Annotated in this window: 102 protein-coding genes and 1 tRNA gene (1 of these 103 only partly in view); 31 read left to right on the top strand and 72 right to left on the bottom strand. The window is 62.5% G+C overall.

Translation table 11 applies throughout. The features are described 5' to 3' along the window. Together argJ and secA are read right to left on the bottom strand one after the other, a co-directional pair. Window positions 1-675: the 5' portion of a bifunctional glutamate N-acetyltransferase/amino-acid acetyltransferase ArgJ gene (gene argJ / locus LPW39_RS01050; RefSeq protein ID WP_230770586.1), read on the bottom strand. The gene continues 558 nt to the left of window position 1, outside the view; the window shows 675 of its 1,233 coding nt (coding positions 1-675); the start codon lies at window positions 673-675; its stop codon lies beyond the left edge, outside the window. A 78-nt stretch (window positions 676-753) separates the two neighbouring features. Further along, window positions 754-3,492, bottom strand: a complete 2,739-nt coding sequence (gene secA / locus LPW39_RS01045) for a preprotein translocase subunit SecA (protein WP_230770585.1) — start codon at window positions 3,490-3,492, stop codon at window positions 754-756. Between the two features lie 242 nt (window positions 3,493-3,734). On the opposite strand from secA, the gene LPW39_RS01040 reads away from it, so the two are divergent. Continuing rightward, a complete protein-coding gene (locus tag LPW39_RS01040) occupies window positions 3,735-4,043 on the top strand; it encodes a hypothetical protein (RefSeq protein WP_021027801.1) in 309 nt (102 codons plus the stop codon). 79 nt (window positions 4,044-4,122) lie between these two features. Here LPW39_RS01040 and LPW39_RS01035 read toward each other — a convergent pair. From LPW39_RS01035 to petA, 6 genes are all read right to left on the bottom strand, one after another. Then, window positions 4,123-4,198 (bottom strand) — tRNA-Thr (locus LPW39_RS01035). Between the two features lie 49 nt (window positions 4,199-4,247). After that, window positions 4,248-4,769 carry a ClpXP protease specificity-enhancing factor gene (locus tag LPW39_RS01030; protein ID WP_230770584.1) on the bottom strand — a complete coding sequence of 174 codons (522 nt, stop codon included), beginning with the start codon at window positions 4,767-4,769 and terminating at the stop codon, window positions 4,248-4,250. Window positions 4,770-4,847: 78 nt separating this feature from the next. Next, the gene (locus LPW39_RS01025; protein ID WP_116927111.1) at window positions 4,848-5,459 is read right to left on the bottom strand and encodes a glutathione S-transferase N-terminal domain-containing protein; all 612 of its coding nucleotides are present in this window, start codon (window positions 5,457-5,459) and stop codon (window positions 4,848-4,850) included. A 123-nt stretch (window positions 5,460-5,582) separates the two neighbouring features. Then, window positions 5,583-6,347, bottom strand: a complete 765-nt coding sequence (locus tag LPW39_RS01020) for a cytochrome c1 (protein WP_230770582.1) — start codon at window positions 6,345-6,347, stop codon at window positions 5,583-5,585. Between the two features lie 18 nt (window positions 6,348-6,365). Next, complete coding sequence (locus LPW39_RS01015) at window positions 6,366-7,814, bottom strand: cytochrome b (RefSeq protein WP_133856852.1); 1,449 nt, start codon at window positions 7,812-7,814, stop codon at window positions 6,366-6,368. Between the two features lie 9 nt (window positions 7,815-7,823). Further along, entirely contained in the window at window positions 7,824-8,420 is a 597-nt protein-coding gene (gene petA, locus LPW39_RS01010; RefSeq protein ID WP_230770580.1) for a ubiquinol-cytochrome c reductase iron-sulfur subunit, read from the bottom strand. Window positions 8,421-8,551: 131 nt separating this feature from the next. Between petA and mscL the strand changes: the two genes are divergently transcribed. Further along, entirely contained in the window at window positions 8,552-8,980 is a 429-nt protein-coding gene (gene mscL / locus LPW39_RS01005) for a large conductance mechanosensitive channel protein MscL (protein WP_133856854.1), read from the top strand. Between the two features lie 73 nt (window positions 8,981-9,053). Here the strand turns inward: mscL and pdxA are convergent, their stop codons facing one another. The 3 genes from pdxA to LPW39_RS00990 all read right to left on the bottom strand — a co-directional run bounded on the left by pdxA (window position 9,054) and on the right by LPW39_RS00990 (window position 12,307). Beyond that, the gene (gene pdxA / locus LPW39_RS01000; protein WP_407928764.1) at window positions 9,054-10,112 is read right to left on the bottom strand and encodes a 4-hydroxythreonine-4-phosphate dehydrogenase PdxA; all 1,059 of its coding nucleotides are present in this window, start codon (window positions 10,110-10,112) and stop codon (window positions 9,054-9,056) included. A 17-nt stretch (window positions 10,113-10,129) separates the two neighbouring features. Continuing rightward, the gene (locus LPW39_RS00995; protein WP_230770576.1) at window positions 10,130-10,882 is read right to left on the bottom strand and encodes a Nif3-like dinuclear metal center hexameric protein; all 753 of its coding nucleotides are present in this window, start codon (window positions 10,880-10,882) and stop codon (window positions 10,130-10,132) included. A gap of 102 nt (window positions 10,883-10,984) precedes the next feature. After that, a complete protein-coding gene (locus LPW39_RS00990) occupies window positions 10,985-12,307 on the bottom strand; it encodes an MFS transporter (protein WP_230770574.1) in 1,323 nt (440 codons plus the stop codon). 573 nt (window positions 12,308-12,880) lie between these two features. Between LPW39_RS00990 and LPW39_RS00985 the strand changes: the two genes are divergently transcribed. Continuing rightward, window positions 12,881-14,044: a trypsin-like peptidase domain-containing protein gene (locus tag LPW39_RS00985; RefSeq protein WP_230770572.1), complete on the top strand. Its 1,164-nt coding sequence runs from the start codon at window positions 12,881-12,883 to the stop codon at window positions 14,042-14,044. A gap of 177 nt (window positions 14,045-14,221) precedes the next feature. Here LPW39_RS00985 and tatC read toward each other — a convergent pair whose 3' ends face one another. The 17 genes from tatC to LPW39_RS00900 form a co-directional block, all read right to left on the bottom strand. Next, the gene (gene tatC / locus LPW39_RS00980; RefSeq protein WP_230770571.1) at window positions 14,222-15,016 is read right to left on the bottom strand and encodes a twin-arginine translocase subunit TatC; all 795 of its coding nucleotides are present in this window, start codon (window positions 15,014-15,016) and stop codon (window positions 14,222-14,224) included. 138 nt (window positions 15,017-15,154) lie between these two features. Continuing rightward, window positions 15,155-15,676, bottom strand: coding sequence for a Sec-independent protein translocase protein TatB (gene tatB / locus LPW39_RS00975; protein WP_230770570.1), 522 nt, complete (start codon window positions 15,674-15,676; stop codon window positions 15,155-15,157). A 65-nt stretch (window positions 15,677-15,741) separates the two neighbouring features. Further along, window positions 15,742-15,993: a Sec-independent protein translocase subunit TatA gene (gene tatA / locus LPW39_RS00970; RefSeq protein ID WP_230770569.1), complete on the bottom strand. Its 252-nt coding sequence runs from the start codon at window positions 15,991-15,993 to the stop codon at window positions 15,742-15,744. A 102-nt stretch (window positions 15,994-16,095) separates the two neighbouring features. Continuing rightward, window positions 16,096-16,452, bottom strand: coding sequence for a histidine triad nucleotide-binding protein (locus tag LPW39_RS00965; protein ID WP_133856863.1), 357 nt, complete (start codon window positions 16,450-16,452; stop codon window positions 16,096-16,098). A gap of 90 nt (window positions 16,453-16,542) precedes the next feature. After that, the gene (locus LPW39_RS00960; RefSeq protein ID WP_230770568.1) at window positions 16,543-17,553 is read right to left on the bottom strand and encodes a patatin-like phospholipase family protein; all 1,011 of its coding nucleotides are present in this window, start codon (window positions 17,551-17,553) and stop codon (window positions 16,543-16,545) included. 82 nt (window positions 17,554-17,635) lie between these two features. Beyond that, on the bottom strand, window positions 17,636-18,025 hold the full coding sequence (locus tag LPW39_RS00955; protein ID WP_230770566.1) for a DUF4870 family protein: 390 nt from the start codon (window positions 18,023-18,025) through the stop codon (window positions 17,636-17,638). After that, complete coding sequence (locus LPW39_RS00950) at window positions 18,022-18,426, bottom strand: phosphoribosyl-ATP diphosphatase (RefSeq protein WP_230770564.1); 405 nt, start codon at window positions 18,424-18,426, stop codon at window positions 18,022-18,024. Before LPW39_RS00950 ends, LPW39_RS00955 begins: the two co-directional genes overlap by 4 nt. A 61-nt stretch (window positions 18,427-18,487) precedes the next feature. After that, on the bottom strand, window positions 18,488-18,886 hold the full coding sequence (gene hisI / locus LPW39_RS00945; protein WP_192816996.1) for a phosphoribosyl-AMP cyclohydrolase: 399 nt from the start codon (window positions 18,884-18,886) through the stop codon (window positions 18,488-18,490). 110 nt (window positions 18,887-18,996) lie between these two features. Further along, entirely contained in the window at window positions 18,997-29,886 is a 10,890-nt protein-coding gene (locus LPW39_RS00940; RefSeq protein WP_330166581.1) for a beta strand repeat-containing protein, read from the bottom strand. A 785-nt stretch (window positions 29,887-30,671) separates the two neighbouring features. After that, on the bottom strand, window positions 30,672-31,451 hold the full coding sequence (hisF, locus tag LPW39_RS00935; RefSeq protein ID WP_230770563.1) for an imidazole glycerol phosphate synthase subunit HisF: 780 nt from the start codon (window positions 31,449-31,451) through the stop codon (window positions 30,672-30,674). A gap of 134 nt (window positions 31,452-31,585) precedes the next feature. Further along, the gene (gene galE, locus LPW39_RS00930) at window positions 31,586-32,596 is read right to left on the bottom strand and encodes a UDP-glucose 4-epimerase GalE (protein WP_230770561.1); all 1,011 of its coding nucleotides are present in this window, start codon (window positions 32,594-32,596) and stop codon (window positions 31,586-31,588) included. Between the two features lie 337 nt (window positions 32,597-32,933). Then, on the bottom strand, window positions 32,934-33,680 hold the full coding sequence (gene hisA / locus LPW39_RS00925) for a 1-(5-phosphoribosyl)-5-[(5-phosphoribosylamino)methylideneamino]imidazole-4-carboxamide isomerase (RefSeq protein ID WP_230770559.1): 747 nt from the start codon (window positions 33,678-33,680) through the stop codon (window positions 32,934-32,936). Window positions 33,681-33,703: 23 nt separating this feature from the next. Further along, a complete protein-coding gene (gene hisH, locus LPW39_RS00920) occupies window positions 33,704-34,372 on the bottom strand; it encodes an imidazole glycerol phosphate synthase subunit HisH (protein WP_230770558.1) in 669 nt (222 codons plus the stop codon). 38 nt (window positions 34,373-34,410) lie between these two features. Continuing rightward, window positions 34,411-35,040 (bottom strand): imidazoleglycerol-phosphate dehydratase HisB, encoded by a 630-nt coding sequence (gene hisB / locus LPW39_RS00915; protein WP_230770556.1) that lies wholly within the window; start codon window positions 35,038-35,040, stop codon window positions 34,411-34,413. Next, window positions 35,037-36,155 (bottom strand): histidinol-phosphate transaminase, encoded by a 1,119-nt coding sequence (gene hisC / locus LPW39_RS00910; RefSeq protein ID WP_230770554.1) that lies wholly within the window; start codon window positions 36,153-36,155, stop codon window positions 35,037-35,039. Before hisC ends, hisB begins: the two co-directional genes overlap by 4 nt. A gap of 27 nt (window positions 36,156-36,182) precedes the next feature. Beyond that, window positions 36,183-36,623 carry a PIN domain-containing protein gene (locus LPW39_RS00905; RefSeq protein WP_230770552.1) on the bottom strand — a complete coding sequence of 147 codons (441 nt, stop codon included), beginning with the start codon at window positions 36,621-36,623 and terminating at the stop codon, window positions 36,183-36,185. Further along, entirely contained in the window at window positions 36,620-36,880 is a 261-nt protein-coding gene (locus tag LPW39_RS00900) for a DUF6364 family protein (RefSeq protein ID WP_230770549.1), read from the bottom strand. Before LPW39_RS00900 ends, LPW39_RS00905 begins: the two co-directional genes overlap by 4 nt. A 100-nt stretch (window positions 36,881-36,980) precedes the next feature. Here LPW39_RS00900 and LPW39_RS00895 point away from each other — a divergent pair, with 100 nt between their 5' ends. Next, window positions 36,981-37,856 (top strand): NAD-dependent protein deacetylase, encoded by an 876-nt coding sequence (locus LPW39_RS00895; protein WP_230770548.1) that lies wholly within the window; start codon window positions 36,981-36,983, stop codon window positions 37,854-37,856. Window positions 37,857-38,026: 170 nt separating this feature from the next. Beyond that, a complete protein-coding gene (locus LPW39_RS00890; RefSeq protein ID WP_230770546.1) occupies window positions 38,027-39,520 on the top strand; it encodes a glycosyltransferase family 39 protein in 1,494 nt (497 codons plus the stop codon). A gap of 49 nt (window positions 39,521-39,569) precedes the next feature. Here LPW39_RS00890 and hisD read toward each other — a convergent pair whose 3' ends face one another. The 14 genes from hisD to LPW39_RS00820 all read right to left on the bottom strand — a co-directional run bounded on the left by hisD (window position 39,570) and on the right by LPW39_RS00820 (window position 50,564). Continuing rightward, entirely contained in the window at window positions 39,570-40,889 is a 1,320-nt protein-coding gene (gene hisD, locus LPW39_RS00885) for a histidinol dehydrogenase (RefSeq protein ID WP_230770545.1), read from the bottom strand. 72 nt (window positions 40,890-40,961) lie between these two features. Next, complete coding sequence (gene hisG, locus LPW39_RS00880) at window positions 40,962-41,606, bottom strand: ATP phosphoribosyltransferase (protein WP_230770780.1); 645 nt, start codon at window positions 41,604-41,606, stop codon at window positions 40,962-40,964. Window positions 41,607-41,697: 91 nt separating this feature from the next. Beyond that, the gene (locus tag LPW39_RS00875; protein ID WP_230770544.1) at window positions 41,698-41,940 is read right to left on the bottom strand and encodes a BolA family protein; all 243 of its coding nucleotides are present in this window, start codon (window positions 41,938-41,940) and stop codon (window positions 41,698-41,700) included. 101 nt (window positions 41,941-42,041) lie between these two features. Then, window positions 42,042-42,797, bottom strand: a complete 756-nt coding sequence (locus LPW39_RS00870; protein ID WP_133856877.1) for an ABC transporter permease — start codon at window positions 42,795-42,797, stop codon at window positions 42,042-42,044. After that, window positions 42,794-43,744, bottom strand: a complete 951-nt coding sequence (locus tag LPW39_RS00865; protein WP_021026080.1) for an ABC transporter ATP-binding protein — start codon at window positions 43,742-43,744, stop codon at window positions 42,794-42,796. The genes LPW39_RS00870 and LPW39_RS00865 overlap by 4 nt, the downstream gene beginning before the upstream one ends. Window positions 43,745-43,792: 48 nt before the next feature. Beyond that, entirely contained in the window at window positions 43,793-44,074 is a 282-nt protein-coding gene (locus LPW39_RS00860) for an STAS domain-containing protein (RefSeq protein WP_230770543.1), read from the bottom strand. 9 nt (window positions 44,075-44,083) lie between these two features. Next, window positions 44,084-44,734, bottom strand: a complete 651-nt coding sequence (locus tag LPW39_RS00855) for an MlaC/ttg2D family ABC transporter substrate-binding protein (protein ID WP_230770542.1) — start codon at window positions 44,732-44,734, stop codon at window positions 44,084-44,086. A 113-nt stretch (window positions 44,735-44,847) separates the two neighbouring features. After that, the gene (locus LPW39_RS00850) at window positions 44,848-45,621 is read right to left on the bottom strand and encodes an MlaA family lipoprotein (RefSeq protein ID WP_407928769.1); all 774 of its coding nucleotides are present in this window, start codon (window positions 45,619-45,621) and stop codon (window positions 44,848-44,850) included. A 24-nt stretch (window positions 45,622-45,645) separates the two neighbouring features. Continuing rightward, window positions 45,646-46,125, bottom strand: a complete 480-nt coding sequence (gene mlaD / locus LPW39_RS00845; protein ID WP_021026084.1) for an outer membrane lipid asymmetry maintenance protein MlaD — start codon at window positions 46,123-46,125, stop codon at window positions 45,646-45,648. A gap of 38 nt (window positions 46,126-46,163) precedes the next feature. Continuing rightward, window positions 46,164-46,946 (bottom strand): lipid asymmetry maintenance ABC transporter permease subunit MlaE, encoded by a 783-nt coding sequence (gene mlaE / locus LPW39_RS00840; RefSeq protein WP_133856882.1) that lies wholly within the window; start codon window positions 46,944-46,946, stop codon window positions 46,164-46,166. Continuing rightward, window positions 46,946-47,773 (bottom strand): ABC transporter ATP-binding protein, encoded by an 828-nt coding sequence (locus LPW39_RS00835; protein ID WP_230770537.1) that lies wholly within the window; start codon window positions 47,771-47,773, stop codon window positions 46,946-46,948. Before LPW39_RS00835 ends, mlaE begins: the two co-directional genes overlap by 1 nt. 272 nt (window positions 47,774-48,045) lie before the next feature. Then, window positions 48,046-48,834: an amino acid ABC transporter ATP-binding protein gene (locus LPW39_RS00830; protein ID WP_456236971.1), complete on the bottom strand. Its 789-nt coding sequence runs from the start codon at window positions 48,832-48,834 to the stop codon at window positions 48,046-48,048. Window positions 48,835-48,888: 54 nt separating this feature from the next. Next, entirely contained in the window at window positions 48,889-49,542 is a 654-nt protein-coding gene (locus LPW39_RS00825) for an amino acid ABC transporter permease (RefSeq protein ID WP_021026088.1), read from the bottom strand. A 209-nt stretch (window positions 49,543-49,751) separates the two neighbouring features. Further along, window positions 49,752-50,564 carry an amino acid ABC transporter substrate-binding protein gene (locus tag LPW39_RS00820; RefSeq protein ID WP_230770536.1) on the bottom strand — a complete coding sequence of 271 codons (813 nt, stop codon included), beginning with the start codon at window positions 50,562-50,564 and terminating at the stop codon, window positions 49,752-49,754. Between the two features lie 259 nt (window positions 50,565-50,823). Here LPW39_RS00820 and LPW39_RS00815 point away from each other — a divergent pair, with 259 nt between their 5' ends. From LPW39_RS00815 to LPW39_RS00805, 3 genes are all read left to right on the top strand, one after another. Further along, window positions 50,824-51,261 carry a DUF3293 domain-containing protein gene (locus tag LPW39_RS00815; RefSeq protein ID WP_230770535.1) on the top strand — a complete coding sequence of 146 codons (438 nt, stop codon included), beginning with the start codon at window positions 50,824-50,826 and terminating at the stop codon, window positions 51,259-51,261. A gap of 29 nt (window positions 51,262-51,290) precedes the next feature. Next, window positions 51,291-51,590 (top strand): putative quinol monooxygenase, encoded by a 300-nt coding sequence (locus LPW39_RS00810; protein WP_230770534.1) that lies wholly within the window; start codon window positions 51,291-51,293, stop codon window positions 51,588-51,590. 61 nt (window positions 51,591-51,651) lie between these two features. After that, window positions 51,652-52,284, top strand: coding sequence for a LysE family translocator (locus LPW39_RS00805; RefSeq protein ID WP_230770533.1), 633 nt, complete (start codon window positions 51,652-51,654; stop codon window positions 52,282-52,284). A gap of 69 nt (window positions 52,285-52,353) precedes the next feature. Here LPW39_RS00805 and fghA read toward each other — a convergent pair whose 3' ends face one another. The 7 genes from fghA to LPW39_RS00770 all read right to left on the bottom strand — a co-directional run bounded on the left by fghA (window position 52,354) and on the right by LPW39_RS00770 (window position 63,667). Continuing rightward, a complete protein-coding gene (gene fghA / locus LPW39_RS00800; protein ID WP_230770532.1) occupies window positions 52,354-53,214 on the bottom strand; it encodes an S-formylglutathione hydrolase in 861 nt (286 codons plus the stop codon). Continuing rightward, window positions 53,207-54,508, bottom strand: a complete 1,302-nt coding sequence (locus tag LPW39_RS00795; protein WP_230770531.1) for a DEAD/DEAH box helicase — start codon at window positions 54,506-54,508, stop codon at window positions 53,207-53,209. The genes fghA and LPW39_RS00795 overlap by 8 nt, the downstream gene beginning before the upstream one ends. Before the next feature lie 134 nt (window positions 54,509-54,642). Further along, window positions 54,643-55,758 carry an S-(hydroxymethyl)glutathione dehydrogenase/class III alcohol dehydrogenase gene (locus tag LPW39_RS00790; protein WP_230770528.1) on the bottom strand — a complete coding sequence of 372 codons (1,116 nt, stop codon included), beginning with the start codon at window positions 55,756-55,758 and terminating at the stop codon, window positions 54,643-54,645. Between the two features lie 184 nt (window positions 55,759-55,942). After that, window positions 55,943-56,209, bottom strand: a complete 267-nt coding sequence (locus LPW39_RS00785; RefSeq protein WP_021026096.1) for a metal/formaldehyde-sensitive transcriptional repressor — start codon at window positions 56,207-56,209, stop codon at window positions 55,943-55,945. 217 nt (window positions 56,210-56,426) lie between these two features. Further along, a complete protein-coding gene (locus LPW39_RS00780; protein ID WP_230770527.1) occupies window positions 56,427-57,902 on the bottom strand; it encodes a glutamate synthase subunit beta in 1,476 nt (491 codons plus the stop codon). Between the two features lie 103 nt (window positions 57,903-58,005). Beyond that, complete coding sequence (locus LPW39_RS00775; protein WP_230770525.1) at window positions 58,006-62,787, bottom strand: glutamate synthase-related protein; 4,782 nt, start codon at window positions 62,785-62,787, stop codon at window positions 58,006-58,008. A gap of 178 nt (window positions 62,788-62,965) precedes the next feature. After that, complete coding sequence (locus LPW39_RS00770) at window positions 62,966-63,667, bottom strand: transposase (protein WP_230770524.1); 702 nt, start codon at window positions 63,665-63,667, stop codon at window positions 62,966-62,968. Window positions 63,668-63,800: 133 nt separating this feature from the next. On the opposite strand from LPW39_RS00770, the gene LPW39_RS00765 reads away from it, so the two are divergent. After that, the gene (locus tag LPW39_RS00765; protein WP_230770522.1) at window positions 63,801-65,357 is read left to right on the top strand and encodes a hypothetical protein; all 1,557 of its coding nucleotides are present in this window, start codon (window positions 63,801-63,803) and stop codon (window positions 65,355-65,357) included. Between the two features lie 79 nt (window positions 65,358-65,436). On the opposite strand, the gene LPW39_RS00760 is transcribed toward LPW39_RS00765, so the two are convergent. Beyond that, window positions 65,437-67,539: a TonB-dependent receptor gene (locus LPW39_RS00760; RefSeq protein ID WP_230770521.1), complete on the bottom strand. Its 2,103-nt coding sequence runs from the start codon at window positions 67,537-67,539 to the stop codon at window positions 65,437-65,439. A gap of 388 nt (window positions 67,540-67,927) precedes the next feature. After that, window positions 67,928-68,749, bottom strand: a complete 822-nt coding sequence (locus LPW39_RS00755; protein ID WP_230770520.1) for an IclR family transcriptional regulator domain-containing protein — start codon at window positions 68,747-68,749, stop codon at window positions 67,928-67,930. Window positions 68,750-69,209: 460 nt separating this feature from the next. Here LPW39_RS00755 and LPW39_RS00750 point away from each other — a divergent pair, with 460 nt between their 5' ends. The 9 genes from LPW39_RS00750 (at window position 69,210) to LPW39_RS00710 (ending at window position 77,548) form a co-directional block, all read left to right on the top strand. Next, window positions 69,210-69,911, top strand: a complete 702-nt coding sequence (locus LPW39_RS00750) for a 3-oxoacid CoA-transferase subunit A (RefSeq protein ID WP_021026103.1) — start codon at window positions 69,210-69,212, stop codon at window positions 69,909-69,911. A gap of 16 nt (window positions 69,912-69,927) precedes the next feature. Then, complete coding sequence (locus tag LPW39_RS00745) at window positions 69,928-70,569, top strand: 3-oxoacid CoA-transferase subunit B (protein ID WP_230770519.1); 642 nt, start codon at window positions 69,928-69,930, stop codon at window positions 70,567-70,569. A 37-nt stretch (window positions 70,570-70,606) separates the two neighbouring features. After that, the gene (pcaF, locus tag LPW39_RS00740; RefSeq protein ID WP_230770518.1) at window positions 70,607-71,809 is read left to right on the top strand and encodes a 3-oxoadipyl-CoA thiolase; all 1,203 of its coding nucleotides are present in this window, start codon (window positions 70,607-70,609) and stop codon (window positions 71,807-71,809) included. A 160-nt stretch (window positions 71,810-71,969) separates the two neighbouring features. Then, a complete protein-coding gene (gene pcaD, locus LPW39_RS00735; protein WP_230770516.1) occupies window positions 71,970-72,767 on the top strand; it encodes a 3-oxoadipate enol-lactonase in 798 nt (265 codons plus the stop codon). Window positions 72,768-72,848: 81 nt separating this feature from the next. Next, the gene (locus LPW39_RS00730; RefSeq protein ID WP_230770515.1) at window positions 72,849-73,907 is read left to right on the top strand and encodes a cyclase family protein; all 1,059 of its coding nucleotides are present in this window, start codon (window positions 72,849-72,851) and stop codon (window positions 73,905-73,907) included. Between the two features lie 75 nt (window positions 73,908-73,982). Beyond that, a complete protein-coding gene (locus tag LPW39_RS00725; protein ID WP_230770513.1) occupies window positions 73,983-74,279 on the top strand; it encodes a YciI family protein in 297 nt (98 codons plus the stop codon). 20 nt (window positions 74,280-74,299) lie between these two features. Next, window positions 74,300-75,049: an SDR family oxidoreductase gene (locus LPW39_RS00720; protein ID WP_230770512.1), complete on the top strand. Its 750-nt coding sequence runs from the start codon at window positions 74,300-74,302 to the stop codon at window positions 75,047-75,049. A gap of 67 nt (window positions 75,050-75,116) precedes the next feature. Then, window positions 75,117-76,451, top strand: coding sequence for a short-chain fatty acid transporter (locus LPW39_RS00715; RefSeq protein WP_230770511.1), 1,335 nt, complete (start codon window positions 75,117-75,119; stop codon window positions 76,449-76,451). 98 nt (window positions 76,452-76,549) lie between these two features. Continuing rightward, window positions 76,550-77,548, top strand: coding sequence for a Bug family tripartite tricarboxylate transporter substrate binding protein (locus tag LPW39_RS00710; RefSeq protein ID WP_230770509.1), 999 nt, complete (start codon window positions 76,550-76,552; stop codon window positions 77,546-77,548). Window positions 77,549-77,632: 84 nt separating this feature from the next. Here the strand turns inward: LPW39_RS00710 and LPW39_RS00705 are convergent, their stop codons facing one another. From LPW39_RS00705 to LPW39_RS00650, 12 genes are all read right to left on the bottom strand, one after another. Next, on the bottom strand, window positions 77,633-79,666 hold the full coding sequence (locus LPW39_RS00705; protein WP_230770507.1) for a PhoX family protein: 2,034 nt from the start codon (window positions 79,664-79,666) through the stop codon (window positions 77,633-77,635). Between the two features lie 146 nt (window positions 79,667-79,812). Then, window positions 79,813-80,706, bottom strand: coding sequence for a class I SAM-dependent methyltransferase (locus LPW39_RS00700; RefSeq protein WP_230770506.1), 894 nt, complete (start codon window positions 80,704-80,706; stop codon window positions 79,813-79,815). 5 nt (window positions 80,707-80,711) lie between these two features. Beyond that, complete coding sequence (locus tag LPW39_RS00695) at window positions 80,712-81,341, bottom strand: DUF1415 domain-containing protein (protein ID WP_230770505.1); 630 nt, start codon at window positions 81,339-81,341, stop codon at window positions 80,712-80,714. A 199-nt stretch (window positions 81,342-81,540) separates the two neighbouring features. After that, a complete protein-coding gene (locus LPW39_RS00690; protein WP_230770778.1) occupies window positions 81,541-82,740 on the bottom strand; it encodes a deoxyguanosinetriphosphate triphosphohydrolase in 1,200 nt (399 codons plus the stop codon). A 25-nt stretch (window positions 82,741-82,765) separates the two neighbouring features. After that, window positions 82,766-83,875, bottom strand: a complete 1,110-nt coding sequence (gene aroB, locus LPW39_RS00685; RefSeq protein WP_230770504.1) for a 3-dehydroquinate synthase — start codon at window positions 83,873-83,875, stop codon at window positions 82,766-82,768. Window positions 83,876-83,915: 40 nt separating this feature from the next. Beyond that, complete coding sequence (locus LPW39_RS00680) at window positions 83,916-84,473, bottom strand: shikimate kinase (protein WP_230770503.1); 558 nt, start codon at window positions 84,471-84,473, stop codon at window positions 83,916-83,918. Window positions 84,474-84,588: 115 nt separating this feature from the next. Beyond that, window positions 84,589-85,962 (bottom strand): Ig domain-containing protein, encoded by a 1,374-nt coding sequence (locus LPW39_RS00675; RefSeq protein WP_230770502.1) that lies wholly within the window; start codon window positions 85,960-85,962, stop codon window positions 84,589-84,591. A 213-nt stretch (window positions 85,963-86,175) separates the two neighbouring features. Next, window positions 86,176-88,293 (bottom strand): type IV pilus secretin PilQ, encoded by a 2,118-nt coding sequence (gene pilQ / locus LPW39_RS00670; protein ID WP_230770501.1) that lies wholly within the window; start codon window positions 88,291-88,293, stop codon window positions 86,176-86,178. After that, window positions 88,290-88,835: a pilus assembly protein PilP gene (locus LPW39_RS00665; protein ID WP_230770500.1), complete on the bottom strand. Its 546-nt coding sequence runs from the start codon at window positions 88,833-88,835 to the stop codon at window positions 88,290-88,292. Before LPW39_RS00665 ends, pilQ begins: the two co-directional genes overlap by 4 nt. A gap of 7 nt (window positions 88,836-88,842) precedes the next feature. Further along, entirely contained in the window at window positions 88,843-89,517 is a 675-nt protein-coding gene (locus LPW39_RS00660; RefSeq protein ID WP_230770499.1) for a type IV pilus inner membrane component PilO, read from the bottom strand. An 8-nt stretch (window positions 89,518-89,525) separates the two neighbouring features. After that, on the bottom strand, window positions 89,526-90,128 hold the full coding sequence (locus tag LPW39_RS00655; protein WP_230770498.1) for a PilN domain-containing protein: 603 nt from the start codon (window positions 90,126-90,128) through the stop codon (window positions 89,526-89,528). After that, window positions 90,125-91,204 carry a pilus assembly protein PilM gene (locus tag LPW39_RS00650; protein WP_230770497.1) on the bottom strand — a complete coding sequence of 360 codons (1,080 nt, stop codon included), beginning with the start codon at window positions 91,202-91,204 and terminating at the stop codon, window positions 90,125-90,127. Before LPW39_RS00650 ends, LPW39_RS00655 begins: the two co-directional genes overlap by 4 nt. 261 nt (window positions 91,205-91,465) lie before the next feature. On the opposite strand from LPW39_RS00650, the gene LPW39_RS00645 reads away from it, so the two are divergent. Then, window positions 91,466-93,862, top strand: coding sequence for a penicillin-binding protein 1A (locus LPW39_RS00645; protein WP_230770496.1), 2,397 nt, complete (start codon window positions 91,466-91,468; stop codon window positions 93,860-93,862). Window positions 93,863-93,934: 72 nt separating this feature from the next. Here the strand turns inward: LPW39_RS00645 and cyaY are convergent, their stop codons facing one another. Then, window positions 93,935-94,264, bottom strand: a complete 330-nt coding sequence (gene cyaY / locus LPW39_RS00640; RefSeq protein WP_230770495.1) for an iron donor protein CyaY — start codon at window positions 94,262-94,264, stop codon at window positions 93,935-93,937. Window positions 94,265-94,276: 12 nt separating this feature from the next. Between cyaY and lptM the strand changes: the two genes are divergently transcribed. Both lptM and LPW39_RS00630 read left to right on the top strand, forming a co-directional pair. Continuing rightward, entirely contained in the window at window positions 94,277-94,495 is a 219-nt protein-coding gene (gene lptM, locus LPW39_RS00635; protein WP_230770494.1) for an LPS translocon maturation chaperone LptM, read from the top strand. Window positions 94,496-94,616: 121 nt separating this feature from the next. Next, window positions 94,617-95,423, top strand: coding sequence for an oxygen-binding di-iron domain-containing protein (locus LPW39_RS00630; RefSeq protein ID WP_230770492.1), 807 nt, complete (start codon window positions 94,617-94,619; stop codon window positions 95,421-95,423). Between the two features lie 15 nt (window positions 95,424-95,438). Here LPW39_RS00630 and ccsB read toward each other — a convergent pair whose 3' ends face one another. The 3 genes from ccsB to LPW39_RS00615 form a co-directional block, all read right to left on the bottom strand. Continuing rightward, window positions 95,439-96,812, bottom strand: coding sequence for a c-type cytochrome biogenesis protein CcsB (gene ccsB, locus LPW39_RS00625; RefSeq protein ID WP_230770491.1), 1,374 nt, complete (start codon window positions 96,810-96,812; stop codon window positions 95,439-95,441). After that, window positions 96,809-98,944 (bottom strand): cytochrome c biogenesis protein ResB, encoded by a 2,136-nt coding sequence (locus tag LPW39_RS00620; RefSeq protein WP_407928763.1) that lies wholly within the window; start codon window positions 98,942-98,944, stop codon window positions 96,809-96,811. Before LPW39_RS00620 ends, ccsB begins: the two co-directional genes overlap by 4 nt. 221 nt (window positions 98,945-99,165) lie before the next feature. Continuing rightward, window positions 99,166-99,798, bottom strand: a complete 633-nt coding sequence (locus tag LPW39_RS00615; protein ID WP_133856922.1) for a c-type cytochrome — start codon at window positions 99,796-99,798, stop codon at window positions 99,166-99,168. 83 nt (window positions 99,799-99,881) lie between these two features. Here LPW39_RS00615 and yihA point away from each other — a divergent pair, with 83 nt between their 5' ends. After that, window positions 99,882-100,616 (top strand): ribosome biogenesis GTP-binding protein YihA/YsxC, encoded by a 735-nt coding sequence (gene yihA / locus LPW39_RS00610; protein WP_230770490.1) that lies wholly within the window; start codon window positions 99,882-99,884, stop codon window positions 100,614-100,616. Window positions 100,617-100,684: 68 nt separating this feature from the next. Here the strand turns inward: yihA and LPW39_RS00605 are convergent, their stop codons facing one another. Together LPW39_RS00605 and LPW39_RS00600 are read right to left on the bottom strand one after the other, a co-directional pair. After that, entirely contained in the window at window positions 100,685-101,554 is an 870-nt protein-coding gene (locus LPW39_RS00605; RefSeq protein ID WP_230770489.1) for a lysophospholipid acyltransferase family protein, read from the bottom strand. Beyond that, window positions 101,547-102,407: a lysophospholipid acyltransferase family protein gene (locus tag LPW39_RS00600; RefSeq protein ID WP_230770488.1), complete on the bottom strand. Its 861-nt coding sequence runs from the start codon at window positions 102,405-102,407 to the stop codon at window positions 101,547-101,549. Before LPW39_RS00600 ends, LPW39_RS00605 begins: the two co-directional genes overlap by 8 nt. Window positions 102,408-102,539: 132 nt before the next feature. Between LPW39_RS00600 and metK the strand changes: the two genes are divergently transcribed. After that, a complete protein-coding gene (metK, locus tag LPW39_RS00595) occupies window positions 102,540-103,727 on the top strand; it encodes a methionine adenosyltransferase (RefSeq protein WP_230770487.1) in 1,188 nt (395 codons plus the stop codon). An 88-nt stretch (window positions 103,728-103,815) separates the two neighbouring features. Here the strand turns inward: metK and LPW39_RS00590 are convergent, their stop codons facing one another. Next, the gene (locus LPW39_RS00590; protein ID WP_230770486.1) at window positions 103,816-104,496 is read right to left on the bottom strand and encodes an NUDIX hydrolase; all 681 of its coding nucleotides are present in this window, start codon (window positions 104,494-104,496) and stop codon (window positions 103,816-103,818) included. A 167-nt stretch (window positions 104,497-104,663) separates the two neighbouring features. On the opposite strand from LPW39_RS00590, the gene LPW39_RS00585 reads away from it, so the two are divergent. From LPW39_RS00585 to LPW39_RS00550, 8 genes are all read left to right on the top strand, one after another. After that, window positions 104,664-105,521 (top strand): cysteine hydrolase family protein, encoded by an 858-nt coding sequence (locus LPW39_RS00585; protein WP_230770484.1) that lies wholly within the window; start codon window positions 104,664-104,666, stop codon window positions 105,519-105,521. Window positions 105,522-105,589: 68 nt separating this feature from the next. Beyond that, window positions 105,590-106,777, top strand: coding sequence for a nicotinate phosphoribosyltransferase (gene pncB, locus LPW39_RS00580; RefSeq protein ID WP_230770483.1), 1,188 nt, complete (start codon window positions 105,590-105,592; stop codon window positions 106,775-106,777). Between the two features lie 9 nt (window positions 106,778-106,786). Continuing rightward, window positions 106,787-108,487 carry an NAD+ synthase gene (locus tag LPW39_RS00575; protein WP_230770481.1) on the top strand — a complete coding sequence of 567 codons (1,701 nt, stop codon included), beginning with the start codon at window positions 106,787-106,789 and terminating at the stop codon, window positions 108,485-108,487. A 68-nt stretch (window positions 108,488-108,555) separates the two neighbouring features. Beyond that, window positions 108,556-109,608, top strand: coding sequence for a bifunctional nicotinamide-nucleotide adenylyltransferase/Nudix hydroxylase (locus LPW39_RS00570; protein ID WP_230770480.1), 1,053 nt, complete (start codon window positions 108,556-108,558; stop codon window positions 109,606-109,608). Window positions 109,609-109,613: 5 nt separating this feature from the next. Next, the gene (gene wsfD / locus LPW39_RS00565) at window positions 109,614-111,041 is read left to right on the top strand and encodes a glycan biosynthesis hexose transferase WsfD (protein ID WP_230770479.1); all 1,428 of its coding nucleotides are present in this window, start codon (window positions 109,614-109,616) and stop codon (window positions 111,039-111,041) included. A gap of 4 nt (window positions 111,042-111,045) precedes the next feature. Then, window positions 111,046-111,924, top strand: coding sequence for a decaprenyl-phosphate phosphoribosyltransferase (locus tag LPW39_RS00560; RefSeq protein ID WP_230770478.1), 879 nt, complete (start codon window positions 111,046-111,048; stop codon window positions 111,922-111,924). 2 nt (window positions 111,925-111,926) lie between these two features. After that, window positions 111,927-112,358 (top strand): divergent PAP2 family protein, encoded by a 432-nt coding sequence (locus LPW39_RS00555; RefSeq protein WP_230770477.1) that lies wholly within the window; start codon window positions 111,927-111,929, stop codon window positions 112,356-112,358. A gap of 35 nt (window positions 112,359-112,393) precedes the next feature. Further along, entirely contained in the window at window positions 112,394-112,873 is a 480-nt protein-coding gene (locus LPW39_RS00550; protein WP_230770476.1) for a GNAT family N-acetyltransferase, read from the top strand. Between the two features lie 36 nt (window positions 112,874-112,909). Here the strand turns inward: LPW39_RS00550 and LPW39_RS00545 are convergent, their stop codons facing one another. Further along, a complete protein-coding gene (locus tag LPW39_RS00545) occupies window positions 112,910-113,812 on the bottom strand; it encodes a carbohydrate kinase family protein (protein ID WP_230770475.1) in 903 nt (300 codons plus the stop codon). 27 nt (window positions 113,813-113,839) lie between these two features. Next, window positions 113,840-115,324: a zinc-ribbon and DUF3426 domain-containing protein gene (locus tag LPW39_RS00540; protein ID WP_230770473.1), complete on the bottom strand. Its 1,485-nt coding sequence runs from the start codon at window positions 115,322-115,324 to the stop codon at window positions 113,840-113,842. Window positions 115,325-115,343 lie beyond the last annotated feature (19 nt).

Below are 115,343 nucleotides of genomic sequence, written 5' to 3'. Positions count from 1 at the left end.
AATGCGGTTGAAAGACTGGTCAGCCAGGGTTTTGGCCAGGGCAGGCATCAGCTCAGGGCTGATGGCCGCGTCGGTGCCCAGAAAGCTCAGCATGGTCGCCATATTGGGGCGGATCATGCCCGCGCCCTTGCTGATGCCGGTGACTTGCACCGTCTTGCCAGCCACGGTGGCCGAGGCGGAGAACGCCTTGGGCAAGGTGTCGGTGGTCATGATGCCTTCGGCCGCCTTGGCCCAGTGGCCCGGTTGCGCATCGGCAATCGCTGCAGGCAGGCCTGCGGTGATGCGGTCCACCGGCAGCGGCTCCATGATCACGCCGGTCGAGAACGGCAGCACTTGCTGGGCATTGATCTTCAGCAGACCGGCCAGCGCATCGCAGGTGGCGTGGGCACGGGCCAAGCCATCGGCACCGGTGCCGGCATTGGCATTGCCGGTGTTGATGACAATGGCGCGGATGGACTGGCTGTGGCTGGCCAGGTGCTCACGGCAGATCTGCACGGGCGCGGCGCAAAAGCGGTTCTTGGTGAACACGCCAGCGACATGGCTGCCTTCGTCCAGCAAGAACACCGTCACATCCTTTCGGTTGGCCTTGCGCACGCCGGCCTCCGTCACACCAATGCGAATACCGGCGACAGGAGCCAGGTCCTGCGCTACTGGGGCTTTCAAATTGACGGGCATATCAGTCTTTTCCTTGGAACCATGAAAAAAACGGGCGATGAACCAGTCAAAGCCCGTTGTGGTGAAGCAATCCGGTAATTACGCGAGTTTACCGTGGCAGAGCTTGTATTTCTTGCCGCTGCCGCAGGGGCATGGATCATTGCGGGACACGCGCACGCCTTCGGGCATGGGCAGCGGCTCGCTGGCCTCGGCGTCACCCGACTCGTCGGGGCCGCTGTAAGTCACATGGGCGGTGCGGTCGTTGCTCTGCTCCAGCTGCTCGGTGGCTTCATCGAGCTGCTCGGGCGAGCGGATCTGCACCGACATCATGACGCGGGTGACCTGGGTCTTGACCTGGTCGATCAGTTGGCTGAACAGCTCGAACGCCTCGCGCTTGTATTCCTGCTTGGGCTGCTTTTGGGCATAGCCACGCAGGTGGATGCCCTGGCGCAAGTAGTCCAGCGCGGCCAGGTGGTCGCGCCAGCTGGAATCCAAGGTTTGCAGCAGCACCGCACGCATGAACTGCATGAAGTTTTCCTTGCCCGCCTGCTCCAGCTTCTCGTTGAAAAGGCGCGCGCCTTCTGCCACCACCTTCTCTTCGATTTCCTCGTCGGTGATCGACTCGGCGCCTTCCAGCAGTTGCACCAGCGGCAGGTCGATCTGCCACTCGTCGCGCAGCACCTTCTCCAGGCCGGGCAGGTCCCACTGCTCTTCCATCGATTGCTCAGGCACATACTGGCGCACGATATCGGCCAAGGCGCTGTCGCGCATGCCGTCGATCATCGGAGACAGATCGGCCGCATCCAGAATCTCGTTGCGCTGCTGGTAGATCACCTTGCGCTGGTCGTTGGCGACGTCGTCGTACTCGAGCAGCTGCTTGCGCATGTCAAAGTTGCGCGCTTCCACCTTGCGCTGGGCGCTTTCGATGGAGCGGGTCACGATGCCCGCCTCAATGGCTTCGCCATCGGGCATCTTCAGGCGTTCCATGATGGCCTTGACGCGGTCGCCCGCGAAGATGCGCATCAGCTGGTCGTCCAGCGAGAGGTAGAAACGCGAGGAGCCGCGGTCGCCCTGGCGGCCGGCGCGGCCACGCAGCTGGTTGTCGATACGGCGCGATTCATGGCGCTCGGTGGCGATGATGCGCAGACCACCCAACTCGGTCACCTTGTCATGCTCGACCTTCCACTCAGCGCGCAGCGCATCGATCTTGCTGCGGCGCTCGGTTTCGGACAGCGACTCGTCGGCCTCGATGGCGGAAATCTGCTTTTCGATGTTGCCACCCAGCACGATGTCGGTGCCACGGCCGGCCATATTGGTCGCAATGGTGATCACGCCAGGACGGCCAGCCTGGGCAATGATGTCTGCCTCGCGCTCATGCTGCTTGGCATTGAGCACCTGGTGAGGCAGGTTCTCTTTCTTCAGCATCTCGTCGATGATCTCGGAATTCTCGATCGAGGTCGTCCCCACCAGCACCGGCTGGCCACGCTCGTAGCACTCACGGATATCCTGAATGGCTGCCGCATACTTCTCGGGCGTGGTCTTGTAGACGCGGTCCAGCTGGTCGTCGCGCTTGCTGGGGCGGTTGGGCGGAATCACCACGGTCTCCAGACCGTAGATTTCCTGGAATTCATAGGCCTCGGTATCAGCCGTACCGGTCATGCCGCCCAGCTTGTTGTACAGGCGGAAGTAGTTCTGGAAGGTGATCGATGCCAGAGTCTGGTTCTCGGCCTGGATTTCCACGCCTTCCTTGGCTTCCACCGCCTGGTGCAGGCCTTCGCTCCAGCGGCGGCCCGACATCAGGCGGCCGGTGAACTCATCGACAATCACGACCTCGCCGCCCTGCACCACATAGTGCTGGTCGCGATGGTAGAGGTGCTGGGCGCGCAGTGCGGCGTACAGCTGGTGCACCAGGGTGATATTGGCCGGGTCGTACAGCGATGCGCCTTCGGCCAGCATGCCTTTTTCAGCCAGGATGCGCTCTGCCGCTTCGTAGCCTTGCTCGGTCAGGTGGATCTGGTGGCCCTTTTCGTCGACGGTGAAGTCGCCCGGCTTGGTCACGCCCTCACCGGTGCGGGGGTCGGCTTCGCCTTCCTGGCGGGTCAACAGTGGCACCACTTCGCGCATCGCCAGGTAGGCGGCGGTGTGGTCTTCGGCCTGGCCGGAGATGATCAGCGGCGTACGCGCCTCGTCGATCAGGATGGAATCCACCTCGTCGACGATGGCGAAGTTCAGCCGGCGCTGCACGCGCTCGCTGGCATCCTGCACCATGTTGTCGCGCAGGTAGTCAAAGCCGTATTCGTTGTTCGTACCGTAGGTGATGTCGGAGTTGTAGGCTGCCTGCTTCTCGTGCTTGGGCAGCTGCGACAGGTTGATACCTACCGACAGACCCAGGAAGTTGTACAGGCGCCCCATCCAGGTCGCATCACGCGTGGCCAGGTAGTCATTGACTGTCACCACGTGCACACCATTGCCGCTCAGCGCGTTCAGGTACACGGGCAAGGTACCCGTCAAGGTCTTGCCTTCGCCGGTGCGCATTTCGGCAATCTTGCCGTAATGCAGGGCCATGCCGCCCAGCATCTGCACATCGAAGTGGCGCATCTTCATCACACGCTTGGAACCCTCACGCACCACGGCAAATGCCTCGGGCAGGATGTTGTCCAGCGACTCTCCGCCAGCGATGCGGTTCTTGAATTCCTGAGTCTTCTCGCGCAATTGTTCGTCGCTGAGCTTTTCGTACTCTGGCTCCATCGCATTGATGCGAGCGACGACCTTGCGGTATTGCTTGAGCAGGCGATCATTGCGACTGCCAAAAATTTTGGTGAAGAAATTGGTTGCCATGCGAACAGAACCACACAACCAGGGAGTGCACTCTCGTCCACCCCTGCCATGCGACCGGAATTCCTAGTGATTAGTGTTGTGTCAGATGGAGGCAATGACCCCGGCTTCAATACCGGGAACGAGGCCTGCCGAATAAAACATTCTACAACCCTGAATAGAATGCGTTGTGGCAGGTGCATTGCAATGTATGGCTATCGCCCCTGGCCTGCCCCTGACGCCCTCTTTCCAGCCCTGATCCAGCCATGATCCAGCCCCAACGCCGGCATTTTGCCGTCACCGTAGAACAAGCCGCGAGCGAGGCGCCCACGTTGGCGAGCCTGGTGGCTTTGACGCGGGAGTCTGCCACCCGCTTCAAGCTGGTGGAGCCGCTGATCCCGCCGATGCTGCGCGCCTCGATCAAGCCCGGACCCATCGACGGCGACCAGTGGTGCCTGCTGGTGGCCAACAATGCCTGCGCCGCCAAGATGAAGCAGCTGCTGCCGGCGATGGCAGCCCATCTGCGCGTCAAAGGCTACCCTACAGCTGACATTCGCCTCAAAGTATTGCGCTGAGCGACTCGGCCAGCGCCGCCAAGCACTTTCAGACGCAAAAAAGCCGTTCACAGCATTTACTGAGAACGGCTTTGGAATCTGGTGCCGGTTATCGGAATCGAACTGATGACCTACCGCTTACAAGGCGGTTGCTCTACCAACTGAGCTAAACCGGCAACACTCGGCATTCTATACGGGATTGCCCGCAACAAAGCCGAATGAGGCCTATTTGACCAGTTTGAGTGACGGCTTGCCGGCCTTGCCTGAGCGGCTTGGCGGGTTGCCATCGGGAGCCGGTGGCTCGTCGCTGGATGTCACCACCTGCATGACCGGCGGCGCAGCGTTGGCCTCGCCAGCGGTTTCAGCCGCTTCGGCAGCACCTTCCAGTGCCGCCATCGCGATATCGGCATCGTCATCGAGCAGGTCTTCGGGTGGTGGGAAACCCATACCCTGGCCGGTTTCACGCGCAAAAATGGCGACCACGCGGCTGACGGGCACCATGATGTCGCGCGGCACACCGCCAAAACGGGCGGTGAACTCGATGTAGTCATTGCCCAGCTTGAGCGCACTGGTCGCGTCATAGCTGATGTTGAGCACGATTTCGCCGTCTTTGACAAACTCGCGCGGCACCAGCACCGTCTTGTCGACGCGAACGCTCAGGTACGGGGTCAGGCCATTGTCATTGCACCACTCCACCCAGGCGCGGATCAGGTACGGCTGGGTGGATGTTGTCTGGATTTCACTCATAGGACACTTTCTGCGCTCTCCAGCGCCGCAGGGCACGACCCCGCAGCGCTGCTCGCCCAGTGGCGGGCCAGGCGGCTTTTACTTGCGCATGACCTTTTCGGACGGCGTCAGCGCCTCGATGTAGGCAGGACGCGAGAAGATCCGCTCGGCATACTTGAGCAGCGGGGCTGCGTTCTTGGAAAGCTCGATGCCGTAGTAATCCAGGCGCCAGAGCAGCGGCGCAATGGCCACGTCCAGCATCGAGAAGTTCTCGCCCAGGATGAACTTGTTCTTCAGGAACACCGGTGCCATCTGGGTCAGGCGGTCACGGATCTGTGCGCGGGCCTTTTCCAGTGCCTTCTCATTGCCCTTGACGGCGCGCTCTTCCAGGGTGTGCACGTGGGTGAACAGCTCTTTTTCGAAGTTCAGCAGGAACAGGCGCACACGGGCACGTTCGACCGGGTCACCGGGCATCAGCTGTGGATGGGGGAAGCGCTCGTCGATGTACTCGTTGATGATGTTCGACTCGTACAGGATCAGGTCGCGCTCGACCAGGATAGGCACCTGGCCGTAGGGATTCATCACACTGATGTCTTCGGGCTTGTTGAACAGGTCCACATCGCGGATCTCGAAATCCATGCCTTTTTCAAACAGCACAAAGCGGCAGCGGTGGGAGAAAGGGCAGGTCGTTCCCGAATAAAGCACCATCATGGTGAGAGGCTCCTCAAAATCAAAAAAGAGTGGACTGCAGTCAATGCCGCCCACTCTACACAAATCGGCTACCCAAATTCAAGCCCTGCTCACAGGGCCTGAACCGGCTGCACGCAAATACGTTTACTTCACGTCTTTCCAGAACGCCGCATTCAGGCGCCAGGTGATGAAGATGAGTCCCAGCAAAAATATCAACACCCCGACGCCGACGCGCTTGCGGGTGTTCTGGCTGGGATCACCCATCCATTGTAGATAGTTCACCAAATCACCCACACTCTTATCGAAATCAGTGGAGTTCATCTTGCCCGGCGTGACCTGCTGCCAGCCGGTGAACACCTGGGTCTTGTGCCCATGCTCCTCGACCTCTTTGTAGACCGGCACGCGCACACCTTGCAGCTCCCAGAGCACATGGGGCATGCCCACCGAGGGGAAGGCCATGTTGTTCCAGCCGGTGGCCTTGGTGTCGTCCTTGTAGAAACCGCGCAGGAAGGTATAGAGGTAGTCCGCCCCCGTGCCCTGGTGGCCGGCGCGCGAGCGTGCCACCAAGGTCAGGTCCGGCGGATTCGCGCCAAACCACTCCTTGGCCTGCTTGGGATCAATGGCCGCCTTCATCGTCTCGCCCACCTTGTCGGTGGTGAACAGCAGGTTGTCCTTGATCTGCTGCTCGGTCAGACCAATATCCTGCAGACGGTTGTAGCGCATGAAAGCGGCCGAATGGCAGCTGAGGCAGTAGTTCACAAACAGCTTGGCGCCATTTTGCAAGGAGGTGGTGTTGGTGGTGTCGACGTTGAACTTGTCCCAGGCCACGCCGCCTTCGGCCGCCTGCGTGCCGCCGGCCCCTAAAAGTACGCCCAGACCCAGGCATGCGGAGAGAATGATTTTTTTCATCGTGGGGTGCTTTCTGGTTCAGTGCGCATGGAAGGTGACACGCTCAGGCACCGGCTTGGGTGTGCCCTTGCGGCTCCACCACGGCATCAGCAGAAAAAAGCCAAAGTAGAACAAGGTACCCACTTGCGAGACCTTTTCGCCAATCGGCGATGGCGGCTGCACCCCCAGATAGGCGAGCACCACGAAGTTCACGACAAACACCGCATACACATACTTGTGCCAGTGCGGGCGGTAGCGGATGGAGCGCACCGGGCTGTGGTCCAGCCAGGGCAGGAAGAACAGGATGATCACCGCCAGGCCCATCACCACCACACCCCAGAACTTGGCGTCGATACCGCCCAGCGCCGCAATGCCGGTGAACGCAAAGGCGCCAAACATGGCCAGCACCACCAGGCCTACCAGCACCAGCAGCCCTTTGAGGATGGTTGCCATGCGGGTCTTGATGCAGACATAGGCCACAGCGGCGACCAGAATCACCGACAAGGCCACCATCATCTCACCGGTGATGGCACGCAGCATCGAGTAGAACGGCGTGAAGTACCAGACCGGCGCGATGTGGTTGGGCGTCTTGAGCGGGTCGGCCGGGATGAAGTTGTTGTACTCGAGGAAGTAGCCACCCATCTCCGGCGCAAAGAACACGATGGCCGAGAAGATGAACAGGAACACCGCCACGCCAAACAGGTCATGCACCGTGTAGTACGGGTGGAAGGGCACGCCATCGAGCGGCCGGCCCTGCGCATCCTTGGGCGCATTGGGGCCCTTGATCTCGATGCCATCAGGGTTGTTGGAGCCCACGTCATGCAAGGCCAGCAAGTGCGCCGCGACCAGGCCCAGCAGCACCAGCGGCACGGCAATCACGTGGAAGCTGAAGAAGCGGTTCAGGGTCGCATCGCCCACCACATAGTCGCCACGGATCAGCAGGGCCAGATCCGGGCCGATGAAGGGAATGGCTGAGAACAGGTTGACGATCACCTGGGCACCCCAGTACGACATTTGGCCCCAGGGCAGCAGGTAGCCCATGAAGGCCTCGGCCATCAGGCACAGGAAGATCGCGCAGCCAAAGACCCAGACCAGCTCACGCGGCTTGCGGTAGCTGCCGTACAACAGACCCCGGAACATGTGCAGATAGACCACGACAAAGAAGGCCGAGGCGCCGGTGGAATGCATGGTCCGGATCAGCCAGCCCCAGGGCACATCGCGCATGATGTATTCCACTGAGGCGAATGCTTTTTCGGCATCGGGCTTGTAGTGCATCACCAAGAAGATGCCGGTGACGATCTGGATCACCAGCACCAGGAGCGCCAGCGAGCCGAAGATGTACCAGAAGTTGAAGTTCTTCGGTGCGTAGTACTCCGACATGTGGACCCGGTAGGCCTCAAATGCCGTGGGAAAGCGGTTCTCCAGCCAGTTGCCGGCCTTGGCGCCCAAGGTGGCGTTCGGCGATATCTCCTTGAATTCGTGTGCCATGGCGCCTCCTTATGCTTTTTTATCTTCGCCAATCAGCAGCTTGGTATCGCTCAGATACTGGTGCGCTGGCACTTCGAGGTTGTCGGGCGCGGGCTTGTTCTTGAACACGCGCCCGGCCAGGTCAAAGGTCGAGCCGTGGCAGGGGCAGAGAAAGCCGCCTTTCCAGTCATCGGGCAGCGAAGGCTGGGGGCCGGGCTGGAGCTTGTCGGTGGGGGAGCAGCCCAGGTGGGTGCAGATGCCGATCACCACCAGCACCTCGGGCTTGATGGAACGGGTTTCGTTCTTGGCGTAGTCTGGTGTCGGGTAGGCCGTGCGCTCGGACTTGGGGTCGGCGAGCTGGGAATCCAGTTGGGGCAGCTCCGCAATCTGTTCAGGGGTGCGGCGCAAAATCCAGATCGGCTTGCCGCGCCATTCGGCGGTGATTTTCTCGCCAGGCTTGAGATCCGAGATATCCACTTCAACGGCAGCGCCGGCGGCTTTGGCCTTTTCTGAAGGATTGAAGGAGCTGACAAAGGGAACCGCAGTGGCGACTCCTCCGACAGCACCTGCGCATCCCGACGCTATCAGCCACGTCCTTTTACTGGAGTCGATGGAAGAATCACTCATGGGGCTCCTTGGTCAACGCTTATATCTCGGTTTTTGCGGATTGTATGAAGTGTCTTGCCCATCATGCAATGCGCCGAAACCCTTGAAGCTGAGCGATACTAGGCGTCATGTTTAATTGACAGGAGCAGCGCATGAGCTTCATGAAGGAATTCCGCGAGTTCGCGGTCAAGGGCAATGTGATGGATCTGGCCGTTGGTGTGATCATCGGCGCCGCTTTTGGCAAGATCGTCGACTCGGTCGTGAACGACCTTATCATGCCCCTCGTCGGTTTGGTCTTTGGCAAGCTGGACTTCTCCAATCTCTTCGTCGTGCTGGGCACCATTCCCGATGGCGTGCCCCGTACGCTCGATGCACTGAAAAAAGCGGGCATTCCGGTGTTTGCCTATGGCAACTTCATCACTGTCGCGGTGAACTTCGCAATCCTGGCCTTCATCATTTTCCTGATGGTCAAGCAGATCAACCGCCTCAAGCGCGACACGCCTCCTCCCGCACCAGCGGCCACCCCAGAAGACGTGGTGCTGCTGCGTGAAATCCGCGACAGTCTGCAGCAAAAGCGTTGATTTTTTGCAACAAAGAAGCAGAAAAACTGCTTCTTTTGCACAGATACCACAGCAGCCTTTCGAGGCTGCTTTTTTATGCCTGCTGTTGCCCTGCGGCCAAGCGGCGTGCCATCTGCACTGCCGCGATCAGGCTGGCCGCATCGGCCAGGCCCTGGCCGGCAATGTCAAAGGCTGTGCCATGGTCCGGGCTGGTGCGCACCAGCGGCAGGCCCAGGGTCACGTTGACGCCCTCGTCCAGCCCCAGGTACTTCACGGGGATCAGGCCCTGGTCGTGGTACATGGCCACCACCACATCAAAGGCGCCGGGATGCTCGGCGCTGTGGCGGGCGCGCATGAAGACGGTATCGGGCGGCTCGGGGCCTATCACCTGCATGCCCAGCGCCTGCGCAGCGGCTACGGCGGGCGCAATGTGCTCCAGCTCCTCGCGGCCCATCAGGCCGGCCTCGCCGGCATGGGGGTTGAGCCCCGCCACCGCAATCCGGGGCGGACGCCCCAGCGCACGCAGCAAGGCCTCGTGCGTGATACGGATGGTCTCCAGCACCTGCTCCCGGGTCACCGCGTCAATGGCATCACGCAGCGATACATGGATGCTCACCAGCACCGTGCGCAAGGCATCATTGGCCAGCATCATGCGCACCGGCATCTGGGCCAAAGGCACTCCAGCATGCTCGGCCGCTTCGGCCTGCAGCAGCTCGGTATGGCCTGGGAAGGCCAGCCCTGCCAGATGCAGCGCCTCCTTGTTCAAAGGTGCCGTCACCAAGCCGGCAATCCGGCCTTGCAAGGCCTGGCGCGCCGCCCAGCGCACGCACTCGGCAGCAGCGCGCCCGGCCTCCGCCTGCACCTGGCCAAAGGGCAAAGGCCCAGGCAAACCTGGCAGCGACAGCACCGGCATGCAACGCGGCGGCACTTGCCAGGCCTCTTGCGGTTCAGCGATCTCGGCCACCGGCAGCGCGCAGCGGCCCGGACCCTGCAGGAGCTGCGCGGCGCGGCGCAGGGTCTGCAGCTCACCCACCACAAAGCAGCCCTGCATCAACGCAGGTGCGTCGCGAAAGGCCTTGGCCACGATTTCCGGGCCAATGCCGGCAGGGTCGCCCTGGGTGATGGCGAGCAAGGGAGCGGAGTGCAAGGGCATGTCCTTTGGAGAAAACCTCAGGCGGGGTTGTCGATATCGATAAAGTGATGCGCCACGCCCAATTGCTGGGCCACGGCGGCCGCAGCAGCGGGCGCGCCATAGCGCTCGGTGGCATGGTGGCCGGCCGCAAAAAAGCTCACGCCGGTCTCGCGCGCCAGATGGGCCTGGGGCTCGGATATCTCGCCGGTCAGAAAACCATCAGCACCGGCAGCCATCGCGGCCTCGAAGAAGCCCTGGGCACCCCCGGTGCACCAGGCCATGCGGCGGATGGGGCGCGGCGTCTCGCCCGTCACCAGGGTGACGGAGCGGCCCAGGGTCTGTTGTATGTGTGCAGCGACTTGTGCGGGTGGCAGCGCATCCAGGCTGCCGATATAGCCCAGCTCCTGGTCGCCAAAGCGGGCATCGGCCTGCCAGCCGAGCTGCACACCCAATTGGGCGTTGTTGCCCAGCTCCGGGTGCGCATCCAGCGGCAAGTGATAGGCGAAGAGATTGACGTCGTGCTTGATCAGCAGCTCGATGCGCTGCTTCATCCAGCCGGTGATGCGGCCGTCGTAGCCACGCCAGAACAGCCCATGGTGCACAAAGATGGCGTCAGCCTGGGCGGCAATGGCCGCCTCGATCAGCGCCCGCGATGCCGTGACACCGCTGACCAGCTTGCGAATCTCCGCCTTGCCCTCTACCTGCAAACCATTGGGGCCATAGTCTTTGAAGCGGGCGGGCTGCAGCAGCGCATCAAAGGCCTGCAGCATGTCTTGGCGGGTCGTAGTCATGCCCGATTGTCTCAGACCTGTGCAGCGTGCCACCCCAGAATCACAAAACCCGCTGATGCCAGGCATGCAGCGGGTTCGAGGGGCCACCAGCCAGAAGCGGCTTTACTTCTTGGCGACCCAGCCCTTGACGGCCAACGGCCAGAAGCCCATGGCCACGCCCAGCACGCCCATGGCGGCCACATAGTGGGCAGGCGCCATCACATCGGCCTGTTGCCAGACGGACACCAGCATGGGGGTCAAACCACCGAACACGGCATAGGCCATGTTGTAGGAGAAGGACAGACCCGTGAAACGCACCTCGGGCGGGAAGGCGCGCACACCGACGACGGGCAGCAGCGAGATCGCACCCACAAAGAAGCCCACCAGCGCATAGGTCCAGACCAGCGAGATCTCGGTGCCTGGCAGGTTCAGGTAGAACAGATAGGCGGTCACGGCCATGCCGCCCCAGCCCAGCACCATCGCGGCACGCGTGCCCCATTGGTCCGACAGCCAGCCCCAGAACACGCAGCCGATGGTCAAGGTCACGGTCGCTACGGCATTGGCCTTCAGGGCCACCGCTGGGGCAATATGGAACACCTTTTGCAGGTAGGACGGCGTGAACAGAATCACCACCACCACGGCAGTGGACAGTATCCAGGTCATCAGCGCCACGACCACGCTGGCTTCGCGGTGGTCGCGCAGAATGGTCTTCAGCGGCAGTTCGCGGTCCACCTGCTTGCGGGCCTGCATCTCCTGGAAGATGGGGGTCTCATGCAGGAACTTGCGCAGGTACACCGACACCAGGCCAAACACGCCGCCCAGAATGAACGGAATGCGCCAGGCCCAGTCATGGATCTCGGCCGTGCTATAGACGCTGTTGAGCCAGACGCCAATGATCGAGCCCAGGAAAATACCGCCGGTGATGCCGGAGGTCAGCGAGCCAATGGCAAAGCCGTAACGCTTGGCCGGTGCGTGTTCCGCGACAAACACCCAGGCGCCCGGCATCTCACCACCAATCGCAGCGCCTTGCAGCACGCGCATGGCCAGCAGCAGGATGGGAGCGGCCAGACCGATGCTTTCATAGGTGGGCAGCAGGCCGATCACCAAGGTGGGCACCGCCATCAGGAACACCGACAAGGTGAACATCTGCTTGCGGCCCAGGATGTCGCCAAAGTGGGCAATCAGGATGCCGCCAATGGGGCGGGCCAAGTAGCCGGCCGCAAAAATGCCCAGCGTCTGCAGCTGGCGCATCCAGTCAGGCATCGACGCCGGGAAGAACAGCGATCCCAGTACGTTGGCAAAAAATACAAACACCACAAAGTCATAAAACTCCAGGGTGCCGCCCAGGGCCGACAGGCCAAGGGTCTTGTAGTCGTTCCGGTTCAAGGGCCGGTTGGCAGGCGAGGCGGCTTGGGCCCCACCTTGGTCAGCAGTCAGCGAAGTCATGTGTCCTCTACATTCCAGAGCAGGACAGCGCAAAGCGCAGCGCGTTGTGGGCGCATATCAAGGGGTTCGGTGAAACCCGGGATGGCGGGCGTCAGCGCAAGCGAGAGGAGAGATGGACCCATTCGCAGGGAACCACGATGAGCAAAAAAGCGCAGTCAAAAGGTTGGGGAACCATTCTAGGTACTTACCCTTTAAGCTCTGACGGTGTGACGAAAGGTATCCCCCGCTGCTGGGGCATGGCGACGCGGCGTTAGCGAAAGTCAGTGCAGACATTGTTCCGCAAGCAACTGATTTTGGTGGCTTTCACAAAAAATCCAGCGGATTGGTCTTGTTTGGAGAACAATGTCGCGTCCATGACATCGTGAACGGCGATGGATTACATCGCCGATGACAGCGAGATGCACCAGAACGTTGGCAGCGTGCTGACCTTCATGGCCGATTTCTGCCTCCTCGCCCTGCTACCGCATCCGGCGCCCCCTGACGCCAAGCCCGGTGCCATAATCGATAGCAATGCTCTGCGCCGCTTCTGGCTGTCAGCCAGGCGCGGCCACCTCACACCCAACCCCAGGTTTTATGAAACGCCTCTGGCTCCTTTTCGCGCAATCGGTCACCGTCTTGCTGGCCCTGTACTTTATCGTTGCCACCTTGCAACCGGGCTGGCTGCAGCGCAACAACGCAGTACGCAGTAATGCGGGGATTGCCTTGATCGAGGCGCCGCAAAGTGAGGCCAACCGCGCCAGTGTGGCCACCAGCAGCTTTAGCCCTGCCGCCAAAAAGGCCTCGCCTGCCGTGGTCAGCATCAATACCAGCACGGCAGTGCGCCACCCGCGCGCCAATGATCCCTGGTTCCAGTTCTTCTTTGGCGACCAGGGCGTGCAGAACCAGGCGGGCCTGGGCAGCGGCGTGATCGTCAGCCCCGATGGCTATGTGCTCACCAACAACCATGTGGTGGAAGCCGCCGATGACATCGAGGTGACCCTGACCGATGGCCGCAAAGCCAAGGGTACGGTCATAGGCACCGATCCCGAGACGGACCTGGCCATCCTCAAAATCAGCCTGGACAAGCTGCCCGTCATCGTGCTGGGCAATTCGGATTCGGCCGAGGTCGGCGACCAGGTGCTGGCCATTGGCAACCCCTTTGGTGTAGGCCAGACCGTCACCAGCGGCATCATCAGCGCGTTGGGCCGCAGCGAGTTGGGCATCAACACCTTTGAGAACTTCATCCAGACCGATGCAGCCATCAACCCCGGCAACTCGGGCGGCGCGCTGGTCGATGTCAACGGCAATCTGGTCGGCATCAACACCGCCATCTATTCGCGCTCGGGCGGCAGCATGGGCATTGGCTTTGCGATCCCCATCGCGCTGGCCAAGAACGTGCTCGACAGTATCGTGCGCGACGGCAAGGTCACCCGCGGCTGGATTGGCGTGGAGCCCAACGACCTGACACCCGAGCTGGCCGAAACCTTTGGTGTCAAGGCCGACACCGGCGTGATCATCACCGGCGTGCTGCAAAGCGGCCCCGCCGCCAATGCCGGCATCCGCCCGGGTGATGTGATCACCCAGATCGGCGACATGCAGGTTCACCATGTGCAAAGCTTGCTGACCGCCGTGGCTGCCCTTGTACCCGGTACCACGTCTGAAGTACAGCTGCGCCGTGGCGACCAGAGCCTGACCCTGCCGATCACCCCCGGCACGCGCCCGGTCAACAACCGCGCGATGCCTCAAGGCCGGCGTTAGAGCTTTGGCAGGGCGCGTTGGCGGCGCCCTCGCCTTTGGTCCTTCTTGAGCTAGACAAGGAGCTTGGCTATCGAGCCCCACCTCCGCAACTACGCTGCTCCAGCCCTACCAACAACAAAGCCCCGTCTGACCTCAGGTCAGCACGGGGCTTTGGCTTATTTGATGGGCTGGCGGCGATCAGGCGGCTGCGTCAGCGTCGGTCTCTTCTTCCTTCTTGGGCTGGTTGCGCGAGAACCAGGTGGCGCCCAGGATACCGACCTCATACAGAATGCACATGGGCACGGCCAGCGAAATCTGCGACAGCACGTCCGGCGGGGTGACCACGGCCGCGATGACAAAGGACAGCACGATGAAATAGCCCCGGAACGACTTGAGCTTGGCGATCTCCACGATACCCAGGCGCACCAGCAAGATCACCACAATGGGCACCTGGAAGGCCAGGCCAAAGGCCAGGTAGAGCGACAAGATCGCTTCAACATAAGAAGCAATATCGGGTGTGGCCGCCACGCTCGACGGCGTGAAGTGCTGGATAAAGCCAAACATGCGATCAAGCACAAACAGCTGCACAAAGGCAATGCCGGCATAGGCCAGCAGGCTGCCAAAGAAGATCAGCGGCAGCGCAAACTTGCGCTCATGCATGTACAGGCCCGGGGCCACAAAGGCCCAGAGCTGGTACATGATCCAGGGCAAGGCCAGCAAAATCGCTGCCATGCCCAGCACCTTCAGCGGCACGATAAAGGGCGAGAACACGCCCACGGCAATCAGCTTGGCATCAGGCGGCATATGCATCTTGATGGGATGCGCAATAAAGTTCATCAGCCCGTCGGGACCGGGCCAGATGGCCAGCAACACCAGTGCCACCAGCACACCACCAATGCTGTAAAGCAGCCTATCGCGCAGCTCCATCAGGTGCTGCACAAAGGGCTGCTCGGTGCCGGCCAGCTCGTCTTCTTTAGAAGGGGTTTCGGACATGGGGATATCTGTTGCGAATCATGGCCTCGCCTGAGCACAGCGCGTTAGCGCAGGCTGCACGATGGCGGGCCGATGGAAATACCAGTGAGAAAACATGCCAACGCGCGGCTCCCGGAGCGGGCTGCGTTGCGGGCGCCATCACAGGCCAGACGATGGCTTTTTGGGCCGGAAACGTGCCACGCGTGCCGCGCCCGATTGCACATGGGTGCGCACACCCGCTTGGTGCTTGTACCACTGGGGCGTGGCCCCGCGCTTTACGCGCCAGTTCTTGCGCGGGTGGTGGTAGACCGGCGCCACCGTCGATGCCGAGCCACTGTCATAGCTCTCGGCATAGGGATCTGCGGTGTAGAAGCTGTCGTCGCTGCCCGATGAAGCCAAGCCATTGGCCTGGTCGTTGAGGTTTTTCTCGAAATCTGCCGAATTGGTGCGGATGGTGTTTTCCACATCCCGCGCGGCCGACTCGACGTTCTCCTTCATCTTGCGCAGCTCGTCGAGTTCCATCGAGCGGTTGACCTCGGACTTGACGTCGTTGACATAGCGCTGCGCCTTGCCGAGCAAGGTGCCTACCGTGCGCGCAACGCGCGGCAGTTTTTCAGGGCCAATGACGATCAGTGCCACCGCACCGATCAAGGCCATCTTGGAGATACCGAGATCAAACATTCCAACCCCATCGAATGCACAAAAGCGGTTGCTGCGGCTTGCCCGCAGCCCCTGTCATGCGCACATCAGCCCTTGTTCTTGGCTTCGACGTCGATGGTGGAGTTCTTGTCAGCGACGGGCGACTGGCCCACCTGCTGTGCAGTGGTCGTCGCGGGGGCAGCGGGCGAGGCCGAGTCACTGCCGTCCTTGATGCCATCCTTGAAGCCCTTGACGGCACCACCCAGATCGGTGCCGATGTTCTTGAGCTTCTTGGTACCAAATACCAGCACCACGATGAGCAGAACAATCAGCCAATGCCAAACAGAAAAGGAACCCATGAAATTCTCCTAGCGAATATGCGCATTTTAGACGCCTTGGGCATCTAAAGGTTTCGTAATACTGTCACAGGGCGAGGGCTTCCCCCTCTGCCAGCGCAGGGCTCAGCCCTTTTTCCAGGGTCGCGGGCCGCCCAGCAGGTGAATGTGCAGGTGGTGCACTTCCTGGCCGCCCTCTTCGCCGGTGTTGACCATCAGCCGGAAACCACCTTGCGGATAGGGGTTGCAGCCGTTATCCAGCGCCAGTTGTGGCGCCTTGGCCAACATGCGGCCCAGCAGTGGTGCCTGCTCTGCACCCACCTGCGCCATCGATGCAATATGCAACTTGGGCACCATCAACAAATGCACGGGAGCTGCCGGATGGATGTCCTTGAACACCAGCATGTCTTCGTCTTCATAGACCTTGCTCGACGGGATCTGGCCGGCAATGATTTTGCAAAAAAGGCAGTCGGGATCGTGCATAGACTTCTTATCTCTCAAAACATGGGCTCCGCAGGCAGCCCCGTAATAACATGCACGGAGCAAGCAGCAACCGTGCCAACATCCAGTGGATTACACCTTGAAACCAGAACGCACCCCGACATCCGCCCGGTGCTTGGTGAGCCAATTCTCGCCGGAGACACGCCCGCGTTCGCACAGCTCACGCACAAAAGGCGCATCGGAGCGGTTCTTGCTCGACGCACCATAGCTCTTGAGCACGGACCCGCCATCCACATGGTGCATCAGCATGTACTTGTAGCGCTCCCGGTCCAGCTTGCCTTCATCCAAAAGCCGGCGCACAAAGCCCATGGCGCGCAACTCAGCCAGCAAGCTGGCGTTGAAGGTGATCTCATTGATGCGGTCCATGATCTCCTGGACGTTGGTCGGCACCTCGTTGTACTCAATCGGGTTGAGCTGCACCAGCAGCACATCGCTGTTGCCCGTCTGGTAGATCAGGGGGTAGAGCAAGGGGTTGCCGGAGTAGCCGCCATCCCAGTAGTACTGGTCCTTGATCTCGACCGCCTTGTACATCATCGGCAGGCAGGCCGAGGCCATCACCGCATCGGCCGTCAGCCGCTTGCCGCTGAAAACCTCCCCCTTGCCGGTGCGCACATTGGTGGCACAGACAAACACGCGGGGCGCATTGCGGCCCTGCTCATGCTGGAGAAAGTCAAAATCCACCACCTTTTCCAGCAGTCGCCGCAAGGGGTTGATATCGAGGGGGTTGGTCTGGTAGGGCGAGAGCCACTGGCTCATCATGTCCCAGATGGCCTTGCCGGCCATCGGCACGCCCGCCATCAGGCTGCCCATGGTGCCCACGCCTTCCCAGAACTGTTTGAGGGATTCGCGGGCCGACTCGCAGCCCGCATCATGGGCTTTGCGCTTGTCACTCTCTGTCGCGGCCGCCTTGCCGTAGCCATAGGCCATCACCACGGCATTCATGGCCCCAGCGCTGGTGCCACTGATACCTTCGACCCACAGGCTGCGGTCGGCCAGCAAGGCATCGAGCACACCCCAGGTGAAGGCCCCATGCGAGCCGCCGCCCTGCAGGGCCAGGCTGATGGGCGGCGTGTTCTCGTCCACCCCCTTCGAGCGGGGCAGCCGTCTGGGCGCTTCAGTCTCTGCGGGTACCGCTGACTCCGGCACCTCGGGTGCTGGTGTGTGGCTAGCCATCGATGGCCTGGTCTTTGTTCATTGTCACCATGCCACGCACGATGCGGTAGAGGAACCAGATAGAAATGATGGTCCAGGCGATCCAGCCGGGAATGAAGAACAGGATCCACAGCGGTGCCGTGACGACATACAAAATGCCAGCCCAGATGACGCTGCGAATGCGCCACGAGAAGTGGCTTTGCTGCCAGGTGCCCTGCGCATCGCCGCGCTTGACCAGGTCAATGACCAGTGCAATCACCAGCAGCACGATGCTGGCCTGCGCGGTAGGCACTACAGCGGCCACAGCCACAATCAGGTGCAGCAGGTAGCTGACCCAGCCCCAGGTCTTGAGGCTTTCCATCGCGGCAGAATCCACGGTCTTCACGTCGACAACGTCATTCATGCGGAACTCCCTTCTTCAGCTTCACGGTCCTTTACCTTGCGCATCGCCTTCTCTTCCAGGCCGCTGAGGCCCTCGCGGCGTGCCAGTTCGTTCACCACATCGGCGGGGCTCAGGCCATAGTGGGCCAGTGCCACCATCGTATGAAACCACAGATCGGCCACTTCGTACACCAATTTGGAGGCGGGTGCCCCGTGGTCCACATCCTTGGCGGCCATCACCACCTCAGTCGCCTCCTCGCCCACCTTCTTCAAAAAGGCATCCGGGCCTTTGTGCAGCAAGCGGGCCACATAGCTGGCCTCGGGATCGCCGCCATTAGCGGGTTTGCGCGATTCCAGCACCTCGGCCAGACGCATCAAGGCATCGGTAGAGGACATGGCAGCGGGAGAAGAGGTATCGGTCATAACGAAAATATAGCGAAGCAGCCGCCCAGGGCGGCCGAAGAAGACAGTCCTGGGACAGGGCTTATTTGTAGATCGATTCCGGGTCTTTCAAGACCGGATCGACCGCTTGCCACTGGCCATCACGCAACACGCTGTAAAAGCAGCTGTGGCGGCCGGTATGGCAGGCAATGCCCGGCTCGTGCCCGGTCTGCGTCACGCTCAGCAGCACCACATCGTTGTCACAGTCGATGCGGATCTCGTGCACAGTCTGCACATGGCCGGATTCCTCGCCCTTGAACCACAGCTTGCCGCGCGAGCGGCTGAAGTACACCGCACGGCCCAACTCGGCCGTATGGGCCAGCGCCTCGCGGTTCATCCAGGCAAACATCAGCACATCCTTGGAGTGCTGTTCCTGCGCAATGACGGGCACCAGGCCCTGCGCGTCCCATTTCACTTGATCGAGCCAGTTCATGCGGGGAATTGTCTCCCATTCAATGCAGTTATGCGCATTGCAGGGAGAAAACAGCCATAAATGAAACCGGCCCGGTGCAAACCATGCAACCGGGCCAGTCAAGCTGAGGCGAAGAACGATCAGTCTGGGCGACGGCGGCGCTGACGTTGGGGCATGGCCATGCCGGCCAACAGCACCAGCAGCATCGCCATCAAGGCCATGGCCCATGCTGCATTCACCGGCACACGCTGTACATTCGTTGGCGGCGTGTTGGTGAACACCGCCGATGCAGAAGCCTCGCTATTGGCCAACGAAGGATCAAACACATCGCTGCTGGCGCGGGTCGTGATGGTGATGGCAGCAGCCGACGTCGGCGTGAACTTGGTGACGCAGGTGATCGACTCACCCACAGCCAGCGCAGCCACTGGCTGGGTCGGCGTGCACACCGTGACCGCACCTGCAGGCGCGCCACCGACATCGCAGCGGGCATTGCTTGCCGTAGCGGGGCCAGCGTTGCGGCAGACCGAGGTCAGCGTGAACTCCACGCCCACCTTGGCATCGATGGTCGCGGGCATGCTTACCTGCATATCCGCCGCTTGCGTCGGTGTGCTCACCGAGCAGGCCGCACTGCAACTGCCCGGTGCACTGCTGTCCACGATGTTCACCACATTCGGGCTGCTGACCGTGTCCTCCACGCGCACGGTGTACTCAAAAGCCACCGTGCCGGGTGCCTGAGCGCTACCGCCCGGCACCGTCACTGGCCGGCTGCAGGTGCTGCGCGATGCGCCGCAACCCGCCGTCCACCCTTCGTCGGTCCCGACATAGCGCGTTCCCACAGGCACGGTCTCCGTCAGCACCGTCGAGCCCGGCGTGCCGCCCGTGTTGCTGACCAGGACCTGGTAGGTCAGCTTGTCGCCGGGCTTGATCACATAGCCGGCAGGCACGGGCGCGTCATTGACCTTCACCAGCACATTGGTCACCGTCACTGCCGAAGGTGTATTGCCGTTGACGGCCTTGGTGTCGCTGTTGTTGGCGATGTCACTGTCGTAGCTTTCCGTTGCGGCGGTAATACTTGCACTGATCGCACCTTCCGCTGCGGCAAAGGTCGCCGTGCAGCTGATGCTCTCCCCCACCGCCAGATTAGCGTTGGCGCCGCAAGTGGCAGCCATGCTGTTGCCACCGTTGTTCACCGTCATGACACAGCTGGCATTGATGGCATCCACCGGTCCGTTGTTGATGCACTGACCGGTGATGGTCAGGCTTTGGCCCACCACCACGGCGCCAGACGGAATCGAGGTGATCTGCGCTTGCATATCCGCCACCGCATTGACCGTCTCTGCCGTACAGCCACCGGCCGCGCAAGCGGCTGGCACATCGCTGACCACGGTATTGATGATCTTGCCGCTGCTGGTGGCGGGTGCAAGCACTTCCACTGTGAACTGCACGGACTGTTCACCTGGGACCCCCGCGTTTTGCGCTGGCACCGTCACACGCTGCGTGCAAGTGCTGGCTGCCGCGTCGCAGGCATTGGGTGCCAGGCTCCAACCCTGGTCGGGGTTAGAGGCCCCGCCACCGACGAACCTGGTGCCTTCCGGCACGGTTTCGGTCAGTTCCATGGTGCTGGCGGTACCGCCCGCATTGGTCACCCGCAGGTGGTAGGTCAGCGTGTCACCGATCTTGGCTGCATAGTTGTCAGGGACTGCAGCACCGTTGACTTGCGCCAGGGTCTTGGTGATGTTCAGCTCGGCTGGCGTATTGACCTTGACCGTCCTTGTCGCCGTGTTGTTGCCCGGTGTGGCGTCATACAGGTCGTTGCTGGTCGCCACGCTGACCGCATAGTCACCTTCAGCACTTGGCGTGAGCTTGGTGGTGCAGGTGATGCTCTCACCCGATGCCAACGTTGCGACCGGGCTCACAGGCGCGCAGATAGTTTGCGCATTCGCAGGAGCAGTCACCACGCAGGATGCTTGGAGTGCGCTTTGTGGGCCGTTGTTCTTGCACACGCTGGTGTAGACCAGCTCCACACCTGTCGTGCTGATCGAGCCCGGCATCACCGTCACGGTGGCCTGCAGGTCCGCCTGCAGCGTATTGGTAATCACCACACAAGCCGTGCAGCCGCCCAGTTTGGTAGTAGCAGTGTCGACAATGGATGGCGTGCTGCCCGGGGTTGCGACCGTCACGGTGTACTGGACCTTGCCGGCCTCGCCTGCAGCAACAGTCACCGTTTGCGCACATTGCGTGCCCGCTGCCGTGCAACCTGCGCTCCAGCCCTCGCCCGTTCCCGTGTAGCTGGTACCTGCTGGTACGGTCTGGCCCACTTCGGTGCTACCTGCAGTGCCCCCGTTGTTCACCACCGTCATGGTGTAGGTCAGCACATCCCCTGGTTTGGCCAGGTAGCCAGGTGGCACGGCATTGCCGTTGACCAACGTCAGCACATTGGTGGTCACCAGGCTTGCTGCAGTATTGCCCACGGTCGATTTGGTTTCGGTATTGTTGGCTGGATTGGCATCGTAACTTTGCGTCGCTGCGTTAATGACCGCGCTGATGGCCCCCTCAACAGCCGTGAAGGTTGCTGTACAGCTGATGCTTGCATTCACCGCCAGATTCACATTGGCACCGCAGCTTGCCGGGATGCTGTTGCCGCCGTTGTTCACGGTCATCTCACAGCTGGCATTTACAGCGTCGGCGGGGCCCTTGTTGGTACAGACGCCCGTGATGGTCACGCTTTGACCCACCACCACCGCCGCAGCTGGGATGTCGGTGATCTGCGCTTGCATGTCTGCCACTGCGTTGTTGGTCTCCACCGAGCAGCTGGTGCCGGTACAAGCAGCCGCCACATCGCTCAGCACGGTATTGGTGATCTTGCCGTTGCTGGTAGCTGGCGCAATCACTTCAACGGTGAACTCAACCGTCTTCTCACCAGCAGCACCTTCGGCGCTTTGCGCTGGCACATTCACGCTTTGAACGCAGGTGGTACCTGCTGCTTCGCATTTCTGAGGTGCCTCGCTCCAGCCTTGGGTTGGATCGCTGCTGACGCCCACAAACTGGGTGCCCTCTGGCACGGTCTCGGTCAAGACCGTCGTGCCAGATGTACCCCCCGTGTTGGTCACCAGCATCGCATAGGTGAGCTTGTCCCCGATCTTGGCTGCATAGTTCGCTGGCACAGCCGCGCCATTGACTTGCGCCAAGGTCTTGGTGATGTGCAGGTCTGCTGGCGTGTTGACCTTGACAGTGGCATTGGCCGTGTTGTTGCCTGGTGCCGCGTCGTAAAGAGCATTGCTGGTAGCCACGCTCACGGCATAGTCACCGGCCACGCTTGGCGTGAACTTGGTGGTGCAGGTGATGCTGGTGCCAGAAGCCAAGGCTGCAGCTGGGCTGGTTGGCGTGCAGGTGGTTTGGGCGCCAGCTGGTGCTGTCACCACGCAAGATGCATTCAGTGCTGCTTGTGGACCATTGTTCTTGCAAACAGCGGTGTAGACCAACTCAACACCTGTGGTGCTGGTGGTGCCTGGCGTGACCGTCACGCTGGCCTGCATGTCTGCCTGCTGCGTGCCGGTAGTTACCTGGCAAGCCGTGCAGGTGCCCACCGAGCTGGTAGCAGTGTCCACGATAGTCGCAGTCGAGCCTGGGCTTGCCACGGTCACCGTGTACTGCAGCGTGCTGGTCTGGCCTGCGGCAACTGTGACTGGCTGTGCGCATTGGGTACCCGCTGCCGCGCATCCTGCGCCCCAGCCTTGACCGGTACCCGAGTAGGCCGTGCCTGCTGGTACCGTCTGGCCTACTTCAGTAGAGCCAGCGGTACCACCGCTGTTGGTGACGCTGACGGTATAGGTCAGCACATCACCGGGCTTGGCTAAGTAGCCGGCAGGCACCGGACTGCCGTTCACTGCGGTCAAGACATTCGTGGCTGCCAGGCTCGCTGGCGTATTGCCCACCGTGGACTTGGTGTCCGTGTTGTTGGCCGTGTTGCTCTCGTAGCTTTGTGTGCTGGTGTTGATGGTGGCGCTGATCGTGCCCTGCCCGGCGACAAAGGTCGCAGAGCAACTCAGGTTCGTACCCATTGCCAGGTCGGCATTGGCAGCGCAGGTGCCGGCAATGCTGGTGCCGGCATTGTTCACGGCCATGGCGCAACTGGCGTTCACCGCATCGGCGGGGCCGTTGTTGGCACAGGTGCCGGTGATGGTGACGCTTTGGCCCACCACAGCCGAGGCCGGGATGCCAGTGATCTGCGCTTGCATATCAGCCACTGCATTGGCCGTCTCGACTGCGCAGGTACCGGAAGCACACGCGGCAGCCAAGTCGCTCACCACCGTGTTCGTGATCTTGCCATTGCTGGTCGCCGGGGCCAGCACTTCCACGGTGAACTGCACCGTCTGCTGACCGGCCACGCCTTCAGCGCTTAGTGCGGGCACGGTCACGCTTTGCGTGCATGTGCTGGCTGCCGCGCCGCAAGCTTGCGGAGCCTGGCTCCAGCCTTGGCTCAGGTCTGGCGCGTTGCCGCCAACAAACTGGGTGCCCTCCGGCACGGTCTCGGTCAAGACCGTGGTGCCAGCGGTGCCGCCGGTGTTGGTCACCAACATTGCGTACGTCAGTTTGTCGCCGATCTTGGCTGCGTAATTGGCAGGCACAGCAGCGCCGTTGACTTGCGCCAGGCTCTTGACGATACGCAGGGCCGCTGGCGTGTTGACCTTGACGGTCGCCGTTGCGCTGTTGTTGCCGGTTGCAGGGTCGAACAAGGTGTTGCTGGTGGCAACGCTCACGGCGTAGTCACCCACCACACCCGGTGTGAGCTTGGTGGTGCAGGTGATGCTGGAGCCGGAAGCGAGCGTTGCCGCCGGACTGGCAGGTGTACAGGCCGTCGCGGCGCCAGCAGGAGCGCTCACCGTGCATGCGGCGTTCAGGGCCGTTTGCGGGCCATTGTTCTTGCAGATGCTGGTGTAGGTCAGCTCCACACCCGTCGCACTGGTGGTGCCTGGGCTGACCGAGACGCTCGCCTGCATGTCTGCCCGCTGTGTATCGGTGCTGACCTGGCAAGCGGTGCAGGTGCCTACCGAGCTGGTGACGCTATCAACAATCGTTGCCGTGCTGCCTGGGCTGGCCACGGTGACGGTGTACTGCACGGTGCTGGTTTGGTTGGCACCGACTGGCACGGTTTGCGTGCACTGCGTGCCCGCGTCCGTGCAGCCTGCGCTCCAGCCTTGGCCGCTGCCCGTATAGGTTGTACCGGCAGGTACGGTCTGGCCCACGTCGGTGGAGCCTGCCGTGCCACCGCTGTTGACGACGGTCACCGTGTAGGTCAGCACATCGCCGGGCTTGGCCAGGTAGCCGGCTGGCACCGGGCTGCCATTGACCGATGTCAGCACATTGGTGGTTGCCAGGCTTGCCGGTGTGTTGACCGCGAGGCTATGGCTTGCGCAGAAGGTGGTGGCGCTGTTCACACAGGTGGCACCGGGATCCACGCCAGGGGCGCCTGAGCCCGTGGGGTTGGTCGCCGCGTTGTTGACCAAGGTTCCGCCGGCATTTGGCAAAGTGACGGTCAGTTGGACAGTGGCAGATGCACCAGCGGCTACCGGACCCGCCACGGTGCAGGTCAGCAGGGCTGCGGCACTGCTGGGCAGCGTGCCGCAGCTGGCACCGCTGACCGAAGTGGCCACCACGCCTGCTGGCAACTGGTCCTTGATGACCAGGTTGCTGCCGGTAGCGAGCTGGCCACTGTTGCTCAGGGTCAGCGTGTAGACGTAGCTCGAGCCGGTCAGCGCGGTGGCCGCACCGGTCTTGCTCAGGCTGACATTGGCAGGGGTGCTGGATGCGGTGGTCGCGCTGGCACACACCACATTGGCGGCACTGGTACAGGCCGGGCCAGGATCCACACCGGGGTTGCCGCTACCCGATGGATGGGTGGCCGCATAGTTGACGACATTGCCGCCGCCGCTGGGCATGGTCACCGTCAGCTGGATGCTGGCAGTACCGCCATCGGCCGCAACCGGATCGGCCACGGTGCAGCTCAGCAACGCGCCAGCAACGCTGGGCAAGGTGCCGCAGTTGGCACCGGTGACGGCGGTAGCCACCATGCCAGGGGCCAACTGGTCGCGCACCACCAGGTTGGAGGCGGTGGCCGTCTGGCCGCTGTTGCTCAGCGCCAGCGTGTAGACATAGCTGTTGCCAGCCACGGCGGTAGCAGCACCGGATTTGACCAGGCTGACATTGGCTGGTGTCTTCACAGCCACCGCCCCTGTGGTCGGATCGCATGCTTCCGTCGTAGCGGCAGCGGTACAGCTGGGGTCACCACCACCGCCCAGGTTGGCGGTGTTGGCAGCGCCCGTGCTGGTGGCCGACGGAGCGACAGAGACGGGAATGGTCACGACATAGATGCCGTTGGCCAAGCCGCTGGCCAGTTGGCATGCGCCAATGGTGCTGCCGCTGGTGCTGCAACCGCTCAATGTGGCACCGCCACTGACGGTGGGCACGCCGGACAGCGTCACCCCGGTGGGCAGGCTGTCGGCAATGCTGATGGCGGCGGTGGTGGGACCATTGGCCACAGCAATGGTGATGCGGTAGCTCTGGCCGCTGGCACCGGCGACAAAGCTGCTAGGCGATGCGGCCTTGGTCACGCTGAGCTTGGGGTAGACCGGGGTGTTGGTGAATGTGCAGCTGATGTCATCGCCGGCTTGGGGCACTACGGTGATGGAGGTACCGGTGCCCGATCCCACGCTGCTGCCACCCGCAGTGGCATTGGTACAGCTGTAGGTCGTGGTGTAGCGGGCCAGATTGGTGGCAGGCGTGCCGGCAGCGGTTTCGGCCAGCAGGTAGCTGGTGCCTGCCGTCGCAGTGGTCGGGCCTGCCGACGCCGTGGTTTGCGTACCGGTGGTCGTCGCACTGGGGCCACCGTTGTTGATGCCGACCGTGAACTGGTCGGTGCTCAGAATGCGGCCCGACACGACGGTGTTCACCGTCAGCTTGGGCGCGATGGCGGTGTTGCTGAAGCTGCAGCTGATGTTGTCGCCGGCCTGGGGCACCAGGCTGAAGCTGGTGCCCGTGCCCGACGGCATCACGGTACCTGCAACGCCGGCATTGCTACAGCTGTAGCTGCTGGTATAGCGCGACAGATTGGCGCCCGCCAGCACGGACTCGCTCAGGGTGTAGCTGGTGCCGGCGGTCGCTGTGAAAGCAGTGGTGCTAGCCGTCGTGCTGGTGCCCGTGGTGGACGCCGAGGGTCCACCATTGCTGATGGCCACCGTGAATTGGTCAGACGCCAAAGCCCGCGAAACAATCGATTTGGCCAGCGTCAGCCGGGGCGCAATCGGCGTGTTCGTGAACGTACAGGTGATCGCATCACCTGCCTGCGGCGTCAGCGTCAGCGTCGTGCCGGTGCCCGGCGCTACCGAGGTGCCGCCAGCCGTGGCATTCGTACAGGCGTAGCTGGTGGTGTAGCGCGCCAGGTTGGTCGTGCCCGCAGCGGTCTCGCTCAAGGCGTAGCTGGTGCCCGGCGTCGCCGCAAAACCGGCAGTACTCGCACTGGTAGCGGTGCCCGCCGTCGTCGCACTGGGGCCACCGTTGCTGATGCCGACGCTGAACTGGTCGGTGCTGGCGGCGCGTGCATTGACGCTGGAGACCACCGTCAACGTGGCCGAAGGCACCACCGGAACGGAGTCGGTGGCACAGCCTGCGGTAGGCGTGTTGAGCGCCGTGCAGGCGGCGACGGTGGTGCTGGTGGGGTAGCTGCTGGTGCTGGGGTCGGTATTGTCGGTACCCACTTGCGCCTTGTTGACCAAGGTGGTGCTGGTCGTGGCCGAGACCGTCGCCGTCACCGCGATACTGGCCGACGCATTGGCGGCCAAGGCACCCGCGGTGTTGTTGCAGGTCAGCACATTGCTGTCGGCGCCGGAGCCCATTGCACAGCTAAAAATACCTTGCGTCGCAGCGACCGTGACATTGCTGAGCCCGGCAGGGAACACATCCACCACCCGCACGGTATTGGTCAGGGCTTCCGCGCCCGTGTTGGCAACCGTCAGCGTGAAGGCCACCGCCGCCCCAGGCGCCTTGGATTGCGGATCGGCATGGGTCTTGGTCAGCCGCAGCGTCGGCGGCGTCTGTGCCGTGTTCAGGTCAATCGCGCAACCCGCCGGAATGCTGTTGTTGGTACAGGCATTGACCTGGTCTGCGGTGGGCGCAGCAGTAGCCAGCGTGGCATCACCACCGCCCCCGACGCGCGCCTTGTTCATGTACTGGCTGCCGCTGGTCATCGCGCCCGCATTCGCAAGCAGGCTGAACTGGCTCACACCACCGGCTGCAATCGGCGTGGCAGATGCACAGCTCACCTCGGTGGCGCTCACGCGCGTACAGATCCAGTCCGCCGCATTCGCGCCGGTCTTGGTCAACGTTGCGGGCCAGTTCATCGGGCCCGGCAGCACATCGCGGAAGTTGATGGTGCCCACCGATGCGGTATCGCCGGTGTTGCTGACGCGGAATGCATACGTGGTTGTGCCGCCGACGTAGATGCCGAAACGGCCATCGTCCTTGGTCAGGGACAGCTGAACGCGCTTGACCGCATCGGTGTCGGCCGCGCAGCCTGTGGCGATTTCCGAGGCGATTGCAGGAGAGCAGCTTTGTGTGGACGCAACTGTCGGCGCGTTGGGCTTGCTCGAATCGCTGCCACCGCCAACGCTGGCAAGGTTGACCAACGCGCTGGGTGCCGTGCTAGCAATCGACACCGGCAGCGAGATGGCGGCACTGGAGCCCGCAGCGATCGCCGAACTGGTACTGCAGCTGACACTGTTGCTCGACGAGGTGTAGCTGCAGCTGAACAGCCCGCTGGTAAAGCTTGTCGCGCCGGTGTAGGCCATGCCGGTGGGCAGTGCATTCACCACGGTGACGGTGCCGGCCGTGGGTGCATTGCCCACGTTGTTAACCGTCAGCGTATAGGTTGTGGTGCCGCCTGCCAGCACCACGTCGGTGTTGTCGGTATTGGTCAAGCTCAGCAAAGGCGAGTTCACTGCATCCACATCCAGCGCGCAGCCTGCGGGTGACTGGTTGCTGGTACAGGCATCCACGGCAGCTTCGGTGGGCGCCGTGCTGTTGAGCGGATCGCCTCCACCGCCGATCTTGGCCTTGTTAGTGGCAGTTGGGCCCGTCGCCGACAGCAGACCGATATTGACAGTCACCCCGAACACACTGCTGCCTGCAGCGGGAATCGCGCTGGCGCTGGTACAGGTGATCAGGCGCGATCCTGCAGCGCCCGAGCAGCTCCAGTTGGCCGCATTGGCGCCCGTCAACGGCAGGGAGCCAGCGGGAATGGTCACACCCTGCGGCAGTTTGTCCACGATGGTGATCGTGCCTGTGGTGGGGGACGCGCCGACATTGCTGGCCGTCAGCGTGTACGTGGTCTGCCCGCCTGCATTGACGATATTGACGCCATTGCTCTTGGTCAGGCGCAGGTCAACCGCGCAAGAGGCGCCCGGCAAGGTGCCAGGAACGTTCGGCGACTGGAACGAAGCGATACCCCCTTGGTTGCCAAAGGCGCCGTAGTTGTCGGTGGTGCCGTTGGTGGTGTAGCCGGGTGTACCGCCATTGATCGTGGTAGTGACCGACATGCTGGACGGAGAAAAGGCGATGAAGCCGCCACCGCCGCCGCCGCCAGGGCCATGGCGGTTGGCTGCATTGGTCTGGTTGCCCGCCCAGGCGTTGCCGCCGTCCCCGCCGCTGGCATCAATCACGGCAGATCCGCCTTCGACCGAGTGGATGATGACCGAGCCACCCGCACCGCCGCCGCCGGCGGCATCGTTTTGCACGTTGTAGCCATTGGCACCACGCACATCGATCACACCAGTGCCGGTAACACTCTGCGCACGCAAGATGACGATGCCGCCGCCGGAAGCGCCGGAAGAGCAGCGCCCCCCCGTGTCGGCGCAAGCAATGCCGTTGTTGCCATAGGCATTGTTATCGGCAGTGCCGTCATTGGTGCCACCCGCACCGCCACCGCCCCCGAGGAAAATGCGGTTGAAAGCGGTAGTGCCCACGTAGCCACCGCCGCCTCGGCCACCGCTGTCGACCAGCGGGTAGTTCCAGGGCCGTCCGCCCACGCCACCGGCGGCATAGTTACCGCCGCCACCGCCGCCCGAGTTGTACTGGTTGTTGTTGGTACCAGCCGGAGCACCATCGGCTCCGCCACCACCGGCATTGCCGGGGGCGCCTCGTGCACGTGATCCGCCGGGATAGCCTTCGGCAGTGTTATCCACCGAACCAATCCCCCCCGAAGCCACTGCATTGACCAGCTTGGAGCCATAAGCCGTGACCTTGTTGGCCAGATACCGCGGAGTGCCGGCAATGCCCTCGCCTTTGCCACCGCCACCGCCTGCGGTGCTGTAGTCACCCATCCAGTCATCGCGCGAGCCACGGTTGGAGCCATTGCTGCCTACGGCGCCGCGAAAGCCTTTGCCAGCGAGGAAGATTGCACGGTTGGCCTGGTTTTCCACCGTTGCGCCATTGAGCGTCAGGACATCACGGACATCAATGGCCACCACGCCGCCGGTAGAGCCGTTCCATGGCGGCGCGGTCACACCGCTGACAGTCGCACTGGTGTACTGTGGCACGCGCACGATCTGGTAAGTCTTCTGGCCGGATGTGCTGGTTGCGGCCGCATTGCGATAGGTGTTGGTCAATGCGGGTGAGAAAGTCACCACCCCTGCAGACACCGAGACTACGCGGACAAATTCATAAAGACCTGTACTGCCGACACTGGTCGAACCCTGGCCGCCACTGCCCCCGCTGCCATAGGCACTGGAATTGACCGCATTGATACTCGCATCCTGCATCTGGATGACCAGCAGCAAATCATTGGCGGCCAAGGTTTTGTTGGCGGCACCGGTTCGCTGCGTGCCCAGGCTGACGCTGCTGCTGCCGGCGGCCAGGGTCGATGCGCCAGCGCCAGGGAAGTAATCATTCACCACCCCACTCGCCGCTCCTGCGCCATCGTTGCCGGGTGCTGCGCACATCTGGGCCCAGACACCCAGTGGCAACAGAAGCAATGCCACCAACAGCACTGCACGTGCTTGCAACCAACGAAAAGCAGACAGGCAGGACCATCCCTGCGTAACGCATATCCCGAACACCGACATAGCCGACAACTCCCAGACCTTTTACGGCGCCGCCAGATACATCAAGCGACACTTTTCATAGTTCTATTGCAATTGCCGACGGTCTTGATATGCAAATCTTCCCAGACAACCGAAACAAACTGTGACCAATTAAAGATAGATCGGGTTTATAGCATCTTGCGTTTAATGAGTGTGTGTCAACTTTAGAAACATTGTCAAATATTGCAAATCATGATTGGTGATCAGCAAAATCAATCATTTCTATAGAATTACACATCACTAATGACGCGCCGACTACAAGCAGTCGGCGGCGCTGATCGATGTGTGGTGATAGATAGGCGCGGGAAAGGACCCGGTGTGATGGCATGCCGCGCGTGGCAGGACGGCGCTAGTCCCCGCCACGCAGGAAAAAACACACAGGAAAAACCAAGAGCCCCGAGGGCGCAGATGTCAGCCGCGCATCGTCGGTCAGCGCAGATGCGTTTGGAGAGCGTAGATTGCCGCTGCCGGTAAAGCCCACGCTTTCAAGCAAGGCGGCTGCGTCGGCGAGCGCCATGGAAGGGGGCCAACGAGGCCTATGGCAAGCACGCCACCCCTGGCCTGAGTTCTCTCACAGGCCGGTTCGTCCCTACCAGCGCCCGGAGGAAAGCCATGTGCTGCAGCGCGCCAATGGCGCTGCGGCGCTGCATCGGCCGGACGCTGAACCTGGAAACTACGCTGTATTAAAGCCGCACAGGGATACCGCGCTCGCGCATGCGCTCCTTGGCCTGCTGCACTGTGAATTCGCCATAGTGGAAGATGCTGGCAGCTAGCACCGCATCGGCGCCGCCCTGCTGCACGCCATCTGCCAGGTGGTCCAGATTGCCCACGCCACCCGAGGCGATGACCGGCACGCCCACGGCATCGGCCACGGCACGGGTCAAGGCCAGGTCAAAGCCGGACTTGGTGCCGTCGCGGTCCATGCTGGTGAGCAAGATCTCTCCGGCGCCGCGCGCTGCCATGTCGCTGGCCCAGCGCACGGCGTCCATCCCGGTATTCTTGCGCCCGCCATGGCTGTAGACATCCCAGCCCTCGCCGCGCTCGATGACATCCTGGCCTTGGCGGCGCTTGGCGTCGATGGCGACGACGATGCACTGCGAACCGTAGCGGTCGCTGGCGGCGTTGATGACGGAAGGATCGGCAATGGCCGCCGAGTTGAAGCTGGTCTTGTCGGCACCGGCATTGAGCAGGCGCCGCACATCGGCCACCGTGCGCACACCGCCGCCAACGGTCAGCGGAATGAAGACCTGGCTGGCAACCGCCTCGATGATCGGCAAGATCAGGTCGCGGCCATCGCTGGTCGCGGTAATGTCGAGAAAGGTCAGCTCATCCGCGCCCTGGGTGTTGTAGCGTGCCGCAATTTCTACCGGGTCGCCGGCATCGCGCAGTTCGACAAAGTTGACACCTTTGACGACACGGCCGCCGGTGACGTCGAGGCAGGGAATGATGCGTTTGGCAAGCATGGAAGATCTCTTGGCAAATGGGAGCGGTGGCGATAGCGCCAGACGGGCAAAACGATAACACGCCCAGCCTGGGCGCGCAGACTGCGGGGCCAGAAAAAAGCCTGGTGCTGTTGGGCTACCAGGCTGGTGATTCATCAATGCACGCTGCGGCCGGTGCCGATCTGCCAGCGCCAGACATCTTCCATCATGCGGTCCAGCCCCAGCTGGGGTTGCCAACCCAGCTCGTTGCGGGCCCGCGAGATATCGGCCCAGCAGTGGGCAGCATCGCCGGCGCGGCGTGCGCCGATGCGGAAAGGCACTGCCCTGCCATTGGCATGCTCAAACGCGCGCACCAGGCCCAGCACCGAGGTGGGCTGGCCAGAGCCGATATTGAAGCGGGACAGTCCCGGATGGCTGCGCAGATACGGCAAGGTCGCCACATAGGCACGGGCCAAGTCCATCACATGCAGGTAGTCGCGCACGGGGGTGCCATCGGGCGTGGGGTAGTCACCGCCATAAATGCGCAGACCATCGCGCTTGCCGGCAGCTACCTGGGCCAGATAAGGCGCCACATGGGAGGACATGCGGGGTGGGTCTTCGGCAATCAAGCCGCTGTCATGGCAGCCCACAGCGTTGAAGCTGCGCAGCAAGGCCATGCGCCAGCGCTTGGGCGAGGCCTCATCGAGGCTGCTGAGCACCTGCTCGACCATCAGTGCCGTTTGGCCATAGGGTGTGCTGGCAGACAGCGGCGCGTCCTCTCGCACCGCTTGGGGTGCCGGATCACCGTAGACCACCGATGAGGAAGACACCACCAGATTGCGCAAACCGGCCGTCTGCATGGCGCGCAGCAGGCCAATGGTGCCCGACACATTGTTGTCATAGTAGCGCAGCGGCTCTCGCGCAGCATCGGCAGATGCGGTCAGGAATGCGCTGTGGATCACGGCATCGAAGTGCTGCTCATCGAACAGCTGCTCGAGCACTGCCACATCGCGCACATCGGCGTCGATGCAAGGCGGCGCAAAGCCGAGGATCTTGCCCAGCCGCGTGATGACTGAACGCCTGGCATTGCTGAAGTTATCCAGAATCAGGAACGGCACGCCGGCTTCGGCCAAAGCAACGCAGATATGAGAGCCAACATAGCCGGCTCCGCCAGTCACGAGTATCACAGGGGGGCTTTCAAAGAGGTCTTGCAGAATGCGCTATCCAAGATTTCTATGGATTCTGTCATCCTGCCAAGTGACCATTGTCCAATAAGCCACAGTTGTCTCAAACCTTTGTCGGTCGCCAGAAGCAGCTGCGGGTAACAACTAGCATTTGTTGACATTTTTCAAATTCGCAGTCACCACATGGACTTAAAAGAGCGGTGTAGTCCAGCTCCCACAGGCAAGCAGCGTGAGGATCGCAGAGATAGAATACAAATTGTTTCAATTAAAACAGACGTAAAAATGGCCACCCAGGGGTAGCCATTCCATTGTGCTTTGTTGCAGAGAGTTTCAGCGTCAGTCAGAAGCCTTCACTCAACTGGTCTGCGCGCTCCTGGGCGGCTGCAAAATCCAGGTCACCGGTGTAAATGGCGCGGCCGCAGATGACGCCTTCGACGCCTTCGGGCTCGGCCTTGCACAGCGCTTCGATATCCGCCATGCCCGACAGACCACCGGAGGCAATGACGGGGATCTTGATTGCCTGGGCCAGCTTGATGGTCGCTTCCATGTTGATGCCGCTGAGCATGCCGTCGCGGCCGATGTCGGTGTAGATGATCGATTCCACGCCCCAGTCCTCAAAGCGCTTGGCCGTTTCGATGACCGAGTGCTGGGTGATCTTGCTCCAGCCATCGGTGGCAACCATGCCATCCTTGGCATCAAGGCCAACGATGATATGGCCCGCAAAGGCCGTGCAGGCATTCTGCAGAAAGCCGGGGTCCTTGACTGCGGCGGTGCCGATGATCACGTACTGCATGCCCGCATCAATGTATTTTTCGATGGTGTCCAGATCGCGGATGCCGCCGCCCAGCTGCACCGGCAGCTCGTCACCGAACTCTTTCAGGATGGCCTTGATGACCGGCAGGTTCTTGGGCTGGCCGGCAAAGGCGCCATTGAGATCCACCAGATGCAGGCGGCGCGCGCCCGCGTCGAACCAGCGGCGGGCGACCGCAACCGGGTCTTCACCAAAAGTGGTGGATTGGTCCATATCGCCTTGCTTGAGGCGAACGCAGTGACCGTCCTTGAGGTCAATCGCAGGAATGAGCAGCATGGTAGTGGGCTGACGGTGAAAATTTAAGGATTCCAGTGCAGGAAGTTGCGGTAGAGCGCCAGGCCCTGGTCCGCACTTTTTTCTGGATGAAACTGGGTCGCGAAGATGTTGTCACGGCCAATGGCGCAGGCAAAGCGCTCGCCATACTCGGCCCAGCCGTGGCACTGGGCATCACTGGCGGGGGCCGCATAAAAGCTGTGGACAAAATAGAAATAGGACTGGTCGGGCACGCCTTGCCAAACCGGGTGCGGCTGGCCGCCATGGGCTTGTTGCTGCACCTGGTTCCAGCCCATTTGTGGCACCTTGAAGCGGCTGCCATCGGCCTGGGTGCGGCCCGCCAGCTGGAACTTGCGCACCTGGCCAGCAATCAGGCCCAGGCCCGGGGTATCGCCCTCTTCGCTGTGGTCCAGCAGCATCTGCATGCCCACGCAAACGCCGAACATCGGCTTGTTGCGGGCCGCTTCCAGCACGCTGTCCTGCAGGCCCGAGGCCTTGAGCTCGGCCATGCAGTCGCGCATGGCACCCTGGCCTGGCAACACGATGCGGGTGGCGGCACGCACCACCTCGGGGTCGGCCGTCACCACCACGGCCACGGACGAGCCCACAGCCGCCGCCTGCACGGCTTGCGACACCGAGCGCAGATTGCCCATGCCGTAGTCCACCACGGCAACGGTATTGGATGAAGTTGTCATAGCAAGAATGGAGTGTAGCGGCTGCCGCCAACGGCAGCTTACAGGGAGCCCTTGGTGGACGGTATCACGCCCGCCATGCGGGGATCATGCTCCAATGCGAAACGCAGCGCGCGCGCAAAGGCCTTGAAGATGGTCTCGCACTGGTGGTGGGCGTTGAAGCCCTTGAGGTTGTCGATGTGCAAGGTCACGCCGGCATGGTTCACAAAGCCCTGGAAGAACTCGTACACCAGCTGCGTATCGAGCTGGCCAATGCTGCCGGCCGTGAATTTCACATCCATGTGCAGACCCGGGCGGCCGGAGAAATCGATCACCACGCGGCTCAGCGCCTCATCGAGCGGCACATAGGCATGGCCATAGCGGCGGATGCCTTTTTTATCACCAATCGCATTGGCAAAGGCCTGGCCCAGCGTAATGCCGATGTCCTCGACGGTGTGGTGGCCGTCGATGTGCAGATCGCCTGCGCATTCAATGTCCAGGTCGATCAGACCATGGCGCGCAATCTGGTCGAGCATGTGGTCCAGAAAGCCGATGCCCGAATTCAGCCGGGCATGGCCCGTGCCGTCCAGGTCGACACGCACCTGGATGCGGGTCTCGGCGGTGTTGCGGGCCACTTCGGCCGTGCGGTGCAGCGGCGTGGCGGTCGATGGGGTGGGCACCAGATGGTTCATAGAGACTCCTTGAGCGCCGCCAGCATGCGGGCATTTTCTTCACGGGTGCCCACGGTCAGCCGCAGACACTGGGCCAGCAGCGGGTGCATGGCCGACACATTCTTGACGAGCACGCCACGCGCCTTCATCGCCGCCTGGGTCTTGCCCGCATCGTCCACGCGCATCAGCACCATATTAGCCTCCGACGGCCAGACCTGGCGCACGCCGCTGAGCGCCTGCAGCGCGTCGATGAGCGGCTGGCGTTCTGCGCGAATGGCGCGGGCCTGCTCGGCATAAAGCGCCTCGTTCTCCAGCGCAAAAATCGCCGTCTCGCAGTTGAGCACGCTGATGTTGTAGGGTGGGCGCACCTTGTCGATCTCGTTGACGATGACCGCCGGCCCCACCAGGTAGCCCAGGCGCGCACCGGCCAAGCCGAACTTGGACAGGGTGCGCATCAGCAGCACATGGGCATTGCGCGCGGGGTCGGCACGCATCTGGTCGATCCAGCTGCGGCTGGCAAAGGGCTGGTAAGCCTCGTCCATCACCACCAGGCCGCCCACGTCGGCCACCGCATCGATGACAGCCTGCACCTTGTCGTCATCCCACAAGGTGGCGGTCGGGTTGTTGGGGTAGGCGATATAGGTGATGGCGGGCTGGTGCGCGGCAATGGCGGCCTGCATCGCGGGCACATCCAGGTCAAAGTCTGCCGTCAGGTTGACGCCGACAAAGTCCAGGCCCTGCAGTTGGGCGGACATCGGGTACATCACGAAGCCCGGCATCGGCGCGAGCATCTTGGCGCGGCCCTCAGCATGGGGCTGCGCCGTGGCCAGCGCCAGCAAGGTGATGATCTCGTCCGAACCATTGCCCAGCAGCACGGCCGTGCCGGTCGGCGCGCCCACATAGTCGGCCAGCATTTTCTTGAGCGTCTCCAGACGCTCGCCCGGATAGCGGTTGATCTCCAGCGCGCCCAGCCGCTCGCCCAGCTTTTGCTGCAGCGCGTCGGGCAGGCGGTAGGGGTTCTCCATGGTGTCCATCTTCAGCAGACCCTTGGAATCTTGCACATGGTAGGCCTGCATGGCGCGCACATCGGCGCGGATGCGTTGCAAGGCCTGCTGAGACTTGTCTTGAGACGTCATCGGATCACTCTTTCACATCAGAAACATTCAGGCCTGGCCGTGGGCCGGTGCAGCCTGCCGCAACGGGTGCACGATGGTGACCCCGCCAAACTCGGCGCCATGGGGCAGGTGGAGGCTGAGCATCTGCTGGCAGCCACTGTGCTGGGCGCAGGCCACCGCCAGACAATCGCCAAAGTCCAAGGCATGGCGCGCCTGCACCGCCCAGGCCGTCTCCAACGTGGCGGCATCGGTCTTCCAGGGCGTCCAGCTTTGGTAGCGGCGGATGGCGGCGCGCGCATCGCCTTGGGGCATGGGGCTGGCCGCCGTGGTGACTTGGTCGTAGAACTCGCTCAGCGCCTGGTTGCCGGTGCGGCCGGTACGGTTGCTCCACAGCAGGTCGAGCCAGTCCAATGTGGCCTGGTAGAGCGCGGCGTCCGAGACGTTCTCTGCGGCGACCAGCACCGAGGTATCGACAAACACGGTGCTCATGCGCCCGCCTGCCCGGTCTTGCGGCGGCCGCCGATTTTGCGTGCCGCAGCGGCGCCACCCTGGGGCGTTGCGCCGCCTTGCCAGCTGCGCTCGTCCGTGCGCCAGGCCAGGTAGGCACGCTCGTAGGCGTCCTCGCGCTGCTGGAGCTCGGCCATAAAATCTCCTACCATGCGCGAGACGCTGGTGCCACGCCGCGCGGCCTCGACCCGGGCCCATTCCAGCACGCTGTCTTCCACAGTGATGGTGAGATTTTTCATGCGGCCGATTTTACACGAAATTCGTGCGGCACGAATTTCGTGTCGCCAATCCAGACTACAGCAATCGGACGTTGCGGCCACTATCATCTGGTCCTAAGCCATGCCACTCCTCACCGACCTTCTCCCGCAAGCCCCCCTATCCGCTGATCTGCCAGCCTTGACCCGCTTGCTGCAACAGCACCGCCCCTGGACTGTGCTGACCGGCGCGGGCGTGAGCACCGGCAGCGGCATCCCTGACTACCGCGATGCGCAAGGCGCCTGGAAACGCCCTGCCCCTGTGCGCTTTCAGGACTTTATGACCGAGACACTCACGCGCCAGCGCTACTGGGCGCGCAGCCTGGTCGGCTGGCCAGTGTTCTCGCAGGCCCAGCCCAATGCCGCGCACCAGGCACTGGCCCGGCTGGAGCAGGCAGGTTATGTGCAGGCAATCATCACCCAGAACGTCGATGGCCTGCACCAGCGCGCGGGCAGCCAGCGGGTGGTAGACCTGCATGGCCGGCTGGACCAGGTGGTCTGCATGGGCTGCGGCCAGCGCCTGGCGCGTGCTGACTTTCAGCACCAGCTGATGGCCGCCAACCCCGATTGGCAGCACCTGAGCGCCAGCGCCGCCCCCGATGGCGATGCCGATCTGGCTGGCGTGGACTTTGCCGCCTTTCAGGTGCCTGCCTGCCCTGCTTGCGGCGGCATCCTCAAGCCCGATGTCGTCTTTTACGGTGAAAACGTACCAGCCGCGCGCCGCCAGCAAGCCATGGACTACCTTGCCGCCAGCGGCGCGCTGCTGGTGGTGGGCAGCTCCTTGATGGTGTATTCGGGCCTGCGCTTTGTGCACGCAGCCAAGCAGGCCGGCTTGCCGGTGGCAGCCATCAACCTGGGCCAGATGCGCGATGACGCGCTGCTGGACCTCAAGCTGGCGCAGGCTTGCGCGCCCGCGCTGAGTGGTCTGGCTGACCTGCTGGCGCCCGGCCGCACGGATTGAGCTTTGATCCTGGGCCGCCGCGCCACGAACGGTAGAGAGTTCTGATAGGCCGATAGCCTACAGCTACACTAGCGGGCTTTACATAGCTTATGGCCCAGCCCCGGTGCCGCACCGCCCACTGCATGTCCCCTTCCGTTTCAGCCCCAGTTCAGCCGCACGACCACCAGAAAATGCTGCGCACCATGCTGGCCTTTGCCTGCCTGTATGCCCTGGCCTGGACCCTGTTCCCGCCGCTGCTGGCCCCCAGCTTTCCACTGGATGTGGTCGAGAGCCTGGGATGGGGGCGTGAGTGGCAATGGGGCTATTACAAGCACCCGCCACTGCCACCGATTGCGCTGCATGTGTCCTTTCTGGCACTGGGCCGCTGGGGCCCGTTTGCACTGAGCCAACTCTGCGTGGCGCTGACCTTGTGGCTGGTCTGGTTGACGGCCTGCCGCCTGGTGGGGCGCGAACGCGCCTTTATCGGCACGGTGCTGACGATGGGCGTGGCCTTCTACACCCGGCCTGCACTGGAGTTCAACCACAACATTGCGCAGATGCCCTTCTGGGCCGGCATCTGCTACTTTTACCTGGCCGCCTGGCAGGATGACAAGCGCTGGCAGTGGCTGATGCTGGGTCTGATGGCCGGCCTGGGCCTGTTGAGCAAATACTCCATCGGCCTGCTGCTGCTCTGCCTGGGCTTGTTTACCGTGCTGAGCCCCGCATGCAGCCTGCTGCGCCGCCCGGGCCCCTGGCTGGCCCTGCTGATGATGGCGCTGGTGTTTGCACCGCATCTGCTTTGGCTGCACAACAACGATTGGCTGCCTTTCTCGTATGCCAAGGACCGCTCCTCCAACCACTATGGCGAATCAGCCCGTGCAGGCGCGCTGGGCTTTTTGCTGACCCAGCTGCTCAACCACCTGCCGCTCCTGCTGGTGCTGCTGTTTGGGTTTTTGCGGCTGCGCTGGTCCAGGCTGCGCCCTGCCGTATCCGCCCCCTGGCAATGGCACAGCGCCAAGCCGGCCTACCTTTGCCTAATCGCGCTGGCCCCGGGTTTGCTGCTGGCCACCATGGGCATGGCGCTGGGCTTGCGTTTGCGCGATATGTGGGGTGTGCCGATGTGGCCTTTCAGCGGCGTGCTGGCTGCAGCGCTGATCCCCAGCGCCTGGCTGGCACCCATGCGCCCTTATCTGCTGCGCGGCATCATCGTGTGGCTCAGCTTGATTTCCGTGCTCTGTGGTTTGTACCTGTGGAAGATCTCGGACTTCCGCAAGAGCCCCGTGCGCAGCGACTGGCCCTCGGCTGCGCTGGCGCAGCAGGCTGAAGCCACCTGGAATTCACTGTCCAGCTGCCCGCTCGATACCGTGGCCAGCGATGCCTGGACCGGTGGCCTGGTCGCCATTAGCGCCAAAAGCCAACCGTCGGTGCTGATCCCTGGTGATCCGCGCCATTCACCATGGGCTACGGCCGAGCGCCTGCAGCAGCATGGCGCGCTGCGGATCTGGCAATTGGAAGAAGATGCGGATCGGGATGCCCCCACCGGGCCCTACCCGGTACTTGATGGGCTGCAGGGCATGCGCATGCATGAGGGCGCGTGGAGCATTCCCTGGCGCCGGGGCCAAAGCCGTACCCAGCTGGTGGTGCAGTGGCAGGCCTATGTGCCGGCGGCCTGCGATCGCCATTGAGGACGCTGCGCTGCCCCTGTCTTGATGACGCGGGGCAGCGTAGAACGATTTAACGTTTGATGCGCATCTCGGCCGCGCGTGCGTGGCCTTGCAGGCCTTCGCCATAAGCCAGCACCGCAGCGGTCTTGCCCAGCACCTGGGCACCGGCCTCGCTCACCTCGATCAGGCTGGAGCGCTTTTGGAAGTCGTAGACCCCCAGCGGCGACGAGAAACGGGCGGTGCCGCTGGTGGGCAGCACATGGTTGGGACCTGCGCAGTAGTCGCCCAGGCTTTCGCTGGTGTAGGCGCCCAGGAAGATCGCGCCCGCGTGCTTGAGCAGCGGCTCCCAGCGGTGCGGATCGCGGCTGGAGACCTCCAGGTGCTCGGGCGCAATGCGGTTGCTCAGCGCGCAGGCCTCCTCCATGTCACGCGTGAGGATCAGCGCGCCCCGGTCGGACAGGCTCTTGGCAATGATGGCCTTGCGCGGCATCTCGGGCAGTAGACGGTCGATCTCGCGCTGCACGGCATCCAGGTAGGCGGCATCGGGGCAGAGCAGAATCGACTGCGCCAGCTCATCATGCTCAGCCTGCGAGAACAGGTCCATCGCCACCCAGTCCGGCGGCGTCGTGCCATCGGCCAGCACCAGGATTTCACTGGGGCCGGCAATCATGTCGATGCCCACCAGGCCGAACACGCGCTTTTTGGCGCTGGCCACATAGGCATTGCCCGGGCCGGTGATCTTGTCCACCTTGGGGATGGTGGCGGTGCCATAAGCCAGCGCGGCCACGGCCTGCGCACCGCCAATGGTAAAGGCGCGGTGCACGCCGGCCACATAGGCAGCGGCCAGCACCAGCGGATTCTTCACGCCCTGGGGCGTGGGCACCACCATGATGATGTCTTCCACCCCGGCCACATGGGCGGGGATGGCGTTCATCAGCACGCTGCTGGGGTAGGCAGCCTTGCCACCGGGCACATAGATGCCCACGCGGTCCAGCGGCGTGACCTTCTGGCCCAGCAAGGTGCCGTCTTCGTCGCGGTAGCTCCAGCTCTCGCCATTGGCCTTTTTCTGGGCCTCGTGGTAGCTGCGCACGCGGCGCGCTGCGGATTCGAGTGCCTCGCGCTGCTCGGCCGGCAAGCCGTCAAACGCGGCTTTGAGCTCTTCCTTGCGCAGCTCCAGCGTCTGCATGCTGCCCGCTTGCAGGCCATCAAAGCGCGCGGTGTAGTCCAGCACGGCGGCATCACCGCGCTTTTGCACATCGGCCAGAATGTCGGCCACCCGCTGCTCAATAGCAGCATCCGTGTCTGCCGACCAATGCAGGCGCTGAGCAAAGTCATGCTCAAACTGGGCATCGGTGGTTGACAGACGGGCGGGGGTGGCAACGAATTCCATAGTGATTACCTTCTGACTCAGACACTTTTCAAACAGGCAGGTGCCAGCCTGCTGGGGGATGGTGGGAGCGGCTTAGCTGTTCTGTGCCACACCGGCTGCAAACACATCGATGATGTGGCGCAGGCGCTTTTGCTTGAGCTTGAGCGCCGCCTGGTTCACCACCAGGTGCGAGCTGATGTCGATAATGTGCTCGACTTCCTGCAGGTGGTTGGCGCGCAGGGTATTGCCGGTGCTCACCAGGTCAACGATGGCATCGGCCAGGCCGGTCAGCGGAGCCAGCTCCATGCTGCCGTAGAGCTTGATCAGGTCCACGTGCACGCCCTTGCGCGCAAAGAACTCGCGGGCGATCTGCGGGTACTTGGTGGCCACCCGCAGCCGTGCGCCGCGCTTGACCGCCTGGGCATAGTCAAAATCATTGCGCACCGCCACGCTCACGCGGCACTTGGCAATCTGCAGGTCCAGCGGCTGGAACAGGCCGTCACCGCCATGCTCCAGCAAGGTGTCCTTGCCGGTCACGCCCAGGTCGGCACCGCCGTATTGCACATAGGTGGGCACATCGGAGGCGCGCACCAGCACCACCTGTACATCGGGCTGGGTGGTGGCAAAAATCAGCTTGCGCGATTTTTCGGGGTCTTCCAGCACCTCGATGCCTGCGGCTGCCAGCAGCGGCAGGGTTTCGTCAAAAATGCGGCCTTTGGAGAGGGCCAAGGTGATCATGGTGGTGTTGTCCATGGGGCACTTTCGCCAGCGGCAGCCTGCGCATCCTTGCCGGATGGGGCTGGGCCAGCCTGGGTTGAAACAAGAAAAATCAGGCCTGCTGGGTAGCCCACTCGGCAGGGGTGTAGGTCTTCATCGACAGCGCATGCACCTCATCGGTGTGCATCTTCTGGCCCAAGGTGGCATAGACCAGCTGGTGGCGCTGGATCAGGCGCTTGCCCTCAAAGGCGGGCGACACGATGGTGGCAAACCAGTGGCGGCCATCGCCTTCGAGCGCGATATGCTCGCAGGCCAGGCCGGCGGTGATGATGTCTTGGAGGTCCTCAGCAGTCATTGCATGCTCTCACTTATTCGGTTCTAAATGCCTGCCAGCGGCTCCGTGGGGTGGGCTGCTGGCCAGGCGGCTGCAGCCACGCGGGCTGCAGCAGGTCGTCATCAGTTGCGGATCTTGTAGCCGGTGCGCAGCAGCTGCACGGCCAGCGCACTCACCAGCAGCCAGGCAATGGCCACAATGCCCAGGCTCAGCCAGGGGGAGGTATCGCTCTGGCCAAAGAAGCCGTAGCGGAAGCCGTCGATCATGTAGAAGAACGGGTTCAGGTGGCTGACCTTTTGCCAGAACGGGGGCAGCGACTGGATCGAATAGAACACGCCCGACAGAAAGGTCATCGGCACGATCACAAAGTTCTGGAACGCGGCCATCTGGTCAAACTTGTCTGCCCACAGGCCGGCGAGCAGGCCCAGGGTTCCCATCAGGCCTGCGCCCAGCACCGCAAACATCAGCACCCAGGGCAGCGACGCAAAATGCGGCGGCGCAAAGAACAAGGTGATCACATAGACGCCCAGGCCGACAGCCAGACCGCGCACGATGGAGGCGCCGACAAAGGCAAAGAACCAGCCCCAGTGCGACAGCGGCGTCAGCAGCACAAACACCAGGCTGCCCATGATCTTGCTTTGCACCAGGCTCGACGAGCTGTTGGCAAAGGCGTTCTGCAGCAGGCTCATCATCACCAGGCCCGGCACCAGGAACGCGGTGTAGCTGACATCGCTGAACACCGTCACCCGGCCTTGCAGCACATGGCCAAAAATCAGCAGGTAGAGCACGGCAGTCAGCACCGGCGCGGCCACGGTCTGGAAGCTCACCTTCCAAAAACGCAGCACTTCTTTGTAAAACAGGGTTTGCCAGCCGCTCATCGTGCCACTCCCGCACCCAGTTGCGTGGTGGCATGGTCCACCACGGCATCGCGCGCCATCACTTGCAAGAACACATCCTCCAGATCCGCGCGGCGGATCTCCAGGTCTTCCACCACCACGCCGGCAGTGCGCAGCTGCGCAAGGATGCGCTCCACATCCGCAGCGCTGCTGGCGGGCAGTTGCACAATGCGGCCGGTGATGCGCGCCTGGGCCGCCAGGTCCGCCGGCAGCAGGCCATCGGTCTTGAACTGCAGCACGTTCGAAGAGCTGCCCTGCAGCAGCTCTGCCATCGTCGACAGGGCCACCACATGGCCCGAGCGCAGCATCGCAATGCGGTTGCACAGCGCCTCGGCCTCTTCCAGGTAGTGGGTGGTGAGCAGCACCGTATGGCCCTGCTTGTTGAGCTTGCTGACGAACTGCCACAAGGTCTGGCGCAGTTCCACATCGACGCCGGCCGTGGGCTCATCGAGCACGATGATCGGCGGCTTGTGTACCAGCGCCTGGGCCACCAGCACGCGGCGCTTCATGCCACCCGAGAGCTGGCGCATATTGGCGGTGGCCTTGTCGGCCAGCCCCAGGCTTTCAAGCAACTCATCGATCCAGGCATCGTTGTTCTTCACACCGAAGTAGCCGGACTGGATGCGCAGTGATTCGCGCACATTGAAAAAGGGATCAAAAACCAGTTCCTGGGGCACGATGCCGAGCTTGCGGCGCGCGTTGGCGTAATCCTCACGCACGTCGCTGCCCAGCACCTTGACCGAGCCACTGCTGGCGCGGGCCAGGCCGGCCAGAATACTGATCATGGTGGTCTTGCCCGCGCCGTTGGGACCGAGCAGGCCAAAGAACTCCCCTTCCTCAATATCGAGGCTGACGTTGTTCAATGCCTGGAAGGGCCCCTTGGCGGTCTGGTAGACCTTGGAGACGGATTGGAATGCGATGGCGGACATGAGTCGGCCATTGTAGGCGCAGCGGCCAGATGCCGCTGGGCTGGGGGTTCAATGCGCCGCTGGGGGCTGCAGCAGGCCATCCACGCCATAGAGACGCGCCAGCGACAGCAGCGGCGCCGACATGCCGCTCAGCTGCAGTGGCCGGCCAGCTGCCAGTGCCGCACGGCGCCCGCCCAGCAAAACTGCCAGTGCCGAGGAGTCAAACACCACCAGCGCGCTGGCATCGACCTGCGCCGGCGCGCCCGTGGGCAGCTGGGCCATGTCCGCCTGCAGTTGCTGCAGGCAGGCCTGGGCCTGCACCTGGGTCAGAGTCGAAGGCAGACTGAACATGGCGGGCGCTTATTTCTTGCCGGCGTTGGCCTTGTTACGGGCCGCGATCGAGTCGATCAGCGTCTGGGGGCTGCCGCCTGGCTTGTTCAGCTCTTCCTGGAACTGGTTGCGGTAGGTTTCCACCATCCAGATCCCCATCACGTTCAGGTTGTAGATCTTCCAGCCCATGCCTTGACCGGGGGTCTTCTGCAGGCGGTAGTCAAGCTGGATCGGGTCACCTCGGCCCAGGATCTCCGAGCGCACCACCACCTCTTTGTCGCCGGCCTGCATGCGCACGGGCTTGACGTTGATGGTCTGGTCGCTCACCTGGTGCAGCGCACCGGCGTAGGTGTTGACCATCAGCTTCTTGAACTCATCCTGCAGTTGCTGCTGCTGAGATGCGGTCGCAGTACGCCACTTGGGGCCCACGGCCGAGGCCATCATGCGGCGGAAGTCCACATTGGGCATCACCACGCTGTCGACATACGAGGTGATCTTGGAGACATCGCCATTGCGGATCGCCTGGTCAGTCTTCAAGGTGTTCAGTACTTCATCCGACAACTGTTTGATCATGGCGTCGGGCGCCATGTCTGCGGCGCTGGCGACCAGCGGGGTCGATGCCATACAAACCACGGCAGCCACGGCGGCGGAATACTGCATCCATGCGCGACGATTCATCATATGCGTTCCTTTCAGCCCGGGTCTGTGATTCAGACTTGGACCATTTTTGATGCTGAGGCGGCCACGCAGTTGCATGCACCGCCATATTTCTTGTAAGCCTTTATAACTTCGGCTTATTTGACATTACCCTGGGGTTGCGGCTCAGCAGCGGACTCGTTCATCCACTGGGTTTCGTCCTCTTCTTCGCCCGCCTTGGTAGCGTTCTGGCGCAACTGCAAATAGGCATCACGTGTGAAGCTGTACTTGTCGAGCGCTGCGGATTGCACCAGCGAGGTGGTGCCCAGCAGGTTGGCGCGGGTGTTGACGATACGCAGGCCGGTCAGCGAGTTGCGCACCGGCACATCGTTGATCGAGCTGACGACATTGCCTTGCCAGTCCACCACCATGCCGGCGGAATCGCGGATGGTCGAGGGGCCGAGCAATGGCCAGACGATGTAGGCACCGGCGGGCATGCCGTAGCGTGCCAGGGTCAGGCCAAAGTCCTGCTTATGGCGCTCGATATCCATCTCACTGGCGACGTCGATCAGACCGCCCAGACCAAACACGGTGTTGGTGGTAAAGCGCACCACGCTGTTGTAGGTGCCCTCGCCCTTGAGCTGCAGCGCATTGTTCACCGCCGACCACAGGTCACCCAGGTTGGCAAAGAAGTTGGTCACCGCAGTACGCACCACGGTGGGCGTCACATCGCGGTAGCCGGTGGCCACGGGCTCAAGCACCGCGCTGTCAACGGCATCGTTGAAGCTGAACATGGCCCGGTTGTAGGGCTCCAGCGGATCGCGGGGGTTGGCGCCAGGGCCGCTGGCACAGCCGGCCAGCATTGCAGCCAGGCCCAGGGTGGACGCCAGCATCCAGCTGCGTGCGTGTTGCTTATTGGTTGGATAACGCATCATCGTTCTCGTTTTTTGCTTGTGTTATTCGGCGGCTTTGGGTGCGGAACTCTCCGAGGCCTTGCCATACAGGAACTGGCCGATCAGATTTTCCAGCACGATGGCCGATTGTGTATTGGTGACGGTATCACCACTGACCAAGGGCTTTTCATCAAAGCCGGCCTCGACACCCACATACTGGTCGCCCAGCAGGCCGCTGGTGAGGATCTTGAAGGAGCTGTCCTTGGGGAAGGCATAGCCATTGGTCAGCTCGATGTGGACATCGGCCTGGAAGGTCTGGTCGTTGAAGCCAATGCTTTTGACGCGGCCGACCTTGACACCGGCGCTGCGCACCGCAGCCTGGGGCTTGAGCCCACCAATGTTGTCAAAGCGGGCAGTGACCTCATAGCCTTTGTTGAAATCCAGGGTCAGCAGGTTGCCTGCGCGCAAGGCCAGGAACACCAGCGCGGCGGCGCCCAGCATGACAAACAGGCCAACCCAGATATCGGTTTTGGAGGGCTGCATATGCGAATCCGTTTCTCTTTTCTATCGATAGGTAGGCGTCAGATGCTGAACATCATCGCGGTGAGCATGAAATCCAGCGCCAACACCGACAACGACGCCATGACCACGGTGCGCGTGGTGGCACGCGAGACACCTTCGGGGGTGGGCTTGGCAACAAAGCCTTGGAGCAAGGCGACAAAGGTCACCGTGATGCCGAACACCATGCTCTTGATCACGCCATTGCCCAAATCCTGGAACACATCGACACCGCTTTGCATCTGGCCCCAGAAGGCGCCTCCATCGATGCCCAGCATCAAGACGCCAACAATCCAGCCGCCCATGATGCCGATGGCACTGAACACCGCAGCCAGCAAAGGCATCGCAATCAGGCCGGCCCAAAAGCGCGGGGCCAGAATGCGCTCGACCGGATCGACGGCCATCATCTCCATTGCAGACAGCTGCTCACCCGCCTTCATCAGGCCGATCTCGGCCGTCAACGCGGTGCCGGCGCGGCCAGCAAACAGCAGGGCCGTCACCACCGGACCGAGCTCGCGCAGCAGGGTCAGGGCCACCATCATGCCCACCGCCTCGGCCGAGCCGTAGCGCTGCAGGATGTAGTAGCCCTGCAGGCCCAGCACAAAGCCGACAAACAGGCCCGACACACCAATGATGGCCAGCGAGTAATTGCCCAGAAAATGGATCTGGTCGCGCAACAGCCCCGGGCGCCGGATCACATAGCCCAGACCGGCCAGCAGGCGCAGCAGCAGGCGCGTGGCCTGGCCAACTGCCGCCGCCTTGGAGCGCAGCGCAAAACCAATATCGGCAGGGTGCCACCAACGCATCAGCGGCCTCCTTTCGCGGCAGGAATTCCAAAGTCTTCATCCATGCTGGGCCCTTGCACATGGAAAGGCACCGGCCCCTGCGGCAGTGCATGGACAAACTGGTGCACCAGCGGATCGCTGCTGGCACGCACCTCGTCGGGCGTGCCCTGCGCCGCCACCACGCCGGGGCCCAGGATGATCACCTGGTCGGCCAGCTTGAAGGTCTCTTCCAGATCGTGTGAGACGATGATGCTGGTGAGGCCCAAGGCGTCATTGAGCTCGCGGATCAGCTGCGCCGAGGTGCCCAGCGAGATCGGGTCCAGCCCGGCGAAGGGCTCGTCATACATGATGAATTCAGGGTCCAGCGCCATCGCACGGGCCAGCGCCACACGCCGGGCCATGCCGCCAGAGATTTGCGAGGGCATCAGATCGCGCGCACCGCGCAGGCCCACGGCCTGCAGCTTCATCAGCACGATGTCGCGCACCATCGCATCGGACAGCTTGGTGTGCTCGCGCAGCGGAAAGGCCACGTTCTCGAACACCGTCATGTCGGTGAACAGCGCGCCAAACTGGAACAGCATGCCCATGCGGCGCCGCGCAGCATAGAGCTGCGCCTGGCTCATCGCTCCCACATCCTGGCCGTCGAGCAGCACCTGCCCGGCCTGCGCACGGGCCTGGCCGCCTATCAGGCGCAGCACCGTGGTCTTGCCGCCACCGGATGCCCCCATCAGCGCCGTCACCTTGCCGCGCGGAATGGTCAACGACACATCGCGCAGGATGGTGCGGTCACCATAGCCAAAGGTGACATTGCGCAGTTCGACAAGAGGTGGTGCAGCAGAAGATTGCATAGAAAAGCCGGCAATATCCGGCATCGTCATCATAAGAGGGGGCAGGGCTCTTTTCTGTAGTCAGTTGCCGCAGCGCAGACCCTCAAGCTTACGGCTTGTAACAAACATTCATGAATGTATTTATACGGGCAGATCGTACCCCGGATGCGCTAAGCCCCGCAAGGCAACAGGCTATTGCTGTCAGTAGCGTGATCGGCTTGGCCTACAGCATCGCACAGGCGGTTTCTCAGTCCATTGAGCACAGCGTCAACAACGGTGAGAAGCGCCCGTGATTAAAGCATATTGTCCAAAAAGGAACGAATGCGCGGATGGCTGCAGTCTTCAAAGAAGGCGCGGGCTGGCTTGGCCTCGATCAGGGCGCCCTGGTCCATGAATACCACGGTATTGGCCACCTCACGGGCAAAGCCCATTTCATGGGTGACCACCAGCATGGTCATGTGCTCCTCGGCCAGCTGGCGCATGGTGCGCAGCACTTCGCCGGTCAGCTCCGGGTCCAGTGCCGAGGTCGGCTCGTCAAACAGCATGATGTCCGGCTCCATGGCCAGCGCCCGGGCAATGGCCACGCGCTGTTTTTGGCCGCCCGACAGCCGCGCCGGATAGGCATCGGCCTTCTCCAGCAGACCCACCTTGCGCAGCAGCTCCTGGGCCTTGGGCATGATCTGCTCGCGCGTCAGGCCCTTGACGACCATCGGCGCCTCGGTGATGTTGTCGATCACCGACAGGTGCGGGAACAGGTTGAAGCCCTGGAACACCATGCCCATGCGGCGCAGAATGGCGCGCATCTGGGCATCTGGTGCGTACTGGGCCTGGCCCTGTGCATTGGTGCTGACGAGGGTCTGGCCCTCGACCACCACCGAGCCCGAATCGATCACCTCAAGGTGGTTCAAGCAGCGCAGAAAAGTGCTCTTGCCCGAACCTGATGGGCCGATCACCGCCATCACCTCGCCCTTGTGGATATCCAGCGAGACGCGCTTGAGCACCTCGTTGCCGTTGAAGGCCTTGCAGATATCGCGCGCCTGCACCATCACCGGGGTGCCCATGTCATTGCCTGTCATTGCCATACTCCTGCGCTGTTCGCTGCTACTGCTTGGTGCCCATTCATCGTTACGCACTGTTCAGGCGTCATATTTGGCATAGCGCTTTTCCAGGCGGTTGAAGCCCCAGGTCAGCACCAGGGTCATCAGCAGGTAGAAGGCGGCCGCCACCACAAAGGGCGTGGTGGTGAAGTCGCGCTGAACAATGCCGCGCGCGGCGCGCAGCAGGTCGTTGAGGGCGAGCACATAGATCAGCGAGGTGTCCTTGACCAGGGTGATGGTCTCGTTGCTGACCGGCGGCAGGATGGTGCGCACCATCTGCGGCAGCACAATGCGGCGCATGGTCTGGCTGTAGGACAGGCCCAGCACCTTGGCGCCTTCGTACTGGCCCCGGTCCACGCTCTGGATACCGGCGCGGAAGATCTCCGCAAAATAGGCCGCATAGTTGAGCGCGAAGGCCACGACGGCCGAAGGGAAGTCCGGCAGGCGCACGCCGATCACCGGCACAAACGGCAGCGCGAAGTAGATGAACAGCAGCTGCAGCATCAGCGGCGTGCCGCGCATCAGCCAGATATAGGCCTCGACAAAGCGCGCCAGCGCCTTGAAGCGCGAGATGCGCGCCAACGCCAGGGCCAGACCCAGTGGCACCGACAGCGCCAGGGTGATGAAGAACAGCTTGAGAGTCACCAGGGCGCCGTTTGACAGCGGCCCCAGCATTGAAATTACATAATCCATCGATGGCCTTCAGGGTGGCACCGGCTCCGCGGGCCTGGTTGCCACAGGCACGAGTGCCTTGGAACGCGTTGGCGCTCCCGGTCTGGCACTCCTGTCATAAAAATCCGTTCTGGCCGCCTGGCAGCGCCCAGCGCTGCGGCGGCCATGGGCCGTGCCCAAAAGCACAAGACCGGCACGCTGTGCCGGCCCGATGCAAAGTCACCTGCAGATCAGTGCTTGATCACGTCGGCGCCAAACCACTTCTTGGCGATTTCTTCGGCCTTGCCGTCCTTCTTCATCTCGGCCAGCACGTCGTTGATCTTGTTGCGGGTGGCTTCGTCGTCCTTGCGGAAGCCCACGCCATAGTCTTCGGTGCCAAAGTCTTCGGCCAGCACCACATAGTTGTCAGGCTTCTTGGAGACCAGGTAACGGCCCACCACCTCGTCCACCACCACGACATCCAGGCGGCCGGCTTCCACATCCATCAGTGCAGCGATGTTGTCGCCAAACAGCTTGGTTTCCTTGAATTGAGAGGACAGTTCCTTGTCCTTTTCCATCGCGGTCACGGCGCTGGAGCCTTCCTGGGCACCCACGATCTTGCCAGCCATGTCGGCCTTGGTCTTGATCGGCGAGCCGGCCTTCACGATGATGATCTGCTTGTTGACCATGTAGGGGTCGGTGAAGAGGATCTTTTCCTTGCGCTCTTCCAGGATGGTCAGGCCATTCCACAGTGCGTCGACGCGCTTGCCCAGCAGCTCGGCTTCCTTGGCGTTCCAGTCGATGGGCTTGAATTCCACTTCGATGCCAGCGCGCTTGGCCGCTTCGCGGGCCATGTCGATGTCAAAACCCACGATTTCGTTCTTCTCGTCACGGAAACCCATCGGCGGGAAGTTGTCGTCCAGACCTACCACCAGCTTGGTGCTTGCAGCAGCAACAGGCGCAGGCGCGGGTGCTTCAGCCGCAGGCTTGGGCGCATCATTCTTGCCGCAAGCGGTGAGCAAGGCAGTCAGCGCCAGGGTGGCAACGAAAGAACGTTTTTTCATGTGTCTCAACCAAAGAGAAAGACAAAGTAAGTGCACTTGGCTTGATTTTTACAAGCGTCAGCGTGCAGGCGAATCGCGTATTGTCTCCGATCACACGAATTTCGTGTCGCTTATGGGGAAAACTCTGCCGGCCTAGTCGGACGTCAGCAAGCCGCTACGATGGCTGCCCCGGTCGCCCCCATGCGGCGATCCAGGTATCTCAAATTCACGGCTTTCACTGCCGCACGTGCAGGATTGACCGCACTGGCGCCCCCTATTTATGACCACCCTCTCGCCCGAACTGCGCAAGGCCTTTGAAGAAACCCAGTACCACGTACTGAACCAGGCCCCTTTCATCTTGCAGCTGGGCCAGGCCCAGGCGGCGCTCGGCGCGCTGTACCGGCAGCACCAGACCGATTGCAGCTGTTTCATCACCGCCTTCAACCCCATGGGCGAGCTGCTGGACAAGGACGAGAACATCGAGCGCCATGCCCAGTTGGGCCGCGCACTGGGCGTAGCCGGCTTTGCCGCGCTGCCCGCCGTTGCCCAGCACCCCGCCAATGGCTGGCCGGCCGAGCCGGGCTATCTGGTCATTGGCCTGGGCCGCGACGATGCCCAGCGCTGGGCGGCGCAGTGGGAGCAGCTGGCGGTGGTGTGGACCAGCGCCGACATGGTGCCCCAGCTGCTGGAAACCCGGGTGCCCGGCTGGATGCGCTGAGCCCCATTTGTTGACTGAGAGGAAAACCCATGCTGTTGATCATTGGTACCGTGCGCCTGCCCGCCGCCAACCTGGAACGCGCCCTGCCCGCCATGCGGGCGATGGTGGAAGCCTCACGCGCTGAAGCCGGCTGCCTGGAATACGGCTATGCCCAGGATGTGCTGGTGCCCGGGCTGATCCATGTCAAAGAGCTGTGGAGCGACCAGGCCGCGCTGGATGCGCATTTTGCCTCCAGCCATATCCAGGCCTGGCGCGCTGCCTGGCCTGCGCTGGAGATTGGCGACCGCGATTTGCGCGTCTATGATGTGGGCGCGCCGCGCAGCACCTGATGGTCAGCGGGCGCCGTCCTGTCCAACCACCCTCTTGCACTGCAATGTAGTGCCCGCGCCCATGCCTGAACTTCACAACTGGCTCGCCTTTGCTCTCATTTCCCTGGGCATGGTCCTGACGCCCGGGCCCAATATGGTCTATCTCATCTCCCGTTCGATATGCCAAGGGCGCGGCGCAGGCTTGATCTCGCTGGGCGGTGTGGCCCTGGGCTTTGTGTTCTACATGCTGTGCGCGGCGCTGGGCATCACCGCGCTGGTGATGGGCATCCCCTACGCCTACGACGCACTGCGCATTGGTGGCGCGTTGTACCTGCTGTACCTGGCCTGGCAGGCGGTCAAGCCCGGAGGGCGCTCCCCGTTCGAGCTGCGCCAGTTGCCGCAGGACAGCCCACGCAAGCTGTTTGCGATGGGTTTTCTGACTAACCTGCTCAACCCCAAGATTGCCGTGATGTACCTGTCACTGCTGCCGCAGTTCATCGATCCCGCCCACGGCAGCGTTTTTTCGCAGTCCCTGGTGCTGGGTTTCACTCAGATTGTGGTCAGCGTCAGCGTGAATGCCGCCATTGCGATGCTGGCCGGCTCGATCGCCGTGTTTCTGGCCAGCCGCCCCAGCTGGGTACAGATGCAGCGCTGGCTGATGGGCACCGTGCTCGCGGGCCTGGCGCTGCGCATGTTGACCGAGGCCCGCAAATAAAACAGGCGCCACAGCCCGGGGTGGGCGGCAGCGCCTGGCAGAAATCCGCATACCGGGTTCTGTTTACAGCTAGCTCACGTGAAAGCGCAGGTGCTCGTCGATAAAGCTCTGGATGAAGTAGTAGCCGTGGTCATAGCCGCCATGGCGGCGCAGGGTCAGCGGCTGGCCGACCTGGGCGCAGGCGGCTTCAAAGGCTTCGGGCAGCAGCTGCTTTTCCAGCAAGAACTTGTCGGCCAGGCCCTGGTCGACGAGGATGCCGGCCGGGTATGGCGCCTGCTTTTGCGCGGCCATCAGGGCGGTGGCATCGTGCTGCGCCCATTCGGCCTGGTTGTCGCCGAGGTAGCCGGCAAAGGCTTTCTGGCCCCAGGGGCAGTTAATGGGATTGGCAATCGGCGCAAAGGCCGAGACCGACTTGAACACGCCAGGGTGGCGCAGCGCCAGGGTCAGCGCGCCATGGCCGCCCATGCTGTGGCCAAAGATGCCCAGGCGTTGCAGGTCGATCGGCAGCTTGGCGCCCAACAGCGGCAGCAGGTCTTCAAGGATGTAGCTTTCCATGCGCCAGTGCAGCGCCCAGGGCTTGGCCGTGGCATCCAGGTAAAAACCGGCTCCCACGCCAAAATCCCAGCTCTCCGCTTCGCCAGGCAGGCCCGCGCCGCGCGGGCTGGTGTCGCAGGTGACCAGGGCCACGTTCAGCGAAGCCGCCAGGCGCTGCGCGCCGGCCTTGGTCATGAAGGTCTCTTCGGTACAGGTCAGGCCCGCCAGGTACAGCAGCGCGGGCACCTTCTCGCCCTCCACCGCCTTGGGCGGCAGAAACACCGAGAACTTCATCGCCAGGCCGATCTGGCTGGAGAAATGCTCATAAAAACGCTGGGCGCCGCCAAAGCAGGCATGGGCCGCCTGCAGCTTGAGGCTGGCTTGGGCTTCAGACATCGGAATTTCCTTCGGTAGGGGGTTGCGGGGATGCGGCCTGGGCGGCCGCTGCACGCAGCTTGTCTTTCTTGCTCATGCGCTTGCCCTTGATACCGCCATTGCCGGCATCTTCAGAAGGCGCATGCGCGGGCACGGCTTCGGTGACCGGGTACTGGTCCAGGGTCTGCAGCGCCACATTGAGCCCATTGCGCTTGGCAATCAGCTTCCAGTGCGCCAGGCTAGCGGGGGTCACCAGGCTGATGGCCAGGCCCGAGATACCGGCCCGGCCTGTACGGCCGATGCGGTGGGTGTAATCGGTGGGCGAGCGCGGCAGGTCGTAGTTGATGACCAGGGGCAGCGCCTCGACATGGATGCCACGTGCGGCCAGATCGGTGGTGACCAGCACCTGCCACTGGCTGCTGCGGAACTCCTGCAGCACCTGCTGGCGCGCGCCCTGGCTCAGCTCGCCATGGAAGGCGGTGGCGCTGATGCCCTTGTCATAGAGCTTGTTGGCCACATGCTCGGCACTGTAGCGGCTGGCCACAAACACCAGCATGCGCTGGCCGGTGTACTGGGTGACCAGCTCGCGCAGCCAGGCGGTGCGCTTGGCGGCATCGAGGTAGTAGGCCTCCTGCACGATGGTGGCATCCTGCAGGTGGGTCGATGCGATCTCCACTTTCTCATGCGTGGCACGCAGCAAGCTGGGCACCAGCGCCTGCACGGCCGGTGCAAAGGTGGCCGACAGCAGCAGGGTCTGGCGCTGCTCGCGCGCGGGCACCAGGGCCAGCACGCTTTGCAGCTCCTCGGCAAAGCCCAGGTCCATCAAGCGGTCAGCCTCATCCAGCACCAGGGTGCTGATGGTGTCCAGCCGCAGCTTGCTGTGTGCCACCACATCGAGCAGGCGCCCGGGCGTGGCAATCACCAGATCCACACCGCCGCGCAGGGCCAGCAGCTGGGGATTGATGGACACACCGCCGGTGAGCACGGCCACCTTGGGGCGGCGGCCCAGGGCCTCGCCAACAAAGTAGACCAGCTCGGCCACCTGGGTGGCCAGCTCGCGCGTGGGCACCAGGATCAAGGCCTGCGTCTCATGGCGGCCCGCCTGGCCTGCTGCATCACTGAGCATCCAGGCCTGCATCAGGGGCAGCACATAGGCTGCCGTCTTGCCCGAGCCGGTCGGCGCGCAGCCCAGCAGGTCACGCCCGTCCAGAATGGCCGGAATGGCTTGGGTCTGGATGGCCGTGGGTGCAATCAGGCCATGGGCCTGGGCAGCATGGGCCAGCGACGGAGCAAGGCCAAGAGAGGTAAAAGACATGGATTTCAATGGTGCGGGCCGGGCCGCAGGGACAACAAGCCTCGCATTGTCGCCCCTGGCACCGCTGCCAGCGCTGCGCAGGACTATTGCAGCACGTGCTGGCAGCCGGGCCGGCCACGTTCGGCCAGCAGTGCTTAGCTCGCGTAATTGACCACCGAGCGGATCGACTTGCCTTCATGCATCAGGTCGAAAGCCTCGTTGATCTTGGCCAGGCCCATGGTGTGGGTGACAAAGGGCTCGAGCTTGATCTTGCCGGCCATCGCGTCTTCCACCATGCCGGGCAGCTCGCTGCGGCCCTTGACGCCGCCAAAGGCCGTGCCCAGCCATTTGCGGCCGGTCACCAGCTGGAAAGGACGGGTGGAGATTTCCTGGCCCGCGCCTGCGACGCCGATGATCACGCTCTGGCCCCAGCCGCGGTGCGCGCATTCCAGCGCTGCCCGCATCACCTGGGTGCTGCCGATGCATTCAAAGCTGTGGTCCACGCCCCAGCCGGTCATCTCGACGATCACTTGCTGGATCGGCTTGTCGAAGTCCTTGGGGTTGATGCAGTCGGTCGCGCCAAAGGTCTTGGCCAGCTCGAACTTGCCGGGGTTGGTATCGACGGCAATGATGCGGCCGGCTTTGGCCAGCTGCGCGCCCTGGATCACCGCCAGACCGATGCCGCCCAGACCGAACACGGCCACGGTATCGCCCTCTTGCACCTTGGCGGTGTTCTTGACAGCGCCCAGGCCGGTGGTCACGCCACAGCCCAGCAGGCAGACCTGCTCGGGGTTGGCATCGGGGTTGACCTTGGCCAGCGACACTGCGGCCACCACGGTGTACTCGGAGAAGGTGGAGCAGCCCATGTAGTGGTAGATCGGCTCGCCGTTGTAGCTGAAGCGTGTGGTGCCATCGGGCATCACACCCTTGCCCTGGGTGGCGCGCACCGCCACGCAGAGGTTGGTCTTGCCGCTCTTGCAGAACAGACATTCGCCGCACTCTGCCGTGTACAGCGGGATCACATGGTCGCCTGGCTTGACGCTGGTGACGCCCTCGCCCACTTCCACCACAATGCCAGCGCCTTCATGGCCCAGCACCGCCGGGAAGATGCCTTCGGGGTCATCACCGCTCAGGGTGAAGGCATCCGTGTGGCACACGCCCGTGTGGGTGATCTTGACCAGCACTTCGCCCTTCTGGGGTGGCGCAACGTCGATCTCGACAATCTGCAAAGGCTCTCCGGCTTTGAAGGCAACAGCGGCGCGGGATTTCATGGGTGGACTCCTTGTAGGTCAAAAGATGGACAAATATTCATAACACGGGCGCTGCCCAGCCGCGAGACAGCGAGGAAGGGCCTACGCCGGCCGCGCCGCCCCACACCGAGGCTGTCGTCCCCCTGCCCGCATGGCACCGCCATGCGAGAGCGGGGGGAAGGCGCGCAGCGCCACAGGGGGGTGTTCATTTCAAGTACGAGCGCAGCAGCGACAACATTTCGTCAATGTCCGCCTGCGACGGCGCCGGCTGCTTGGCCATGGTCTCGCGCATATGGCCATCAAGCAAGTCGGCCATCAGGCCGTGTACGGCCCCGCGCATGGCGGCGAGCTGCTGCAGGATGGGGGCGCAATCACTGCCCGCCTCCACCGCCCGCTCCAAGGCCTCCGCCTGGCCTTTGATGCGGCGCAGGCGGGTGATGGCGCGGTGCTTGTCTTCAGCGTTATGGGGCATGGCAGGCGGTGTTCGCAACGGCGCAAAAGCACGCCAAACTCAGGTACTGGGCCAGAGTATAAATGCAATTTATAAAAACTACATATGAAAAATAGATGAAAACCCCAGGTACCCCCTGGGGGTATGCCGGATATCTAGGATGCACTCAGGCCGAGCAGGCACAAAAAAAAGACCGCAGCCTCGGCTGCGGTCTTGCGTGGGTGAGTGGCAACCGGTTTTAGCGCGGCAGATCGCTCCAGCCCATCAGGTACTCGTCGACGGCGCGCGCGGCCTGGCGGCCTTCGCGGATGGCCCAGACCACCAACGACTGGCCACGGCGCATGTCGCCAGCGGCAAACACCTTGTCCACATTGGTGGCGTAGCCGCCGGTGAAGTCGGTGGTCGCGCGGGCGTTGCCACGGGCGTCCTTGTCGACGCCAAAGGCTTCCAGCACGGGCGAGACGGGGTTCACAAAACCCATGGCCAGCAGCACCAGGTCGGCAGGCCATTCCTTTTCGGTGCCCTTGACTTCGCTCAGCTTGCCGTCCTTGAACTCGACCTGCACGGTGGTCAGGCTCTTGACCTTGCCCTTGTCGCCATTGAAGGTCTTGGTCGAAATCGCGAACTCACGCACAGCGCCTTCTTCGTGGCTGGAGCTGGTGCGCAGCTTGATCGGCCAGTAGGGCCAGACCAGGGGCTTGTTTTCCTCTTCGGGCGGCATGGGCATCACCTCGAACTGGGTGACGCTCTTGGCGCCGTGGCGGTTGCTGGTGCCCACGCAGTCGCTGCCGGTGTCGCCACCGCCGATGACGATGACGTCCTTGCCATCCGCACGGATCTGGCCCTTGATCTTGTCGCCGGCATTGATCTTGTTCTGCTGGGGCAGGAACTCCATCGCGTAGTGCACGCCATCCAGCTCACGGCCGGGCACGGGCAGATCGCGCGACTGCTCGGAGCCACCGGTCAGCAGCACCGCGTCAAACTCAGACTTGAGCTGCTCGGGCGAGACGGTTTCCTTGGCCCAGTTGGTGACCTTGCTGTCCTTGCCCAGGCCATCCTTGCCGGCCACCAGCACGCCGGTGCGGATGGTCACGCCTTCGGCTTCCAGCTGGGCAGCGCGGCGGTCGATGTGCAGCTTGTCGAGCTTGAAGTCAGGGATGCCGTAGCGCAGCAGGCCGCCGATGCGGTCGTTCTTTTCGAACAGGGTCACCGCATGGCCTGCACGGGCCAGCTGCTGGGCAGCGGCCATGCCGGCAGGGCCGGAGCCGACGACAGCCACTTTCTTGCCGCTCTGGTGCTTGGCGGGGCGCGCCTGCACCCAACCCTCTTCCCAAGCACGGTCAATGATGGCGTGCTCGATGGACTTGATGCCCACCGGGTCGTTGTTGATGTTCAGCACGCAGGCTGCTTCGCAAGGCGCGGGGCAGATGCGGCCGGTGAACTCGGGGAAGTTGTTGGTCGAGTCCAGCACATGAAAGGCTGCCGCCCAATCGGCGCGGTACACCAGATCGTTGAAATCCGGAATGATGTTGTTGACCGGGCAACCGCTGTTGCAGAACGGCGTGCCGCAGTCCATGCAACGTGCGCCTTGCTGCTTGGCCTGCTGCGAGTTCAGGCCAACAACAAATTCCTTGTAGTGCTTGAGGCGATCTTCAACGGGTGCATAACCCTCGTCGATACGCGCAAATTCCATAAAGCCTGTGACTTTTCCCATGATCGGATCTCTTGCTTGGCTGCTGCCCGCGCCGCGTTGGCGGGGACAGCAATCGTGGTCATTAATAAGGGGCTGGGTGCTTGGCGGCCAGGCCGCCATGGCCTCACTTTGCGGCGGCGTCCACACTCTTCTTGGCCGAGGTCTTGGCCTTGGCGACCTGCGCCTTGGCTTCGGCGCGGGCATGGATTTCACCCAGCGCGCGCTTGTACTCGGTCGGGAAGACCTTGACGAACTTGCTGCGCACCTCCGCCCAGTTGTCCAGCAGGTCACGGGCACGCTTGCTGCCCGTCCAGCGCAGGTGGTCGGCAAGCAGGCGCTTGAGCTGTGCTTCGTCCGTCTGGCCGTTGTGCCAGATGCCCTTGTCGATGCTGGCCTCTTGCTCGGACTGGCTCAGCACCTTGTCCAACGTGACCATCGTGGTGTTGCAGCGGCTGGCGAACTGGCCGTCCTCGTCATAGACGTAGGCCACACCGCCGCTCATACCGGCTGCAAAGTTGCGCCCGGTCTTGCCCAGCACCAGCACGGTACCGCCGGTCATGTATTCGCAACCATGGTCACCGGTGCCCTCGACCACCGCCGTGGCACCCGACAGGCGCACTGCAAAGCGCTCGCCGGCCACGCCGCTCAAGAAGGCCTCACCGGTGGTCGCGCCGTACATCACGGTGTTGCCCACGATGATGTTCTTGTGCGCTTCGCCACGGAAATCCAGGCTCGGGCGCACCACCACGCGGCCGCCGGACAGGCCCTTGCCGGTGTAGTCGTTCGCGTCACCGACCAGGTACAGGGTGATGCCGTTGCACAGGAAGGCGCCAAACGACTGGCCACCGGTGCCCTCGACACGGATGTGGATGGTGTCGTCGGGCAGGCCTTCGGCATGCACCTTGGTCACCGCGCCCGAGAGCATGGCGCCCACGGTGCGGTTCACATTGCGCACGGTCTCCAGGATCTTGACCCGCTCGCCCTTGTCGATGGCAGGACGCGACTTCTCGATCAGGATGTTGTCGAAGGCCTTTTCCAGACCATGGTCCTGGTTTTGTGTGTGGTACAGCGGCACATCGTCCGCCACTTCGGCACGGGCCAGCAGGCGGCCAAAGTCCAGGCCCTTGGCCTTCCAGTGGGTGATACCGGCCTTCATGTCCAGCAGGTCGGCACGACCCACCAGGTCGTCGAACTTGGAGATACCCAGCTGGGCCATGATCTGGCGCGCTTCTTCGGCGATGAAGAAGAAGAAGTTCACCACATGCTCGGGCTTGCCGCTGAATTTCTTGCGCAGCTCAGGATCTTGCGTGGCCACGCCCACCGGGCAGGTGTTGAGGTGGCACTTGCGCATCATGATGCAGCCTTCGACCACCAGCGGTGCGGTGGCAAAGCCGAACTCATCGGCGCCCAACAGCGCACCGATCACCACGTCGCGGCCGGTCTTCATCTGACCATCAGCCTGCACACGGATACGGCTGCGCAGGCCGTTGAGCACCAGGGTCTGCTGGGTTTCGGCCAGGCCGATTTCCCAAGGCGAACCCGCATGCTTGATCGACGACCAGGGCGATGCGCCCGTGCCGCCGTCATGGCCGGCGATCACCACATGGTCAGCCTTGCACTTGGCAACGCCGGCGGCAATCGTGCCCACACCGACTTCGGACACCAGCTTGACGCTGATCGACGAATGGGTAGCGACGTTCTTCAGGTCGTGGATCAGCTGGGCCAAGTCCTCGATCGAGTAGATGTCGTGGTGCGGCGGCGGCGAGATCAGGCCCACCCCAGGCACCGAGTAACGCTGCTTGCCGATGTACTCGGTCACCTTGCCGCCAGGCAACTGGCCGCCTTCACCGGGCTTGGCACCCTGCGCCATCTTGATCTGGATCTGGTCCGCAGAGGCCAGGTACTCGGCCGTCACACCAAAGCGGCCCGATGCCACTTGCTTGATGCGCGAGCGCAGGCTGTCGCCGTCTTGCAGCACGTAGTCGGATTCGATCTGGTCCTTGCCGATGATCGACGCCAGCGACTCGCCCTGCTTGATCGGGATGCCCTTGAGCTCGTTGCGGTAACGGGCGGGGTCTTCACCGCCCTCGCCGGTGTTGCTCTTGCCGCCGATGCGGTTCATCGCCACGGCCAGGGTGACGTGGGCTTCGGTGCTGATCGAGCCCAGCGACATGGCGCCGGTGGCAAAGCGTTTGACGATCTCGGCCGCCGATTCGACCTGCTCGACCGGGATGGCCTTGGCAGGGTCGATCTTGAACTCGAACAGGCCGCGCAGGGTCATGTGGCGCTTGCTCTGGTCGTTGATCAGCTGCGCGTATTCCTTGTAGGTGTTGAAGCTGTTGGCGCGGGTCGAGTGCTGCAGCTTGGCAATCGCATCGGGGCTCCACATATGCTCTTCACCACGGGCACGCCAGGCGTATTCGCCACCGGTGTCCAGCATGGTGGCCAGCACCGGGTCGTTGCCAAAGGCTGCCTTGTGGCGGCGGATGGCTTCTTCACCAATTTCGAACACGCCCAGGCCTTCGACGCGGCTGGAGGTGCCGGTGAAGTACTTGTCGATGGTTTCGCTGTTGATGCCGACCGCTTCGAACAGCTGCGCACCGCAGTAAGACATGTAGGTGGACACACCCATCTTCGACATGATCTTGGACAGACCCTTGCCGATGGCCTTGATGTAGTTGTAGATCGCCTTGTCTGCCGACAGATCGCCAGGCAGGTGCTTGTGGATCGAGGTGATCGTTTCCAGCGCCAGGTAGGGGTGCACGGCTTCGGCACCGTAGCCGGCCAGCACGCCGAAGTGGTGCACTTCGCGGGCGGTGCCGGTTTCCACCACCAGACCGCAGGCCGTACGCAGGCCTTCGCGGATCAGGTGCTGGTGGATGGCAGACAGCGCCAGCAGTGCCTGGATGGCCACGCGGTCCTTGCTGACACCCTTGTCGCTGATGATCAGGATGTTGTTGCCAGTCTTGATCGCATCAACCGCTTGTGCGCACAGCGATGCCAGGCGCGCTTCCACGCCTTCACTGCCCCATTCCAGCGGGTAGGTGATGTCGAGCACGGCCGAGCTGAACTTGCCTGCGGTGTGCGAGCGGATATTGCGCAGCTTCACCATGTCGCTGAAGTCCAGCACCGGCTGGGTCACTTCCAGACGCAGCGGCGGGTTCACCTGGTTGATGTCCAGCAGGTTGGGCTTGGGGCCGATGAAGGACACCAGGCTCATCACGATCGCTTCACGGATCGGATCGATCGGCGGGTTGGTCACCTGCGCGAACATCTGGCGGAAGTAGTTGTACAGCGGCTTGTTCTTGTCCGACAGCACAGCCAGCGGGCTGTCATTGCCCATCGAGCCAATGCCTTCTTCGCCGTTGGCAGCCATCGGGCTCATCAGGAACTTGATGTCTTCCTGGGTGTAGCCAAAGGCCTGCTGCAGGTCCAGCAGCTCAGGCGACTTTTGCTCATCAGCAATCGCACCGAACTCTTGCGAAGCCTTGGCCTGCTGGTCCACCTGCGATTCGCCAGCCACGGGCTTGACCACATCGTCCAGGCGGATGCGCAGGTCTTCGATCCAGCGCATGTAAGGCTTGGCATTGGTCAGCGAGGACTTGACTTCTTCGTCGTCAATCAAACGGCCCTGGTCCAGATCGATCAGGAACATCTTGCCAGGCTGCAGGCGCCACTTGCGCACGATCTTGTGCTCGGGCACGGGCAGCACGCCCGATTCGGAGCCCATGATGACGAAGTCATCGTCGGTCACACAGTAACGGGCAGGACGCAGGCCGTTGCGGTCCAGGGTAGCGCCAATCTGGCGGCCATCGGTGAACACGATCGATGCGGGGCCATCCCAGGGCTCGATCATCGCGGCATGGTATTCGTAGAATGCGCGGCGGCGCGAATCCATCGTGGCGTGCTGCTCCCAAGGCTCGGGGATCATCATCATCACCGCCTGGGCCAGCGGGTAGCCCGCCATGGTCAGCAGCTCCAGGCAGTTGTCGAAGGTGGCCGTGTCGGACTGGTGCGCAAAGCTGATCGGGTAGAGCTTTTGCAGGTCGTTGCCCAGCACCGGCGAGCTCATCACGCCTTCGCGGGCGCGCATCCAGTTGTAGTTGCCCTTGACGGTGTTGATTTCACCGTTATGCGCCACATAGCGGTAAGGGTGGGCCAGCGGCCATTCGGGGAAGGTGTTGGTCGAGAAGCGCTGGTGCACCAGGCCCAGCGCCGAGACGCAGCGCTCATCTTCCAGATCACGGAAGTAGGTGCCCACTTGATCGGCCAGCAGCAGACCCTTGTAGATCACGGTGCGGCTGCTCATGCTGGGCACGTAGTACTCTTTGCTGTACTTGAGCTGCAGGTTCTGGATCGCCGCGCTGGCGGTCTTGCGGATCACATACAGCTTGCGCTCCAGCGCATCCTGCACGATCACATCGGCGCCACGGCCGATGAACACCTGGCGGATGACCGGCTCTTTCTCGCGCACGGTGGGCGACATCGGCATTTCGCGGTTGACCGGCACATCGCGCCAGCCCAACAGCACCTGGCCTTCGGCCTTGATGGCGCGCTCCAGCTCTTCCTCGCAAGCCAGACGCGATGCATGTTCCTTGGGCAGGAACACCATGCCCACGCCGTATTCGCCAAACGGAGGCAGCTTGACGCCCTGGGCGGCCATCTCGTCGCGGTAGAGCGCATCGGGCAGCTGGATCAGGATACCGGCGCCATCACCCATCAGCTTGTCGGCACCCACCGCACCCCGGTGGTCCAGGTTCTCCAGAATCTTCAGAGCCTGGGTCACGATGGCATGGCTCTTCTGGCCCTTGATGTGGGCCACAAAACCGACGCCGCAGGCATCGTGTTCCAGAGTCGGGTCATACAGACCCTGAGCTTGCATCTGCTCGCGTGCGGTAGCCGACATGGCGCAATCCTTCAAATAATCTATCGCGGGAAGGTCAATGTAGAGCAGCTGGCAATACCCGAGCAAGATTTTTATTTAGGGTCAGATACCAATTATTTTCAAATGATTTTTCTCAACAATTAATTGGGGTCATATTTAAATTGGCAAAATTATCGTTGATTTATATGACATTTTTAATTCATTCGTCGGAGGGACCTAGCAGACGGGGACGACCCGCACTCTTTTTGTGCAGCCTGCGCACCGTTTTGGACTGCAGAGATTGCACAAAGTCCTCACTGCCCATCGCCCAGCCGCCCTGTACCGCATCGGTTAGCGCACCCGACTCGCGTTGCGACAGGCCATAGGCCAGCATCTGGGCATAGCGGGCCTCCCGCGCAAAGGGGGTGTTGCCCAAGGCCCAGAAAGCCGCCGGATCGCGCAACCAAGCCATTGGTTTTGCACCTAAATGGTGCGCACAGCTGGACCAGGGGTAGTCTTCCGCCTTGGCGACCAGGCCTGCGCGCTGCGGGTTGGAATCGATATAGATGATGCATTGCAGCAACGGCTCGGCCGGTTCGACCACCGTCGAGCGGTAGCGCCCTTCCCACAAAGTGCCGCTGCGCCCGTGCCGGGCATTGAAATAGCGCACATAGGCCCGGCCCAGCGCCTGCATCAGCAACGGCAGGCCCTGTTCGGTCTGGGGTGTTATCAGCAGATGAAAGTGGTTGGGCATCAGCACAAAGGCGTGCACTGCCACCAGATGGGTCTGCGCCAGCTGGCGCAGCAAATCGCTGAAGTGCTGGAAATCCTCGTCATCGACAAAGACCGTCTGCCGGTTGTTGCCCCGGTGCAGCACATGGTGCGGCATGTCAGGAAGACTGAGTCGGGGAAGGCGGGCCATGGTGAAAACGTCGGCAAAGGACGGCAGAGGAAAAGCCGCTCCATTATCAACGCTCTGCTGATAGGGCACTTGCACGCCTGTCCGCTATGATCCAACTGGTAAATAATCCAATAACCAGGGAGATTGAATCACCATGCGCCTTTCTTCTTTAGCGATTGCGTCCTTGCTGGTCTTCAGCGCCAACAGCTGGGCTGCGCGCGATTTCACACCCCAAGCGGGCACCTGGATCGTCAGCAGCGAAATCGATGGTAAGCCTGGCCGTGGTCTGGCCATCGATGTGCAAGGCAACACCTTTTTCATGCAGGTGTTTGGCTATGAGAAAAATGGCGATGCCACTTTCTACACAGCCACCGGGCAGTTGGACGGCAACAGCATCACCGCCCCACTCGTCCGTTACACCGGCGGGCGCAGCTTTGGCAGCGAGGCGCGTGATGGCGTGGAAGACAGTTCGCCCGGTGATGTGACCGTGTCCTTCAGCAATGGGCTCAAAGGCAGCGTGCAGTTTCCCGGCGAAGCACCCGCAGCGATGGAGCGCTTTGCAATCAAGGAATTCACGCCGAGCATCAGCAACCCGCTCGCACAGGTGGGCCAACGCGGCCTGCATCTGCTGATATTGGACAAGGATCTGCAGTTCAAGCAGTACCGCAGTGCAATGCTTCAGCGCGATGGCCAAGGGCAGCCGGTGCTGGTGGAACATCCTGGCTCGTCTGCAATGGGAAATGTCCTTCCTTGCAGCCTCGAACCCGACGAAGGCCAGTTTGTCTGCAGCGCTGCTGACAGCGGCAGCGATATCGACAGTCTGCGCTTCCGAATGGTGGGCGGCCAGTTGGCAGGCCAAATCACGATGAAAGAGACGCCAACGCAGCAGCTCACGGTGATCGGGCAAAGCGATTCTGCAATGGACTCAGGCCTCCGTGAGCGTCAGCAGCAAAACTACTGGTACATCGTGGTTCCCGGCGCGACCGTGACGGGTATAGTCACCACGCACAGCCACCAATTGATGCCCGTCAATGGCACCTGGATGGTGCAGGATGAGCTGACCGGCAAGCCAGGGCGCGGACTGGCGCTGGACGTGCAGAACTCCACGATGGTGCTGCAAGTCTTCAACTACAGCGCCAATGGCCAGCCCACCTTCCATATGGGCAGCGGAACCTACGGCAGCGCCGGACCAGATACCTTGGCGTCGCGGGCCGAGTTTGCACTGAACCAGTATGCGGGTGGACGCAGCCTGGGCGGCCCTGCCCAATCGGCGCACCCGGTGGCAGACGCGGGCCCAGTGCGCATCGATTTGGCACTGAACCGCGAGCAACCCACGCCCCACTTTTCTCAGCGCGGCACCGTCACCTTCCCGGGAGAAGCGCCCAAAGCCATCGTGCGCATGCGACTGGACAACCAGCCCTCGCTGGCCGACAAGCTGTTTGGCGAGTGGTATATGCCGGCGCAAGACATCCATCTGGTGTTCAACCAGGAAAGCAACGGCGTAGTGACCTCCTCCGATGGCTCGGTGCGCTGCGAGCAAAAGGATCCGACACGTGTTGATTTGGTGTCCTGCAACAAGGTCAGCACCGGGGTCGATGGGACCACCAACACTGTCCTTTCATTAATGCTGCCCCTGCTGAACCAGGGCAGCAACTGGATCCAGATCCGCGACCGTTTCGGCAACCTGCAAGGCCTGGGCAATATCGACTAAGCCTCTTACAGCAGCACCCACAACGACAAAAGGCCATCCGCCCACGGCAGATGGCCTTTCTCTATCTCAGCCTTGCAGCTTAGAAGCGGTAACGCGCCACCAGTTGCACTGAGCGCGGCGCGCCCGGCAGGTTCAGGTTGGGCGAGGAGCCGTGGCCGGCCACGATGTAGCGCTTGTCCAGCAGGTTGTTGAGCTTGAGCTGCAGGTCCACGTTGTTCAGGCGGTAGTAGGCCATGGCATCCAGGGTGACGTAGCCCGGTAGCACAACGGTATTGCCAGGGTTGGCAAAACGCGCGCCGACATAGTTGATGCCGCCACCGGCGCCAAAGCCATGGCCCAGGGCCTTGGTTACCCAGATATTGGCGCTGTGCTTGGGCGTCAGGGTGGCGCGCTTGCCTTCCACGGCCTGGCCAGCGTCAACAGCTGGCGACGAGGTCATCTCGCTCAGCAGGTAGGCATAGCCCGACCAGATCTGCCAGCCCTGGGACAGGTCACCGGCAAAGCTCAGCTCCAGGCCCCGGCTGCGCTGCACGCCCAGCGGCACCAGGGTGTTGCTGACGGGGTCCACGCTCTTGATATTGGTGCGCTCGATCTCGAACAGCGCAGCATTGGCGCTGGCCTTGCCGTCGAGTAGATCCCACTTCACACCCACCTCGCGGCTGGTGGTCTTCTCAGGCGCCAGCTGGGCATTGTTGGCCGCCAGCGCAAAGGTTTCACCCGAGGGCTGGAAGGACTTGCTGAACGACACGTAGTACGACAGCGCATTGCTGGGCTGGTAGACGAGGCCGACGCGCGGGCTCCAGGCCACATCGGTACGGCCCAGGTTGACACTGCCTGGCGTGTAGTTGTCGGTTTCCTGGCGGAAGCGGTCATAGCGCACGCCGGCCAGCAGCTTCCATTCCGGGGCCAGGGTCACCATGTCCTGCACATAGGCGCTGGCCACGCTGAAGACGCTGTCGTTGTTGGCCGACGGTGCAGCCGTCAGCACCGGCGAGACGACGGGCAGCACCGGGTTGAACAGCGACACCGTGCCCACATTGTTCTGGTTGATGCTCAGCAGGCCCTTGTTCTGGCGGCCCAACTCCAGCCCGTACAGCACCTGGTGCTGCATGCCCGCCAAGTCCAGCTTCTGCGTCAGTTCCAGCTGGTTGAAAAAGCCGTGCTCGTCGCGCTCCAGATGGCCACGGTTGAGGGTCGCCGTCTGCGCCTTCTCGTTGACCGAGCCGACCAGGGTGTTGCTGCGGTCCAGCGTGTAGTCGTAGTAGCGCAGCACATTGCGCAGGCTCAGGCTGTCGTTGAAGCGGTGGCTCAAGGTGGCCGAGGCCGAGTACACCTCCGAGGTGCTGACATCGGTATCGCGTGCATTGGCCGCGCCATAGTAGGTGCGGGGCGACACATTCACCGGGCGGCCCTGGAAGGCGGGGATACCGAAGTCGGTCAGGCGGCTGTCCTTGAGGTAGTCGGCCTGCAGCAGCAGCTGCGTGTCCGCGCTGAACTTGAACTGCACCGAGCCGGCCAGCGCTTTGCGGTCCAGAAACTGCTGGTCGCGGTAGCTGTCAGCGCGCTCGATGGCGCCGGTCAGGCGGTAGGAGACGATGCTGTCCTGCGGCGCGCGTGCCAGGTCAAACTCGCCCCGGCGCTGGTTCCAGCTGCCCAGGGTCAGGCCCACTTCGCTGCGGTCAATGCCGGGCTTCTTGGTGATGCGGTTGATCAAGCCACCCGAAGAGCCCCGGCCGTACAGCACCGATGCCGGGCCCTTGAGCACTTCGACCTGCTCGACATTGGACAGGTCACGGAAGTACAGCGCGTCATCGCGCACGCCATCGACAAACTGGTCGGCAATGGCGGAGAAGCCCCGGATCGTCACCTGGTCGCGCTGGCCATCGCCATGCGACAGGCCAATGCCGGGCACGGCCTTGAGCACGTCCTGCATCGACTGCACGGCCTGGTCGCGCATCAGCTGCTGGGGCACCACGTTCACGGTTTGCGGGATATCGCGCAAAGGCGCTTCAATCTTCGTGGCGCTCTTGGCCGTGGGCGCTGCATAGCCCACGTCCGCTGCGGTACCGCCCTGCACGCGCACTTCCTGCAAGGTCGTCTCAGCCGGCGCTTGCTGCGCCGCTGCATAGCCCGCGCACAGCAGGGCCACTGCTGCCACCACGGGTTGGTTTTTGAAAGCCATTCCAGTTCCTTTTATTGCCTTGGTATGTGTTCGGTCTGGCTGTACCGCATGGGATATCCGCACTCTGGTTGGCTACCACCGTGAAAAAGCTCGCACATCTTAAAGAGGAAAATGGTTCTCATTTACATATCTTTAAGAATGGGATACATAGAGGCGACAAAGCCACAGCAGGCGGTTTGTTAAGACTTCTTCAGGTTTTCTTAAGAAATGGCTGAAACGCAGTACGGAGGCAGGCTGCACGCGATCGCAGCCCAAGCATGGCGCGGCGCAGAGCCACCGAATCCCGCCCTCAGGCAAGGGCTAACCGGGCTGCGTCAGGGCGCAGCTCAGCCGGCACCCGGCGGCGCCATGAAGCAAAGAAGAGGAAATAAGGAGCCGCGCCTGCGTCTCAGCGTGGCGCCAGCTTGCCGCCAATGCCCCGGCCCGCCTGGTAGCCCAACAGGCCCGAAACGCGCCCGGCCGCCTGCAACAGCTGGGGCAGCAGCTCGCCCTGCATGATCTCGGGCGTGGTGCGGTTGGCCTGGCCGCTGATGTTCATCGCAGCGACGACCTGGCCGCTGGCATTGCGGATGGGGGCAGCGACCGAGGTGAGGCCCTCTTCCAGCTCCTGGTTGAGCAGGCACCAGCCCTGCGCGCGCACCTGGGCCAACTCGGTCAGCAGCTGGGCATCGTCCTGAATGGTGAAACGGGTGAACATCGTGCGGTCACGGCCATCGAGCAAGGGCTGCAGCTCCTGCTCCGGAAGCTCGGCCAGCAGCACCCGGCCCAGCGAGGTCCAGAAACTCGGCAGGCGCGAGCCCATGCCCAGGTTGGTGCTCATGATCTTGTGCGTGTGCACGCGCAAAACGTAGACAACGTCCTGGCCATCGAGCACGGCAATGGAGCAGGACTCATGCGTCTGCTCGACCAATGCGTCCATCACCGGCTGGGCCAGGTTCCAGACCGGCATCGACGACAGATAGGCAAAGCCCAGATCCAGGATGCGCGGCGTGAGCGCAAACAAACGGCCCTCCACCCGCACATAGCCCAAGGTCTGCAGGGTCAGCAGAATGCGGCGCGCCCCGGCCCGCGTCATGCCCGTGGCCTCGGCCACTTCCGTCAAGGTCTGGCGGGGCGCTGCAGCGCCAAAGCTGCGGATGACCTCCAGCCCGCGCGCGAAGGACTGCACATAGCTGTCGCTGGGGCGGAGGGTCGGGTCTTCTTCTTTCATAGGCCGCAATCTTGGTCGTTGGCGTGGAGCGGGTCCCTGGCAATACAAAAGCAAATCGCAGGGACATCGGGTAGCGGATTATCAGGCAGTCTATAATTCTTTTAGCGAACTAATGTTCTATATACGAACATTTTTACTAAGAGCCCCGGAGAGGTTCTGCAAAGCCCTCGCCAAGCGGGATGGACGCGGATCGGGATGAGATGCAAGGCGTCTTTTGCAGTCAATAGCCTGCTATTGACAAGAAAGACAACGCAGCAGATCGCCCGAGCCCGCGTGCAGACCACGGCAGGGAGTTTTGCAGAAGCTCCCTAAGGGCCGCTGATTCCTCTGATGTAGCGCCAGCCTGCGAGTCGGCATTGCATTTGTCGCACGCGGTACAGGCACTGCCCCAGCGCAGCGCGACCATGCCGCAGCGGGATCAGCAGCCTGTTGCGACCCGTGTTCAGAACCAGGAGACAAGATGATCAACAAGATTTCGGACTCGATTGCCGAGTCCCTCAGCCGCGTCCAGGACGGCTCGACCGTGCTCATCGGCGGCTTTGGCACCGCCGGCATTCCAGCAGCCCTGATTGATGGCCTGATCGCACAGGGTGCGCGCGACCTCACGGTGGTCAACAACAACGCCGGCAATGGCGACACGGGCCTGGCAGCCCTGCTCAAGACCGGTGCCGTGCGCAAGATCATTTGCAGCTTCCCGCGCCAGGTCGACAGCTATGTGTTTGACGAGCTCTACCGCAGCGGCAAGATCGAACTCGAAGTGGTGCCCCAGGGCAACCTGGCCGAGCGCATGCGCGCTGCCGGTGCCGGCATCGGCGCCTTCTTCTGCCCCACCGCCTACGGCACCGAGCTGGCCGCCGGCAAGGAAACGCGCGAGATCAATGGCAAGCACTATGTGCTGGAGTACCCCATCTATGGCGATGTGGCGCTGATCAAGGCCGAGCAAGGCGACCGCTGGGGCAACCTCACCTACCGCAAGTCGGCACGCAACTTTGGCCCGGTGATGGCCACCGCTGCGAAGTACACCGTGGCCACCGTGCATGAGATCGTGGAGCTGGGCCAGCTCGACCCCGAGGCCGTGGTCACCCCTGGCATCTATGTCAACCAAGTCATCAAGATCGAGCGCGTTGCCACGCAAGCCGGTGGCTTCAAAAAAACAGCCTGAAGCAGGAGACAAGACCATGAGCAGCTACCAAAAACGCACGAAAGACGAACTGGCCGCCCGCGTGGCGCAGGACATCCATGACGGCGCCTACGTGAACCTGGGCATTGGCCAGCCGACGGCCGTGGCCAACCACATCCCCAAGGACCGCGAAGTCATCCTGCAGTCGGAAAACGGCATCCTGGGCATGGGCCCGGCACCCGCCGCTGGCGAGGAAGACTATGACCTCACCAACGCCGGCAAGCAGCCCGTCACCTTGCTGGCAGGCGGCAGCTTTTTCCACCATGCCGACAGCTTTGCGATGATGCGCGGCGGTCACCTCGACATCTGTGTGCTCGGCGCTTTCCAGGTGGCAGAAAACGGCGACCTGGCCAACTGGAGCACCGGTGAAGCCGGTGCCATTCCCGCCGTGGGCGGCGCGATGGACCTGGCCATTGGTGCCAAGCAGACCTGGGTGATGATGGACCTGCTGACCAAGAAGGGCGAGAGCAAGATCGTCAAGCAATGCAGTTACCCGCTGACCGGCATTGGCTGCGTCAAGCGCATCTACACCGATGTGGCCACCATCGAGGTCACCGACCAGGGCCTCAAGCTCATCGACACCGTTGCAGGTCTGGACAAGGCCGAACTCGAAAAAATGATTGGCCTGAGCCTGCTGTAAGCGCAGCGCCGATCTGTATTCATCCAAGGAGACCAAGATGACCAACGCCTATATCTGCGACGCCGTGCGCACCCCCTTTGGCCGCTACGGCGGCGCGCTTGCCGGTGTGCGCACCGATGACCTGGGTGCTGTGCCCATCAAGGCGCTGATGGAGCGCAACCCCGGTGTGGACTGGACGGCCGTGACCGATGTTATCTACGGCTGCGCCAACCAGGCCGGCGAAGACAACCGCAATGTGGCCCGCATGTCCAGCCTGCTCGCGGGCCTGCCCATCGATGTGCCCGGCGCCACCGTCAACCGCCTCTGCGGCTCGGGCCTGGATGCCGTGGGCTCCGCTGCCCGCGCCATCAAGTCCGGCGAAGCGCGCCTGATGATCGCCGGTGGTGTGGAATCGATGAGCCGTGCGCCCTTTGTGATGCCCAAGGCCGAATCCGCCTTCAGCCGCAACAATGCCGTCTACGACACCACCATTGGCTGGCGCTTTGTCAACAAGCAGATGAAGGCGCTGTACGGCGTGGACTCCATGCCCGAGACGGCCGAGAACGTGGCCGACGACTTCAAGATCGAGCGCGACGCCCAAGACCGCATGGCCTTGGCCTCGCAGCAAAAGGCCGCAGCGGCCATCGCTGCCGGCCACCTGGCCCGCGAGATCGTGGCCGTGACCATTCCACAGAAAAAGGGCGATGCGCTGGTGATCAGCCAGGACGAGCACCCCCGCGCCACGACGATCGAAGCGCTGGCCAAGCTCAAGGGCGTGGTGCGCGAAGGCGGTACCGTGACGGCCGGCAATGCCTCGGGCGTGAACGACGGCGCCTGCGCCCTGCTGCTGGCCAATGAAGAAGCTGCCCAGCAATACGGCCTGACCCCGCGCGCCCGTGTGGTGGCCATGGCGACTGCCGGTGTGGCACCGCGCATCATGGGCTTTGGCCCGGCACCTGCCGTGCGCAAGGTGCTGGCACTGGCCGGCCTGACCTTGGCCGACATGGATGTCATCGAGCTGAACGAAGCCTTTGCCGCCCAAGGCCTGGCTGTGCTGCGCGACCTGGGCATTGCGGATGACGACCAACGCGTCAACCAATGGGGCGGCGCGATTGCGCTGGGTCACCCGCTGGGCGCATCGGGCGCACGCCTGGCTACCACCGCCGTCAACCAGCTGCATGCACTGGGTGGCCGCTACGCACTGTGCACCATGTGCATCGGCGTGGGCCAGGGTATTGCCGTGGTGCTCGAAAAAGTCTGACGCCCACTGCGGCGGCAAGCGCAGGCCTGCAAGGGCCGCGCCTCGCCCCGCATCCCCCGACACCCTCCCCCCCAAAAACACCAGCGCTGCTGCCTAGCCCGCCTTGGCGCAGCCACGCCCGCGCAGCGATGCAGGGGCACTTTTTGAAGGACAGAACGCCATGGCAACACAACAAATCACCACTGCGACCGGCATCTTCAACATCGATCTGCAAGGCCCCGAGGGCGCGCCGGTGCTGGTTTTCTCCAACTCGCTGGGCACCACCTTGGACATGTGGGATGCCCAGGCCCGTACCTTCAGCAGCCAGTACCGCGTGCTGCGCTATGACACCCGTGGCCATGGCGCCAGCGTGGTAAGCCCTGGCCCCTACCAGTTCGCGCAACTGGGCGGCGATGTGCTGGCCATTCTGGACAGCCTGGGCATCGAGCAGGCCCATTTCTGCGGTATCTCGATGGGCGGCCTCACCGGCCTGTGGTTGGGCGTGCATGCCGGCGCGCGCATGCGCAGCATCACCGTGGCCAACAGCGCCGCCAAGATTGGCGCCGAAGCCGGCTGGCGCGACCGCGCGGCCCTGGTGCGTGCCAATGGCGCAGCAGCCATGCAGACCCTGGCCGATTCATCGCCCAGCCGCTGGTTCACCGAGGGCTTTATCGCCAGCCAGCCCCAGGTGGTGCAGACCGCCCAGGCCTGGATTGCCGGCATTGCCCCCGAAGGCTATGCCAGCTGCTGCGAGGCCCTGGCCGTGGAAGACCTGCGTGCCGATATCGCCCGCATCCAGACCCCTACTTTGTTGATTGGCGGCAGCGCCGACCCGGTCACCACGGTGGCCGATGCCGAGGCCATGCATGCCGCCATTGCCGGCTCGGAGCTGGCGACGGTGCCGGCCTCGCACCTGTCGAACCTCGAAGTGCCCCAGGCCTTTGACCTGGCACTGGGCAGCTTTTTGCAGAAACACTGAGGCAGCTGCCTTGAACCATGCAGACGGGTACCAAGAACAACAACCGCCCGCTGCAGCCCTTCCTCAACCAAGGAGACAAGCATGTCCGATGCCAATCCACGCTGGAAGCAGCGCCCTGCCGGATCGACCTGGGGCGACTTCGGCCCCGATGACCAACTGGGCCGCCTCAACCTGCTGACGGCCGCCAAGGTGCGCCAGGGCGTTGCCGAGGTGCAGGAAGGCCTGCGCTTTTCGCTCAGCCTGCCGCTCGACTACCCTGGCGGCAGCGCGCTCAATCCCAACCGCAAGCCGCCCGTGCTGCGCCCCTTGCAGCGCAAGGGTCTGGTCAACTTCAACTGCCTACTCGGCGACCTGGAGCCCGGCCGCACCGATGTGCTGTCCGACGACATGGCCGTGCTGTCGCTGCAGTACTCCACCCAGTGGGATGGCCTGGCCCATGCCGGCCAGCTGTTCGATGCCAATGGCGACGGCGTTCCCGAGCCGCTCTACTACAACGGTTTTGCCGCTGGCCGCGATGTACTGGGGCCGCTGCTGGTCAGCGACACCGGCATGCCCACGGCCGAGAGCAGCGGCAGCACCAGCTGCGCCAAGGCGCTGGGCATCGAGGGCATGGCACAGAACGGCGTGCAAGGCCGGGGCGTGATGATGGACCTGCATGCGCACTACGGCGATGCCCGCAGCCTAATCGGCTACGACGAATGGATGCGCGTGATCGAGGCCGACCGGCTGGAGATCGAGCCCGGCGACATGCTCTGCCTGCACACCGGTTTTGCCCAGGCCGTGCTGGCGATGCAGAAGAACCCCGACCCGGTGGTGCTGAACAACCGCTGCGCGGTGCTCAATGGCCGGGACGAGAAGCTGCTGCAGTGGATCAGCGACAGCCAGATCGCCGTGATTGCGGCCGACAACTATGCCATCGAGGCGCACCCGGCCCAGCCTGGTGCCGATTGCTGCGCGGCGCTGCCCCTGCATGAGCACTGTTTGTTCAAGCTGGGCCTGCACCTGGGCGAGCTGTGGCACCTGACGCCGCTGGCGCAGTGGCTGCGTGCCCATGGCCGCAGCCGCTTTCTGCTGACCGCCCCACCGCTGAACCTGCCCGGCGCCATTGCCTCGCCCGTCACCCCGATTGCTACGGTCTGAGACCGGCCTTCAGTGAACCGCTTTACAGCGGCAGCAGCGCTAGCCTAGCCTGCCGCACCCTACCCCGGAGCCACCATGCCCTACATCATTGAGACTTTCGACAAGCCCGAACACCAGGCCGTGCGCCAGGCCCACCGCCCGGCGCACCTGGACTTTCTGGCACGCAACGCGGAGCTGCTGCTGGCCTGCGGCGCCAAGCTGCAGGACGACGGCAGCGACATGGGCGGTGGCCTCTATGTGGTGGACCTGGACACGCGCGAGGCGGCCCAGGCCTTTATCGAATCCGATCCCTTCTACCAGGCCGATCTGTTTGCCCAGGTGCGCATTACGCGCTGGCGCAAGGCCTATGTGGCCGGCCAGTGCTGCCTGTGACGCCTTTCTTGGAAACCTCTATGTCCACTCCAACGACTCCATCGACCTCCGCACGCCCCCGCGTGCTCATCACCGGCGGCGGCGCCGGCATTGGTGCAGCCGCTGCGCTGCGCTGCCATGCCGATGGCTATGACCCGGTCATCATCGACCGCCAGATCGACCAGGTGCCGGCCGGTTTTGTCGCCATCCAGGCCGACCTCAGCAGTGCCGAAGACACGGCGCGCGCGCTGAACGAAGCGCTCGCTGGCGGCCCCATCACCCGCCTGGTGAACAACGTCGGCATCGTGGTGCCCAACGATGCCGCCAGCCAGACGCTGGCCGAGTTCGACCTCGCCGTATCGCTGAACCTGCGCTGCGCGTTCCAGTGCATGCAGGCCTTGCTGCCCGGCATGCAGGCGGCGCAGTTTGGCCGCATCGTCAACATGTCCTCGCGCGCGGCGCTGGGCAAGGATTTGCGCACCGCCTACGCCGCCACCAAGGCCGGGCTGATCGGCATGACCCGTGTCTGGGCGCTGGAGCTGGGCCAATGGGGCATCACTGCCAATGCCATCGGCCCCGGCCCCATCCGCACCGAGCTGTTCGACAAGGCCAACCCACCGGGCGCCGAGCGCACACAAAAGATCATCCAGTCGGTGCCCGTCAAGCGCGTGGGCACGCCCGACGACGTGGCCCATGCCGTGGCCTACATGCTCGACGAGCGCAGCGGTTTTGTCACCGGCCAGGCGCTCTATGTCTGCGGCGGCATGACCGTGGGCGTGGCACCGGTCTAGCCTTTTTTTGTGGGCCTGTCGGCTGCAGGCCCCGCTTTGCTCCTTCCATTGATAACAAGAGACATCGATGTCAAAAATCACCGCTTTTTTCACCGAGCTGATGCGCAAGTATCTGCCCGACCCCTTTGTGTTCGCGATCCTGCTCACCTTGCTCACCATGGTGCTGGCCTTTGCTGTGGAGAGCCGGCCCATCAACCTGGTGGTGCAGGACTGGGGCAAGGGCTTTTGGAGCCTGCTGGCCTTCACCACCCAGATGGCGGTGATTCTGGTGATGGGCTATGTGCTGGCGGCCGCACCGGTGGTGGACCGCTTCCTCAACCGCATTGCCGGCATGGTGCACACGCCGCGTGGCGCCATCATCATGGCCACCGTCGTGGGCTGCGTGGGCAGCTACCTGAACTGGGGTTTTGGTCTGGTGATCGGCGGCATCATGGCCAAGAAGCTGGCGCTGCGCGTCAAGGGCGTGCACTACCCGCTGATCATCGCCTCGGCCTACACCGGCTTCACGATGTACAGCCTGGGGCTGTCGGCCACCATTCCGGTGCTGATCTCCACCAAGGGCCACAGCTTTGAAAAGCAGATGGGCATCATCCCGCTGAGCGAAACCATTTTCTCGCCCCACATCCTGCTGACCGCGCTGGCCGTGCTGATCGTGCTGCCGCTGATCAATGCGGCGATGCATCCGAAAGCCGGTGAAAAAGTCACCGAGATCAGTGCCGAGCTGGCCGGCAACGAAGAGTCCAAGGGCCCATCGGCCGCGAACCTGCTGGGCGACGAAAAGACCTTTGCCGGCCGCCTGAACAACAGCCGCATCCTGAGCTGGCTGATCGGCCTGACCGGCATGGCTTTTGTGGCCATGCACTTCATGCAGAACGGCAGCCTCGATCTGAACATGATCAACTTCTTCATCCTGTTCCTGGGCATCTTGCTGCTGGGCACGCCGATGAAGTATGTGGAAAAGGTCAATGAGGGCGTCAAGACCATTGGCGGCATCATTCTGCAGTTCCCGTTCTACGCCGGCATCATGGCCATCATGCATGCCTCAGGTCTGGTCGAATCGATCGCCCATGTGTTCGTCAGCTTCTCGACCGCCTACACCCTGCCGCTGTGGGGCCTGGTGAGCTCCTTCTTCATCAACTTCTTTGCGCCTTCGGGCGGCGGCCACTGGGTGCTGCAAGGCCCGTTCATGATCGAAGCGGCCAAGACCCTGGGCGCATCGCAGGCCCATACCGCCATGTCGGTGATGCTGGGCAATGGCTGGAACGACCTGGTGCAGCCTTTCTGGATCCTGCCTGCGCTGGCGCTGTCCAAGCTCAAGCTCAAGGACATCATGGGCTACACGGTGGTCTCGATGTTCGTTGTGGGGGCCATCTATATCGGCTCTTCCCTGTTCTGGCCATAAACCGGGATAGACCTTCCCTTCCTCCGGCTGTCACGCGAGACCCAACAAGCATTGACAAAACAAGTGGCAGCCTTTTTCACCTTGCTTTGGAGATACCCATGAACACCATCCGTTTCAACGCCCGCCGCACTGTGCTGCAAGCCATTGCCGCTGCCAGCCTGGGAGCCGCCCTGCTGCCAGCAGCCTTTGCAGCCGAGGCCTTCCCGAACAAGCCCATCACGCTGATCGTGCCCTTTGTGGCCGGTGGCACCACCGACATCCTGGCCCGCATCGTCGGCCAGTCGCTGGGCGAAGAGCTGGGCCAGCCGGTCATCATCGACAACCGCGCCGGCGCTGGTGGCAATATCGGCGGCCAGTTTGCTGCACGTGCGCCGGCCGACGGCTACACCATCTTCATGGGCACCGTGGGCACCCACGCGATCAATGAATGGCTCTACAAGAAGATGCCCTTCAACCCCAACAAGGACTTTGTGCCGCTGACCCGCGTGGCCAATGTGCCCAACCTGCTGGTGGCCAACCCGGCGCAGCCTTTCAAGAACGTCAAGGAGCTGATCAGCTACGCCCAGGCCCACCCCGGCCAGGTGAACTTTGGCTCCTCGGGCAGCGGCAGCTCCATCCACCTGTCGGGCGAGCTGTTCAAGATGATGGCCAAGGTCGACATGATCCACATCCCCTACAAGGGCAGCGCGCCGGCCGTGACCGACCTGTTGGGCAACCAGATTGCGATCATGTTTGACAACATGCCCTCTGCGATCCAGCACGTGCGTTCGGGCAAGCTGCGCCCACTGGCGGTGACCACCGCCAAGCGCTCGCCCGAGCTGCCCGATGTGCCAACCGTTGCCGAAGCAGGCGTGCCTGGCTACGAGGCCACCTCCTGGTTTGGCCTGTTCGCCCCCACCAAGACGCCCGCCGATGTGCAGGCCAAGTTGCACGCCGCCATCATCAAGGTGTTGCAAAAGCCTGACGTGATAAAAAAAATTGGCGACCAGGGCGGCGAAGTGGTGACCGAATCGCAGGCCGAATTTGGCAAGTTCATCGCTGCTGAAAACGCCAAGTGGAAGCAAGTGGTGAAGACCTCGGGCGCGACCGCAGGCTAATCCACAGCCCAAGCGCACACAGCAAAGCCGCCGATCCTGGACGCCCAGGACCGGCGGCTTTTTCTATGGCGATTGACTAAAAGATCAGACGCCGATCGGGCCGCCGTCCGCCTTCTGGATCACCACCGTCGACGAGCGTGGGCGCACTTTGCCATCGGGCGCGCGGGTCGCATCGGCCGTGCCATAGGCAGGCCAGTTCACCGGGTGCTGGATGTTGAGGAAGATGCTGGTGTGGTCCGGGGTATAGGCAAAGCCGGTGATCTCGGCCTCATTCGGGCCGACAAAGAAGCGGCGCAGCTCGGCCTGGTTGGCGGCGTTGATGACGGGGCCCGTGCCCTTGGCATCCTTCAGCGCGCCGGGCACCACGGCGAGCATCTGGTCGTTGGTGGCCTTGGCAACGGCGTTGTTGCGGCCACCGTCGATGCCGTTGTCGGTCTGGATCCACAGAATGCCGCGGTCATCGAAGGCAATGCCATCGGGGCTGGCGAGCTGGTTCAGCTCGGTCAGGCCCGAGCGGTTGGTGTCGGCGTTGGAGGCGGCATCCGAGCCAAAGACAAAGATGTCCCAGCGGAAGGTGTTGGCACCGGCGTCGTCGTGCCAGCGCACGATATGGCCGTTGACATTGTTCAGGCGCGGGTTGGCGGCATTGGTGCCACGCTCGGCATTGCGGCTGGTGTTGTTGGTCAGGGTCAGGTAGACATCGCCATTGCTGGGGTGCACGGCAGTCCACTCGGGGCGGTCCATTGGCGTGGCACCGACAAAGTCTGCCGCGCCGCGCGTGTTGATCAGGATGGCATCGATATTTCCAAAGGCCTCGCCCAGGCTGCGGCCGTCCTTGCCCTTGGTGGCAGGGGTCAGCGCCAGCCATTCGCCCTTGCCTTCAGCATCAAAGCGCGCCACGTACAGGGTGCCCTTGTCCAGGTACTTGTGGCCCACGGCAATGCGGTCGCTGCGTGCGGCATCCTTGGGGTCCCACAGCGCTTCGGACACAAAGCGGTAGATGTACTCAAAGCGCGAATCATCGCCGCTGTAGAAAGCCAGCGGCTTGCCGGCCACCGGGATGCCGTAGGCAGCGCCTTCATGGGCAAAGCGGCCCATGGCGGTGCGCTTGGTGGCCGTGCTGCCGGGGTCATAGGGATCGATCTCGACCAGGTAGCCAAAACCGTTGACCTCATTGCGCCAGTCCTGCAGGCCATCGGCGCTGGTGGCGGTGATGTTGAAGCGGGCAAATTCGCCTTGCTGCTCAGTGGCATCGCCAGCGGCCGTTTCCCATTGGTAGCGGCCAGCCTTGGCCTGCACGCCCACGCGCTTTTGCGCGGCGGTTTGCTCGCCGGTGTTGACAAAGCAGGCGGCCCAGTTTTCTTCGGCGGTGATGTAGGTGCCCCACGGGGTGGTGCCATTGCCGCAGTTGTTGTTGGTGCCGCGCACCTGGGTGCCTCCGGTGGAGAACGGCGTCTTGACCCAGTCCGTACCCGCCACAGGGCCGGACAGGTTCATCGGCGTGGCCGAGGTGAAGCGGCGGTTGTAGCGCGAGTTCTGAATGATCTCCCACTGGCTGCCCTGCTTGCGCACATGCATGACGGCCACGCCATGGGCATTGACCTCCTTGCGCACCTCTTCTGCCGGGCGCTTGCCAGCCACCGAGGTGGGGCCGTTCGGGTGCAAGGCTTTCTCGTCGATATATTCGTGGTTGACGACCAGCAGGCCTTCGCTGGAGCTGCCGGCCAGCGGGAAGTAATGCATGCCGTCATGGTGCATGCCGGTGGAGTGCAGCAGATCCTGCGAGGTGTTGCGGCCTTCATTGCTCCAGGGCGCTGCCTGGTCGTTGAGCGGCGTGCCCCAGGCACCGATGACCGAGGCCACATAGCCGGCGGGCACCACGCAGGCATCTGTCATCGAGTTGGGCAGCGACGCAAAGCCGAGCTTGACGGCCTTGTCATCATCGCCATCGCTGCCGCCACCGCAGGCGGAAATACTGGCACCGGCAAACAGCGCCAGGGCCGAACCCAAGCTACCGCGCATTACCAGACGGCGCGACATATTCGCTTCAAGAATGGTGCTGAAGGGGGTGTTGCCGTCCGTGTTGCGGACGACCTTGTCGGAAATGGATTTGCTCATCGCTTCGACTCTCCTGATTGTGGGACCACCGTTGGAAAGGGCCCAGTCTAGGAAGCGGAAATGACGGCTCCGTGAATATCCGATGACGTCACCGCATCGTCACGAATGCGATACCTTTGTGCGCTATAGGCGCATGCAAGGCCTTTTCAGGCAGCGACTGGTTCCAACCGGTAGCGGTGCTGCAGCGACTGCTCCAGACCGAACTCCGCCAACAGTTGCTGCAGCCGCTCGGCCGCCGCGCGCTTTTTGTGGCCGGTGTACTTGGCCAGGATCAGCTCGTTCTTCATGCTGTGTTCCCAGCCGACCAGCTCGGTCACGGTGACCTGGTAGCCCTGGCTTTCCAGGTAGAGGCAGCGCAGCACATTGGTGATCTGGCTGCCCATCTCGCGGGTGTGGATGGGGTGGCGCCAGAGTTCGGCCAGGGGGGTGCGCGACAGGCTCATGGCCTTGTTCTGGCGCAGGCATGCGGCCACTTCGGCCTGGCAGCAAGGCACCAGCACCATCGCGCGGGCATGCTTATCCAAGCCAAAGGCGATGGCATCATCGGTGGCGGTATCGCAGGCATGCAGCGCAGTGACCACATCAAAGCGCTCGGGCACCGCATCGGTACGGGTCGAATCGGCGACCGACATGTTCAGAAACGACATGCGGTCAAAACCCAGATTGGCCGCCAGCTGCTGCGAGGCCTCGACCAGCGGCGCACGGGTCTCAATGCCGTAGATATGGCCACGGCCCAGGTTCTTGAAGAACAGGTCGTAGAGGATAAAACCCAGGTAGGACTTGCCGGCGCCATGGTCGGCCAGACTAACCGGGTGGTCTTGCGCCGACAGCTCGGTCAGCAACGGCTCGATGAACTGGTAGAGGTGGTAGACCTGCTTGAGCTTGCGGCGCGAATCCTGGTTCAGCTTGCCATCGCGCGTGAGGATGTGCAGCGCCTTGAGCAGCTCGATCGACTGTCCGGGCTTGAGCTCCAGCTGCTGGGCAACATCGGGGGCGGCGGGCTTGGTGGTGCTACGGCCTGCGGCGCGCGGTGCTTTCATCGTTTTCATTCCTTGGCCTTGCTGCTGGCAGCGTCCTGGTGCGGGAAGGGGCAGCGCGGGCCCACGCCCAGGTCCAGCCAGCCTTCCAGGCCCAGCGCATCGAGCGTCTCCATGTTCTTTTCGTAAATCGCATCCGCTTCGGGGAAGGCCTCGACGGCCTTGTCAATGCTCTCTTCGCGCAGCAGGTGCAAGATGGGGTATGGCGAGCGATTCGTGCAGTTGGTCACATCATCGACCGTCGTGCCCTCGAACTGGAACAAGGGGTGGAACGAGGCCACCTGCAGGATGCCGCCCAGATCCAACTCTTCAATCATTTCGTCGGCGATTTCGAGGAAATCATTGAAATCCAGAAAATCATGCAGCGCATAAGGGAGGATCAGCAAGGTGGTATCGCGCTTATCCGGATTAGCTTCGGCCAGCGCTTCGAGCTCGCGGTGCAAGTCGTGTGCCACCGCTTCGGCATCCTGCGCGTCGCTCACCACATAGTGGATCTGGTCCTTGACATGCACGCCCTTGGCAAACGGGCACAGGTTCAGACCGATGACGGCTTTTTCCAGCCAGTTCACGGTGTCGGCCATCACCACCTGGTGCAAGGCCTCATCTGCAGGCGCAGGTGCAGCATGGGTATCGGTCATCGTGGGGCTTTCTGGTGGAGTTATAGATGGCCAGCGGGGGCTGTCTGCGGGCCATCACCCTGCAAAGGGGTGGGCGCTGGGCGCAAGGGCGGCGCAAGGCCACAGGCTGGCAGAGGCTGACACTGGGCCTGCCATTGTAGCGAGGGTGGCTTGGCCAGTGCCTGCGCTAAGCCATGGCACCCATGCAGAAGCCCGGTATTCAGGGAACGAGGACGCGTTGGCCCGTCAGGCGTTCATGCTCCCGCAGTGCATAGCGGTCCGTCATGCCAGCGATGAAATCGGCCACCACGCGGGCGCAAGCGACCCGATCCAGCCCGGCGGCACGGGCGGCGAAGCGCGGCTTCATCTGCAAAGGGTCGGCCAGGTAAATGTCAAACAGCTCGCGCACAACGGCCTTGGCCTGGCCGGTGGTCTGCACCACCTGCGGATGGCGGTACAGGTTTTTGAACAAAAAGCGCTTGAGCTCGGCCGACTCGGCCGCCATCGTGCGGCTGAAACCGACGAGGGCGGGCAGCTGGCGCACGGCATCCACGTCGGCCGGCTGCGCGGCTTGCAGGCCGGCACTGGTGTGGCGGATCACGTCGTAGATCTGTTCACTGAGCATGCGGCGCGTGGCCTCGTACAGCCATTTGCGCTGCCAGCGCGGCTCCTGCAGCTGCGGGTACTCGGCCAGCGCCTCGTGGGCATAGCGGGCAAACAGCGGCACGCCCATCAGCTGCCCCAGACTGATCAGGCCGGAGCGCACGCCGTCGTCGGCATCATGGGCGTTGTAGGCGATCTCATCGGCCAGATTGGCCAGCTGGGCTTCCAGACCAGGCCGCTGGCCAAGCAGGAAACGCTGGCCCACGCCGCCCGGCTCGCGGGCCTCCAGCTGCCGCGCATGCTTGGCGGAGCAGTGTTTCAGAATCCCTTCCCGGGTTTCAAAGCAGAGGTTCAGCCCGCTGTAGTCGGGGTAGCGCTCTTCCAGCGTATCGACCACGCGCAGGCTCTGCATATTGTGCTCAAAGCCGCCAAAGTCCTGCATGCAGTCATTGAGCACATCCTGGCCCGCATGGCCAAAAGGCGTGTGGCCGAGGTCATGGGCCAGGCAGATCGCCTCGGTCAGGTCTTCGTTGATGCGCAGTGCCCGCGCCACCGAGCGGCCCAGCTGCGCCACCTCGATCGAGTGCGTGAGGCGGGTGCGGAACAGGTCGCCTTCGTGGTTCAAAAAAACCTGGGTCTTGTAGACCAGACGGCGGAAAGCGGTGGAGTGCACGATCCGGTCGCGGTCGCGCTGGAAGGCACTGCGCGTGGGCGCCGCCTCTTGCGCATGCAGACGGCCCTGGCTGCGGTGAGAGAAGCAGGCATAAGGCGCCAGGCCCAGCTCGGTCCAGACTTGCTGGGGCTCGGCTGGCTGCATCAGCGGCGCGGGGCGGTCCATCCGATCAGGCCTGCACTGCCTCGGCGCAGCACAGGTCGATAACTTCGCGCACCAACGCGTCGGGCGCTTCGCGCACCACCGCCTTGCCTGGGCCATCGATCAGCACAAAGCGGATCGCGCCGGCCTGGGATTTCTTGTCGTGGCGCATCAGCTCCAGATAGCGGCCCGCGTTGTCCTGGCTATCCAAAATGGCACCGCGCACCGGCAAACCGGCACGGGCCACCAGCGCACGCAGGCGCCGCACAAAGGCAGCATCGACCAGACCCAGACGCTGGGACAGCTCGGCAGCCATCACCATGCCGGCCCCCACGCCTTCGCCATGCAGCCAGACACCATAGCCCATGCCGGCTTCGATCGCATGGCCAAAGGTGTGGCCAAAGTTCAGGATGGCGCGCAGGTCTGCCTCGCGCTCGTCCTTGGAGACCACATCGGCCTTGATCTCGCAGCTGCGGCGCACTGCATGGGCCAGTGCGCGCTTGTCACCAGCGATCAGCGCAGGCATCTCGGCCTCCAACCAATCCATAAAGGCCATGTCTGCAATCGGGCCGTACTTGATGACTTCGGCCAGGCCGGCGCTCAGCTCGCGCGCAGGCAAGGTGTCAAAGGTGTCGAGATCACACACCACCAGCTGGGGCTGGTAGAAGGCGCCGATCATGTTCTTGCCCAGCGGATGGTTGATGCCGGTCTTGCCGCCGACAGACGAATCCACCTGCGACAGCAAGGTAGTGGGAACCTGCACAAAAGGCACGCCGCGCATAAAGCTGGCGGCAGCAAAGCCGGTCATATCGCCTACGACACCGCCCCCCAACGCAAACAGCACCGTCTTGCGATCGGCGCCGTTGTGCATCAGCGCATCAAAGATGCCTTGCAGGGTCGTCCAGTTCTTGTGCGCCTCGCCATCGGGCAGCACCACCAGTTCGACCTTGGGGTAGTGGGGTGCCAGCGCGGCCTGCAGCTGGCGGGCATAGAGGGGGGCCACTGTGTCATTGCTGACGATCAGCGCCTGCGAGGCCTTGGGGCAGTGCGCAAAGGTGTCCGCCTGGGCAAGCAAGCCGGAAGCAATCAGGATGGGGTAGGAGCGGTCGCCCAGGTCAATATGAACAGTGTCGGTCACAGCGTTTGCGTCGGAAAGTTGTATGGATATCGCTCGTCCATTATCGGGGAGTTGCCAAAGTGGCGCCCGGCTGCGGCACCAGGCCCGCCAACTCGGCCTGCATGCTGACCTTGCGCATGACCTGGCCGGTGCCGCAGCGCAAGGTGTCGATGGTGTAGTGCGCCGTCTCTTCGTACAGGGTCGCGCGCACGGCCAGCAGGTCCTTGAGGCGTTTGAGCGTGTCATCGCCCTGCAGCAGGGGCCGGCCGGTATCGTTGCGCAGGCGCCGGGCAATGTCCTCGGGGCTGGAATGCAGGTAGAACACCGTTGTGTGGGCATGCAGCACGGCGCGGTTCTCTGGCCGCAGCACCGCGCCACCGCCGGTGGACAGGATGCAGGCCCGCTCCCGTGTCGCCAATGCGGCAATCACCTGGGCCTCGACATCGCGAAAAGCCTGCTCGCCCTGGGAAGAGAAGTACTCCTTGATCGTGCAGCCCAGCTGCGCCTCGATCACATGGTCAGAGTCGACAAAATCCACACCCCAAAGGCGTGCCAGCTGCCGGCCGATGGTGGATTTCCCACTGCCGGGCAGCCCAATCAAACACACGGAAGGTGCCATCGCGCTACATCCTGAAAACGGACTGCACATGATAGGGCAATGGCGGGCGTAAAAAAACCTCCGGGGTTGCCGGAGGTTTTTAACGCAGATCCAGGTGGGATCTACAGGCTTGTCATCAAGACGCTGCCGTAGGGGTCGTTGGTGTCGTCGGCGTGCAAGTGCCTGCCGTATCAGTCACACGGAACGTCACTTCGCGGCTGACCGAGTTGGTCGCATTCTTCGCCGTCACAAACATGCGGTACGTAGCCACATCTGCACAGGTGAGTGGAGCACCCGAAGCGATACGGCCGGTGGAGCCTTGGCCCACCACTTGCAGCCAGCTTGGTGCGCCTTCCAGCGCCCAGGTCACATTGTCACCGGTAGCCGAGAAGGTGTAGGTGTAGGAGGTTCCCACTTCCACAGAGGCGATCGGGCAAGGCGACGTCGACGAACCGGTGCAACCATTGATGGTGAAGGCCACAGGGTTGTCCGGCAGATTACCCACGACAGTCAGCACCAGGGTTTGACGCGCGGTCGCGCCGTTGGCATCGCGCACATTCAGCACCACGGTGTAGGCACCAGGACCCTTGACATTCGGCGTGCCGGAAATCAAGCCATCAGAGCTCAGGCTCAGGCCGGTTGGCAGGGTCGAAGTGGTGGACCACAGGAAGGGAGCAACACCGCCTTCTACAACCAGGGCATGAGAATAAGGCTCGGCATTCTGCACCGTCTGCGCCAGTTCCGACTCAGGAATGGTCAGCGCGCTGGAGGCAATCGCATGCACGACGGGAATCACAGCGTACTGGGTGATGGGTTGCTGGATGCCATTGGTCAGGTCATTGTCAGCGCGGTCGACTGTCAAACGCAGCAGCAGCGAGCCCGAAGCGGGGCCGCTGGCCACAGAGAACTGGCCTACGCCATTGACGGTGCTGATCTGGATGGAACCACTGTTGGTCTGACCACCGGCCAGCAACCGAGCGCCGTCGGATGCGGCATTGGGAACAATGCTGACCTGCAGGTTGGCATTGCCCGAGCTGCTCACGGGCTGGTCATTGTCGTTCTTGAGGATCGCCTGTACCACCACGCTGTTGGGGATGTTGTTCACGTTGTCACGCGAACCGACGTACGAGGCATCCTTGGTCAAAGTGACCGTTGCAGGGGTTGCGGTGCTGCCGCCGCCGACCTTCACGGTTGCGCGGTCGGTGTAGACCTTGTTGTCACGCGGATCGGTCACGCTGCACTGTACGGTCACATCGCCAGCAATGCCGTGCGAAATGATATGGAACGACGCACCACCGGCATTGGAGCCCAGGGTGATATTGCGGTAGGCGCCTGGCACCTTCACGGTCTCGGTTCCGACGGCTAAATCAACGGTGTGCTCGTCCTTGCCATCCAGGTAGTAGAGCGAGCCCGAATCCAGCCCCGAGGTGATATTGCACGAGAATGCACCATCTTCTTGGTTAGGAATGGGATTGTTGCCGGCATTGGCCTGGATATACAGCGTGGACATATATGGGTAGTAGTCCGCTGCGCCAGGATAGCCGGGCAAACTGCCTGCCACGTTTACCGGAACCGACGTTTTCGAAGACGTCAGCTTGATGCTGTATTGCAGCTGCGACTCACCACCGCTACCGCCACCACCGCCACAAGCTGCCAACAACAGTGGTGCCACCAGCACCAAGGGCTTCAACAAATTTCTCATAACTCTCCCTGTCTATCTTAATTAACGCATTTCACCGCGGTCTGAAATCATCTTGGGCGTGATGAATACCAGCATTTCGCGCTTTTCCGATTCACGAACATTGCTCTTGAACAGATTGCCCAGCACCGGTACATCGCCCAACAAAGGAATCTTGTTGGTGGTCGATGTTTCCGACAACTCGAAAATACCGCCAATCACCACGGTGCCGCCATTTTCCACCAAGACTTGGGTCTTGATGTGCTTGGTATCGATGGCAGGACCAGCCGAGGTGTTCGCGCCTTGGGAGTCCTTGGAGACATCCAGATCCAGGATGATGCTGCCTTCTGGGGTGATCTGGGGCACAACCTCGAGCTTCAACACCGCTTTTTTGAATTCCACCGTGGTGGCACCATTTTGCGCAGAGTTCTGGTATGGAATTTCCGTACCTTGCTCGATCAGTGCCTTGGTTTGATCAGCCGTGATCAAACGCGGGCTGGAGACAATCTTGCCCTTGCCATCTGCTTCCATGGCCGACAATTCCAAGGCTAAGAAACGGTTGGCAGCTGAATTGAAAATGGAGAGCGCAAAGGAGCCACTGCCGCCGCCGGTAGAAAGCACGGCAGGCAGGTTGACAAAGCTACCGTTGGACGTGTTTGTACCGCCCATGCCCGTGGTGCCCACGGCATTGTCATAGCTGGTGCCAAAGCCCACACGGTTGCCTCCACCAATGCTGTAACCACCATCTCCGCCCTTGGAAGCGCGCAAATCGCCACCGCCTAAACGTACGCCCAATGCACGCCCAAAGGTGTCACGCGCCTCCACGATGCGGGCTTCAATCAGCACCTGGCGCACAGGAATATCAAGAGTCACCAGCAGGCGACGGAACTCTTCGAGCTTGGCGGGCACATCGGTGATGAACAGCTGGTTGGTACGGGGTTCGGCAATAGCCGAACCACGAGGTGTCAGAAAACGGCTCTGCGTTCCACCGGTACCACCACCACCGCCGGTATTGCTGGTAATTTGCTTGAGCAGCTCAGTCGCCTTGGCATAGTTAAGCTGGAAGGCCTGCGTTTGCAGAGGCGTTTTTTCCTCTAGCTTTGCCACCGCATCAAAGTCTTTCTGAATGCGCTCGTCGATTTCATCCTTGGGTGCGATCCATAGAACCGTACCGGATTTGCGCATACCTAAACCCTTGGCGTCCAGGATGATCTGCAGCGCCTGGTCCCAGGGAACATCCTTCAGACGCAGGGTGAGCGCACCATTGACCGTGTCCGAGGTAACAATATTGAAGTTAGTGAAGTCGGCAATTACCTGCAGCAGCGAACGAACTTCAATGTTCTGGAAACTCAATGACAGTTTTTCGCCGGTGAAGGTTCCGGAGGAACCCAGCTTGTTGGGATCGGACTTGCGCTGACGCACCTCCACGACAAACTGGTTGTCGCTCTGGTAGGCACTATGCTCCCATTCACCCGCATTTTTCAGCTGTACGAACACAGTACTGCCTGCTTGGCGCGCCGAGATCATTCCGACGGGTGTGCCGAAGTCCGCCACATCTAGCTTGCGGCGCAGCGCCTCTGGCAACAGCGTGTGCTGCAGCTCCAAGGTCAGACCATCGCCTTGCTTGGAGATGTTCACCCCTACCTTGTTATTTGGCAGGGTGATCACCAGACGCCCTGCACCATCGGTACCACGACGAAAATCCAGATTGGACAGTGGCTGCGAGTAATTATTGCCATCTTCGGCAAACTGGGTATTTTGCGCATTGGCGTTGGTCACCGCCTTGGCCGCAGGATCCAGAGCCACCAGCAAGTCATTGCCGCTGATTTCAGTCTTGTAGTTGGTGCTTTCCTTCAGGTTCAGCACCACGCGGGCCTTGGTATCCGTCTCCACGACATTCAAGGAACGCAGATTGCCTTGGTTGAGCTCGACCCGATTGTTGGGCATCGCACTTTTGAACCCGGGCAGATCCAGCACCACACGTGCAGGAGATTGGATGCTGAAGGTTTCAGGCAAGACCAGCGGCGCACCGTCCGTCTCGATCTTGACCATCTCCACGCCGTCACGCACCAGGGTCGACACCTTGTTGATACGCCCCTGCGCCAGCGCCCAGGATGGCAGCAACATGGCCATCAAAGGGATGAGTACGCTGAATTTTTTCATTTTTTGGCCTCCTGCAGTTCAAGCACTGCATCTCTCTCTATCCATTCACCCACACCGTCTTGCACAATCTCCCGCAGGGTGACTGCACTCTCGCTGATGCTTTTTATCTTTCCGTAGTTCTGGCCCATGTACATGCCCTTGCTGACCTGGTAGATCAGGCTGTCGGCCTTGACCAGGGCCACATCCTGGTTGCCCTTCTTCAAAAAGCCCACCATGGAAATGGTATCGAGCGGAAACGACTCGAGCTGCTCTTTGCGTCGCGCGCGTTCAGGCGCCACCAGCGCATCGGAGATGGTCGCTGGCGCATTCGCACTGCCGCCCAACAACGCGGCGAGACGCTCCTTGCTGAAAGGGTCCAAGGTCGTACTGGCCACATAGCCCTGAGGCACAAATTCCTTGGGTGCGGTAATGGGTTTGACCGAGGGCCGCGTGCTGGCTTGCTCTTGCTGCATCCACTGCTGCAAGTCATCGCCTTCGTCAGTACAGGCTGTTAACAGCGACACCGCCAACGCAGCGCCTATCCATTTAGACAAAGTATGCATATCCACCTTACTTCTTCGCGTTCTGCTTGGATTTCGCCGCTTGCTGCTCTTGGAGCTCTTGCGGATCCAGATAGCGGAAGGTTCTTGCGGTAGCGTTCAGCACCAACGTCGCACTTTCCTTGTTGGCGGGCGCCAGCGCAATGTTGTTCAAGGTCACGATGCGCGAGAGATTGGCGACGTCCGCCGCAAAAAAGCCAATATCGTGGTACCTGCCGTTGACCTGCAAGGTGATTGGCAACTCGGCGTAATAGTCCCGCACCACCGTCTGACCCGGTTTGAACAGGTCAAACTGCAGACTCCGGCCAATACCGGCCTGGTTGATATCGGACAACAACGCAGCCATTTCCGCCTTGCTGGGCAATTGTTTTTCCAGCTGGGTCACGTACTGCAAGACCTGCTCGCGCTGTTTGCGTAGCGCATCCAGATTGACCGCCTTGCGCAGACGTGTCTTGTAGTCTTCCTTGAGCTTGAGCTCTTCGGCCTGCGCCACAGACAGCTCGTCCTCAAAGCTGCTCAAATAGGCATACCAGCCCAAACCGATTACCAGTGCCGCAATAAACACCAACAAGACCGCGCGAGGAGCAGCCGGCCAGACAGATGGGTCCTTGGGGTCGAGGTTTTGAAACTGGCGCAGAAATCCTTGCAGCGCCTCCCCCACTTGTATATTTTTTTTCGTTGCCATCGTCGCCCCTACTTTTTCACACCTTGAGCGATGTGGGCCTGCTCCACATCACTGGAACGCATCAGGCCAAAACGCAGGTTGAAGCCGGCAACCCGTTTTCTCTCACGGGCATTGATCTGTGTGGTCGTACCCACTACCTCGACCAGCTCAGGCTTGGACAACCAGGGCGTCTTGGTGGCTAGGCTGTTGAGCAATTCGGACACCCGCTCATTGGATTGGGCAATACCCTGGATCTGCACAGTCTGTTCTTGCTGCTTGAGGCTCTCGATATAGACGCCATCGGGCAGCTGAAGGACCAGCTCATTGAGCAAATGGACCGGCAGATTGCGGTCGGACTGCAGATCCTCCACAGCCTTTTGCCGCGCCTTCAGCGCGGCAATTTCCGCATCAATCTTGGCCACATCGGCGATCTTGATATCCAGTGCCTTGATCTCACGAGTCAGCAGCGCATTGCGCCCGGCTTGCAGGTCAATCTGGTACTGGTAAAACATGTAGACAGCGCCGCAAACCACCGCGCCCACCAGGGCTGCCGCGACCATCGATGCCTGAAAACTCTCTTTGCGCTTTTTGCGTGCGGCTTCACGGTGCGGAAGCAGATTGATCAATATCATGCGGCATACCTCCGCAACGCCAGTCCACAGGCCGTGAGATAGGTAGTGAAGTCCTTGCTTTTAGCCCGCGAGCGCACCGCAGCATCCATCACCATGTCTTCAAACGGATTGGCGGCAGACGCGGCAAAACCTGTGGCATCGATCACCGCATCTGTCAGGCCACTGAGCACGGCCGAGCCGCCTGCCAACAAAATATGGTCGATGCGGTTGTGTGGTGTGCTGGTGAAAAAGAACTGCAAAGCACGGTTGATCTCCTGCCCGATGCTTTCCACAAAAGGCTTGAGCACGACCTGCTTGTAATCAGCGGGCAGATCACCGCCGCGCTTTTTCTGCTCAGCTTCTTCTTGTGAGAAGCCATACTGGCGCATGATCATCTGCGTGAGCTGACCACCGTTGAAGGATTGGTCGCGCTCATAGATCACCTGGTTGTTGTGGATGATCTGCAGAAACGATGCATTACCGCCAATTTCAAAGATGGCAATGAACGCGTCCTTGCCTTTGCTGGGCATATTGCCGATCAGGCGCCGGGCTGCCAGCGCGGTGGCGTTGGATTCGATCTCGAGCACCACGGGCTTGAGGCCAGCCGCTTCTGCCAGGCCCTGTCGGTCCTGAACCGTCTCTTTGCGCGCTGCTGCAATCAGCACATCGACATCACCTATCGAATTGGAGGAAGGGCCAATGACGTAGAAGTCCAGGTTCACCTCATCGAGGGAAAATGGTATGTATTGGTTAGCTTCTGATTCAACTTGAAACTCCATCTCCAGCTCTGAGAGCCCCGATGGCAGCACAATTTTCTTTTGAATCACGGCAGAAAGCGGCAACGCCAGTGCCGCTTGCTTGGTTCGCGTCCCGCTTTTTTTGACCAAACGACGCAAGGAATCAGCTACTTCATCAAAGCGCTCGATACCCGACTCGGTGACCCAGCCAGGCTCCAGCAGCTCTTGAGCACAGCGCTCAACAACGTACTGACCGCTGCCATTCCTCCCCAGTTCTACCAACTTGATGCTCGACGCACTCACATCTATCCCCAAGAGGCTAGACGGCTGGCGTCGGAACAAAGATCCCATTGAGACCAAGATGGGCTCCTCCCTAATTTGCTCTATATTGAGCTACAAAACTTAACACCCCCTATGAATGCTATCAGCAAGATAGTCGCGCAGCAAAGAACCACCTGCGCCCGGAGCCAATTCGTTGTCAAAACAATACGATACAAGGGATACATTGGACGTAGCATGATATTTGTCACAAGCTAAATCAAAACCGGCACGCCCCCCACCGAAAGCAGCCGCGTGATAGCATTCCCTGCTTATGCAAGCTCCTCTCGACGGTCTGACCCCATGAATCCAGACGCTCCGATCTCGCGCAGAACGCCTGAGAAACCTCCCGCAAAATCTCCCAAGCAACCCAAGCCATCGAGCTTTGCCACCAAGACGCTGAAATTTTTTGGCTGGCTGTTTGCCTTGCTCGTTGCCGCTGCCGTTGCCGGCGCAGCGGTCGTTGCCGTGGGCCTGGCCATGGCCTACCCCAACCTGCCCGATGTCTCCGAACTGGCCGACTACCGCCCCAAGCTGCCGATGCGGGTTTACTCGTCCGAAGGCGCCTTGCTGGGCGAGTTTGGTGAAGAACGCCGCAATTTGACGCCGATTGGTGAAATACCCAAGGTGATGGTGGATGCCGTGCTGGCCATCGAAGACACGCGTTTCTTCGAGCACAACGGCGTGGATTACAAAGGCATGGCGCGCGCCTTGCTCGCCAACCTGGGGCGCGAAAAGGCCCAGGGCGCTTCCACGATCACCATGCAGGTGGCGCGCAATGTCTATCTGTCATCTGAAAAAACCTATACCCGCAAGATATATGAGATCTTGCTGACCCTGAAGCTAGAGCACACCTTGAGCAAGAATCAGATTCTGGAAATCTATATGAACCAGATCTATTTAGGTAACCGTGCCTATGGTTTCTCGGCCGCGTCCGAGACCTATTTCGGCAAGCCGCTCAAGGATGTGACGGTGGCCGAGGCGGCCATGCTCGCCGGCCTGCCCAAGGCCCCCTCTGCCTATAACCCGATCAGCAACCCCAAGCGCGCCCGCATCCGCCAGCTCTACATCATTGACAGGATGGAAGAGAACCACTTCATCACGCCCGCCCAGGCGAACGAAGCACGCGCGGAGTCGCTCAAGATCCGCTCTAGCTACGCGGATAACCGCGTGCATGCCGAATACGTGGCTGAAATGGCGCGCCAGCTGATCTTTGCCCAGTACGGCAGCGAGGCCTATACCCGTGGTCTCAACGTCTACACCACCCTGATCGCCAGCGACCAGGAAAAAGCCTATGAAGCGCTGCGCAAGGGCATCATGGACTACGAAAAGCGGCAGCACTACCGTGGACCGGAGAAGTTCATCAACCTGCCGGCTGCCGGCCAGGAGCGGGACGAGGCGATAGATGAGGTACTGGCCCAGCACCCGGACAACGGCAATATCCTCTCTGCCGTGGTTTTGGAAGCAACGCCGCGTAAAGTCGTGGTCATCCGTGCCGATGGCGATCCGATCGAGATCACCGGGGAGGGCCTCAAGCCCGTGCAATCGGGCCTGAGCGACAAGGCACCGCCTAACACCAAGCTGCGCCCTGGCGCGGTGGTGCGCATCATGGAAACCGCCAAGAAGACCTTTGAGCTGACCCAGTTGCCCGAGGTGGAAGGCGCGTTCGTCTCACTTGACCCCCGCAGCGGTGCCATCAAGGCACTGGTTGGCGGCTTTGATTTCGACAAGAACAAGTTCAACCATGTGACCCAGGCTTGGCGCCAGCCGGGCTCCAGCTTCAAGCCCTTTATCTACTCGGCAGCGCTGGAAAAAGGCTTTTCGCCCACCACAGTGATCAATGATGCACCGCTGAGCTTCCCCGGGTCGGCCGGCCAACAGCCCTGGGAGCCGAAGAACTCCGATGGCCGCTTTGATGGCCCGATGACCATGCGCCAGGCGCTGGCACGCTCGAAGAACCTGGTGACCATCCGCGTGATGCAGTCGGTGGGCCCCAAGAAGGCCCAGGAATGGGTGACCAAGTTCGGCTTTGATGCCGACAAGCAGCCGCCCTACCTGCCCATGGCCTTGGGCGCCGGCTCGGTCACGCCCATGCAGATGGTGTCCGCCTATTCGGTGTTCGCCAACGGCGGCCACCGGGTCAATCCTTATCTGATTGCCAAGATCACCGACCATCGGGGCAATGTACTGTCGGAGTTCGCACCGCCTGCCACCGAAGACCTGCCGCGCGCCATCGATGCCCGCAATGCCTTTGTGATGGACTCGCTGCTGCAAGACGTCGCCCGCTACGGCACCGCCGCCAAGGCCCAGGCCCAGCTCAAGCGCCCGGACATCTATGGCAAGACCGGTACCACCAATGACTCGGTGGACGCCTGGTTCGCGGGCTTCCAGCCTACCAATGCGGCCGTGGTCTGGATGGGATATGACAACCCCCGCAGCCTGGGTGCGCGCGAATACGGCGGCGGCCTCAGCCTGCCCATCTGGATCAACTACATGCAGCATGCGCTCAAGGATGTGCCTGTGGCCAAGATGACGCCGCCCAGCGGCCTGGTCAATGTCGGCGGCGACTGGCTCTACGAAGAGTACGCACGCAGCGCTCCCAATCTGGGCCTGGACTCTCCTGCGTCGACCGCTGGCACCATGGTGCCCCCGCCCAACTCCGAAGAGCGCAATAAGATCTTGGACCTGTTCCGCAACTGACCTAGCGCCAGCACCCAAAGCAAAGGCCAGTCCGTATCGCTACGGGCTGGCCTTTTTATTGGGGGTATCGCGTCAAGCCTTGAAGACCAGGGGCAGACCCGACTGCACACCGGCATCCCGGGTCAGATCGGCAAAGAAATCATTGCCGGTCTTGGTATCACGCCACACGCTGCCATCGAACTTGTAGTGGTAGCCACCGGACTTGGCCGCCAGCCACACCTCATGCAGCGGCGGCTGCAGGTTGATGATGATCTGGCTGCGGTTGGCAAAAATCAGGGTCAGCAGACCACCGACGCGCTGGGCATCGATATCGGCATCGGTTTCGTCGTTGATGCGGTCGCAGGTCTGTTCAACCGCCAGCAAGAGTTTTTCTGCCGCATCCAGGTATTCGAGTTCGTTCATTACAATGCTTCAATGTGGAGTATTTACCAAATTGTATGCAGGACCATTGTCCTTGCCACCGGTGCGGCACTATTGGCAGCTTGCGGCCAGCGCGGGCCGCTGTATCTGCCGACGGAGCCTGCAGCAGCCAACCGGGCAACCCTGCCGCAAACCCTGGACCCCAGCGCACCGGACCGGCCTGAACCCCAGCTGCAGCCCTCCACCGTGATGCAGCCCGCCACCAAGCCCTGATTCAGCGGGGGCTGCTGCGCGCTGGCGTGCACCCGGCCCGCCTCCTTGATCCACCTCAAGATCCAACCCACTACACCCCGTTACAGTCACGCCCGTTGCAATTGATAACTGGGCGGAAGAGATGGCGTTGGAACCTGTGGAACTGTACCGTGACGAGCATCACGCTTGTCTGATGTTCACCGACCTGGTGGAAGAGGATGCGCAGGCCGTGCAGGCCAACCAGTTCCTGATCGTCGACCATGGTACCGGCGCCATCATCGATCCGGGCGGCAACCTCGCCTTCAATGAGCTCTACATGGGCATGGTGCGCTATTTCTCGCCGCACAAGCTGTCCTACCTGATCGCCTCGCATGCCGACCCGGACATCATCGCCTCGCTGGATCGCTGGCTCACCTCCACCCGCGCATCCTTGGTGATCTCCCGTGTCTGGGAGCGCTTTGTGCCGCATTTCACCAAGGTCGGCAAGACGGAAAACCGGGTCATCCCCGTGCAGGACCCCGGTGGCATTCTGCCGCTGGGCCAGAGCCAGCTGCACATCCTGCCTGCGCATTTTCTGCATGCGGAAGGAAACTTCCACTTCTACGACCCGATCAGCCGCATCCTGTTCACCGGGGACCTGGGCGTCTCGATGACCGATGGCTATATCGCACGCACGCCGGTGACCGACCTGGCGCCCCATATTCCCCGCATGGAGGGCTTTCACCGGCGCTACATGGTGTCCAACAAGGTGCTGCGCCTGTGGGTGGCCATGGCGCGCCAGCTGGATATCTCCTTGATCGTGCCCCAGCACGGCGCGCCCATCATGGGCCCGGCCATTGCCCAGTTCTTTGACTGGCTCGACCACCTGATGTGCGGGGTCGATCTGATGGACAACCAGAACTACACCCTGCCCCAACAGGCAATCTCTCCGCTGCCGCAACGCTCCTGAGACGGTGCAACGGGCTTACAGCGTGCCGTAGCTGTGCAAGCCAGATAGGAACATGTTCACCCCCAGGAAGGCGAAGGTGGTGACCACCAGGCCCACCAGCGCCCACCAGGCCGAGACAGCACCGCGCAAGCCCTTGACCAGGCGCATGTGCAGCCAGGCGGCATAGTTCAGCCAGACGATCAGCGCCCAGGTCTCCTTGGGATCCCAGCTCCAGTAGCCGCCCCAGGCCTCAGCCGCCCAGAGCGCGCCCAGCACGGTGGCAATGGTGAAAAAGGCAAAGCCCACGGCGATGGCCTTGTACATCAGGTCATCCATGATCTGCAGGCGCGGCGTGCCCCGGTTGATCCAGCTGCGCAGCAGGATCATCAGCCCAAAGAACAGCTCCAGCGGCAAGGCCATGCGCAAGGTCTTGTCGAGCGAGGGGTAGAGGCTTTCATCGCCCCAGATGCGGAAGGCCACCAGGGGCAGCACCAGCACCAGCATGGGCACGAGCACCAGGCCGATCCACAGCGCCCGCTGCGTGGCCGCCTTCAGCAGGTAGGCCAGTGCCACCATGGCAGCCAGCGCAAAGGTGCCATAGCCGACAAAATTGGCCGGCACATGCAGCTTCATCCACCAGCTTTGCAGCGCGGGCACCAGCGGCTGGATCTCATGGGCCTGGCGGGCAACCGTGTACCACAGCAAAAAGCCCACCGAGGCACTGACCACCAGCATCACAAAGCCGCCCAGCGCCCGCGTCTGGTAATGCGCTTCGAAGTAGAGGTAGAAAAGCGCCGTCATCCAGGCAAACAGCACAAACACCTCATAGAGATTGCTGACGGGGATATGGCCGATATCCGGCCCCATCAGATAGCTCTCATACCAGCGCACCATCGTGCCCACCAAGGCCATCACAATGGCCAGCCAGGTCAGGCGGCTGCCCACCGTCGTCAGTGTCGATCCTTCGCCCTTGGACAGGAGGCCGATCCAGTAGAACACCGTGCTCATGAAGAACAGCACGCTCATCCATAGAATGGCCGACTGGCTGGACAGGAAGTACTTGAGCCCAAACACTGTTTCCGAACGCGCGATCTGCCCTGCGCCATCGACCCGGTACAGGCCAATGGCCAGCAGCGACAGCGCAGCCACCACCACCATCAACAGCTGCAAGGGCCGCCAGAACCAGCCCAGCCAGATGAAAAACGGCACCGATGCGATCAGGATGCCTTTTTCATAGCCATCCATATGGTGGCCATACAAAAACAGCGCAAAACCGCCACCAACGGCCAAGGCCAACGCAAACAGCCAGTCCCAGACCGAGCGGCTGCTGAAGTAGCCGGGGTTGAGTTGCACCGTTTGGACCACGGTGCCCGCCTGGGCGGGCGGCAGGTTGGTGGAAGCAGTATTCATCGTTGTTCTCCGCTAGGGCTCGTGCCCAGAAGCTTTTGACTCAGGCCCTCAAAATCGCGGTCCACATCCAGGGTGCGGCGGTTGGTGGACAAAGCCATGCGCGCATCGGCGCTGCCATCTGCGCGCGGTGCCAGCCAGACCCAGAGGCGCCGGTCGCGCACATAGAGCATCGCAAACACCCCCAGAATCAGGAACAGGCAACCCAGGTAGACGACCAATTTACCCGGCGCCTTGGCCACCTGAAAGACGCTGGCCTGCACCTGGTCGAACTGGGTCAGCTCAAACACCAGCGGCTCCGGGTACAGCAGCGCATCGCTCAGCGACAGCACCGACTGGGTCATGAAGCGCTGGGTCTGCTCGCTGGGCTCCAGCGGTGCCAGGCCCTCGTCGGCCCGCGCCACCTGCATCAGCTCAAACAGCACACCGTTCAAAATGCGCACCAGCACTTCGCCCGCCTTGGCGCGTTCGCCTTCGGGCACATTTTGCTCCATGAAGGCCGAAATCGCCTGCAAGCCGGTGACGCTGCTCGCGCCCGCCTGGCCATCGCCAGCAAAAATCACCAGCGCCTTGAGCGCCGAGGCATAAAGCTGCTCGCGCAGTGCCGGGCGGCTCGCCTCCACAGCGCCTGCCACATACTGCTGTACAGCGCGCTCGCGCATCGCCGGCGTCTGCAGCGCCTCCTTCAAACGCAAAAAGCCCCGGTAGCTCGATTGGTCATCTGCCGGAATGCGCAGGTAGCGGAACTGGTCGGCCAGGGTCTCGCGCACGCCCCAGAGGTACACCGGCTGACCATCGCCCATGTCGACGGGCAGCATGTAGTTGTTGAATTCACGCGCCTGGCCCGAGGCATCGCGCAGCTTGTAGCTGACGCTGGGGCCCACATTGCGCAGATCGCGCGGGGTAGTCACCTTGTTGCCGGCACCCAGGTGGTTGTCCAGGCTGGATCTCAAATCCACCTTGCGCACATCGGTGCCGCCTTGCGCGGCGTCGCCCGGGTTGGCGCCCATGTTTTCCACATTGATGGTGCGCAGGCCGGTGAACTCCAGCTCCAGCGGCGGCTGGCCCTCGCCCATCGTGATCTGCGTGGAGGCACCCACTTCGCCCTTTACCTCAAAGCTCTTCATGCCCGGCACCAGCGGCACCGCGCGCAGCTGCAGCCGCGATCCACCGTCTTCAAAGCTCGATTGGTAGATCTCGATGCCCTGGAAGCTCGCGGGATGGTTCACCTCGATGCGCTTTTCCACCGAGGCACCGGTTTTCTTGTCGTGCAGCACCACCTCGCTGGCAAACAGCCGGGGCATGCCGGTGGAGTAGTACTCGACGATGAATTTCTTCAGTTCCACCGAAAACGGCAAATCCTGCAGCAGGATGCCGTCCGACTGGTTGAGGATGGCCGTGCCTGACTGCGCGCCTTCGGCCACGATCAGATTGCCACGGAAGGTCGGGTTACTGGCGGACAGCCGGTGCTGCTCGGGCACATCGGCAATCATGCCGCCGCCGCTGAAGGTGGTCTTGCCGCCCAGCAGCATTTGCGCGCGCACAATCAAATCGCCATCGAGCAGGCCACCCAGGCAGATCAGCACAATGGCGCTGTGCGCTGCCAGGTAGCCAATCTTGTGGGCGGCGCCAGCCTTGGCCGCCACCATCCAGCCATCGCTGCGCTCTTGCAGGCGCACCTTCCAGCCACTACCGGCCAGCTGCGATCCCACCCGCTGCGCCGCCTGCGCCGGGGTCTCTGCCAAATGGGCGCTGGCCTGGTGGTGGAAGGCCTGCAGGCTTTGCACGCGCAGATTCTCTTTGTACTGGCGCAAGTCGGCCAGGTACTTGGGCGCATGCTTGGCAATGCACAGGCTGGTGCTGGTCACCAGAAAAGCCAGGATCAGCAGAAACCACCAGGCGCTGTAAACCGCATTGAGCTTGAGCGACAGGAACAGCTGGGCCCAGAAAGGGCCGAACTGGTTGACGTAGTTGACGGCCGGCTCATGCTGGCGCAGCACGGTACCGATGACCGAGGCAATGCAGATGATGGACAACAGCGCAATCGCAAAGCGCATCGACGACAGCATCTCATAGACGGCACGGGTGCCCAACTGAGGCTGTAACTGCGTTGGCGTGGGAGAGGATTCAGACATGGGTACGACGCTATCGGTGAAAAGCAGGAGCAGGACCGCTGCTGCGCTGCCAGTCCGCACCCCATGGAGTCGCCACCAGAGTACAAGTTCGCAGAACGCCGAGTTTAGTCTGCAACCCTAGGGATAGCCCTGAGGCCCGGGAAATGCCCAGCAACGCGCTCAATGTCATGGCGCGGGGGCTTTCCCCGTGGCGGCACAGGTCCAACGCACAAGGCGCCGGCCTAGCGCAGGCCCGCAATATAGTCCGACACCGCCTTGATTTCCTTGTCGTTCATCTTCGCGGTGACGCCTGTCATTTGCAGGCTGTTGCCGCGCTTGCCGTCGCGGAAATCATGCAAGGTCTTGCTGACGTAATCAGCGTTCTGGCCAGACAGCCGGGGGTACTGGGCCGGGATGCCCGCGCCATTGGGGCTGTGGCAGCCCGCGCAGGCGGCAATCTGGCGGTCGGGCAGGCCGCCGCGGTAGATGCGCTCGCCCAGGGCAACGCTGTCCTTGTCCTTGGCAAAGCCCAGCTTGCCGGGTTTGCTGGCCAGCCAGGCCGAGATATTGAGCATGTCCGCATCCGACAGGCCTGCGACCATGCCCTGCATTACTGGGTCCTTGCGCTTGCCGGATTTGAACTCCTGCAGCTGCTTAAGCAGGTACTCGGGGTGCTGCTGGGACAATTTGGGGTTGATGGCGATGGAGGCATTGCCGTCGGCATTGTGGCAGGCCACGCAGACGGCGGTGTAGCTGGCCTCCCCCTTGGCCAGGTCCGGCTTGGGCGACCGGTTGGGCGTCTCGGACGCCGAATACACAGAAACGGAAGAAAAAGCCAGTACAGCCGTTGTCAGCAAAGGGGCGATCAACTTCATATCGTGGGTCTTTGTCTGGTTTATGGGTATAAGGCCAAAGCGGCCAGATTCTACAATGATGCCTTAGATAGACTCGAACGCACATGACGACAACACCTAGTACCCCCCAAGCCGTTGCAGACACGCCAAGCCCAGGAATCGATGGCAAGGCGGCTTTGGGCTGGATGCACACCGCCCGCTTCTTCACCACCGCTGCGCAACTGCACCAATTGCCTGTCGTCGATGTGCCAGAGTTCGCCTTTGTGGGCCGCTCCAATGCGGGCAAGTCCACATCGATCAACACCCTGACCCAGCAGAACCAGCTGGCCTTTGCCTCGAAAAAGCCCGGCCGCACCCAGCACATCAACCTGTTTTCGCTGGGCAAGAAGGGCGTGACCGATGCCGTGCTGGCCGACTTGCCCGGCTATGGCTATGCCGCCGTCTCGCGCGAGGACAAGAAGCGCTGGCAGCAGGTCATGGTGAACTACCTGGTCAGCCGCCCCAGCCTGACCGGCATTGTGCTGCTCTGCGACCCGCGCCTGGGCCTGACCGAGCTGGACGAAGCGCTGCTCGACATCATCCGCCCCCGGGTAGAGCAAGGTCTCAAGTTCTTGATTTTGCTCACCAAGGCCGACAAGCTGACCCGCGTCGAGCAGGCCAAGATCCTGTCCATCACCAAGCTCAATGCCGGTGGTGGTGAGGTGATGCTGTTCAGCGCGCTGAAAAAGCAGAATGTGGACAAGGTCGCCCAGTTGCTGTGGCAGTGGTCGCACCCGGAAGGACTGGTCAGCCCCGAGGCCGCGCCTGCAGCGCCAGAAGCCCCTGCGGACGATCAATAAGCCGCGCGCCAGCCAAGGCGCTCAACAACAAAGGCCCGAAAGGGCCTTGGTTGTTTATGCTTAGTTGTTTATGAATAGAGCGAAGGCTCGCCTTCCGGCCGGGTCTTGAAGCGCTTGTGCACCCAGTAGTACTGGGGCACCATGGTGCGGATCTGGGCTTCGAGCTCGCGGTTCTGGCGCGTGGTGTCGGCCACCACATCGTCGCTGGGAAAGTCCTGCCAGGCCGGCGAGATGGTCACCTCATAGCCCTGGGGCGTCAGCCGCGTATACATGCCGATCACCTTGGCCTTGCCCAGCCGCGCAAAGCGCGACAGCGAGGGAATGGTCGCGGCCACCTGGCCAAAGTAAGGCACAAACAGCGAGTCGCTCGGGCCAAAGTCCATGTCCGGCAGCAGGTACAACAGCCCATGGTCCTTGCGCAGGCTGGCAATGATGGGCTTGATGCCATCGTCGCGGTTGAGCATGCGCACATCGCCAAAGCGCTGGCGGCCCTTGCGGATCCAGGCATCGACATCGGCATTGGGCTGGGTCGAGAAAATGCTGGTGAAGGGCCGGCTGCAGTGGATGGTGAGCGCCGTGCCCCCGGCATCCATGCTGTAGAAGTGCGGCGCAAAGATGATGGTCGGGGTATCGCCTTCCAGCTCTTCGAGCGCGCCGGTCATGCGGGTGCGCTTCTCCAAGGTTTTTTGCGGCGCAAACCAGAGCCAGCTGCGGTCGAGCCAGGTTTGGCAGAACACCACAAAACTCTCCTTGGCCCAGTCGCGCCGCTGCGCGGCAGTGGCTTCGGGAAAGCACAGCTCCAGATTGCGCAGCGCAATGCGGCGGCGCGAGGGCACCAGGTAGAACAGCACGCGGCCCATCAACCACCCCAGGCCGCGCAACACCGACAAAGGCAGGTGCGACATCAGCCACATCCACCCGATAAACAACTTACCCATGCTTTTGACCTTCCGAGGGAGCGGCAGCCAGACTGCGCGGCTGCTTGTAGCGCGCATAGCCCCAGAGGTATTGCTCGTGGCTCTCGCGGATCAAACGCTCCATTTCCTGGTTGATCTGCAGCACGGCGGCTTCAGCCTCCTGGGCCAGCGGGGCCTGCAGGCCGCGCACATACAGATCAAAGCCCCGGCCCAGTGGCCGGCGCACACAGCGCGCCAATATAACAGCCGCACCGGTCTGCTGGGCCAACTTGGCGGCCAAGGTCATCGAGTAGGCGGGCTTGCCAAAAAACGGCACCCACATGCCCTGGCCATCGGGCGGCACCTGGTCAGGCAGCAGCCCCACGCTATGGCCTTGGCGCAAGGCCTTGATCATCTGCCGCACCCCCGCCATCGTCGTCGGTGCCGAGGCCAGACCGGGGCGCGCGCGTGCCGTCTCCATCAGCTTGGCCAGCCAGGCCTGGCGCGCCGGGCGGTAGAGCACGGTGATGGGGCCATGCACCACACCCCAGCGCCGCGCCATGTACTGGGCCGAGAGCTCGAAGCAGCCCATGTGCGGGGTCAAAAACACAATGCCCTTGCCATCGGCCAGCGCCTGCTCGATCACTTCGGCGCCATGGATGTCACAGGGCAGCGGCGCGCCAAACCACAGGCGCGGCACCTCGGCCACCATGCGGCCGGCATGGGCCACGGCTTTTCTCACATCGGCAAAGCGGTAGCCCGCCTGCTGGGCATTGGCCAGAAAACGCCGGCGGTAGGTGGGCGAGGCGGCAAAGGTGAGCCAGCCCAGGACAGCGCCCAGGCCATGCAATAGCCACAACGGCAGCGCAGCAAACAGTCGAAACAAGAATGGCATTAGAATATGTCGGTCGCTGAGTTAAAGAGCAACTTGCAGGGCGACGTTAAAAACAAACTGCTAAAGCGTTCGCCAGGCTCCCTCAAGGCTCGGGCAACGCAATTGCCCAAGCTTTGAAGGAGTTTTTTGTTTATGGCAAACAGCGATTTTCTGTTTACCTCGGAATCAGTGTCCGAAGGCCATCCCGATAAAGTGGCCGACCAGATCTCTGATGCGATTTTGGACGCTATTTTCACCCAAGATCCACACAGCCGCGTGGCTGCAGAGACACTGACCAACACCGGTTTGGTGGTATTGGCAGGTGAGATCACCACCGGCGCCAACGTGGACTACATCCAGGTGGCCCGCGACACCATCAAGCGCATTGGCTACGACAACACCGACTACGGCATCGACTACAAGGGCTGCGCCGTGCTCGTGGCCTATGACAAGCAGAGCCAGGACATCGCCCAGGGCGTGGACAAGGCCAGCGACGACGAGCTGAACACCGGTGCTGGCGACCAGGGCCTGATGTTTGGCTATGCCTGCGACGAAACGCCCGAGCTGATGCCCGCGCCGATCTACTACGCACACCGTCTGGTCGAGCGCCAAGCCCAGCTGCGCAAGGATGGCCGTCTGCCTTTCCTGCGCCCTGACGCCAAGAGCCAGGTCACCATGCGCTATGTGGACGGCAAGCCCCACAGCATCGACACCGTGGTGCTGTCCACCCAGCACAGCCCCGACCAGTCGGAAACCGCCACCAAGATGAAGGCCAGCTTCACCGAAGCCATCATCGAAGAGATCATCAAGCCTGTACTGCCATCGGAATGGCTGCAGGACACCAAGTACCTGATCAACCCCACCGGCCGCTTCGTTGTGGGCGGCCCCCAGGGCGACTGTGGCCTCACCGGCCGCAAGATCATTGTGGACACCTACGGCGGTGCCTGCCCCCACGGCGGCGGCGCCTTCTCCGGCAAGGACCCAACCAAGGTAGACCGCTCTGCCGCCTACGCTGCCCGCTACGTCGCCAAGAACGTCGTCGCTGCCGGTCTGGCGCGCCAGTGCCAGGTGCAGGTGGCCTACGCGATTGGTGTGGCCCGCCCGATGAACATCACCGTCTACACCGAAGGCACCGGCGTGATCCCCGATGCCGAAATCGCCAAGCTGGTGGCCGCGCACTTTGACCTGCGCCCCAAGGGCATCATCCAGATGCTGGACCTGCTGCGCCCGATCTACAGCAAGACGGCGGCGTATGGCCACTTTGGCCGTGAAGAGCCGGAGTTTACTTGGGAAAGAACCGACAAGGCTGCGCTGCTGCGCGCTGCTGCTGGCTTGAAGTAATTCGGTTCAGGTAAGTCTTCTTTAAAAATCCGCTCGGAGTGATCCAGCGGATTTTTTTATGGGCGGCTCACAGGCCAAGGCGACGCGGTCACAGCCCTCTCGCACTCAGCGCCAGCTGCTGCCTGAACTCCGGCCGCACGCGGTGCAGCTGTGCAGGCCGGTGCGCGCCACCAGCCTGCATTTCGCCGGGCACGGGCTCGAGCATGCCCAGCTCGTCCATCTTGCGGCGAAAGCTCACCTTGTTCAGCGGCTCGCCCAGAATGCTTTCATAGACCTGCTGCAACTGCGGCAGGGTAAAGCTCTCGCCAAAGAAATGCACCGGCAGCGAGGAGTACTGGCTCTTGCTGCGCACCCGTGCCAGTGCCGCCTGCAGGATTTGTGCATGGTCAAACGGCAGCTGGCCGGTGGCAGCGACGGGTACCAGTTTCAGCCCCGGCCTTTGCGCGGGCAGCTTTTGCTGCGGGATCAGCGCACAATAGCTGATGGCGACCGACCAGCCGCGCGGGTCCCGCGCCGGGCCGGTAAAAGTGGCCAGTTGCTCCAGATAAGCGTCTTCAATCCCCCCCTTGCTGCGCAGCACACGGGCGGCACTGGCATGGGCATCGGCGTCTTCTTGCGCATGGATGTAGCCGCCCGGCAAAGCCCACACCCCGGCAAACGGCGCGCGCTCGCGCTGCACCAGCACCACGTTCAGCACCCCGTCCACCAAGGTCAGCACCACCACGTCCACAGTGGTCAGCACCTGGCCCAAGGCGGTTTCACTTTGCATCATTTCTGTACCAAGTCTTTCTCATGAATGGCAGTATGCCGCTGCAGCTACCCAGAATCAATAAAAACATAGGCTTCAGACAAAAGATTTTATGCAAGCCGGGTCAATTAGTTAGTTGCAAAAATATTTTAACAAGCGTAGACTGCTTCACATCGAAGGAGAAAGACATGCGCCAACGCACACAGCTGCTCATCATCGACCCGCAAAACGACTTTTGCGATCTGCCGCCAGATTGGCGCCCCAGCTGCGCGGCAAGTCCCGCGCCCTTTGCCCCCAGCCTGCCGGTGGCCGGCGCCCATGCGGATATGCAACGCCTGGCGCAATGGCTGCTGCAGCATGCCTCTCAGCTCGATGGCATCACCGTCACGCTCGACTCCCACCAGGCCTATGACATTGCCCACCCCGCCTTCTGGCAGCAAGGCGATGGCAGCGCAGTGCCGCCCTTTACCGCCATCACTGCGGCCCAGATGCGCGGCGGCCACTTCAGGCCCCGCAACCCGGACGAGCAGGGACGGACCCTCGCCTATTTGGATGCACTGGAAGCCCAGGGCCGCTACACCTTAATGGTCTGGCCGCTGCACTGCGAGATCGGCAGCATCGGCCATGGCGTGCATGCCGACGTCCTGAACGCCTGCCGCCAATGGCAAAGCCAGCGCCAGCGCGCAGTCAAGCATGTGTTCAAGGGCATGAACCCCTACACCGAGCACTACAGCGCCATCTGCGCCGAGGTGCCCGATCCGCAGGATGCAGACACCGGCCTCAACACCGCCCTGCTCCAGCAGCTGGCGCAGGCCGATACCCTGGTGATCGCCGGTGAGGCGGGCAGCCACTGCGTGCGCGCCACGACCGAGCACATCGTGCAGCATATCGGGCCGCTCTGGGGCGCCGAGGATTTCTCGCGCATCGTCCTGCTGAGCGACTGCATGAGCCCCGTCTCCGGCTTCGAGGCAGCCCAAGAAACCTTTTTGCAGCAGATGCGCGCCATCGGTGTACGCTGCTGCACCAGCACTGCTTTCCATTTATAAATACTTCAGCGCCAGCACGTACTGAACTGGCGCTGGCAGCTCTCATTTTTGACAGAGAAAGACGCGGTATGCAGCCCATCATCACCAGCCTGCTCGACACCGATTTGTACAAGTTCACGATGTGGCAGGCCATGCTCCATCGCCATCCGCAGACCCAGTCCACCTACCGCTTTGTCTGCCGCTCGCAGACTGAGTTTCCGCTGGTCGATCTGCTGGCCGAGGTGCGCGCCGAGATCGACGCGCTGTGCAGCCTGAAGTTCAAGAAGGACGAGCTCGACTACCTCGCCAGCCTGCGCTTTATGAAGAGCGATTTCATCGACTTTCTGCGCATCTTCCAGTTCCAGCGTGATTTCATCGAGGTCGAGCCCGATGGCGATGGCCTGCATATCGTCGCCCATGGCCCCCAGGTGCATGTGATGGGCTTCGAGATCTTTGTGCTGTCTATCGTCAACGAGCTGTACTTCCGCCGCTTTGACCAGGCCAGCGCGCTGGCCGAAGGGCGCAAGCGCCTGGGCGCCAAGATTGTGCGGCTGCAGGAGTTGGCGCAAGAGGCCAAGCACCGCCACCCCTTTGAGCTGTTTGACTTTGGCGTGCGCCGGCGCTTTTCTGCCCCTTGGCAGCGCGAAGTGGTGCAGGCCTTTGCCACACAGACGGCCCAGTGGTTCAAAGGCACCTCCAATGTGCTGCTGGCCCGCGACCTGAACCTGGTGCCCATCGGCACCATGGCCCATGAGTATCTGCAAAGCTACCAAGCCCATGGCGTGCGCCTGCGTGATTTTCAGATCGCCGCGCTGGAAGACTGGGTGCAGGAGTACCGGGGCGACCTGGGTATTGCACTGACCGACACCGTCGGCATGGATGCCTTCCTGGCCGATTTCGACATGTACTTTGCCAAGCTGTTCGACGGCTTGCGCCATGACTCGGGCGACCCCTATGAATGGGGCGAAAAGGCCCTGGCCCACTACGCCAAGCTGCGCATCAATGCGCATGCCAAGCGCCTGGTGTTCTCCGATGGCCTGACGCTGGACAGCGCGCTGGCGCTCTACCAGCACTTTGCCGATCGCATCCAGTGCGGCTTTGGCATCGGCACCCAGCTGGCCAATGACATGGGCCTCAAGCAGCTCAACATCGTGATGAAGCTCACGCACGCCAACGGCCAGCCGGTGGCCAAGCTCAGTGACAGCCCGGGCAAAACCCTGTGCGACGACGAGACCTACCTCGCCTACCTCAAGCAAGTGTTCCATGTGACGCATTAAGGAGCCGCCATGCTCAAGATCACCCTGGCCCAGCTCAACCCCACTGTGGGCGATATGGATGGCAACATCGACCAGATGGTGGCCGCCGCCCGCCAGGCGCAGGCAGACGGCGCGCAATTGGTTGTGTTTGCCGAGCTGTCGCTGACCGCCTACTACCCCGGCGACCTGCTCGACGAGCCCGATTTTCTGGCCCGTGTGGACGCCGGCATTGCGCGCCTGTTGCAAGAGAGCCAGCAGCTGCCCGATCTGCACTGGGTGCTGGGTGCGCCCACACGCGCTGCCGGCCCCGGCAAGCATCTGCACAACAGCCTGCTGGTACTGCACAACGGCGCCATCCGCCTGCAGTACGACAAGCAACTGCTGCCCACCTACAACATCTTTGACGAGCGCCGCCACTTCGAGCCCGGCCGCGATGTGGCCAAGGTGCTGCGCATCGGCCAGATGCAGGTCGGCTTTCTGATCTGCGAGGATGGCTGGAACGACAGCGGTGCCGACTACGCCACCAACCCGTTCGAGCGCATGGCCGATGCCGCCCCCGATGTGGTTGTCAGCATCAATGCCAGCCCCAGCCACCTGGGCAAGCGCGAGGAGCGCCACCAGATCTTCAGCCATGCCGCCCGCCGCCATGGCTTGCCGATCCTGTATGTCAACCAGATCGGGGGCCAGGATCAGATCGTGTTCGATGGCGCATCGTTTGCGGTGCAGCCCGAGCGCGGCATCGTCTGGGAAGCGCCGCGCTTTGTGCAAACCGTCTGCACGCTGGGCTTTGACAACGGCGACTTCTGCCTGCCCGATGGCACACGGCCCGCCACCCCTCCGGCAGAAGGCCTGCCGACGATGGAGTTCTACCGCCAGCAGATCATTCTGGGCCTGCGCGACTACGCACGCCGCTGCGGCTTTCGCCAGGTGGTGGTCGGCAGCTCCGGCGGTATCGATTCAGCGCTGACCCTGGCACTGGCGGCCGAGGCGCTCGGTCCCGAGAACGTGGTCGGCATCACCATGCCCTCGCGCTACTCCTCCAGCGGCTCGGTCGACGACTCGGTGGCGCTGTGCCGCAACCTGGGCATTGCGCTGCACACGCACCCGATTGCCGATCTGGTGCAGGGCTATGCCCAGCAGTTCGAGGCCAGCTTTGGCGCGCCCTTGCAAGGCCTGCCGTTGGAGAACGTCCAGGCCCGCATTCGCGGCACCATCCTGATGGAGTACAGCAATGCCTGCGGCCACCTGCTGCTGACCACGGGCAACAAGTCCGAGATCTCGGTGGGCTACTGCACCTTGTATGGCGACACCAATGGCGGGCTGGGCCTGATCGGCGACCTGTACAAGACGGAGGTCTTCGCGCTGTCACGCCATATCAATGCCAGCGCCGGGCGCGAGATCATCCCCGAGGCCATCATTGACAAGCCGCCATCGGCCGAGCTGGCTCCCGACCAGAAGGACGAGGACAGCCTGCCGCCCTATGCCGTGCTCGACGAGATCCTCAAGATCCTCATCGAAGGCCAGCGCCTGTCGAGCCTGGAGTACGACGCCGCACGCCTGTTTGTCGACCGCTTTGTGCAGACCGAGGCCGGGCGCCAGACGCTTGCCAAGGTGCAGCGCATGGTCCACCGCAGCGAGTACAAGCGCCGCCAGGCGCCGCCCATCCTGCGCCTGCGCCCGCGCGCCTTTGGCACCGGCCGGCAAATGCCGATTGCGGCTTACTACCCCTGAAGCAAGACGGCGCATCCACAGCGCATAATCCCCAACCAGCACACCAGCAGGCACCAAGACAACGAGATATGAGCGCAGCTACCGAGCACTATGACCTGGCCGTATTGATTGGCCGCTTCCAGCCGCCGCACCTGGGCCACCTGGCCTTGCTGCAGCAGGCGCTTGCCCGCGCCAGCAAGGTGGTGGTAGTACTGGGATCGGCACTGCAGGCCCGCAGCCCCAAAAACCCCTTTACCTGGCAAGAGCGTGCGCAGATGTTTGCCGCAGCACTGAGCTCGGCCGATGCGGCGCGCCTGGTGTTTGTGCCCATCCGCGATTACTACGACGAGCCGCGCTGGGTCACGGCCGTGCGCGAAGCCGTCACCAGCCACAGCCAACCCGGCGCCCGCATTGGCCTGGTGGGCCATTTCAAGGACGAGAGCAGCAGCTACCTGGCCCACTTCCCCGGTTGGGAGCTGGTCAGCCTGCCACGCCAGAACAGCATTGACGCCACCCCCATCCGCGACGCCTACTTTGGCTTGCAAGGCGATGATTCCGCTGCAGACCTGGCCGCCTTGGCCGAGATGCTGCCCGCCAGCTCGCTGCAGTTTCTGCAGCAGTTCCGCAGTACGCCGGAATACGCCGCGCTGCAAACCGAATGGCAGATGCTGCGCCGCTACCAGGCCTCCTGGGCGGCGGCGCCCTACCCGCCGGTCTTTGTCACCGTCGATGCGCTGCTGCGCTGCGGCAACGAGGTGCTGGTGATCCGCCGTGGCCATGCACCGGGCAAAGGCTTGCTGGCCTTGCCCGGCGGTTTTGTCGAGCCGCGCGACAGCCTCTGGCAATCCTGCCTGCGTGAACTGCAGGAAGAGACGCATTGCGCGCTGGACGAAGCACAGTTGCAGGCCAGCCTGCAATCGGTGACCGTGTTCGACCACCCCGACCGCAGCCAGCGTGGCCGCACGATCACCCATGTGCACTATTTCGACCTGCAGCGCAGCCCCAAGCCTGCGGTGCGAGCCGACGACGACGCCGCCGAGGCTTTCTGGCTCAGCATCGATGCAATACGCGCCCGCGAGGCCGAGTTTTTTGAGGACCATTTCCAGATCGTGCAGAAAGTGCTGGCGGGCAACGGACAATAGCGCCCATGCAAGCCTTTGTCTCCAACCGCCCAGGTGCCCGCTGGCCCTGGCTGCTCATTGCCGTGCTGCTGCTGCTGGGTGCAGTTCGCTTTCTGGTGTTCAGCGCGCACTCGCCAGTGCTCGGCTACCCCAATAATTTCGATTTCCTGCGCACCTCCGGCTGCGTAGGCATCTGGAACTTTGACGCCCAGTCCGAAGCCTTCCACAGCCCTGCGCCTGACCGGGTGGTCGCGCAGTTGCACTACAACGACGAAAGGCTGTGGCAGTTTTGCAATCCGACCGCTGAAACCCTTTACCTGAGCGCACTCAAGTTGGGCCACAGCGTGGGTGACACCTTTCCCATCCAGCACCTGGCCTATGTCAAATTGGTCATCGTGCTGCTGGCCTATACCGCGCTGATGTGGGCCTTGCGCAGCATGCGCCTGCGCCTGTTTCTCAGTGCCTGCTTTGTGCTGCTGTGGTGGGACATGAGCACCTTGCTGTACTTCCAGTCGCTCTATCCCGTCTTCAGCAGCCTGTTCTTCTCCTTATTTGTCGTCATGGCCCTGCTGGCCTGCCGCCTGGATGCGTTCTCGCGCAGCGCCTGGGCCTCGCTGCTGCTGGCGGTGCTGACTTTCATGCTCGGGTTTTCCAACCAGCAGTACTTTTACCTGGCCATCGTGCTGACGGCCGTCTTCCTGCTCTTCAACGGCCGGCAATACCGCCTGCACAGCGCCGCCATGCTCTGCGCCGTGCTGGTGGCCAGCCTGTGCCATAGCTATCTCCGCCCCGCACAAAGCCAGGAGTTCTATGCCGGCATCGACCGCGTCAACCGCACCGACACCATCTTTTATGGCGTGCTGATGCACTCCCGCAACCCTGAGGAGGCTGCAGTCAGCCTGGGGCTGCGCCCAGAATGTGCCCAGATGGCCGGCATTGGTGCGCATGCCTTCAACCATGGCCTCAAACAGAATATCTGCCCGGAGGTGGCGAGCATCAGCCGCTTAAAGCTGCTGAACCTGGCAGCGAAGCAACCAGCGACTATTGCGAAGACGCTGCTCGCGGGCGTAGAGGCCTACAAACCGGTCTATGGTTTTTTCCCGCAACTCTATCCTTTCCATGCCAGTGAGCTGTCTCCTGGCATGTATGCAAGTTCGCCGTCATCACTGATCGTCAGTGCCCCCCGGGCTCTGTACCTGGCAATGGTTGCTGTCATGGCGATGCTGGCAGCAGCGGCATTTGTCTATGCGCTCCTGCCTCGTGGTCGTCAATCCCTTTGGGCACATGCCATCTGGATCGGCGGCTTGCTGTGCTTCTACAGCATCTTCAGCTCGGTGTTTGGCGACGGCATGGTCGAGGTCGAACGCCATGCCGCCGTCTTCCTGCCTGGCTTCATCTTGCTGTGGCTAGGCGCCATAGTTGGCTTGGTAGATCACCTGCGAGTGGCAAGATAGCGCCATGCCCCTGACACCCGCTTCGTCCTCCAGCCGCCTGCAAGGTCTGCTGCGCCTGATGCGGCCGCGCCAGTGGGTCAAGAACGGCTTTGTGCTGGCGCCGCTGTTGTTCACGGGCTCGTTTACCGACCCGCATGCGGTGCTGCAGGCCTTGCTGGCCATGCTGCTGTTCTGTGTGGCCTCCTCGGCCACCTACATCGTCAACGACCTGCGTGATATCGAGCAGGACCGCAAGCACCCCCGCAAATCCCGAACCCGCCCCCTCGCCGCGGGCCTGGTCACGGTGCACCAGGCGCTGGTACTGCTGCTGGTGCTGTATGCGCTGCTGCTGGCCGCATGGCCGTGGGCTCCGCAGGTGCTGCCGGTGATTGCCGCCTACCTGGTGCTGAATCTGGCCTACAGCTACTACCTCAAGCACCAGCCTGTCCTGGATATTTTCACCATCGCCATCGGCTTTGTGCTGCGCGTATGGGGCGGCGCGCAGGCGCTGCAGGTGCCGATCAGTTCCTGGATGTTTGTCACCACCTTGTGTCTGGCGCTGTATCTTGCGGCGCTCAAGCGGCGCCAGGAGCTGCTGCAAACGGGTAGCGAAGCCCGGGCAGTCTTGCAGAAATACTCGGTGTCGCTGGTGGAGCGCTATGCCGAGATCGCTGCGACCGGTGCCCTGCTTTTCTACAGTATGTTTGTGATGTCGGTCCGCCCGCAGCTGGTGGTGTCCATCCCGCTGGTCCTGTTTGGCCTGTTTCGCTACTGGTATGTGGTGGAAAAGCTCGACGGCGGTGAATCGCCCACCGATGCCTTGCTCAGCGATCTGCCGCTGCTGCTGACGGTGCTCGCCTGGGTGCTGGTCTGCCTCTGGGCGCTGGCGGGCTTGAAAGGATAAGCATGGATCTGTCCTATCTGCTGACCCCGCTGCTGGCCTGGCTGGTTGCTGGCTCACTGAAGTTTCTGATCAACAGCTGCCGCGCGGGCAAGCCCGCCTTTGGCTTGATCGGCTATGGCGGCATGCCCAGCAACCACAGCGCCATTGTCAGCAGCATGGCTGCGCTGGTCGCGTTCAAGCATGGCATCGACCACCCGGCTTTTGGCGTTGCACTGACCCTGGCATTCATCGTGGTGCTGGACGCCAGCAGCCTGCGCCGGCAAGTGGGCAAACATGCGCAGGCCATCAACCGCCTGCAGGCGCAAGACCCAGCGACGGCAAGCACAGCACTGCGCGAACGCATGGGCCACAGCCTCGCCGAGATTCTGGGTGGCGTGGTTTGCGGCAGTGTGCTGGCCTGGGCGGTGCAGGCCTGGTTGCCGTTGTACGATTGAGCCTTTGCTTGCCAGCGCCCACGCGGCCTTTCCGTATGCCATTGACCATCCGCCCCGCCACTATCGACGACACCGATACCATCCTGCGCTTTGTGCGCGATCTGGCCGTTTACGAAAATGCCGAGCACGAGGTGCTCTCCACCCCCGCCCATGTGCACAAGACCATGTTCAGTGCAGGTGCCACCGCGCATGGCCTGATCTGCGAGCAGGATGGCCAGGCCATTGGCTTTGCGGTGTATTTCTTCAACTACTCCACCTGGCAGGGGCGCAATGGCCTGTACCTGGAAGACCTGTACGTGGACCCCAGCCACCGTGGCAGCGGCGCGGGCAAGGCCTTGCTGCGCCATCTGGCGCGCATAGCCGTAGACAAGGATTGCGGACGCTTTGAATGGAGCGTGCTGGACTGGAACACGCCCTCGATCCAGTTCTATGACAGCCTGGGTGCCAAGCCGCAGAGCGAATGGATTCGCTACCGAATGACTGGCGAGGCGCTCGAGACCTTTGCCAGGGGTTGAGGACGAGGCTCAGCCCGAAGGGGCCGAGCCGCCGCCTCAGACCGTTGCGGGGTCAAAATCCAGCTGGTAGTTTTGCGGGCCGCGTGCGGCGATCTTCAAGGCGCCCATGCGGTTGCCCAGCTCCACACAGGTGCGCAGCGGGCGGCCCTGCTCCAGGCCCCAGAGCAAACCGCCGCGCCAGGCATCGCCACAGCCGGTCGGGTCAACGACGGCAGCGGCCTGGATGCCTGGCACATGGGTGCGCTCGCCGTTTTCCCAGAGATCGCAGCCCTCGGCGCCCAGGGTCACCATCAGGCCTTGCACCTGGGTGGATATCGCGGCAAACGACAGACCGGTGCGCTCGCTCAGCATCTTGCCTTCGTAGTCGTTCACGGTCACCCAGGTGGCCAGGCTGATGAAGTGGCGCAGGTCATCGCCATCGAACATCGGCAGGCCCTGGCCGGGGTCAAACACAAAGGGAATGTCGGCGGCATGCAGCTGCTCGGCATGCTGCAGCATGGCATCACGGCCATCCGGCGCCACGATGCCAATCGCTGCGCCGCAGTCCTTGGTGATGATGTTTTCATGGGCCTGCATCATCGCGCCGGGGTGGAAGGCGGTGATCTGGTTGTTGTCCATGTCGGTGGTGATCATGCACTGGGCGGTGTAGTGGTCGTCGAGCTTCTTGATGAAGCGCGTGTCGATGCCCAGCTGCTTGAAATGCGCCACATAGCCATCACCGTCATGGCCTACCACGGCCATCGGCAGGGCCTGGCCGCCCAGCAGGTGCAACGCATAGGCGATATTGCCGGCGCAGCCGCCAAAATCCCGGCGCAAGGTCGGCACCAGAAAGGACACGTTCAGGATATGAATCTGATCGGGCATGATCTGGTCGGCAAAGCGGCCAGAGAAAGTCATGATGTTGTCAAACGCGAGCGAGCCGCAGATCAGCGAAGCCATGAAGCTATTCTTTCTGTTATCAAAAATTCAAGGGTAGAACGCGAGCACGCGGTAGCCCACCACATCACCGGCAGCCTCTGCCACCTCGATGACCATCTCGGCCGTCCACTCGCCATGCGCGTCCAGCGCGGCAGGCGCCTGCAGTTCCTGCGGGCTCAGCACGCGGCGCAGCACCAGCTTTTCTGCTGCGTCATTGAGGCTCAGCTCCAGCGCAGGGACAGCTACCGGATAGTCCGCCCCATTGCGCAAGACCACGCGCAGCCGGAACTGGCGCACCCCCACGGCGTTGAAACTGGTGCTGTCGATAGAGACGGCCTGCAGCAGCCGAGGCGGCGCAATCTGGCAACCCGCCAGGCGGCAAGCCGCTTGCAGTGCTGGCCGCCACTGGGGTTGGGCAAGGGCCAGGCGGTCCCGCTGGGTCAGCGCAATCTGCAGCAGCAAGGCTGCCAACAGCAGCAGGCTGAGCAACAGCGACAGTACGACCACCCAGGGCTTGCGCCAGAATGCCTTGCGCTTGGCAGCGCGCACAAAGCTTGGCTCGGCGGCCATATCCGTGCCATCGGCAGCTGCGGCATCCGCCGCTGCGACGGCCTCATCCATCTGTGCCACATAGTTGGTCGGCCCAGACATTGAGGGCTCCACCTTGCCGGCATGCAGGGTTCTGCCCGCCATCTCGGGCGCCAGCAGCAGTTCATCCTCTTGCCGCGCCACTGGGGCAGGGTCGGACAGACCATGGGCGCTGCTCTGCCTCAAATACGGCGGAGGTGAAGCCGGCTCCTGGACCTGCAGCTCTTTTGCAGCAGGGGCAGCGGCAGCTGCCACCACATCCTCCGCGACCAGCGGTGCGGCCTCATCCAGCAGCGCGGGCTGCGCTGGCTCTGGCGGCACAGGCGCTGGTACGGGCTTTTGGCGCTCGGCAATGGCCTCCAGCAGACGGCCCTCGCGGGCTTGCAATTCCGCCAGGTCGTCAGTGGCCGAAAAGTCCACCCGGCTGCTGCGCAGCGATTCCGGGCGCTGGTCGGCCATCGGCTGCCATTCGCTCTCCAGGCCGCTGCGGTCCTGGCCCGCAGGTGGCGCGGCGGGGGTCTGCGCCTCGGCCTCGTCCCCATAGGCCTGCATCCAGGACGAGTCCACATAGCCGGAATCCCCGCTGGCATTGGCGCGGCGCGGAAACACCAGCACCGACAGCTCGGGCACCTGGGCATGGGGGTCGACCTGCAGCGAGTTCTCGGTCCGCAGCACCGCCGCCCCACTCTGCACGGGCTCGGGACTGAGCCTGGCCTCCACGGACGGAGCCGCCACCGGGGCCTGCGCTGCAACAGGGGCATGTTCCACAGACGGCGCCTGCGGGCCGGCAGGCCCTGCCGACGGCGCACTGGCTACCAGGTGCGTGAGCGCGTCAAATACCGCCTTGCATTTGCCGCAGCGCACCCAGCCATCGGAGATGCGCAACTGGTCATCCACCACCTTGAAGCGGGTCTGACACTGGGGGCAACGCGTTATCTGGCTCATCGCAGTGGATTGTAGGGTC

It is taken from the genome of Comamonas koreensis, assembly GCF_021026195.1.
In the GTDB taxonomy this organism is placed as follows: domain Bacteria; phylum Pseudomonadota; class Gammaproteobacteria; order Burkholderiales; family Burkholderiaceae_C; genus Comamonas; species Comamonas koreensis.
Note: the sequence above shows the minus strand (reverse complement) of the source record. Positions and strands in the feature narration are given on the sequence as shown.

Coding starts and splice junctions, on each gene's coding strand:
- pncB (WP_230770483.1), top strand. CDS start 105,590: ATGCAGCCCATCATCACCAGCCTGCTCGACACCGATTTGTACAAGTTC.
- LPW39_RS00695 (WP_230770505.1), bottom strand. CDS start 81,341: ATGACCGATACCCATGCTGCACCTGCGCCTGCAGATGAGGCCTTGCAC.
- mscL (WP_133856854.1), top strand. CDS start 8,552: ATGAGCTTCATGAAGGAATTCCGCGAGTTCGCGGTCAAGGGCAATGTG.
- LPW39_RS00700 (WP_230770506.1), bottom strand. CDS start 80,706: ATGAAAGCACCGCGCGCCGCAGGCCGTAGCACCACCAAGCCCGCCGCC.
- LPW39_RS00905 (WP_230770552.1), bottom strand. CDS start 36,623: ATGAGCACCGTGTTTGTCGATACCTCGGTGCTGGTCGCCGCAGAGAAC.
- LPW39_RS00815 (WP_230770535.1), top strand. CDS start 50,824: ATGACCACCCTCTCGCCCGAACTGCGCAAGGCCTTTGAAGAAACCCAG.
- LPW39_RS00860 (WP_230770543.1), bottom strand. CDS start 44,074: ATGTTCAGTCTGCCTTCGACTCTGACCCAGGTGCAGGCCCAGGCCTGC.
- LPW39_RS00830 (WP_456236971.1), bottom strand. CDS start 48,834: ATGGCAATGACAGGCAATGACATGGGCACCCCGGTGATGGTGCAGGCG.
- LPW39_RS00760 (WP_230770521.1), bottom strand. CDS start 67,539: ATGGCTTTCAAAAACCAACCCGTGGTGGCAGCAGTGGCCCTGCTGTGC.
- LPW39_RS01040 (WP_021027801.1), top strand. CDS start 3,735: ATGATCCAGCCCCAACGCCGGCATTTTGCCGTCACCGTAGAACAAGCC.
- yihA (WP_230770490.1), top strand. CDS start 99,882: ATGACGACAACACCTAGTACCCCCCAAGCCGTTGCAGACACGCCAAGC.
- tatA (WP_230770569.1), bottom strand. CDS start 15,993: ATGGGTTCCTTTTCTGTTTGGCATTGGCTGATTGTTCTGCTCATCGTG.
- LPW39_RS00545 (WP_230770475.1), bottom strand. CDS start 113,812: ATGGCTTCGCTGATCTGCGGCTCGCTCGCGTTTGACAACATCATGACT.
- tatB (WP_230770570.1), bottom strand. CDS start 15,676: ATGTTTGATCTCGGTATCTCCAAGATGGCCTTGATCGGTGCGGTGGCA.
- LPW39_RS00720 (WP_230770512.1), top strand. CDS start 74,300: ATGTCCACTCCAACGACTCCATCGACCTCCGCACGCCCCCGCGTGCTC.
- hisA (WP_230770559.1), bottom strand. CDS start 33,680: ATGCTGCTCATTCCTGCGATTGACCTCAAGGACGGTCACTGCGTTCGC.
- LPW39_RS00995 (WP_230770576.1), bottom strand. CDS start 10,882: ATGACTACGACCCGCCAAGACATGCTGCAGGCCTTTGATGCGCTGCTG.
- LPW39_RS00890 (WP_230770546.1), top strand. CDS start 38,027: ATGCTGCGCACCATGCTGGCCTTTGCCTGCCTGTATGCCCTGGCCTGG.
- LPW39_RS00665 (WP_230770500.1), bottom strand. CDS start 88,835: ATGCATACTTTGTCTAAATGGATAGGCGCTGCGTTGGCGGTGTCGCTG.
- LPW39_RS00620 (WP_407928763.1), bottom strand. CDS start 98,944: ATGTCTGAATCCTCTCCCACGCCAACGCAGTTACAGCCTCAGTTGGGC.
- LPW39_RS01030 (WP_230770584.1), bottom strand. CDS start 4,769: ATGAGTGAAATCCAGACAACATCCACCCAGCCGTACCTGATCCGCGCC.
- LPW39_RS00805 (WP_230770533.1), top strand. CDS start 51,652: ATGCCTGAACTTCACAACTGGCTCGCCTTTGCTCTCATTTCCCTGGGC.
- LPW39_RS00825 (WP_021026088.1), bottom strand. CDS start 49,542: ATGGATTATGTAATTTCAATGCTGGGGCCGCTGTCAAACGGCGCCCTG.
- LPW39_RS00655 (WP_230770498.1), bottom strand. CDS start 90,128: ATGATATTGATCAATCTGCTTCCGCACCGTGAAGCCGCACGCAAAAAG.
- hisD (WP_230770545.1), bottom strand. CDS start 40,889: ATGGAATTCGTTGCCACCCCCGCCCGTCTGTCAACCACCGATGCCCAG.
- LPW39_RS00955 (WP_230770566.1), bottom strand. CDS start 18,025: ATGAATGACGTTGTCGACGTGAAGACCGTGGATTCTGCCGCGATGGAA.
- mlaE (WP_133856882.1), bottom strand. CDS start 46,946: ATGCGTTGGTGGCACCCTGCCGATATTGGTTTTGCGCTGCGCTCCAAG.
- LPW39_RS00865 (WP_021026080.1), bottom strand. CDS start 43,744: ATGTCCGCCATCGCATTCCAATCCGTCTCCAAGGTCTACCAGACCGCC.
- LPW39_RS00645 (WP_230770496.1), top strand. CDS start 91,466: ATGAATCCAGACGCTCCGATCTCGCGCAGAACGCCTGAGAAACCTCCC.
- LPW39_RS00575 (WP_230770481.1), top strand. CDS start 106,787: ATGCTCAAGATCACCCTGGCCCAGCTCAACCCCACTGTGGGCGATATG.
- LPW39_RS00715 (WP_230770511.1), top strand. CDS start 75,117: ATGTCAAAAATCACCGCTTTTTTCACCGAGCTGATGCGCAAGTATCTG.
- LPW39_RS00755 (WP_230770520.1), bottom strand. CDS start 68,749: ATGAAAGAAGAAGACCCGACCCTCCGCCCCAGCGACAGCTATGTGCAG.
- pcaF (WP_230770518.1), top strand. CDS start 70,607: ATGACCAACGCCTATATCTGCGACGCCGTGCGCACCCCCTTTGGCCGC.
- LPW39_RS00765 (WP_230770522.1), top strand. CDS start 63,801: ATGCGCCTTTCTTCTTTAGCGATTGCGTCCTTGCTGGTCTTCAGCGCC.
- lptM (WP_230770494.1), top strand. CDS start 94,277: ATGTGGAGTATTTACCAAATTGTATGCAGGACCATTGTCCTTGCCACC.
- LPW39_RS00585 (WP_230770484.1), top strand. CDS start 104,664: ATGCGCCAACGCACACAGCTGCTCATCATCGACCCGCAAAACGACTTT.
- LPW39_RS01015 (WP_133856852.1), bottom strand. CDS start 7,814: ATGGCACACGAATTCAAGGAGATATCGCCGAACGCCACCTTGGGCGCC.
- LPW39_RS00705 (WP_230770507.1), bottom strand. CDS start 79,666: ATGAGCAAATCCATTTCCGACAAGGTCGTCCGCAACACGGACGGCAAC.
- LPW39_RS00630 (WP_230770492.1), top strand. CDS start 94,617: ATGGCGTTGGAACCTGTGGAACTGTACCGTGACGAGCATCACGCTTGT.
- LPW39_RS00990 (WP_230770574.1), bottom strand. CDS start 12,307: ATGACTTCGCTGACTGCTGACCAAGGTGGGGCCCAAGCCGCCTCGCCT.
- mlaD (WP_021026084.1), bottom strand. CDS start 46,125: ATGCAGCCCTCCAAAACCGATATCTGGGTTGGCCTGTTTGTCATGCTG.
- fghA (WP_230770532.1), bottom strand. CDS start 53,214: ATGTCTGAAGCCCAAGCCAGCCTCAAGCTGCAGGCGGCCCATGCCTGC.
- LPW39_RS00560 (WP_230770478.1), top strand. CDS start 111,046: ATGCCCCTGACACCCGCTTCGTCCTCCAGCCGCCTGCAAGGTCTGCTG.
- LPW39_RS00750 (WP_021026103.1), top strand. CDS start 69,210: ATGATCAACAAGATTTCGGACTCGATTGCCGAGTCCCTCAGCCGCGTC.
- LPW39_RS00785 (WP_021026096.1), bottom strand. CDS start 56,209: ATGCCCCATAACGCTGAAGACAAGCACCGCGCCATCACCCGCCTGCGC.
- hisB (WP_230770556.1), bottom strand. CDS start 35,040: ATGAACCATCTGGTGCCCACCCCATCGACCGCCACGCCGCTGCACCGC.
- LPW39_RS00540 (WP_230770473.1), bottom strand. CDS start 115,324: ATGAGCCAGATAACGCGTTGCCCCCAGTGTCAGACCCGCTTCAAGGTG.
- LPW39_RS00725 (WP_230770513.1), top strand. CDS start 73,983: ATGCCCTACATCATTGAGACTTTCGACAAGCCCGAACACCAGGCCGTG.
- LPW39_RS00950 (WP_230770564.1), bottom strand. CDS start 18,426: ATGACCGATACCTCTTCTCCCGCTGCCATGTCCTCTACCGATGCCTTG.
- tatC (WP_230770571.1), bottom strand. CDS start 15,016: ATGTCCGAAACCCCTTCTAAAGAAGACGAGCTGGCCGGCACCGAGCAG.
- ccsB (WP_230770491.1), bottom strand. CDS start 96,812: ATGAATACTGCTTCCACCAACCTGCCGCCCGCCCAGGCGGGCACCGTG.
- LPW39_RS00710 (WP_230770509.1), top strand. CDS start 76,550: ATGAACACCATCCGTTTCAACGCCCGCCGCACTGTGCTGCAAGCCATT.
- LPW39_RS00875 (WP_230770544.1), bottom strand. CDS start 41,940: ATGACTGCTGAGGACCTCCAAGACATCATCACCGCCGGCCTGGCCTGC.
- LPW39_RS00895 (WP_230770548.1), top strand. CDS start 36,981: ATGCCACTCCTCACCGACCTTCTCCCGCAAGCCCCCCTATCCGCTGAT.
- LPW39_RS01025 (WP_116927111.1), bottom strand. CDS start 5,459: ATGATGGTGCTTTATTCGGGAACGACCTGCCCTTTCTCCCACCGCTGC.
- metK (WP_230770487.1), top strand. CDS start 102,540: ATGGCAAACAGCGATTTTCTGTTTACCTCGGAATCAGTGTCCGAAGGC.
- hisG (WP_230770780.1), bottom strand. CDS start 41,606: ATGATCACCTTGGCCCTCTCCAAAGGCCGCATTTTTGACGAAACCCTG.
- LPW39_RS00555 (WP_230770477.1), top strand. CDS start 111,927: ATGGATCTGTCCTATCTGCTGACCCCGCTGCTGGCCTGGCTGGTTGCT.
- LPW39_RS00660 (WP_230770499.1), bottom strand. CDS start 89,517: ATGGCAACGAAAAAAAATATACAAGTGGGGGAGGCGCTGCAAGGATTT.
- LPW39_RS00605 (WP_230770489.1), bottom strand. CDS start 101,554: ATGGGTAAGTTGTTTATCGGGTGGATGTGGCTGATGTCGCACCTGCCT.
- LPW39_RS00675 (WP_230770502.1), bottom strand. CDS start 85,962: ATGTCCACGCTGTATATCCAGGCCAATGCCGGCAACAATCCCATTCCT.
- LPW39_RS00775 (WP_230770525.1), bottom strand. CDS start 62,787: ATGTCGGCTACCGCACGCGAGCAGATGCAAGCTCAGGGTCTGTATGAC.
- LPW39_RS00810 (WP_230770534.1), top strand. CDS start 51,291: ATGCTGTTGATCATTGGTACCGTGCGCCTGCCCGCCGCCAACCTGGAA.
- hisF (WP_230770563.1), bottom strand. CDS start 31,451: ATGCTTGCCAAACGCATCATTCCCTGCCTCGACGTCACCGGCGGCCGT.
- pilQ (WP_230770501.1), bottom strand. CDS start 88,293: ATGAAAAAATTCAGCGTACTCATCCCTTTGATGGCCATGTTGCTGCCA.
- hisC (WP_230770554.1), bottom strand. CDS start 36,155: ATGACGTCTCAAGACAAGTCTCAGCAGGCCTTGCAACGCATCCGCGCC.
- LPW39_RS00870 (WP_133856877.1), bottom strand. CDS start 42,797: ATGAGCGGCTGGCAAACCCTGTTTTACAAAGAAGTGCTGCGTTTTTGG.
- pcaD (WP_230770516.1), top strand. CDS start 71,970: ATGGCAACACAACAAATCACCACTGCGACCGGCATCTTCAACATCGAT.
- LPW39_RS00780 (WP_230770527.1), bottom strand. CDS start 57,902: ATGGGAAAAGTCACAGGCTTTATGGAATTTGCGCGTATCGACGAGGGT.
- pdxA (WP_407928764.1), bottom strand. CDS start 10,112: ATGCCCTTGCACTCCGCTCCCTTGCTCGCCATCACCCAGGGCGACCCT.
- secA (WP_230770585.1), bottom strand. CDS start 3,492: ATGGCAACCAATTTCTTCACCAAAATTTTTGGCAGTCGCAATGATCGC.
- LPW39_RS00850 (WP_407928769.1), bottom strand. CDS start 45,621: ATGCGTTATCCAACCAATAAGCAACACGCACGCAGCTGGATGCTGGCG.
- LPW39_RS00600 (WP_230770488.1), bottom strand. CDS start 102,407: ATGCCATTCTTGTTTCGACTGTTTGCTGCGCTGCCGTTGTGGCTATTG.
- LPW39_RS00570 (WP_230770480.1), top strand. CDS start 108,556: ATGAGCGCAGCTACCGAGCACTATGACCTGGCCGTATTGATTGGCCGC.
- LPW39_RS00690 (WP_230770778.1), bottom strand. CDS start 82,740: ATGCAGCCAGCCGAGCCCCAGCAAGTCTGGACCGAGCTGGGCCTGGCG.
- LPW39_RS00985 (WP_230770572.1), top strand. CDS start 12,881: ATGAAACGCCTCTGGCTCCTTTTCGCGCAATCGGTCACCGTCTTGCTG.
- LPW39_RS00835 (WP_230770537.1), bottom strand. CDS start 47,773: ATGCAATCTTCTGCTGCACCACCTCTTGTCGAACTGCGCAATGTCACC.
- LPW39_RS00680 (WP_230770503.1), bottom strand. CDS start 84,473: ATGGCACCTTCCGTGTGTTTGATTGGGCTGCCCGGCAGTGGGAAATCC.
- wsfD (WP_230770479.1), top strand. CDS start 109,614: ATGCAAGCCTTTGTCTCCAACCGCCCAGGTGCCCGCTGGCCCTGGCTG.
- petA (WP_230770580.1), bottom strand. CDS start 8,420: ATGAGTGATTCTTCCATCGACTCCAGTAAAAGGACGTGGCTGATAGCG.
- LPW39_RS00730 (WP_230770515.1), top strand. CDS start 72,849: ATGTCCGATGCCAATCCACGCTGGAAGCAGCGCCCTGCCGGATCGACC.
- cyaY (WP_230770495.1), bottom strand. CDS start 94,264: ATGAACGAACTCGAATACCTGGATGCGGCAGAAAAACTCTTGCTGGCG.
- LPW39_RS00855 (WP_230770542.1), bottom strand. CDS start 44,734: ATGATGAATCGTCGCGCATGGATGCAGTATTCCGCCGCCGTGGCTGCC.
- LPW39_RS00790 (WP_230770528.1), bottom strand. CDS start 55,758: ATGAAATCCCGCGCCGCTGTTGCCTTCAAAGCCGGAGAGCCTTTGCAG.
- LPW39_RS00590 (WP_230770486.1), bottom strand. CDS start 104,496: ATGCAAAGTGAAACCGCCTTGGGCCAGGTGCTGACCACTGTGGACGTG.
- LPW39_RS00820 (WP_230770536.1), bottom strand. CDS start 50,564: ATGAAAAAACGTTCTTTCGTTGCCACCCTGGCGCTGACTGCCTTGCTC.
- LPW39_RS01020 (WP_230770582.1), bottom strand. CDS start 6,347: ATGAAAAAAATCATTCTCTCCGCATGCCTGGGTCTGGGCGTACTTTTA.
- hisH (WP_230770558.1), bottom strand. CDS start 34,372: ATGACAACTTCATCCAATACCGTTGCCGTGGTGGACTACGGCATGGGC.
- LPW39_RS00615 (WP_133856922.1), bottom strand. CDS start 99,798: ATGAAGTTGATCGCCCCTTTGCTGACAACGGCTGTACTGGCTTTTTCT.
- LPW39_RS00550 (WP_230770476.1), top strand. CDS start 112,394: ATGCCATTGACCATCCGCCCCGCCACTATCGACGACACCGATACCATC.
- LPW39_RS00900 (WP_230770549.1), bottom strand. CDS start 36,880: ATGAAAAATCTCACCATCACTGTGGAAGACAGCGTGCTGGAATGGGCC.
- LPW39_RS00745 (WP_230770519.1), top strand. CDS start 69,928: ATGAGCAGCTACCAAAAACGCACGAAAGACGAACTGGCCGCCCGCGTG.
- LPW39_RS00965 (WP_133856863.1), bottom strand. CDS start 16,452: ATGCACGATCCCGACTGCCTTTTTTGCAAAATCATTGCCGGCCAGATC.
- LPW39_RS00770 (WP_230770524.1), bottom strand. CDS start 63,667: ATGGCCCGCCTTCCCCGACTCAGTCTTCCTGACATGCCGCACCATGTG.
- LPW39_RS00795 (WP_230770531.1), bottom strand. CDS start 54,508: ATGTCTTTTACCTCTCTTGGCCTTGCTCCGTCGCTGGCCCATGCTGCC.